This window comes from Paraburkholderia sartisoli (assembly GCF_900107685.1).
Classification (GTDB): Bacteria; Pseudomonadota; Gammaproteobacteria; order Burkholderiales; family Burkholderiaceae; genus Paraburkholderia; species Paraburkholderia sartisoli.
The window spans coordinates 400698-514446 of the sequence record NZ_FNRQ01000003.1 but is presented as its reverse complement, the minus strand read 5'-3'; the positions used below and the strand labels follow the sequence as shown (position 1 = coordinate 514446).

Here is a 113749-nt window from a genome sequence, read left to right as displayed (position 1 = left end):
TCTTTCTGTCGAGCGTCAAGCAGTACCGGCAGATCCTGCTGGTGTTTCTCGTCGGCTATACGTGTACGGTCGCGTTCGCGCTGCTGCTCAACAGGCATGGCCTCGTGGGCCTGCTTGGCGGGTTCGTCGCGGGGCATCTGGTTTTGCTGACCGGTTTGTCGGGCCTCATTTACCGCGACTACCGCAGCACGCGTTTCATCTCGTTCGAAGTGTTCCAGCGGCGCTTTGCCTATCCCAGCCTCGCGGTCGTGGGTCTGCTCTTCAACCTGGGTGTGTGGCTCGACAAGTTCATGTTCTGGTATGCGCCGGGTACGGGCACACAGGTGATCGGGCCGCTGCACGCGTCGGTGATCTACGACATTCCGGTTTTCATCGCGTACCTGTGCGTGATGCCGGGCATGGCGACGTTTCTGGTGCGTATCGAAGCGGATTTCGTCGAATACTACGATGCGTTCTACGACGCGGTGCGCAGCGGCGCGACGCTGCACCATATCAACGAGATGCGCGACATGATGGTGGGCAGCGTGCGCACCGGCCTGTATGAGATCATCAAGGTGCAGGCGGTCGTGCTGTTGCTGATCGTGGCGTTCGGCGCGGGGATTCTCGAATCGCTGCATATTTCGACGCTCTATCTGCCGCTGCTGATCATCGACGTGATTTCAGCGAGCCTGCAGGTGTTGCTGCTCGGCCTGCTGAACGTGTTCTTCTATCTCGACGGCCGTCGCATCGTGCTGAAGCTGACAGCGGCGTTCGTCGTGCTCAACGGCGTCTTTACCGGCTTTACACTGTGGCTCGGCCCCGATTCGTACGGCTATGGTTTCGCGCTGGCGCTGCTGGCCGTGGTGATCGCGGCCGTCACGGTGCTCGACAGGAAATTCGCTTCGCTCGAGTACGAAACGTACATGCTGCGAAATTGAAGCATCGCAAACGCCGCGCGCACGGCGTTCAGGTGCGCAGGCGTGGTTCTCCATTGCATCGACAGGAACAGGTCTCGTGAAGCAGGAACACCTCGACCGTTATTCATTGCGTCCGATGCTGCGGTTCGCGGCGCGCGTCGCGCGCGTTGTGATCGTCGGTGTGCTGTCTTCCGCGGCGCATGCGCAGGCATCGGCGCCGTCGGTCGCGCTGTTCTATGGAGAGCACCCGCCGGTCGCGCAACTGGGCGCGTTCGACGTCGCCGTCATCGAGCCGGACAGCGGCTTCGATCCGCGCGCGCACAGGAACGCACACACCGCGTGGTTTGCGTACGTGAGCGTGGGGGAAGTGTCGCGGGAGCGGCCGTATTACGCGGCGATACCGAAGGCGTGGCTCGTGGGGCGCAACGACATCTGGGCGTCGACGGTGGTCGATCAGGATGCGGCGGGCTGGCCCGCGTTCTATGTCGAGCACGTGATCGCGCCGCTGTGGAAGCTCGGTTATCGCGGCTTCTTTCTCGACACGCTCGATTCGTATCAGCTGGTCGCGAAAACCGCCGAAGCGCGCGCGCGTCAGGAAGCGGGGCTGGTGAGCGTGATCCGCGCGATCAAGACGCGTTATCCGCGCGCGAAGCTGATCTTCAATCGCGGCTTCGAAATCCTGCCGCAGGTGCATGTGCTTGCGTACGCCGTCGCATTCGAGTCGCTATATCGCGGCTGGGATCAGGCGCAACAGCGCTACGTCGAGGTGCCGCAGGACGACCGCGACTGGCTGCTCGCGCAGGCGAAGACGATTCGCGAGCGGTACCGTTTGCCGGTGCTGTCGATCGATTACTGCGCGCCGGGCGATAACGAATGCGCGCGCGATACCGCCGCGCTGATCAGCGCGGCGGGCATCGTGCCGTATGTGACCGATGGCGGGTTGCAGACTGTCGGCACGGGGCCGGCGCGCGCGCCTGGCCGGTGAGGGCGCACCGCGCGCAGGCCGGCACCGCGTGATCCAGATGCTCGATGCGCGCCATGCGGGCTTGTGTCGCGAAAGTTGCCGCCGCTGACGTTGCCATCGGCGCGAACAATTTACCGCAACTGCAGGAACGCGATAAACAGCACCATCCCGCCAATCGCACCGTCGAGCACGCGCCACGCGGCGGCACGCCGGAAGAGCGGTGCGAGCACGCGGGCGCCATAGCCGAGCAGCACGAACCACACCGCGCTCACCGCCATCGCACCGAGCGCGAACGGCATGCGCCCGCTCTGCGCTTCACGCGCCCCGGCCGTGCCGATCAGCAGGAACGTGTCCAGATAGACGTGCGGATTGAGCCACGTCAGCGCGAGCGTCATCAGCAGAACCGGCAGCGCGCGCTGCCGCGCGGGCGCCGCGCCGCCGGCGGCGGCATCGAGCACGGCGTGCCCGGGTTTGGCCGCGCGCCGCAGCGCGCCGATGCCAAACCACACGAGATACGCGAGCCCCACGTACAGCACCGAGTGGATAAACACCGGATAGCGCTCGACGAGCGCGGATGCGCCGCCCACGCCAAGCGCGATCAGGATGAAATCCGACAGCATGCACAGCACGACGATCTTCCCGACGTGCGAGCGCATGATGCCCTGACGCAGAACGAACGCGTTCTGCGCCCCGATGGTGACGATCAGCGAGGCGCACAACGCCGCGCCATGCGAAAAAGCGAGCCAGTCCATAGCCTGATCCAGTAGACGGTTGAAACGAATGGCGCTAGTCTGCGGTTTCGAAACCCGTAAGAGAAGCTAATTCACTTAATGCGGATTAAGGAACGCTAATGCTCGACTATGCCTTGCTGGATGCGCTCGCGGCCGTCGTGCGCCACGGCTCGTTCGACCGCGCCGCGAACGAACTCAACGTGACGCCGTCCGCGGTGTCGCAGCGCGTGAAGCTGCTGGAAGAGCGCGTCGGCAGCGTGCTGGTGAAACGCGGGCAGCCGTGTGTCGCGACAACCTCGGGCGCGCTGCTGTGCCGCCACACCGAGCGCGTGCAACTGCTCGAAGCCGAACTGGGCGGGCGCCTGCCGACGCTGCCAGGCGCGCTCGTCGAATCGTGGCCCACGTTGCGCGTCGCGGTGAACGACGACAGCGTCGGCACCTGGTTCATCGACGCCGTCGCGGATTTTTGCGTCGGGCGCGAAATGCTGCTCGATCTCGTGATCGACGACCAGGATCACACCGCGCAACGCATTCGCGACGGCAGCGTGCAGGGTGCCGTGACGACGCAGGCGGAGCCCGTGCAGGGTTGCCGCTCGACGCGCCTCGGCCGCATGCGCTATCTGGCGGTCTGCGCGCCGCGCTATTTCGAGCGGCATTTCGCCAGAGGCGTCACGCGCGAGACGTTGCGCAACGCGCCGTGCGTCGACTTCAATCCGAAGGACCAGTTGCAGAAGCGCTTCATGCGCCGCGTGACGCGCGCGGAGCTCGATCCGCCGCTGCACTGGATTCCGCACGTCGCGGGATTTCTGCGCGCGTGCGTGACGGGGATGGGGTGGGGCATGTGCCCGGAGCGGATGGTCGCGCCGCATCTGGCGAGCGGCGAACTCGTCGAGATGACGCCGGGCAGGCATCTCGACATCGATCTTTACTGGCAGAGCTGGCGCCTTTCGATCGGCTGGCTCGACGATTTCAGCGCCGAGCTGAAAAAGCGCGCCAGCGAGTTTCTCGACCAGACCGGGCGCGGCGAAACGACGGTCTCGCCGCGCCGGCCCTAATGCACTTCCGGCACCCCGGCCGTTTCGTCGCGCGGCTCGCTGTCGCGCGTCTCGGGCATCGCGACCCACACGAGCAGCACGGCGAGCGCGCCCGCCGCGGCCAGCCCGAAGAAGCTGAACGCATTGCCGAAGTGGTCGGCGACGAACCCCGCCACCGTCGTGCTCAACGTCGCGCCGATCCCGGCCGAGAGCCCGAAGAGCCCGATACACAGGTTGTAGCGTCCCTTGCCGCCGGCGACGTCGGCGGCGATCAGCGGCAGCATCACGCCGAACACGGCGGCGCTCAGGCCGTCGAGCATCTGCACGGGCACGAGCAGATACGGGCTGCTCACGCCGGCAAACAGCAGCGCGCGTAACGGCAGCGCCGAGAAGCCGAGCAGCAGGATCGGCCGGCGTCCCCAGCGTTCGGCCGAGCGGCCGACCCACGGCGAGAGCATCGCGACGATCGCCTGCGGCACGATGATGCAGGCCGCGATCACGAGCTGCACGTAGTCGCCCATGCCGGCCGTCACTTCGCCCGCGGCGAGGTTGAGCATCGCCGCATTCGACAGATGGAACAGCACCACGCAAGCCGCGAAAATCAGCATTCGCTTGTCGCGCAGCAGCTCGCGCAACGTCTCGCGCTCTTCCTTTTCCCGCTTCGGCTTGGGCTTGTGCTTCACGGCGACCGGCACCGGGTTTGGATTCGTGCGGATCATGGCGAGCGCGAAGAGCGCGGGCACCGCGAGTGCGCCGGTGAGCCAGAAGACCGCCCGTGGTGAATAGTATTCGCCGAAGAGTCCCATCAGGCCCGCCGCGACCGCGCTGCCGATCGACGCCCAGCGCGCGTTCTGGCCGAGCCGGTCGCCGAGATCGTGCCTGCCCACCAGCGTGATCGAGATCGCCGCCATCGCCGGCACGAGCATGCAGCTCGCGAAGCCGTGGAAGACTTCCGCGATCATCACCGGCAGCACGGTCGGGCTGCTGGCGAGCAGCAGCGCGCTCACGATGATCGCGATGATCGCCCACGCGGCCGCGCCTTTCTTGTTGCGCAGCGCGTCGACGACGGCGCCGCCTGGCACCTGGCTCACCATCGCGCTGATCGTGCCGACCGAGAGCGCGAGACCGATTTCACCCTGCGTCCACTTGTGCGACGCGAGGTAGGAAGCGATGAACGGACCGAATCCCGTCTGCACATTGGCGACGAAAAAATTCAGCCAGTTGAGGGCACGCAGACTGCGCGCGTCAGCCTTGTGTCGGTCGGTCATCGGGCAGGCTTCACAGAAGAGGCCGTAGCCGTGGATGACGATGCGCCCGCACCCGCTCTCGCAGGCGGGGGAGCGGGAGCCGGAGAGGGTGCGGGCGATGCAGCAGGTGCCGGCGGGGGCGCCGGTGAAACCGCGCGGATCGGCCCGTCTGTCGTGTACGACGGCGACGCCTTGATCTGCGCCTCGCTCAGATCGATGAGCGGCGTCAGCTCCTTGTTCTTCGTGACGAAGTGCAGCGCCGACCAGTTGGCCGCGATCGTGCGCCGGTCGGGGCTGATGATGCCGCTCACGTCGAGCACGACCGCCTGGGGCTGCGCGGCGCCGTCGACCAGCACGTCGATGATGCGTCCCACCTTGCCGCCGTTCGCGCGTTCGACGTTCGTATCGAGGAGCGGCAGCTGTCCGGGGCTCACGGGCGGCGGCGAGGTGCCGGCGAGCGGCCCGGCGAGCTTCGGCCGGATCGAGAACGGCAGCTTGCCCTGCGGCATGTTGATCGTGATCGGTGCGCCTTTCGCGGCGGGCGCGAAGCGGAACGCGCTCCACGGGAAATTCGCCTTGCGGTCGCCGACGCCGAGAAAGCCCAGCAGATTCACGACCATTTCGCGCGGCGTGCCGCTGGCATCCGTGATGAGATCGACCGCGCGGCCGACGACCTTGCCGTCGGGCCGCTGCACTTCGCTGTCGACGAGGCCGTGCGCGCTGTTGCGCTCGATGGTGCGAGTCGTGATGATCGGCGGGGGTGGCGCGGGCGGCGCGGACGCGGGCGCGGGCGGCGGCACTTCCTCGACCTTGTGCGGCTTCACGACCAGATGCTTTGGCTTTCTCGGTATCGGGTGACCGGTGGTGTCGGTCTGCTCGGGCTCGGTGTCCTCGAAGACGAGCGGCGGCGGTTCGGGCACGACCGGAATCGCCTCGGCGTCGCGGATCGGCGCGGGCGATTGCAGTTGCAACGTGCTGCAGCCCGACAGGAACCACGCCGCAAGGACGATCAGGATCGCGAGACGCAAGGCTGGACGTGGGAAACCGCCACTCATCTAGAAGGACTCCATGGGCACAGGCGGGCACGGTCGTGTCCGCCATCGATACAGTTGGTCGCGTGTCAGGGCGAGAGTTTAACCTGCGCGGCGTGCCGGCCTCCGCCGGGGCCGGATTGCAGTCTCGCGGCGCGCCTGCCGGATACGCCGCATCCGCGCACCCGACCTCCGCTGGAAGCGGCCGGTCACGCGTTTCGACGCGCTGGAAACCGTAGGTGTAAACACGCGGCCCGCCGCGCCGCCCGACCGTCCCACAACGACATAAGGACCGCGACATGTTCTTCATGCCGCGCATGCGATGGGAGATATGTTTGTGTTCCCCTACATTTCGGGACAGCACAGGAAGAACAGCGCGTCGCGGGTAGTGGCCGGTTGCAGGCAGATCGTCAGCAAGCGTCTGGCCCGCAAAACGGCTACCCGTTCGACCCTGCAAAAAGAGGCCTCTGGCACGCCAGTGGGCACACATAACACGTAACGAGACAAACCTGATGACGGGCGGTTCGCCGACCGTTTCAGCATGCTGATAAAGGAGTCGCTTGCCATGATGGAACCCCAGGCCCAGCCGATTAGCGAAGTCGGCGTCCAGTCCTTCGACTCGAAGGGCATCCTCGACCGGTACTTTGAAATCACCTCGCGTGGCAGCACGCAGCGCCAGGAACTCGTCGCGGGCATCACGACGTTTCTCGCGATGGTCTATTCCGTGTTCGTCGTGCCGGGCATGTTCGGCAAGGCGGGCTTCGACACGAGCGCGGTATTCGTCGCCGTGTGCCTGACCACGGCGTTCGGCTCGCTCCTGATGGGCGTCTGGGCGAAGCTGCCGATCGCGATCGGCTGCGCGATCTCGCTCACCGCGTTCACCGCATTCGGCCTCGTGCTCGGCAAGGGGCTGCATCCGACGGTCGCGCTCGGCGCGGTCTTCCTGATGGGGCTCGTGTTCACCGGCATCTCGGTGACAGGCGTGCGTTCGTGGATCCTGCGCAATCTGCCGTCGGGCATCGCGCACGGCACGGGCATCGGCATCGGGCTCTTCCTGCTGCTGATCGCGGCCAACGACGTCGGTCTCGTCGTGAAGAATCCGGGGCCGGGACTGCCAGTGCAACTCGGTCACATCACGTCGTTGCCAGTGATCATGTCGGTGGCCGGGCTCGCGGCGATCTTCGGGCTGGTGCGCCGTCGCGTGCCGGGTTCGATCCTGCTCGTGATCGTCGCGATTTCCGCGATCGCGCTGATGATCGATCCGGCGGTCGCGTTTCATGGTTTCTTCGCGGTGCCTTCGCTGTCGGCGCCGGGACACGCGTCGCTTATCGGATCGATGGACATCAAGGGCGCGCTGTCGCTTGCCGTGCTCCCCAGCGTACTCGCGCTCGTGATGACGGCGGTGTTCGACGCCACCGGCACGATTCGCGCCGTCGCGGGGCAGGCCGGCCAGCTGGATGCGAACGGCCGCATTATCAACGGTGGCCGCGCGCTGACGGCCGATTCGATCAGCTCGATCTTCTCCGGCTTCATGGGCGGCGCGCCGGCCGCGGCGTATATCGAATCGACCGTGGGTGTCGCCGCGGGCGCGAAGACGGGTCTTGCCGCCGCCGTGGTCGGACTCGCGTTTCTCGTCGTGATGTTCTTCTCGCCGCTCGCGGGCCTCGTGCCTTCCTATGCGACCGCACCGGCGCTGATGTATGTCGGCCTGCTGATGCTGAGCAGCGTGAGCAAGCTCGACATGAGCGACATGATCGACTCGATGTCCGGCCTCGTCTGCGCCGTGTTCATCGTGCTCACGGCGAACATCGTCACCGGCATCATGCTCGGCTTCTGCACGCTCGTGATCGGCCGCGTGGTGAGCGGCGAGTTCCGCAAGCTCAACGTCGGCACGGTGGCGATCGCGATCGTGCTTGCCGCGTTCTACCTCGGCGGCTGGGCGATCTGATGCGCGCGTGACGCGTACAGTCTGGATCCGCATCGCGTTTTGACGCGATATGTAATACGCGATACGTAATACGCAGGGCGCTTCATGATCATTCGCCATGAAGCGCCTTTTGTTTTTGGTGCGTCGCATGTTCTCTTGACATGCCGGCTTCATCGTCTAAACTTAACTTCATGGTTAAGTATATGGACGCGGCACTGGACCGCACGTTTTCCGCGCTCGCGGACCCCACGCGGCGTGCGATGCTCGCGCGCCTTTCCGGGCAGCACGACCTGTCGGTGAGCGAGCTTGCCGCGCCGTTCGAGATGTCGCTGCCGGCGGTGATGAAGCATCTCGATGTGCTGTCCGAGGCGGGGCTCGTCACGCGCACGAAAACCGGCCGCACCGTGGCGTGCCGGCTCGCGCCCGCGCCCATGGAGGAAGCGATGGAATGGCTCACCCGTTACCAGCGCTTCTGGACTGAACAACTCGATCGACTTGCCGCTTTTGTGGAGAAAGACGCATGCTCACCCGACCCAGTCTTACGATCCAGCGCCACATCAACGCCTCGCCCGAAAAAGTCTGGCGCGCCTGGACGGACCCGGCGCAAATAGCGAAGTGGTGGACCCCGATGGGCAACAAGGTCGTGCAGGCCGACATGGACGTGCGCGTGGGCGGCCGGTTTCACGTGATCATGCATGCGCCGGATGGCGGAACGAACGACGTCAGCGGCGAATATCGCGAGGTCGTACCCGGCACGAAACTGGTGTTCACCTGGGCGTGGATCACGACACCCGAGCACGAATCGCTCGTCACGATCACGCTGAGGCGCGATGGCGACGCAACCCTTCTTACGCTCACGCACGAGCAGTTCGTCGACGAGGCCGCGCGCGACAGTCACCACGCCGGCTGGACGGATGTGCTCGACACGCTCGAGCGTCTCTTTGCCTGATCCGATACGGAGGAAGCAAGCATGGAACCGCACACAATCGTCTCAAGGGAAGAATGGATCGCCGCGCAGCGCGCGCATCTCGCGCACGAAAAGGCGTGGACGCATGCACGCGATGAACTGAACCGCAAGCGCCTCGCGCTGCCGTGGGTGAAGGTCGAGAAAGACTACACGTTCGACACGCCGCGGGGTCGCCAGACGCTCGCTGATCTGTTCGATGGACGCAGCCAGCTGCTCGTCTATCACTTCATGTTCGGGCCCGACTGGGAAGAGGGCTGCCCGGGCTGCTCGTTCGGCATGGATCATACCGATGGCGCGCTTCTTCATCTCGAACATCACGACGTGTCGTTCGTGGCCGTTTCGCGTGCGCCGCTCGCGAAACTCGAAGCGTTCAAAAAGAGAATGGGCTGGAAATTCCGCTGGGTGTCGTCGGCGCAAAGCGATTTCAACTACGACTACAACGTGTCGTTCACCGACGACCAGAAGAAGGCGGGCAAGGTCTTCTACAACTTCGGCGTACACGATTTCGAGTGTGACGAAATGCACGGGCTGAGCGCGTTCTACAAGGATGAGGACGGCGTCGTGTATCACACGTTCTCGCGCTATGCGCGCGGCGACGAGCCGATGGTCGGCACGTACGCATTTCTCGACGTCGCGCCCAAAGGGCGCAACGAAACGAACGGCATGATGGACTGGATGCGTCATCACGACCGCTACGAAGACGACGGCCGGCAGCAGCAGAACGCGGCGGCACGCGAAGAAGGATCGTGCTGTGGGGAGACGTCGCGCGGAAAGTGAGTGCGCGAACGGCGGGAGAAGACAGCGTTAAACGCGGCGCGTGAGTGATGCGTTAGTCGTGCGTTCGTTGCACGTCATGACGCGCCGCGACTTACAGCGCCATTTCGAATGCGGGTTTGAGGAAGAACTCGATCGCCATCACGGCGAGCCCCATCGCGGCGGCGGAGAGCGTCAGCGTGCCGTATTCATCGTGGCGCGCGTCATAGAGACACGCCACGATGAAGAGGATCGCGAGCAGGTTGGTCAGCCAGTCGAAATTGAGTGCAATAAACATCGGGAATCCGCGCCCGGCGACACAACGCGCCAAATAATGAGCGCGATTCTATCGAGTCGAGCTTACGGATCCGCTACACGAATGCGCGGTGTGGTGCGCATGTCACGACTTCCTGCATTTACCCCGCGAACAGCTTACGGCGCGCTCACGATCTGTCGATCGGAGTTCGCGTTTTAGCTGTCGACCAGAGTTAGCGCTTCAGCGCTTACTCTGGTCCCATGCAAGGTACTTGCGGTCGACCAGAGTTCGCGCTTGAGCGCGTTACTCGGGTCCCGTGCAGGGTACTTACTCTGTTCCCATGCAAGGTCCCTGCTGACGGATCCACTCGATCACCGACGTATGCCGCGGCTTCCAGCCAAGCAATGTGCGTGCGCGCTGTCCGCGTACACGGCTGTTCGAGCCCAGTCCGTACGACGCCATTTCATAGCCCCATTCCTGCTTCGCTTCTTCGAGCGGCCAGTCCTGCGGCTTGCCGAGCTTGAGCGCGTCGGCCATTGCCGAGGTCATGTCACGGAACATCGCTTCGCCGCTTTCGACGAAATAGAACGTGCCGGCCGGCGATTTTTCGAGCGCGAGGCGATAAAGCTCGACGACGTCGTCGATATGCACGTTCGACCAGATGTTGCCGCCGCTGCCGACGTGCCGCACCACGCCGCTCTTTTGTGCCTGACGCAGCAGACGCGGCAGCTGCACGCTTTGCGCGCCCGGCACCGCGCCGTGACCGTAGATCAGCGTGTTGCACAGCACGCTCGCGCGGATGCCGCGGCTGGCGGCGTCGAGCACGAGGTTGTCGATCGCGACGCGCGGCGCCTTGTCGGCGGTCGGCTCGGGCAGACGGTCTTCGTAGTAGATCGCGTCGGTGCCTTCGCCGCCGGACGCATCGCCCACGATGCTCGAACCGCTCGTGTGCAGAAACGGCTTGCCTGAGCCGGCGAGTCCTTCGATCAGCGCCTCGACGGCGCCGCGGTGGTCGCTGCTGGCGGCGTTGATGACGCCGTCGGCGGCCTGCGCCTGCGCGATCAGCAACGCGCGGTCGTCGAGGTCGCCCATGACGGGTTCGATGCCCAGACGCCTGAGCGCCTCGGCCTGTTCGGGACGGCGCACGAGCCCCGTGACCTGATGCCCGGCGCGCACGAGGCCCGCCGCAATGGAACCGCCGATAAAGCCCGCTGCACCCGTGACGAAAACTTTCATGACCTGACTCCTGCTGGTTGATTCGCGATGAGAGGCGTCCAGTATCCATCTGGTGGACTTTGTCAGAAAGTGGATGTGTATCAAATGAATCTTGATTTTTAGTCAATAAAACGGTGCTTCGATGCCGCCGCAATGCCGTTATTTTGTCTGGTTGCGAGTCGCAACGGAGAGGGTGTATATACAAGTTATAACGCTGGCCGATGAGACAACCAGCCGGCATGAGGCGCGTCTGCCGAGAGCCGGAAGGGCTGGTGGAGCTGGATTCTCCCGCTTCTACAGGAAACCCCTAATCCCAATCTCACAAAAACAAGTTGTATAGACAACAGCGCGACGCTACACTTCAAACTCAATTGTATAGACAGGATTCTCATCATGATTCTTACGCCCGGCAGCCTGACCCTCAAACAACTCCGCGTCATTGCCCGCGAGCAGGTCACGCTTGAACTCGACCCGGCCAGCTTCGCGGCCATCGACGCCGGCGCGCAGGCCGTCGCGGACATCGCCGCGAAGGGCGAGCCGGCGTATGGCATCAACACCGGCTTTGGCCGCCTTGCCAGCACGCACATCCCGCACGACCAGCTCGAGCTGCTGCAACGCAACCTCGTGCTGTCGCACGCGGTCGGTGTGGGCGAGCCGATGTCGCGCCCGGTGGTGCGTCTCCTGATGGCGCTGAAACTGTCGAGCCTCGGCCGCGGCCATTCGGGCATTCGCCGCGAAGTGATGAACGCGCTGATCACACTGTTCAACGCCGACGTGCTGCCGGTGATTCCGGTGAAGGGCTCGGTCGGCGCGTCGGGCGACCTCGCGCCGCTCGCGCACATGTCGGGCGTGCTGCTCGGCATCGGCGAAGTGTTCATTCGCGGCGAGCGCGCGGCCGCCACCGAAGGCCTGCGCGTCGCCGGTCTCAAGCCGCTCACGCTGCAGGCGAAGGAAGGCCTCGCGCTCCTCAACGGCACGCAGGCGTCTACCGCGCTCGCGCTCTACAACATGTTCGCGATCGAAGACCTGTTCCGCACGGCGCTCGTCTCCGGCGCGCTGTCGGTCGACGCGGCCATGGGCTCGGTCAAGCCGTTCGACCACCGCATCCACGCGCTGCGCGGCCATCAAGGCCAGATCGACGCCGCAGCGGCGTACCGCTCGCTCCTCAATGGCTCGGCGATCAACGTTTCACACGCCGGTTGCGACAAGGTGCAGGACCCGTACAGCCTGCGCTGCCAGCCGCAGGTGATGGGCGCGTGTCTCGACCAGATGCGCCGCGCCGCCGACGTGCTGCTGATCGAAGCGAACGCGGTGTCCGATAACCCGCTGATTTTCCCGGACACGGGCGAAGTGCTGTCGGGTGGCAACTTCCACGCCGAGCCGGTCGCGTTCGCGGCGGACAATCTCGCGCTTGCCGTCGCCGAAATCGGCGCGCTCGCCGAGCGCCGCATCGCGCTCCTGATCGACGCGACGCTGTCGGGCCTGCCGCCGTTCCTTGTCCGCGATGGCGGCGTGAACTCCGGCTTCATGATCGCGCACGTCACGGCCGCCGCGCTCGCCTCGGAAAACAAGACGCTCGCGCATCCCGCCTCGGTGGATTCGCTGCCCACGTCCGCGAACCAGGAGGATCACGTTTCGATGGCGACGTTCGCCGCGCGCAAGCTCGCCGACATGGCGGAGAACACCGCGAACATCCTGTCGATCGAACTGCTGGCCGCGGCGCAAGGCATCGACCTGCGCGCGCCGTACCAGACGAGCCCGAGCCTGCAACGCGTGATGCAGACCGTGCGCGGCGAAGTCACGCATTACGAGCTCGATCATTACTTCTCGCCGGACATCGTCGCGATTACGCGCCTGGTTCAGAACGGCACGATCGCGGCGCACGCGCCGTTCTCGTTCGCGTCCGAACAGTAAGCACATCGAGCACGATCAGACATGAACGCACCGGCTTATCAGGGGATCAAGGACTTCATCCTCGGCCGCATTCACGCGGGCGAGTGGGCGGAAGGCGACCAGGTCCCGTCGGAAAACGAACTGGCGCGCGAGTTTAACGTCGCGCGCATGACGGTGAACCGCGCGCTGCGCGAACTCACGTCGGAGCAGGTGCTCACGCGCGTGCAGGGTTCCGGCACGTTCGTCGCGCGGCCGAAGTACGAGTCGACGCTGGTCGCGATCCGCAGCATCTCCGACGAAATCGTCGCGCGCGGCCATCGTTATCACGCGAGCGTGCTGCACGTCGGCGCGACGATCGCCGACGAGGTGCTCGCCGGGGAAATGCAGGTCAACGCAGGCAGCCCGCTCTTTCACTCGCGCCTGCTGCATTTCGAAAACGACGAGCCGGTGCAGCTCGAGGAACGCTGGGTCAATCCGTCGGTTGCACCTGAATACGCGTTGCAGGATTTCACGAGCACGACGCCGAACCAGTATCTCGTGCGCGTCGCGCCGCTGCAGCGCGTCGAGTACCGCATCGAGGCGCTCGCCGCGGACGACGAGACCCGCGTGCTCCTCACCATGGATCAAACGGAGGCCTGCCTCGTGCTGCATCGACGCACGTGGTCGCAGGGTCTGGTCGCTTCGGTGGCCAACCTGTGGCATCCCGGCAGCCGCTATCGCTTCACCGGACACTTCTGAACTTTCTCTCTGGGCATTTGAGGGCCATCACCATGAACAACCCGAAACATATCGACCCGCGTCTCGACCCGACCCGCACGATCCGCGCGCCGCGCGGCAGCGAAAAGACCTGCAAGACGTGGATCGCGGAAGCCGCGTACCGCATGATCCAGAATAATCTGGACCCGGAAGTCGCCGAGCATCCGCATGCGCTCGTGGTGTACGGTGGCATCGGCCGCGCCGCGCGCAACTGGGACTGCTTCGACCAGATCCTCAAGTCGCTCAAGGACCTGAACGAGGACGAAACGCTGCTGATCCAGTCGGGCAAGCCGGTCGGCGTGTTCAGGACGCATGCGGACGCGCCGCGCGTGCTGCTCGCGAACTCGAACCTCGTGCCGCACTGGGCGACGTGGGAACACTTCCACGAGCTCGACCGCAAGGGCCTGATGATGTACGGCCAGATGACGGCGGGCAGCTGGATCTACATCGGCAGCCAGGGCATCGTGCAGGGCACGTACGAAACGTTCTTCTCGGTGGCGAACCAGCACTTCAACGGCGACCCGTCGGGCCGCTGGATCCTGACGGGCGGCCTCGGCGGCATGGGCGGCGCGCAGCCGCTCGCCGCGACGATGGCGGGCTTCTCGATGATCGCGGTGGAATGCGACGAGACGCGTATCGACTTCCGTCTGAAGACGCGCTACGTCGACAAAAAAGCGGCGACGCTCGACGAGGCGCTCGCGATGCTCGACGAAGCGAAGAAGGCCGGCAAGCCGGTTTCGATTGGTCTGCTCGGCAACGCCGCCGACGTGTTCGCCGAATGCGTGACGCGCGGCATCACGCCGGATTGCGTGACGGACCAGACGAGCGCGCACGATCCGATTCACGGTTACCTGCCGCAGGGCTGGAACGTCGAGGACTGGCGCGAGCGCCAGAAGACGGTGCCGGACAGCATCGTGCTGCCCGCGAAGCAGTCGATGGCAAAGCAGGTGCAGGCGATGCTCACGCTGCAGGAACGCGGCGCGGCCACGCTCGACTACGGCAACAACATCCGCCAGATGGCGCTGGAAATGGGCGTCGAAAACGCGTTCGATTTTCCGGGCTTCGTGCCGGCGTATATCCGTCCGTTGTTCTGCGAGGGCAAGGGGCCGTTCCGCTGGGTCGCGCTGTCGGGCGATCCGGAGGACATCTACAAGACCGATGCGAAGGTCAAGGAACTGATCCCGGACGATCCGCATCTGCACAACTGGCTCGACATGGCGCGCGAACGCATCGCGTTCCAGGGGCTGCCCGCGCGGATCTGCTGGGTCGGCGTGAAGGATCGCTATCGCCTCGGCCAGGCGTTCAACGAAATGGTGAAGAACGGCGAACTGAAGGCACCGGTCGTGATCGGCCGCGACCACCTCGACACGGGTTCGGTGGCGAGCCCGAACCGCGAAACGGAATCGATGAAGGACGGCTCGGATGCCGTCAGCGACTGGCCGCTGCTCAACGCATTGCTGAACACGGCAGGCGGCGCTTCGTGGGTGTCGCTGCATCACGGCGGAGGCGTCGGCATGGGCTTCAGCCAGCACTCGGGCGTCGTGATCGTCGCCGACGGCACGGATGCGGCGAAGGAGCGTCTTGGTCGCGTGCTGTTCAACGATCCGGCGACAGGCGTGATGCGTCACGCGGATGCCGGCTACGAACTCGCGCGTGAAACGGCGCGCGAGGCCGGCCTCAATCTGCCGATGCTCGGCCGCTGACCGATGGCGCGCGCGTTGAATCCGGCGCAGGTGTCGTTGCTGCGCGGCGTCGACCTCGTGGCGTCGCCGTGGAAGAACGGCGGCGGCGTCACGCGGGAAATCGCGGTCGCGCCGGAAGGCGCGGCGCTCGATACGTTCGTGTGGCGCGTGAGCGTCGCCGACGTGGCGCAGCCGGGGCCGTTCTCGCGTTTCGCGGGCATCGACCGCGCGCTGGTGCTGCTCGCGGGCGCGGGCATGCTGCTCGACGACGCCGAAGGTCACACGCATGCGCTGACGCAGCCGCTCGATATCGCACGCTTCACGGGCGAGGCGTCGATCGATGCGCGGCTCGTCGATGGCGCGACGCGCGACTTCAACCTGATGGTGCGGCGTGGCGCGGCGACGGGCGACATCGAAGTCTGGCGCGGCGCAACGGAACATACGCTGACGGCTGACGTCGCGTTGCTGTTCTGCGCGGCGGGTCAGGCGGAAATCACGCTCGAAGGGCACGCGCCGTTTCATCTCGCGGACAATGACACGCTGCGCATCGACGCCCCGCACGCGCTGGCGTGCATCGTGAAGTGCGCGGGCGCGGTGCTCGCGACCGGCGTTCGCTACGCATGACGACGAACGCGCCTTCGATGCATCGAAGCCGCGTTTTTTTCGCATCCACATGGCAATGAGCACGCGATGAAGCACACCGTCTGGCATCACCTGAATCTCTGCGCGCAAGGCGATCCGGAGCAGACCATTCGCGACGCGGCGATCGCCGTGCGCGACGGCCAGATCGCCTGGCTTGGCGCGTCACACGCACTTCCTGAAGAATACGGAACGTGGCCCCGCGAAGACCTCGCCGGCGCGTGGGTGACGCCGGGTCTCGTCGATTGCCACACGCATCTCGTGTATGGCGGGCAGCGCGCCGATGAATTCGCGCAGCGCCTCGCCGGCGTGAGCTACGAAGAGATCGCGAAGCAGGGCGGCGGCATCGTCTCGACGGTGCGCGCGACGCGTGCCGCCGAGGAAGACACGCTGTTCCGTCAATCGGCGGCGCGCCTCGAACCGCTCCTCGCCGAAGGCGTCACGGCGGTAGAAATCAAGTCGGGTTACGGTCTCGATCTGGCGAGCGAGCGCAAGATGCTGCGCGTCGCGCGACGCCTCGGCGAACGCTATCCGGTTTCCGTCTACACGACGTTTCTGGGCGCGCACGCGTTGCCGCCTGAATTCGCCGGCCGCGCCGACGACTACATCGCCGAAGTCTGCGAGCGCATGCTGCCCGCGCTCGCCGATGAAGGTCTGGTGGACGCGGTCGACGTGTTCTGCGAACGCATCGGTTTTTCGCTTGCGCAAAGCGAGCGCGTGTTCGAAGCGGCGGAGCGCCACGGGCTGCCCGTGAAGATGCACGCCGAGCAGTTGTCGAACAGCGGCGGCACCGCGCTCGCCGCGCGGCATCGCGCGCTCTCCGCTGATCACCTCGAATTTCTCGACGAAGCCGGCGTCGCCGCGATGAAGGCGTCGGGCACGGTCGCCGTGCTGCTGCCGGGCGCGTATTACTTCATCCGCGAGACGCAGTTGCCGCCCATCGATCTGCTGCGCCGTCACGGCGTGCCGGTCGCGATTTCCACCGACAGCAATCCCGGCACGTCGCCCGCGACCTCGCTGCTGCTGATGATGAACATGGCGACGACGCTCTTTCGCATGACCGTCCCCGAAGTGCTGCAAGGCGTGACGACGCACGCGGCGCGCGCGCTCGGTCAGGCGGCACGGCACGGCACGCTGGCGGTGGGACGCCAGGCGGATTTCGCGGTGTGGTCCGTCGATACGCTCGCGGAACTCGCGTACTGGATCGGCCGTCCGCTGTGCGCGCGCGTCGTGCGCGCGGGCGAGACGGTCCATACACGGCGCGGCGCCTGAAGCCGCGCAGGCACTCTTCACAAGGTCCGACGATGACTCAATCCGTTCAATCGCTGTTCGCCGACCACGCATATCTGCCGGGCGGCTGGCGTCGCAACGTGCGGCTCGAATGGAACGCCGCCGGCATGCTGACCGCCGTGACGCCGGACAGCACGGCCGCCTCTACGGGTGTGGCCCGCGCCGCGGGCCCCGTGCTGCCCGGCATGCCGAACCTGCATTCGCACGCGTTCCAGCGCGCGATGGCCGGCCTTACCGAATACCGCGCCAACGCCACCGATACGTTCTGGAGCTGGCGCGAACTGATGTATCGCTTCGCCGCGCGCATCTCGCCCGAAGGGCTTGCCGCCATCGCGCAGTGGCTCTACATCGAAATGCTGAAGGCGGGCTACACGTCCGTGTGCGAATTCCACTACGTGCATCACACGCCCGACGGCAGCCGTTACGCGAACACGGCGGAACTGGCTGAACGCGTCGTCGATGCGGCCCGGGCGAGCGGCATCGGCATGACGATGCTGCCCGTGCTTTACCAGTACAGCGGCTTTGGCGCGCTCGCGCCGCGCGAAGATCAGCGGCGCTTCATCAACACGCCCGGGAGCCTGCTCGATCTGCTGGATCGGTTGCGCACCGCGCGCCCCGAAGACGCCGCGCTGCGCTACGGCGTCGCGCCGCATTCGCTGCGCGCGGTCTCCGGCGATTCGCTGCGTGCGTTGCTGGGCGGACTCGATGCGATGCTGCCGCGCGCACCGGTACACATCCACATTGCCGAGCAGACCGCCGAAGTCGACGCGTGCCTCGAAACCGAAGGCGCGCGGCCGGTGCAGTGGCTGCTCGATCGCTTCGATGTCGATTCGCGCTGGTGCCTCGTCCACGCGACGCACGTCGATGCGACGGAAACCGTGGCGATGGCTCGGCGCGGAGCCGTGGCGGGCCTTTGTCTCACGACGGAAGCGAATCTCGGCGACGGCATTTTTCCCGCACAGGAATACCTCGATGCAGGCGGGCGCTTCGGCATCGGATCGGACAGCCATATTGGCGTCGACTGGCGTTCGGAGCTGCGGTTGCTCGAATATGGGCAACGTCTGTCGCGGCGTCAGCGCAACGTGCTGGCTTCGGCGGATGCGACGCACGTGGCCGACCGGCTTTTTGGCGCGGCGCTCGAAGGCGGCGCGCGTGCCACCGGGCGCGCGGTGGGTGCGTTGCAGACGGGCCATCGCGCGGACTGGCTCGTGCTCGATGCGAACCACGCGAGCATCGCGGAGCATGCGCCCGACGCGTGGCTCTCAGGTGTCGTATTCTGTGAACACGGCGAGACGCCGGTGCGCGACGTCTACGCGGGCGGCGACAAGGTGGTCGACAACCGCCGGCATCGCGACGAGGAACGCGCGTGGTCGCAGTACCGCGTCGCGCTCGCCGAACTGCTGAAATGATCCGCTGAATGAATCCACGAAGGGCAGAACCGGATTCCGGAGCTGCCCGCGAACCGCATGAACTGCCTCTGAACTGACCCGGACCGGACTGCTATGACCGCATCGACTTCCACGCCGGTTTTCTCGCTGCATCAGGGAAGCCTGCCGCTTTTGATCTCGATTCCGCACGTGGGCACGCGCATTCCCGACGACATTGCCGCGACCATGACGCCAGCGGCCGCGCGCACCGACGATTGCGACTGGCATCTCGACCGCCTGTATGCCTTCGCGAGGCGCCTCGGCGCATCGATCCTGATGCCGGTGTACGCGCGCTATGTGATCGACCTGAACCGTCCGCCCGACGGCGCGAACCTCTATCCGGGCCAGGACACGACCGGGCTGCTGCCCGTCGATACGTTCGACAAGGAGCCGCTTTATCGCGAAGGCCATCTGCCGGACGACGCCGAAATCGCGCGTCGCCGCGACGCGTACTGGAAGCCGTATCACGAGACCATCGAGCGCGAACTCGCGGCGCTCAAGGCGAAACACGGCAAGGTGCTGCTGTGGGAAGCGCACTCGATCCGCTCGCACGTGCCGCGTTTTTTCGAGGGACGTCTGCCGGATTTCAACTTCGGCACGTCGAACGGTGCAAGCGCCGCACCGGGGCTCGCCGACGAACTGGCCGGCATCGTCGCGGCGCACGGCGGTTACACCGGCGTGGCGAACGGCCGTTTCAAGGGCGGCTACATCACGCGCCACTATGGCCAGCCGGAGAAGGGCGTGCATGCGGTTCAGCTCGAACTGACGCAAATCACGTACATGCAGGAAGAAATGCCCTATTCATACGACGAAGCGCGGGCAGCCCAGGTCGAGCCGCTGCTTGAAACGCTGGTCAAAGCCGCGATGGCGCGCGTTCTGGCCGCCGTCTGACGCTCGAAACCCTGGCGCGCAAAAATACAAGCACAGAGCGCGCCAGCCATTCGACGTCCGGCCCCGTGGGCCCCGGCACGGACGTGCGCCTCGTCGGGCCTCATTTCCACGCGTAAGGAACGCAAGCCGTTCGCCCGTGTCAATCCAGCACGCCATGCGCGCTGCGAGCCAGCGCAATGCAGAAGCGCAACGCCGGCCCGCGCGCGGGTTGCGCGCGGCATGGCGATGCGACTAACCTTCATGCAGATGACACGCGCGGCGCGGGCCGCGCGGTGGCGTGACGACGACATCGGGGGAGAAAAGATGGATGACCCGGCGATGGAAGATTCTGACGACGCCCAGCTCGCGGTCTGGCGGGCCAACCTGGTTTTGCTGACCCGCGAAGTGGGCGCGGCGGCACGTCTCGCGCGGATGATGACGTTTTCCGCGAGCTATCTGAAACTGATGCTGGCGGGCCAGCGCGAATTCAGCGAGGAATTCGTGCGCGGCGTCGAAGCAGTGACGGGCCTGCCGTCCGGCTGGATGGATACTCCGCGTGCGGCGGGCGACATTCCCGCCAGCGCACGTTCGGCGATCGACAACGAATCGCCGCTTGCGCGGTTTCGCGGCACCGCGCATCCAGTGCGCAAGAAGTCGGTGCTGCGTCCCCCCGAACCGATCTTCGGACAACCGGCGCCGTCAAAACGCGTCGAAGAAGAGGCGTTCGGCGCGGAGGCGCATCGTCGTCAGGCGCATTTTCGCAAGCTGCGTGACCTCGCGCTGCAGGACGTGCGACGTTTCGAGCGTTACCTGAGCCATCCGCCCGTCGATCTGACGGCGGCCATGCGCGCGAAAGTAGAAGAGGTGCTCGCCGCAACCGATATCGACAGCCACGTACACGCCGATCTCCAGGGGCGGCTCGAACAGATCGAGAAGCACCGGCATCTGCTGTTGCGGCATGTCGAAAAGCTGCAGGAACTGCTCGCGCAACTCGGTGAGGGCGAATGAGCGGGCCGGGTTGCTAGACGTGCAGGTCGGTCAGGATCTGTTCGGCGAGAAAGTCGCACGGCGGACGGTCTGAACGCGCGCTGCGCGCCAGCACGATTTCCAGTTCGGGCAGCTTCGGCAGGCCGTGCGGGCGCCCGAGTTGCACGAGATGCGGCGGCACCGCGCAGCGGGCGAGAGGCGCCACCGCGAGACCCGCCTCGACCATGCTGAAGAGCCCCATCAGGCTCGGGCTTTCATACGACGTGCGATAGGCGATCTTTGCCCGCTGCAACGCGTGGATCGCGTTCGCACGCGCCACGCTGCCCGCGCCGAACACCGCGATCGGCAGCGGCCGTTCCTTCCAGATTTCGCGCCCTGTCGCGGCCCCCGCCCAGACCATCGGTTCGAAGCGGATAAAGTCGCCGGCGAGGCCCTTCACGCGCGTGATGCACGCAAGGTCGATCTTGTTGTCGCGCACGAGCGGCGCGAGCGCGCTGCTCGGCAAACCCATGACCTGAATCTCGACCTTCGGATACGTCGCCGAAAATTTTCTCAACACCGCGGGCAGCAGCGACGACGCGTAGTCGTCCGGTACGCCGATCGACACGCGGCCCTTCACTTCGGGATGAACCATCGACGCCCATGCCTCGTCGCGCAACGCCAGCATCTGGCGGGCGTACGCAAGCAGCACGAGACCGTCCTGCGTCGGCGTGACGTTGCGCGGTCCGCGTACGAAGAGCGGCTTGCCGAGCGCTTCTTCGAGCGCGCGGATCTGCATGCTCAACGCCGACTGCGAGCGATGTACGAGTGCCGCGCCGCGCACGAAGCTGCCGGCGTCCGCGATTGCGACCACCATCGAAAGAACATCGAGATCAAGTGCTTTCATTGGTATCAGAAAAACTGATCGAAACGTTCAATATAACGCGTTTGTCTGAATGCAGGGTGACCGGCATACTGGCGGGACTTCAACTCGACGCGGCCCACGCGGCCGCACACCGACGCCATGCCGACGACCTATGATGACTTCAGAAAACTGGGTATGCGCCTCGACATGTCGCGCGGCAAGCCATCGCCCGAACAACTGGACCTGTCGCATGCGTTGCTCGATGAAGCAGGCACGGTGGGGTACCTGTCGCGCGACGGAATCGATTGCCGTAACTACGGGCACGGGCTGGGCCTGCCCGAGGCGCGCGAGTTCGGCGCGGCACTGCTGGACGCGCCGGTCGGGCAGGTCGTCGCGGGTGGCAATTCCAGTCTTGAGCTGATGCACGATGCACTCGCGTTTGCGATGCTGCACGGCCTGCCTGACGGTCGCGCGTGGTGCAAGGAAGGCACCGTTTCGTTTCTGTGTCCCGCGCCCGGCTACGACCGGCACTTCGCGATCTGCGAGGCGCTGGGTATCCGCATGATTGCCGTGCCGTTCAACGACGACGGCCCCGATATGGATTTCGTCGAAACGAAGGTGCGCGACGACGCAACGATCAAGGGCATCTGGTGCGTGCCGCTTTACAGCAACCCGACGGGCGCGCGCTGGTCGCGTGAAGTCACGCGGCGCCTTGCGTCGATGCCGACGGCCGCGGCGGATTTTCGCGTGATGTGGGACGACGCATACCGCTTTCATCATCTGACTGAAACACGTCACGCGACGCCCGACATGCTCGAAGCCTGTGCGAACGCCGGGCACGCGGATCGCGCACTCGTTTTCGCATCGCTTTCGAAGGTGACGTTAGCGGGTGCCTCAGTGGCGTTTCTCGCTTCGTCGCCGCGCAACATCGCGTGGTGGCAGAAACATGTCGCGGCGCGCACGATCGGGCCGGACAAGTTGAACCAGTTGCGCCACGTGCATTTTCTGCGCGATCGCGCGGGGCTCGAGCGGTTGATGGACCGTCACCGCGCACTGCTGAAGCCGAAGTTCGATGCCGTCGCGGCTGTGTTCGGCGAACTGCTCGGCGGCGTGCCGGACGTGTCGTGGAACGAGCCGGAAGGCGGCTACTTCATCAGCCTGTACGCGCCGCGCGGGCGGGCGAAGCGCACCGTCGAGCTGGCGGCCGGGGCCGGTCTCGTGCTCACGCCCGCGGGCGCGGCGTACCCGTACGGCGTCGATCCGGACGACCGGCATCTGCGGATCGCGCCGTCGTTTCCGTCGCTCGATGAGGTACGACTGGCCGCGCGGGGCATCGCGCTCTCGCTGCTGCGTGCGATCGAGGAAAAGTAACGTCACGCGAGAAGCGTTGTAAGGCGCGCCGCGATTACCCGGACATGCGGCGTGCGAGAAACTCGGCTTCGAGCCGCCACGTCGCGCCGTCCGGCTCGAGCGCGACGCCTGTCCAGTGAAACGAATCGCGGGTGATATCCGTGAAATTCCAGCGGATCGGCGTGCCGTCCGCGTGCGTGCCGATCTGCACGATATCGCGGCCGATGCGGCGACCAATCAGTTCATCGCGCTGGCCTGTACCGGGATTCAGATACGTGACGCGCCATGCGCGCAACGCCGCGTCCCAGATACGTACCGTGATGCCATACATGTTCGTGTCCGGGCCGCATGGCGGTGTGCGTTCATGGCGCGGCGGCATGATCCAGACATCCTGCACCGCGCGGCCTTCCAGCACCCATGTGAAATGCACCTCGGCCTTCAGCCGCCGTGCGCGCATGTCGGTGCGGTAGTGGAGTACGTCGAGTTCCCAGCTTCCAGTGAGCCAGCCATACGCGTCGTCTGCTTCGCTGATTCCGGCTGCGCGGCCGCCGGCCACGAGCGCGGGGCCGAAGCCCTGATCGGGATGGGCTGTGACGTGTGCTTCAGTGATTGCGTCAGTCACGTTCATCGTTCGTTCTCCGGTGTGCAAGGGAGGGTGTCGTCAGGGTTACACGCAGCAAAACCGCGTCGGCCGCCGATGTGATAAAACAAGCGTACCGGCCCGGGCGAGGTGAAATCTTGGGGAAAATTGCCGCAGAACTGGAAGAGGCGCTGGCACGGCGCACGCGGGAAGGCGTGCGCGGCCAGACGAGTGCGCGCACGCTGGCATCGGGCGAAGGCTGGATGATCCGCGACATGCTGTGTACGCTCGGCCCGCGCGACCGTCCGTTCGAGGAGCGCCATGCGGATGTGTGCATCGCGATGATCGTCGCCGGTTCGTTCGGTTATCGCGCGGCGGCCGGCCGCGAGTTGCTGACGCCCGGTTCGCTGCTGCTCGGCAACGCTGGCGAGTGCTTCGAATGCGGCCATCGTCATGGCGCGGGCGATCGCTGCGTGTCGGTCAGCTACACCGATGCGTATTTCGGGCAGCTCGCGGCGGACCTCGGCGTGCGCCGCGGCGAACGCGGGTTCAGGCAGGTACGCGTGCCGCCGCTGCGCGCGCTTTCGCCGCTCGTGGTCCTGGCGTGCGCCGGCGCTAGCGGTTCGGCTCAACCACCGTGGGACGAACTCGTCGTCGAACTGGCGGCGAGGACGTTGTGCGTCGCGTCGGAACATCGCGGGAGTGTGCCGCCGCCTGCCGCGGCGGCTTTGTCGCGCGTCGCGCAGGTTGCGCGGATGATCGATGACGCGCCGCACGAAACGCACACGCTGGACACGCTCGCGCGCGCGGCCAGCATGAGCGCATTCCATTTTCTGCGCACGTTTCAACGCGTGACGGGCGTGACGCCGCATCAGTACGTGCTGCGCGCGCGGATTCGCGCCGCCGCGCTGCGGCTTGTCGACGACACCGCGAAGATCGTCGACGTCGCGCTCGATTGCGGCTTTAACGACGTGTCGAATTTCAACCACGCATTTCGCACCGAATTCGGCGTCAGTCCGCGCGCGTACCGGGCCGGCGCGCACAGCGTATGAGCCGGCGTGCCGTGCTGCACCGGCTGGCCGTGACATCGTGCCTCGCCGTGTGCTGCGCGTTGTCTTTCGCACCAGAGCCCGCGCACGCCACGGACGCGACGAACACGACGAACGTCGAGGACATTCCTCCATCGACGCTCGAACGCGACGTCCATCTCTTCATCGTGCAGCGCGACGGCTCGGTCGAGGAACACGACGACTCGACGCTGCGCGCGAACACCACAAGCGGCGTCGATGACATCGCGCAGCGCTACGTGTGGTTCAACAAGGACATCGAGCAGATCCAGCTGCTCACCGCCGAGACGATCGGCCGCGACGGCGTGGCGCACCCTGTAGGTCCGGAAGGCATTCGCGACGTGCAGGAACCGCGCTCGGCGGGCGCGCCGACGTTCCAGGACGGCGTGCTGCGCACGGTCATCTTTCCGGGTGTCGAGCCGGGCGCGCGCGTGCATCTCGTCTTTAGCAAGAAACGCACAAAACCCCTTCAGGCAGGCACGTTTTCGTATTTCGTCGAACCCACGCGCGAGCCCGTCGAGTTCCAGCAACTGATCTTCGACCTGCCGGCGGGACTGCCGCTGCACGCCGATGCGCGCGGCTACGTCGCGCTCGATCCGGTGACGGAAAACGGCCGTACGCGTTACACCTTCGAATATCGCCACGGCCCGTATGCGCCGACAGAGCGGGGGGCCGTGGGCTACGTGACGTGGGGCGACCGTCTGATGGTCTCCACCACGCCGGATTACGCCGCGTTTGCGGAGCGCTACCGTTCGCCCGCAGTGGACCCGAGCGCCAGCGATCCCGCGATTCAGCAACTCGCCCGCGCGCTGACCGCGCAAACGGACGACCCGCGCACCAGGGCGCAACTGCTCTACGACTGGATGCGCTTTAACGTGCGTTACGTCGCGCTCTTTCTCGGCGAGACGGCAGCGGTGCCGCATCGCGCGATCGACATCCTGCGCAACCGCTACGGCGACTGCAAGGATTACGTCGCGCTATATGGCGCGCTGCTCACGGCGGCCGGCATCCGTAACGAAGCGGTGCTGCTGAACCTGGGGTCCGTCTATACGCTGCCGTCGGTGCCGGGATACGGCCCGGGCGCGATCAATCACGCGATCGTCTGGATGCCGGATCTCGGGCTTTACGCGGACGCATCCGCGGGCGGCACGGCCTTTGGCTATCTGCCGCCGGGCGCGATGGACCGGCCCGCGCTGCTGGTGGACGAGGGTGTGCTGTCGCGTACGCCGGCGGTCCAGCCGCGCGGGCGCAGCGCGCGGCTGCAGTTCGACGTCGGCGCCGACGGCGACGCGGCCTATACGTATCGCGTCGAGGATTCCGGCTCGACGGCGGAACCCGAGCGCAACACGTTTCGCCGTTCGACGCGCATGCGGGCGCAACAGATCGTCGCTGACCGTTTGCGCCAAACCGGCCTGCAGGGCACGGCGGAGGTACACACCAGCGACCTCGCGGCGACGCAGGGGCCGTTCACGACCACGATCGACGGCACCGTCGAGCATTTCGCGTGGCCCGACGGCACGACCGCGCTACCGGCGTTGTCGAGCCTCGCGGGCGGCATCGCGACCCAGGTGCTCGCATGGCTCGCCGAGCCGGTGCGCACGCAACCTTTTGCGTGCATCGGCGGCGACTTCGACGAGACCGCGCAGATCACGCTGCCGGGCAACCTGCGCGTGACCGACGTTCCGCGCGACGCCGAGGTACACGACGCCTCGTTCGATTACGCGTCGCACTATGTGTTCGATCCGGTGTCGCGGACGCTGCAGGTCACGCGGCAACTGCACGCCGCGTTCGGACATCAGATGTGTTCGCCGGAAGAGTTCGCGGTGGCACGCAACGCGCTGATCAGGATCGAGCGCGACGCGTTTTCGCAGGTCGTGGTGAAGGGGACGGGGAGTTAGGCACGTTCGCGCTGCCGCCCTGGACATCGACGGCGAGCCGCGCGAACGCTACATCAGCAACATCAAAAGCGCTTACACGCCCTTCTTGGTGACGATCGGCACCCATACGCCGTCCTTGACCTGATACAGCGTCGAGGATGCGTTCTTGAGTGCACCGGTGCTGTCGAACGCGATCGTGCCGGTGATGCCCTCGAAGTTGATGCTCTTGAGCGCCGGCCGGTACACGTTGGGCGTCGACGATTTCGCGGCCTCCATCGCCTTGATCGCCGCCCACGCCGCGTCATAACCGAACGGCGCATACGACAGGATATCGACGCCAAAGCGCTGCTTGAACTTCTGCGAGAAGTCCTTGCCGCCGGGCAGTTGCGACAGCGGCCGGCCGTATTCCCAGGCCATCACGCCTTCGGCCGCATCGCCCGCGAGCTTGATGAACTCGGGGTCTTCGACGCCGCCGCCGCCCACGAGCTGCGCCGTGATTCCCAGCTGCTTCATCCTTTTGGCGATACCGGCTGCCTGCGTGTCGAGGCCGCCAAAGAAAATCAGGTCGGCGTTGGTCGACTTGATCTTCGTGAGCTGCGTGCTGAAATCGACGGACTTGTTGTCGGTGTACTCGCGCGTGACGATCGTGCCGCCGTGCGCCTTCACGGCTTTTTCGAACTCGTCGGCCTCGCCCTGGCCGAACGCGGTGCGGTCGTCGATGATCGCGATGCGTTTGGCCTTCGTTACCTCGACGGCGTAGACGCCCGCATTGCCGGCGTTTTGCGCGTCGGTGGAAATCACCATGAACGTGTTGGCGAAACCGCGGCCCGTGATCGTCGGATTCGTCGCGGCCGGATCGATGACCGGAATGCCGGCCTGCTCATAGATCTGCGAAGCCGGAATCGTCGTGCCCGAGTTGAAGTGGCCGACGACCACCGAGACTCCGCCGTCGACCAGCTTCTGCGCGGCCTGCACGCCGATACGCGGGTCGGCCTGATCGTCTTCGGAGACCAGATCGAAATGCGCGACCTTGTCGCCGATCTTGATCTTCTGTGCATTCGCCTCGTCGATCGCGAGCCGCACGCCGTTTTGCAGGTCTTTCCCGTAGCCGGCATTCACGCCCGTCAGGGGCGCGGCAAAGCCGACCTTGACCGTCAGGTCTTCCGCGAAGCCGGACAGCGGCGCGAGCGTCAGGGCAGCGCCGACCAGCACGGCGAAGGGTTGCATCGTCTTGCGAAGACTCATGGTCTCTCCTTCCATCGACAAGGTTCACAAACGGAAACTGACGGTACGGGCAGGACGCGCGCGGCGATCGAAGCAAACGGAGCAATTCGCGGCCAGCCCGATCATATTGATCAATCTGGCGCGAATATAGAAAGCCAATTTGAGGCCGTCTTGGCAGTTCGCGGCGCTTTGAATGAGCATTTCAGCACAGGCCGCGCGGGCGCGAGACCAGGGAATGACCTCAGAGGCGAAAGGCGCGGCTACAGCGGGAGACGGGAAGGGCGGTGCCAGCCGGAAGCCGGCGCGGGTGCGCCGGCCGGCATATCAGTGCTCGCCTTGCAGGCGCAGCAGTTCTTCGCGCAGGCGAATGAGCGGTTCCTTGACGTCTTCTTCCGCCCAGGTGTCGAGGTCGTCGATGGCGCGCATGCAGCCGTCGAGCACCACGTCGAGGTCGACCGGCACGCCATTCGCCATCGCGAACTGGATCGTTTCCGCGAACTGCTGGCATTCGTCCTCGCCGTACGAGATGTCGAGATTGTCCGCGATGATGTCGGCGATGTTGCTGCGCGCCTTGTCGTCGGCCGTGACGAGATCGATGATGCCGCCCGCCACCGCCGGCGAATAGTAGAGCGCGATGTCGAGCCATTGCGCCGGATCGAAATCCGCCTCGCCGAACTGGCTCTCGAAGTACTCGATGGCTTCCTGTTCGTGCGCTTCGTCGGCGTCGACGCTGATGCACAATTCCTCGAAAATTTCTTCCCGCTCGCTGCGGATGTGTCCGTCCATCTGTGCCTCTTTCACTTGTTGCGGTGACGCGTGTGGTTCGCCTGATACGGCCGATATGACCTGTACGCCTGCGAGAGGCGTATCAGCCCGGGCACGAATTATAGGACGTTGCGAAACCACGCACCGGTGCGGGCCGTTTGCGCATTGCCCGTTTTCCGGTCGCCTTGCTCAACCGGTTTCGTTCACGATCCACGCATCGAACCAGTCGCGCGGATACGCGATTTCGTTTTGCGCCGCGACCAGTTCGAGTTCATAGCGATGCGCTTCCCACGTCGCCTTGACGACCGCGTTGACGGCCGCGATCGTGTGCTCGAACGCCGCGCGCACCGGGTCGCCAAGCAGCGTTCGCGCGACGAACACCGCGCTCGTCAGGTCGCCGACGCCGACCGGCTGGCGTGCGAACGGATACAGCGGACGCTGCCCCATCCACGCCTCGTGTTCGGTGACGACGAGCATGTTGAAGCGGTCGGCGGGCGTGTTGCGATCGAACAGATGCTTCACGAGCATGATTTTCGGCCCACGCTGGATCACTTCGCGGCACGCGGTCACGGCTTCCTCGACGGTTTCGATTTCGCACCCGACCAGCCGTTGCAGTTCGATATGGTTGGGCGCCATGCCGTCGGCGATTTCGGGCATCGTGCGCACCAGGAACTCCTCGATGCCGGGCTTGACCTTGCAGCTGCCCGACGCGCCGCCCGGCGCCGAACCCATCACCGGATCGCAGAAGAACCAGGCGTTCGGGTTTGCGGCCTTCACGGCACGCACGATTTCGACCACGGCCTGGCCCTGGTCGGGCGTGCCCAGGTAACCCGAGAGCACCGCGTCGCAGCGTGGCAGCATGCCGATCGCGCCGATGCCGTCGACGAGATCCTCCAGCTGCGCGGCATCGATCGCGCTGCCTGTCCAGTGGCCGTACTGCGTGTGATTGGAGAACTGCACCGTATTGAGCGGCCACACGTTGACGCCGAGGCGGCGCATCGGAAACTCCGCGGCGCTGTTGCCCGCATGACCGAAGACGACGTGCGACTGAATGCTCAGAACGTTTTTCATGGTGTGCTTCGTCGGCGCGAACACGGCGCGCCGCTTGCAATGAAATGGACAAGGGATGTGCGAACCCGTTGCCGGAAGCGTCGCTTCCGGCAACTGCTTTGAACACAGCACGGCGATCCCAGCCATTCGCGCGTGCTGCAGCGCATTCAGGAACAATACCCGAGTTTTGGCGCGCGTGGACCCGATCCGGCCCTGCGATGTTGCGCCGAACCATCACGTCAGCGCGTTTTCGCGCATCCCGCGGCGCGCGCCGGGCGCACCGGCGTCAAACCAGCCCGCGATACAGCGCCAGATATTGTTCCGCCGAGGCGCCCCAGCCGAAGTCCTGACGCATCGCGCGTTGCTGCGTGGCCTTCCATTCGGTGCGCCGCGCATGGAGCGCGAACGCGCGCCGGATCGCGCCCTGCAGCGCGTCGGGCGTGAAGTGGACGAACACGAACCCGGTCGCGAGATCGTCGGCCAGGTTTTCGAGCGACGCGTCGACCACCGTGTCGGCAAGGCCACCCACGCAATGCACGAGCGGCAGCGAACCGTAGGCGAGCGCGTAAAGCTGCGTGAGCCCGCACGGCTCGAAGCGCGACGGCACCGCGATCACGTCGCTGCCCGCGACGATTTCATGCGCGAGCGCCTCGTCGAAGCCGCGCTCGACGGCGACCGCATCCGGATGCGCCTGCGCCACACGCAGCAGCCCGTTTTCAAGCGCCGGGTCGCCGGTGCCGAGCACGACGAGCTGGCCTCCGCGCTTGATGATTTCAGGCAGGGCGGCAAGCAGCAGGTCGAGACCCTTCTGCTCCGTCAGGCGGCTCACCACGCCGAACAGCAGCGCGTCGCTTTTCTGCGCGATGCCGAAGCGCTTTTGCAACGCTTCCTTGCAGGCCCGTTTGCCGGCGAGCCGCGCACTCGTGTAGCGCGCGGGCAGGGCGGCGTCGTTCGCCGGACACCAGATCGAATAATCGACGCCGTTCAGAATGCCGCTCAGGTCGTGCGCGCGTTCGCGCAGCAGCGCGTCGAGCCCGCCGCCTTGCGCGAGCGTCTGGATTTCGCGTGCGTAAGTCGGGCTGACGGTGGTGATGCGGTCGGCGTAATAGAGGCCGGCTTTCAGGAAAGACAGCTGGCCGTAAAACTCGACGCCGTGCATGTTGAAGAAATCCGCGGGCAGGCCGAGCTGTCCGAACTGCTGCGCCGGAAAAATGCCCTGATACGCGAGGTTGTGCACGGTGAAGATGCTGCGCGCGACGGGCTTGCCCCGTTCGCGTTCGGCCGCTTTCAGATAAGCGGGCGCGAGACCCGCGTGCCAGTCGTGCGCGTGAACGATCTGCGGCGCCCACGACGGATCGGCGTGCTGCGCCAGCTGCGCGGCGGTCCAGCCGAGCAGCGCGAAACGCTGCGCGTTGTCGCCGTACGGCACGTGGTCGTCGTCGAGATACGGGTTGCCGTGGCGCGTGTACAGCTCGTCGGCGCGGATGACGTACACCTGCAGGCCCGTCGCCGCCAGCGTGCCGAGTTCGAGCGTCACGGGGGCCGCGCCGAAGCGGCTCCCGAGGTTCGCCACCGGCCGCAGGTCGGCGAGGCCGCTCACGACTGGCGGAAAACCCGGCAGCAGCGCGCGCACGTCGGCGCCACGTTCGATCAGCGCGGGCGGCAGCGCGCCGACCACGTCGGCGAGTCCGCCGGTTTTCAGGAGCGGGTACAACTCGCTCGCGACGTGCAGGGCGCGCGTCGTCATAAGTGAGACTCCAGGTCGATGCGACGGTTGATGTCATGCCCCGATCGCCGGGTGGCCTGCCTGTCGCCGCAGGGCATCCGGGGTGACGAGCACGACGCCGCTCTCGGTGCGATAGAACCGTTCGCTGTCCTGCACCGGGTCTTCGCCGATCACGGTGCCTTCCGGAATCGTGCAGCCCCGGTCGATCACGACCTTGCGCAGCCGGCAGCTCGGTCCGATCGTCACCTGTGGCAGCAAGACTGCCTCATTGATGTTACAGAACGAATTCACGACGCAATTCGACGACAGCACCGAGCGCGAAATTTGCGAGCCGGACACCACGCAGCCGCCGCAGACGATCAGGTTCGTGGCCGAACCCTGCAGGCCGTTCATGTCGCGCACGAACTTGGCGGGCGGCAACTGCTGCATGTGCGTCCAGATCGGCCAGTTCGGGTCGTACAGGTCGAGCGTCGGGATCGTCGAGGCGAGGTCGAGATTTGCCGCCCAGTACGCGTCGATCGTGCCGACATCGCGCCAGTACGGTTCCGTCTCGTTGCCCGACGACACGCACGACATGCTGAAAGGATGCGCGATCGCGTGCCCCTGCGTGACGACGCGCGGCAGGATGTCCTTGCCGAAATCGTGATCCGTCGCGGCGCTCGTGATGTTTTCCTCGAGCAGCGTGTAGAGGTACTGTGCGTCGAACACGTAAATGCCCATGCTGGCGAGCGCGACGTCGGGGCGGCCCGGCATCGCCGGCGGATCGGCGGGTTTTTCGACAAAGCCCGTGACGCGCCGGTTCTCATCCACGTGCATCACGCCGAACGCCACCGCTTCCATGCGCGGCACCTCGATACAGCCGACCGTGCAGTCCGCGCCGCTTTCCGCGTGGTCCATGATCATGCGCGTGTAATCCATCTTGTAGATGTGATCGCCCGCCAGTACGACGACGTACTTCGGCTTGATCGAGCGGATGATGTCGAGATTCTGGAACACGGCGTCGGCCGTGCCGCGATACCAGTGCGCGCCTTCGACGCGTTGCTGCGCGGGCCACAGGTCGATGAACTCGTTGAATTCGCCGCGCAGGAAACCCCAGCCGCGCTGCACGTGGCGTATCAGCGAATGCGCCTTGTACTGCGTGACGACCGCGATGCGGCGAATGCCCGAATTCAGGCAGTTCGACAGGGCGAAGTCGATGATCCGGTATTTGCCGCCGAAATGAACGGCCGGTTTGACGCGCTTGTTCGTGAGCGGCCCGAGACGGGTGCCGCGGCCGCCGGCCAGCACAATGGCGAGCGTGGAGCGTTGCAGATCGTTGAGGCTTGCCGGAGTTTCCATGTTTTCGTCTCCATGATGGTTTCCCCCGGTCGCAACGCCATTGTTTTATTCGTCACTTCGCCTGACAGTTTTAGCATTGAATCGTCGCCCACGCATAGTCTGGATTATGTGGGGGCGCGCCATGTCTGGATGCCGCCGGCGCTGCCAGTATCGCCCCGATTCGTCCTGCCTGGGCGTGCGGTGTACCGCAAAGCGTGTTTTTTAAGGGCGCAATGGGCGTGCCACGGAGCGGGGCGCTGGTCACGCCGGCAACGGCGTGGCCAGCGCGTCGGGCACGCACGACGTAGAATCAGCGGCTTGCCGGCCGTGCGGGTTTTGCGCAAGGTTTCGCGGGGGGCAGCTTGCGGGTGGCTTACTGGTTCATGCCCGGTTCTGCTGCGTTTTGTTGGGACTGCCGGTTCCGTTCATCTGCGTTCGCCTCTCTTTCATGCCCATGAAATTTCGTCGCCGATTCCTGCCTGTTGCGGCCATTGCGATTGCCGTTGTGCTTGCGGTCGCGTTTTCCGTATCGTCTGGCTCGATTACCGCGCTCGCGGCCGGCGACAGCGCCGACGGCCCCGCTTACGGTCCCGAACTGCAGGGTTTCAACTATCCGGCGCCGGTCCAGCAGTTCGAGTTCACGTCGCAGGGCGAAACGCTGCACATGGCGTACATGGACATCCGGCCCGCTCATCCGAACGGTCGCACAGTGGTCCTGCTGCACGGCAAGAACTTCTGCTCCGCGACGTGGGAAACCACGATCCAGCGGTTGAGCGACGCCGGCTATCGCGTCGTCGCGCCCGACCAGATCGGGTTCTGCAAGTCGAGCAAGCCGGCTCACTACCAGTTCAGCTTCCAGCAGCTCGCGCGCAACACGCATGCGCTGCTCGCGTCGATTGGCGCGGACAACGTCACCGTGATCGGGCATTCGACGGGCGGCATGCTCGCGATCCGCTATGCGCTGATGTATCCGGAAGAGACGCGGCAACTGGTGCTCGTGAACCCGATCGGTCTCGAGGACTGGAAAGCGAAGGGCGTCCCTTCGTTATCGGTCGACCAGTGGTACGAACGGGAACTGAAGACGAGCGCGGACGGTATCCGCCGTTACGAGCAGGCGACGTATTACTCGGGGACGTGGCGCCCGGAATACGAGCCGTGGGTGCAGATGCTGGCCGGCATGTATCGAGGGCCGGGCAGGAAGGAAGTGGCGTGGGATTCGGCGCTGCTTTACGACATGATCTATACGCAGCCTGTTGTGTATGAACTCGGGCAGTTGAGCATGCCGACACTGCTGCTGATCGGGCAGAAGGACACCACCGCGATCGGCAAGGATGCTGCGCCTCCCGCGGTGCGCGCGAAGCTAGGTCACTACCCCGAACTGGGCAGGGCTGCTGCGAAGGCGATCCCGCACGCGACGCTGGTGGAATTCGCGGACCTTGGTCACGCGCCGCAGATGCAGGATCCGCAGGCGTTTCATAAGGCGCTGCTCGATGGGCTGGCGGCGGTGCCGACGAATCGGTGAGGGTTCAAACGGCTTTCTGTCGTGCCACCGTACTCCTGCGTTGTTCACCGCCAGGCGAAATTGCCTCGAGCTATTTTTACTGTTCTCGACGGATTTCCGGTGAGACCGCTTGCGGACAGGCTCTGGTCGGCCGGTAAAGCGCGACTGGGGTAGACGCCGCCAACTGCATGCGTTCTGCACCGGCTCGACCGATGAGTCGGGCGTCTGGTCGTCGCGAGGCAGCGGAAGCGTGATCGAATAACGGCCGGGATGTCCACAAGGCGAGCATTCCAGGAAGAGAGCCGGAACCTGCTAGGGCGCGTGGACGGCGTCAGATTGCTCCCATAGGGTCTTCAAGTGGTCGACGAACCATTTGCCTGCGGGTCCTGGCGGCTGCGAAGGCTGGTGATAGACCGACATTGTCAGCATCCAGCCGCTGGGCGGCATGTCGTCCACGTCCAGAACGACCAATGTACCTGCCGCAATGTCCTTCTCGACCATGTGCAAGGGCATTCCCCCCCATCCCACGCAGTCTTTGAGAAACGCATATTTCGTCGACAGGTCGGCGAGGCGCCAGGTCGAGGCCGACGCAACGCCAAAGTCACGACCCGCGGTGAGATCGGACCTGTCTGTCAGCACCAGTTGGACATGTCTGGCCAGTTCATGCCGCGGTATCCGATGACCCACGCTTGCGAGGGGGTGGCATGCCGAAGCGACTGCGACCACCGGCAGTTCGCCAAGTCGCTCGCTAACCAGTGACGGAAACGCCTGCGGCAGCGGCGGCAGTATGCCCAGACTGCATCGCCCATCCAGAACGGGTTGATAAGCCGCTCCCAGGCCCTCGACGAAAAGCCGCAGCGGAGTCAACGGAAACCGCTCTGCGAATGCCTTCCCGACGGCACTGATCATTGCCGTCGGGAAGAAAACATCGACCACCACCGAGAGTTCCGCCTCCACGCCCGAAGTCATGAGTCTGGCTCGTGCCTTCAGCGTATCCACGCCGGAGACGATGTTGCGGGCGTCAGCGAGCAGCAGCACGCCCTGCGCAGTGAGCTTCGGGAACCGGCCCGAGCGGTCAAACAGCGCGACGCCTAATTGATCTTCCAGTCCGCCGACCCAGCCGCTCACCGCGGACTGAACCCGGTTGAGCTTTCTGGCCGCGGCCGAGAAGCTGCCCTCGTCCACGGCGGCGATGAAGGTTCTGAGTTGATCCAGCGAGATCCCATCCAGCATTGATGCGTCATCCATCTCTGAGAGAGATGGATTGTATCTCGATATACCGTCTTCCCAGATGTGTGGCGCACTGCCATGATTCTCGCAACGCAGCGACGTTCTCGTGAAACCCATCTGCGGGGCTTCACGTCACGCAGATTGAAGTCCATCCAGTCCAGGAGTTTTCATGACCTATTCCATCATCGGCAGCGGCAGCGTCGGTGCCGCCATCGCCCGTCAATTCGCCCGGAGCGGCATCACGGTCGGCATCGCGAACACGCGCGGGCCGCAGTCCATCGCGCCCATGGCCAGCGAACTGGGTGACAAGGTGGTTCCGCTCACGCTACAGGCGGCGCTCGACGCCGACGTGATCATCCTGGCGGTCCCGTTCCGGGCGCACCGTGACGTCGCCCAGGCTGCGGCGAGCTGGAAAGGCAAAGTCGTCATCGACGCCACCAACGCCTATGGCGTGCCGCTGTCCGAGCTGGACAACCTGCCTTCCTCAGCGATCGTGGCGAAAGCGTTTCCGGGCGCATCCCTTGTCAAGGCGTTCAATCATTTGCCCGCCAATGTGCTTGCCGAGAATCCCCTCGGTGCCGGTGGCCGTCGCGTGATCTTTCTGTCCAGCGACGACGAGGCTGCAAGCGCGACAGTCGCCGCTCTTGTCGAACGGCTCGGCTATGCGCCCGTCAGTCTCGGCAAGATCGCCGGGGGCGGTCAACTCGTGCAGGCCCGCGACAGGAGCTGGGCGCCGCTGATTTTCCAGGACCTGTTCAAGAAGGAGCAATAAGCCGTGTACGACCATGTCATCTGGCCAGAGCGCTACGACCCGAAAACGTCGGCCATCTACGCGCTCAACGACATCGACGTGAAAGCACCGCCCGAAGTGGTGTGGAAGCTGCTCGTCGACGCGACGAACTGGTCGAGCTATTTCCCGCCCGAGGATAAGGTCGAGATCCTGTCCGGCGAGTCGGAACTGGCCTTGGGAACCCGCTACAGCCGCGTGACGGTCGGCTTCCCGATGAGCCTGGTGGTGACCGAATACGTGCCGAACCGAAGGCTCGCGTGGGCGACCACCGTCGACGGCGACGAGACCGGTTCCAGCGCTTACCACGGTTGGGTGATCACGCCGACCGACGAAGGTTGCCACGTGCTGACGGAAGAGACGCAACAAGGTCCCTGGTTCCTCGACGTGCTCGGACGCCAGCATCCTGGTGGGCTTTATCGCTATCACCAGGATTGGGTCGAGCGCCTCGCGCGTGCGGCGGAGGCGGAAGTCGCGAATCACGCCAGGTGATGCGTCAGTTTCAAGGCGCGCGTTTGACTGTTTGCGCGCGGACCAGCGAACCGGCTTGCACTTGAACGAAGTCTGGCTTTGCGTGTGCCCGTGTCGATGAACCGGATCGGCGGATCAATCGCTCCAATCGCTCCGCCATCCCTACCCAGAGGAAAAATCCATGAAGATCGAACTCAAAGGCCGCAAGGCCATCGTTACCGGCTCGACGGCGGGCATCGGCCGCGCGATCGCCGAGGGCCTCGCCCGCGCAGGCGCATCGGTCGTGGTCAACGGGCGCACAGAGCAGCGCGTAGCCGCCGCGCTGGAGGAGATCCGGGCTCTCGTGCCCGACGCGGAATTGACCGGCGTTGCCGCCGACCTTTCCACCGCGGAGGGATCGGCCGCCCTCGTGGCGCAGGTGGCGGATGCCGACATCCTCGTCAATAACCTCGGTACCGCCCATCTGAATGGTTTCTTCGAGCAGAGCGACAGCGAATGGCTCGACCTCTTCCAGCTCAACGTGATGAGCGGCGTGCGCGCCGCACGGCACTATCTGCCGGCCATGGTCAAGCGCGGCTGGGGACGGGTCGTGTTCATCAGCAGCGAGTCCGCGGTCATGATCCCCAGGGAGATGATCGACTACGGCATGACCAAGACGGCGCAACTCGCCGTATCGAGAGGACTCGCAGAGTTGGTGGGCGGCACCGGGGTGACCGTCAACGCGGTGCTGCCGGGGCCGACCCGCTCCGAAATTCTGGGCAACTGGATGAAAGCGACCGCCGGGGAGCAGGGCATCACGCAGGAGGAAGCGGAGCAGAACTTCCTGAAAACGATGCGCCCGACCACGCTGCTCAACCGGTTCACGTCGACCGAAGAAGTTGCCAGCATGGTGGTGTATGTCTGCTCCGCGCAGGCCTCCGGTACGAGCGGCGCGGCATTGCGCGTCGATGGCGGTGTCATTCGCTCGATCCCCTGAGCCGATGCCTGACAGGGTTGCGCCGCGACGGGCGCCCTGAGGGCAAGCGGGATTCTGCCGTCCCGGCAAGCTTCAAATCAAACCCAAATCCCAACCATGAATCACGATATGTTCGAAGCGATCCATTGGCCTTCAGACATGGCACCCAGCCGCTCGCCCATCCATTTCACGAATGAGCTCGAGGTTGCCGTTTCGCCCGCAACGATCTGGTCTCTTCTCATTGATCCCAAGGCGTGGCCCCGTTTCTATCCTGGCGTCAAGCACGTCGAACTGCTGGACGGACATGAGCTGTTGCAAGCCGGCACGCGCTTTGAAACGAATCTGGCTGGCCAGGACGTCTTCGCGTCGGTACAGGAGTTCGATCCCATCGCCCGCATCGCCTGGGGTGGCGGGCCGAAGGCTTCGAGAGAATCCAGGGCCTATCACGCCTGGATCATCACGCCGACATCCCGCGGTTGCCACCTCTGGACTGAAGAGACAATGCAAGGGCCGCTCTGGATCGGCATGGCGAAGGAAGCGCCCGATATCTTCTGGCGCACCCATGAGAAGCTTCTGGAAGACCTCGCGACGGTCGCGCTCGAGCGCGAAGCACAGGGCGACGCGAGAAGCCGCCATTAGATGACGGCTGTGAAATATCTGAAAAGGAGCATGCAGGTCTGTCGGGGTATCGACGGTCTGGCGCCGTCAGCCGCGCGACCCCGCGACTTACCGCTAGCCCGCGATGAGTTCATCGCGCACCTGAGCCGCGATTTCAAACGACCGCAGGCGCGCCGCGTGATCGAAGATCTGCGCGGTCAGCATCAACTCGTCGGCGCCGGTCTCCTCGATCACCGAAAGCAGGCCCGCGCGCACGGTGTCGCGATCGCCCACCACCGAATACGCGAGCGAATGCGCGACGCCGCTCAATTCCTGCTCCGTCGCCTGAATGCGCGCGACGGGCGGTTGCAGCTGGCCGGGCGTGCCGCGTCGCAGGTTGACGAACTGCTGTTGCAGCGACGTCATCAGAAGCTGCGCTTCGTCGTTTGTATCCGCGGCGAACAGGTTGACGCCGACCATCGCATAGGGCCGCTCGAGCGCGGCGGAAGGGCGGAACTGCGAGCGGTACAGGCGTAACGCCGTCAGCATGTGGTCCGGCGCGAAGTGCGACGCGAACGCGAAGGGCAGGCCGAGCGCGGCGGCCAGCTGCGCGCTGAAGAGGCTCGACCCGAGCAGCCAGATCGGCACCTGCAGGCCGGCGCCGGGCACGGCGCGCACGCGCTGGCCGGATACGGGTTCGGCGAAATAGCGCTGCAGTTCGACGACGTCGTCCGGGAACGTATCGGCGCTGCCCTGCAGGTCGCGCCGCAACGCACGGGCGGTCGTCTGGTCGGTGCCCGGCGCGCGCCCGAGGCCGAGATCGATCCGCCCAGGGTACAGCGATTCGAGCGTGCCGAACTGTTCGGCGATCACGAGCGGCGCGTGGTTCGGCAGCATCACGCCTCCAGAGCCGACACGGATGCGCCGCGTGCCGCCCGCCACGTGACCGATCACCACCGAGGTGGCGGCGCTCGCGATGCCGGTCATGTTGTGATGCTCGGCGAGCCAGTAACGGTGATAGCCCCACGTTTCGACGTGCTGCGCGAGATCCAGCGTGTTTTTGAACGCCTGCGACGCGCTCGCGCCGACGTTGATGGGAGAAAGATCGAGAACGGAAAAAGGAATCATGGCAACGGTGTCCGACGCCTCACGCATGGCGGACCGCGCCGGACGAAGTATCCGGATGCGCGTCGGGCCGCCCGCGGGACAGGCAAAGCGCGATTGTGCCAAAGCGCCCGTATTCTCGCTGGCGACCGAAACATGCCCCTGTCTGCGAAAGGGTGTTGCAGCGCACCGCGCTTGTGTCCACGTTAATGCCCACGTTCATGCCGATGCATGCGCTGCACGAAAAAGGCGCATGCGTGTGACGTCGCACAGAAAGCGTATCCGGTACGCGATAGCGTGAAGATGCCGCTTCCTGCGTGGACACGCAGACGGTCTCGCAGGAAGCGACAACCGTGCTGGGCATTTGACGCTGACCGGCCCGGCATTGTCACGCGTAGGTCGGCTACGCAGAACAAACCCGGGCGATCCGGACCGGTCAGGTCAATTGACGCAACCGTCGACGCCACGATCCGCGTGCTGTCGTTCTTGTGGATGCGCTTCCACATGACGCCACGTTCATTCACACGAATTTGAATCGCTGGATAAAGCGTCGAGCGGTGCGCGATTTTTTCACGTCACGCATCCTGTAGCGCGTTCGCGTGATGACCGGATTCATTTCGAACCGGTCTAGTCGGTGTAAACGCGCTCTCGCCTAAGCGCCGGATTGCGTCTAGATTGTCGTCACCCGAATCGATTCAAGTCGAGGGACCAGACGACCGCGAGCAGCGGTCGGCATCGCGGACACACGCAGGCGCTCGCCTGACCTGTGGCACCGCATGCCGCGCCGCTGCCAGGCGTCTTTTTTTATGTCCGCGCGAAGGGCAGGGCGTTACGTCATGCCATGTTGCGGATTGCCTGCACGACCATGTCGTGAGGCTTTCGATTCGCGCGCATGCACGCTCCCGCCGCCGAAAACTCGCCCTTTTGATGGCGGGCGGTTATCCTGTAGCGCATCATTCATACATCATGAGCGCCGCTATCAGGATGATGCTTCATTCCAGATTGCCCCTCGTTGCCATGCTCGCGATTGCCGCGGCGCTTTCGCTTGCCGCGTGCAACGACCAACAGACCGACCAGGCCGTGCAAAAACTCAAGGATTTCTTTAACGCCATCAAACCGGATGCGCTGCTGCTCAAGGGCCTCACACCCGGCATCACGACCGAAGACCAGATTCGAAGCCAGATGGGCAAACCGGAAACGGAGCGCACCTTCACCGACGGCTCGAAACGTCTCGAGTATCCGCGCGGCCCGCAAGGGCTCAACACGTACATGGTCGACATCGACCGCGACGGACGTCTGGCCGCCATCACCCAGGTGCTGAACGCCGCGAACTTCGCGAAGATCCACGCCGGCATGACCGAAGACGAAGTGCGGCGCCTGCTCGGCAAGCCCGGTGAAGTCGCGCGCTATCCGCTCAAACCCGAAACGGTATGGAGCTGGAAGTGGCTCGAAGGCGGCGTGACCCCCGAAGCGTTCTTCAACGTGCATTTCGACGCGCAGGGCAAGGTTTATACGACGTCGCGTTCGGACATCATCCGCGGACGCTGACAGCCATATCTCGCATGGGACCCAAAAGCAAAAAATGATCCGTCGACGCCCGCCTCATCGCATCGGCCTCGTCCTCGGCGGCGGCGCTGCCCGCGGCTGGGCCCACATCGGCGCAATTCGCGCGCTACAGGACGCGGGTATCCGGCCGGACGTCGTGTGCGGCACGTCGATCGGCGCGCTCATCGGGGCGGTCTACGCGAACGGCGATCTCGACTGGCTCGAGGAGTGGGTCTCGCGGCTGACGTGGCAAACCGTGGTGCGGCTGCTCGACCTGCGTTTTTCCGGCGGATTGCTGGGCGGACGCAAGGTGATCCAGCTCTTCGCGGAACGGTTCAACGGCTGCGAAATCCGCGACCTCCAGATGCCGTTCGCCGCTGTCGCGACCGAACTCGATTCGGGCCGCGAGATCTGGATGCAGGAGGGCAGCGTGGTGGACGCCGTGCGCGCGTCGATCGCGATTCCGGGCATCTTCACGCCGGTGCTGCACGACGGCGCGTGGCTTGTCGACGGTGGCCTGACGAATCCGGTACCCGTTTCAGCCGCGCGCGGGATGCGGGCCGATTGTGTGATCGCGATCGATCTGAATAGCGACATCCTCAACGGACGCGATCTGGGCGGCATGGCGGCCGATACACCGATGCCCCTGTCGCTGCCTGCGTCTGGCGACACCGAAGCGGATGCGCCGCCGCCCGTCGCGTTGCGCAAGAACGGCAAGCCGTGGCCGCGCTGGCTCGCGCCCGAAAACGACCGGGGCGGTACGGGCGACGTGCGCGTGCCGCCGCCGCCCAGTGCAAAGGTGCCTTCGATGTTGAATTCGATCGCACAGAGCATCGACATCATGCAGGTGCGCATCACGCGCAGCCGGCTTGCCGGGGAACCCGCGGATATCCTGATCCAGCCGCGTCTTGGCGGCATGGGCATTTTCGATTTTCATCGCGCGGCACCCGCGATCGAAGAGGGCCGCGCGGCCGTCGAAACCATGATGCCGGCAATCAGGGCGCGGCTCGGCATGAACTGAGCGGGCGCAGCGCGCCCGCTACGCGCGTGTCAGATTTCGCCTTCGCGCTTCGATGCGATCACCCGGCAGATCCGCTTGCCCGAGCTTTCGCTCGTCACGTCCTCGAACAGCAGGATCGCGCAGTCGTTCAGTGCGTCTGTCACCAGTGCGGGTTCGAACGCGCTATAGAGCCTGCCGTCCTGGTGCCGCTGGTCTTCGCCTTCGGTCACGCGCCACGAGAGATACAGCACGCCGTTCGGCTTCAGGATACGCAGCAGGTTATCGATGGCGAGCGTGACCGAGGTGGCCGGCAAATGCATGATCACCGTTTCGCACACGACGCTATCGAACGTTTCGTCTATCTCCGGGAGCGAAGGCAACGAGGCCGCGCGAAACGTCAGATCCGGGTTGAGCCGGCGCGCTTCGGCAAGCAAACCCGGCGACGCATCGAAGCCGGTGACCTGGTAACCGTTCGCCGCCATCCACGCGACGTCGCGCCCGTTGCCGCAACCGATATCGGCGGTGAGCCCGCCTGGCAGCAGATGCGTGGCAAGCAGCGCATACATGTCCGCGGGCGACGGCTGGTCGAGCCAGTCCTGGCTGTAGCGGGCGGCGCCTTGCGAATAGGCGTCGAGTGTCGCGGGATCGAACCGGTCTGTCATGGGTGGACTCGCGTGACGTGAGGGCAAGGGCCGCCGTACCGACTGGCTGGATGGCGTGGCCACGAACCATCAAGTCTAGCGAAAAGGCCTGTCGCACACACATTCCGTCTATCGAAAAAGCGACTCGAAACTTGCCAAAAACACGTCCGGCAAGCCCTGCATGCAATCCCCTTACAGCACGATCCGGCCCGTCAGAACGGGCCTCGAACGCTTTAGCCGCATGCGATTGGTGTTTGCTGCGACGCAGCAATAACTGCGCGGGCCTTTGAGCAAATTTTTTTTGCCTGCGAGTATCCGCGCCATGCACGAAGACCGCCCCGACGCCGCACGCGTTCGGGCCGCGGCCTCAAGATAATATTTCGATGGAGACACCCGTGGTCCTATACGGCTTTGGTCCGCTGCTTCTTGCCGGCACCATGCAGACGATCGAGCTTTCGGTGCTGTCGCTCGCGGCATCCGTGCTGCTCGGCCTCGCGGGCGCGGCGGCGAAACTCTCGTTCAACCGGCCGCTGCGCATGGCCGCGACCGGCTACACAACGCTGATCCGTTCGGTGCCGGACCTCGTGCTGATGCTGCTGCTCTTCTACAGCATCCAGATCGCGGTCAACAATTTCACCGACGCGCTCAACCTGCCGCAGTTCGACATCGATCCGTTCGTCGCGGGCGTGCTCACGCTTGGCTTCATCTACGGCGCGTATTTCACCGAGACGTTTCGCGGCGCGTTTCTCGCGGTGCCACGCGGCCAGCTCGAAGCGGGTAGCGCGTACGGCATGAGCGGCGTGCGCGTGTTCACCCGCATCCTGTTTCCGCAGATGATGCGCTTCGCGCTGCCGGGCATCGGCAACAACTGGCAGGTGCTCGTGAAGGCGACCGCGCTGGTCTCGATCATCGGCCTGGCCGATGTCGTGAAGGCCGCCCAGGATGCGGGCAAAAGCACGTTCAACATGTTCTTCTTCATCGCCGTCGCGGCGCTGATCTATCTCGCGATCACGACGGTGTCGAACTTCGCGCTCGTGTGGCTCACACGACGCTACTCGATCGGCGTACGCCACGCGGACCTTTGAGGCCATCATGACCGAAATTCTCACCGAATACTGGCGCGCGTTTTTGTTCTGGGACGGCCACCGCATGTCGGGGCTCGCCGTCACGCTGTGGCTGCTGGTCGTCTCGATTGGCTTCGGCTTCGTGATGGCGATTCCGCTTGCTGTCGCACGCGTGTCGAAAAAGCGCTGGCTGTCGATGCCGGTGCGCTTCTATACGTACCTCTTTCGCGGCACGCCGCTTTACGTGCAGTTGCTGCTGATCTACACCGGTGTCTACAGCCTCGAATTCGTGCGCGCGCACTCGTTGCTCGACGCGTTCTTTCGCAGCGGCTTTTACTGCGCGATCCTCGCGTTCGCGCTGAACACCTGCGCCTATACGACCGAGATTTTCGCGGGCGCGATCCGCTCGACCCCGCACGGCGAGGTGGAAGCGGCCCGCGCGTATGGCATGAGCGGCTTCACGATGTATCGCCGCATTGTGATACCGTCCGCGCTGCGCCGCGCGCTGCCGTTGTACAGTAACGAAGTGATCCTGATGCTGCACGCCACGACCGTCGCCTTCACCGCGACGGTGCCGGATATCCTCAAGGTCGCGCGGGACGTGAATTCGGCCACCTACCGCTCATTCGAGGCGTTCGGCATCGCGGCGCTGATCTACTGCGCGGTGTCGTTCGCGCTGGTCGCCGGGTTCCGGCGGGCCGAGCGCCGCTGGCTTGCGTATCTGGCCGTGCGCACGCACTAGGCGCCCATTGCCGGATCCGGTCCGGCGGCGCGCGTGACGCCGCTGATCACTGTGTTGCACCTTTCGCAGAACAGCCTGCGTATTTACCGGGAGAGCATCTTGCTCCATACGACTCAAACCGAAGCCTGCAAGCTTGCCGTGCAGGACATCCACAAGCGCTACGGCGACAACGAAGTGCTCAAAGGCGTGTCGCTGAACGCGAACAAGGGCGACGTGATCAGCATCATCGGCGCGAGCGGTTCGGGCAAGAGCACGTTTCTGCGTTGCATCAATTTTCTGGAGCGGCCGAACGCCGGGCAGATCGTCGTCGATGGCGAAGCGGTGCGCACGAAAGCCGACAGCCACGGCAATCTCGAAGTCGCCGACCACAAGCAGCTGCAACGCATCCGCACGAAACTCGCGATGGTGTTCCAGCACTTCAATTTGTGGGCGCACATGAACGTGCTGGAGAACGTCGTCGAAGCGCCGATTCACGTGCTCGGCCTGTCGCGGCGCGAAGCGGAAGAACGCGCACGCGTGTATCTGGAGAAGGTCGGTCTCGCGCCGCGCCTCGAAAAACAGTATCCGTCGCATCTTTCCGGCGGCCAGCAGCAGCGCGTCGCGATCGCGCGCGCGCTCGCGATGGACCCGGACGTGATGCTGTTCGACGAGCCGACTTCCGCGCTCGATCCCGAGCTCGTCGGCGAAGTGCTGAAGGTGATGCAGAAGCTCGCCGACGAAGGCCGCACGATGATCGTCGTCACGCACGAAATGGGTTTCGCGCGCAACGTGTCGAACCATGTGATGTTCCTGCATCAGGGGCGCACGGAAGAAGAGGGCCTGCCCGCCGAAGTGCTGACCACGCCGCGCAGCGAACGCCTGAAGCAGTTCCTGTCCGGCAGCCTCAAATAATGCCTGCCGCTCACGCGGTTTAAACCCAGATGCCTCGCCCGTCCAGTCCGGCACGTACGACCCAGGTCGCGATTGTTGCGTTGCCGCCCGTGTCGATGTCGGGCGTCGGACCGATTGTCGACGCGCTCACGCTCGCCAACGAAATCGACGGACGCGCGCTGTATCGCTGGCAGGTGTGCTCGTGGGACGGCCGGCCCGTGCCGCTGTCGGGCGGCGCGCAGTGGCCCGCCGATGCCGCCTTCGGCGACGCGGTTTCGTGCGACTGGCTGATCGTCGTCAGCGAGCGCTTTCAGCAGTTCGCCGATTACCGGCTCTTTCTCGCGAGCCTTTCACGCGTCGGACAGCGCACGCCGCTCGTCACCGGCATTCATCACGGCGTGTGGTGGCTCGCGATGGCGGGCCAGCTCTCCGGCTATCGCGTGAGCGTGAACTGGGAAACCTACCAGCAGTTCACCGAACAGTTCGAACGCTCGATCGTCACCCAGCAGATTTTCGCAATCGACCGCGACCGCGCCACCTGCGCGGGCGGCCAGGCGACGGTCGACTTCATGCTCGCGATGATCGGCCGCGAACACGGCCCGGAACTGGCCGACCGCATCGCCGATACGCTCGGCGTCGGCGTGCTGCGCGCGGGCGAGGAGCGTCAGCGCATTCCGTTCGTGACCGCGCCCGGCGAGCGTCATCCGCGCCTGAACGACGCGCTCCTGCTGATGGAAGCGAACATCGAAGACCCGCTCACCACCGACGAAATCGCGACTCTCGTCGGCGTGTCGCGGCGCCAGCTCGAACGTCTGTTTCGCCAGTACCTGGCGGCGATGCCGTCGCGCTATTACCACGGGCTGCGGCTTTCGAAGGCGCGCACGCAGCTTCAGCGCACCAGCAAATCGGTGGTGCAGATCAGCCTCGCGTGCGGGTTTTCGTCGGCGGCGCATTTCTCCAACGCGTATCGCGAACATTTCGGCGTCACACCGCGCGAGGATCGTCGCAATTACATCGAGAAGCAGCACGGCGGCGCGGCACCCCCTGGTGAGCCGCGCCCGGCCGCGCTGATCGAGCCGCCCGATACGGATTGACGATGTCCGGACGACGTGCCGGCGATGCGCCGGACACGGGTTTCAATAGAAACGCGTCGCGTATGAGCAAGACGGCTCGCGAGCGTTTTCCTACACTAGTGACATTACTGAACGAGGAATTGCCATGAACGACCTGACTGTGACGCGCCAGACCTTCGACGAAGTGATGGTGCCGCTGTTCTCGCCCGCCGCGTTCGTGCCGGTGCGCGGCGAGGGTTCGCGCGTCTGGGACACGCAGGGCCGCGACTATGTCGACTTCGCGGGCGGCATCGCCGTCACGGCGCTCGGCCATTCGCATCCGGCGCTGCTGAAGGTTCTGGAGGAGCAGGGCAGCCAGTTGTGGCACGTCGGTAACGGTTACACGAACGAGCCGGTGCTGCGCCTCGCGAAACGCCTCGAAGCGCTGACGTTCGCCGACCGCGCGTTCTTCGCGAACTCGGGCGCCGAAGCAAACGAAGCGGCGCTGAAGCTCGCGCGCCGCGTCGCGTTCGACCGTTTCGGCGCGGACAAATACGAAATCGTGTCGTTCGCGCAGTCGTTTCATGGCCGCACGTTCTTCACGGTGAGCGTCGGCGGCCAGGCGAAGTATTCGGAAGGCTTCGGCCCGGTTCCCGAAGGCATCATCCACCTGCCGTACAACGACACCGAGGCCGCGCTGAAGGCCATCGGTGCGAAGACGTGCGCGGTGATCGTCGAGCCGATCCAGGGCGAGGGCGGCGTGATCCCGGCCGATCCGGCGTTCCTGAAGGCGCTGCGCGAAGCCTGCGACAAGCACGGCGCACTGCTGATTTTTGACGAGGTACAAACGGGTGTGGGCCGCAGCGGCTATTTTTACGCGTATCAGGACACGGGCGTGACGCCGGACATCCTGACCACCGCGAAGGCGCTCGGCAACGGCTTCCCGATCGGCGCGATGCTGACGACGACCGCGATCGCCGCGCATTTCAAGGTGGGCGTGCATGGCACGACGTACGGCGGCAATCCGCTCGCCGCCGCGGTCGCCGACAAGGTGGTCGAGCTGATCAGCGCGCCTGCCGTGCTCGAAGGCGTGCGCACCCGCAGCGAACTGCTGAAGGCGAAGCTCGCGAAGATCAACGAACGTTTTGGCATCTTCAGGGACGTGCGCGGCAAGGGCCTCCTGATCGGCGCCGAACTCAACGACCCGTTCAGGGGCCGCGCGAAAGACTTCGTCACCGCCGCCGCGAATCATGGCGCGATGATGCTGATGGCCGGCCCGGACGTGCTGCGTTTCGCGCCGTCGCTCGTGATGCCGCTCGACGACCTGAACGAAGGCCTCGCGCGCGTCGAAAAGGCGATCGAGGCGGTTATTACCGCGAGCGCCACGACCGCGGCGACTGCTGAAACGGCACGCTGATCCACTGCATCGCATTCAACCACTGGAACGATGATGCTCTTCGTACGCCCCAGCCGTCTTGCCGATCTCGATGCGCTCGAACACATGGCGCGCACGGCCCAACCGGTGCTGCATTCGCTGCCGCACGACCGGCGGCTGCTGGAAGCGCGCATCGCGTTGTCCGAGGATTCGTTTCGCGCGGAAATCGATTTTCCGAGCGAGGAGTTCTATCTGTTCGTGCTCGAGGATGCCGCCACCGGCAAGCTGCTCGGCACGGCGAGCATCGTCGCGGCAGCGGGTTATTCGGAACCGTTCTACGTGTTCCGTAACGACGCGCTGATCCACGCGTCGCGCGAGCTGCACGTCAGCCGCAAGATTCACGCGCTCACGATGTCGCACGAACTGACGGGCAAGAGCCGTCTCGCGGGTTTCTATATCGATCCGTCGCTGCGTGGCGACGCGGCGGCGCATCTGATGTCGCGCGCCCGCATGATGTATATCGCCGCGAACCGCAGGCGCTTCACGCCAGAAGTGTTTTCGCTGCTGCTCGGCGTAACCGACGATGCGGGCGTGTCGCCGTTCTGGGAAGCGGTGGGTCGCAAGTTCTTCGGCCGCGATTTCGCCGACATCGAAATCGAATCGGGCGGCAGAAGCCGCACGTTCATCGCCGAAGTCATGCCGAGCTATCCGGTGTACGTGCCGTTGCTGCCGGAAGCCGCCCAGCGCGTGCTGGGCGAGCCCGACGAAAAGGCATTGCTCGCCTACGACATCCATCAGGAAGAAGGCTTCGAAACCGATCGCTTCATCGATATTTTCGACGCGGGCCCGGTGCTCACCGCGCAGGTCGATCGCGCGGCGTGCGTGGCGCGCAACGAAAACCGCGTGGTGCGCGAAGCGGCTTCGAGCGCAGCGGGCCCGACGTATCTGGTGGCGAGCAACCGCGAAGGCGATTTCCGCTGCGTGCTGGCGGATCTGTCCGTCGACAGGGCAACGGGCGCCGCGTTGCCCGCCGCGGTACGTGACGCACTCGGCGTGCGGGACGGCGACACGGTACGCTGCGTGCCGCTTCATCAGACCGCGCAGACCGCACAGAATGCATTCTCGGGAGAAGCACAATGATCGTCGTTCGCGTCGTGCAGACGGGCGATGTGGACGCGCTCGTCGCGCTCGCTCACGAGACAGGCCCAGGTCTCACCACGTTCAAGCCGGACCGTGACGCACTGGCCGCGCGCGTCGAACGCGCGCGCCGCACGATGGAAGGCCAGGCCGCGCCGCACGAGGAAGGCTACTTCTTCGTGATGGAAGATACGGCGACGGGTGACGTGGCGGGCGTCTGCGGCATCGAAACCGCGGTCGGGCTCGAGCAGCCGTTCTACAACTATCGCGTGAGCACGGTGGTGCATGCGAGCCAGGATCTCGGCATCTGGACGAAGATGCGCGCGCTCAACATCTCGCACGATCTGACGGGCTACGCGGAAGTGTGTTCGCTCTTTCTCAGCCCGCGCTATCGCACGAGCGGTGTCGGCGGTTTGCTGTCGCGCTCGCGCTTCATGTTTATCGCGCAGTTTCCCGAGCGCTTTCCGCAACGTATCTGCGCCGAGCTGCGCGGGCATTTCGATGCGAACGGATCGTCGCCGTTCTGGCGCGCGGTCGGCTCGCATTTCTACCAGATCGATTTCAACGCGGCCGATTACCTCAGCTCGCACGGGCGCAAGGCGTTCCTCGCCGAACTGATGCCGCGTTATCCGGTGTATGTCGATCTGCTGCCGCAGGAAGCGCAGGATTGCGTCGGGCTCACGCACAGCGACACGATTCCCGCGCGCCGCATGCTCGAATCGGAGGGGCTGCGCTACGAGAATCACGTCGATATTTTCGATGCGGGTCCGGTGCTCGAATGCCATATCGCCGACCTGCGCACGGTGCGCGAGAGCGTGGTCGTGCCGGTTGAAACCGGTGCGCCGCTCGTGCATCACGAAGGGCAGCGCGCGCTGGTTTCGAATACCTCGCTGACCGATTTTCGCGTGGGCGTGGCGCCTGGCGTGCCGGAGGCGGGCGTGTTCCGTCTCACGGCCGAGGACGCCGCCGCGCTCGGCGTGCGTGCCGGCGACGCCGTGCGCGTGCTGCCGCTGAAATCAAAACAAGGACGATCATGAACGAGCTTTTCATCGACGGCGAATGGGTCGCCGGCACCGGTCCCGTTTTCGCTTCGCGCAATCCGGGCACGGATCAGGTCGTGTGGGAAGGCCGCAGCGCCTCCGCCGACGACGTCGAGCGCGCCGTGCGCAGCGCCCGCAACGCGTTTCAAGCGTGGGCCGCGCTCGACTTCGACGCCCGCATCGCGATCGTGCGCCGCTTCGCCGGGCTGCTGACGGAGCGCAAGGATGCGATGGCTGAAGCGATCGGCCGCGAGACCGGCAAGCCGCTGTGGGAAGCGCGCACGGAAGCCGCGTCGATGGCGGCGAAGGTCGCGATATCGATTCAGGCATACAACGAGCGCACCGGCGAGAAACGCACGCCAATGGCCGATGGCGTCGCGGTGCTGCGGCATCGTCCGCATGGCGTCGTGGCGGTGTTCGGGCCATACAATTTCCCGGGCCACCTGCCCAACGGCCACATCGTGCCGGCGCTGATCGCGGGCAATGCGGTGGTGTTCAAACCGTCGGAACTCGCACCCGGCGTCGCGCAGGCGACCGTCGAGGTATGGCGTGATGCGGGACTGCCGGCAGGCGTGCTGAACCTCGTGCAGGGCGAGAAGGAAACCGGTATCGCGCTTGCGAATCACCGGCAGATCGACGGTCTCTTCTTCACCGGCAGCTCGGATACCGGCACGCTGCTGCACAAACAGTTTGGCGGCCGTCCGGAGATCGTGCTCGCGCTCGAAATGGGCGGCAACAACCCGCTCGTGATCGCGCCCGTCAGCGACATCGACGCCGCCGTGCATCACACGATTCAATCCGCGTTCCTGTCGGCCGGCCAGCGCTGCACGTGTGCGCGCCGCATCTTCGTGCCCAGCGATGCGTTCGGCGACCGCTATGTCGAGCGCCTTGTCGACGTGACCTCACGCATCGCGGTGGGCGAATACAACGCGAATCCGCAGCCGTTCATGGGCGCGGTGATCTCGGCGCGCGCGGCATCGCGTCTCGTCGCGGCACAGGAGCGGCTCATCGCCGACGGTGCGAAACCGCTGCTGAAGATGGAACAGCGCGATCCGAAGCTCGGCTTCGTCACGCCCGCGATTCTCGATGTGACCCACGTGCGGAACCTGCCCGACGAAGAGCATTTCGGCCCGCTTGCGCAGATCATCCGCTATGGCAATTTCGATGAAGCGATCGAGCGCGCGAACGACACCGGATTCGGTCTTTCCGCGGGCCTGCTCGCGGACGACGAGGCGCTGTGGACGCAGTTCCAGCGCGGCATTCGCGCCGGCATCGTGAACTGGAACCGGCCGACCAACGGTGCGTCGTCGGGCGCGCCGTTCGGCGGCACGGGGCGCTCGGGCAACAACCGGCCGAGCGCGTACTACGCGGCCGATTACTGCGCGTATCCGATGGCTTCCGTCGAAAGCGCCCAACTGCAGATGCCCGCGAGCGTGTCGCCGGGTCTTCAATTTTAAGGAACGACGATGTTCGCCTCTGAAGCCAATTTCGACGGACTCGTCGGCCCGACGCACAACTATGCGGGGCTGTCGTTCGGCAACGTCGCGTCGCAGAACAACGAGAAGTCGGTTGCGAATCCGAAGGCCGCCGCGAAGCAGGGCCTGCGCAAGATGAAGCAGCTCGCCGACCTCGGTTTCAATCAGGGCGTGCTGCCGCCGCAGGAGCGGCCTTCGATGCGCCTGTTGCGCGAACTCGGCTTCTCGGGCGACGACGCCACCGTGATCGCACGCGTCGCGAAGGACGCGCCCGAGTTGCTGGCGGCCGCCAGTTCCGCGTCGGCGATGTGGACGGCGAACGCGGCCACCGTGAGCCCCTCGGCCGACACGCACGACGGCCGCGTGCATTTCACGCCGGCCAACCTGTGCAGCAAGCTGCATCGCGCGATCGAACACGAATCGACCCGCCGCACGTTGCGCGCGATCTTCGCCGACGATACGCGCTTCGCGGTACACGAGGCGTTGCCCGGCACGCCCGCGCTCGGCGACGAAGGCGCGGCGAATCACACGCGCTTCTGCGCGGAATATGGCGCACGTGGTGTCGAATTCTTCGTGTATGGCCGCGGCGAATATCGTCGCGGGCCGGAGCCGAAGCGCTTTCCGGCGCGCCAGACGTTCGAGGCGAGCCGCGCGGTGGCGCATCGTCACGGGCTGGTCGAAGGCGGCACGGTGTACGCGCAGCAGAATCCGGACGTGATTGACGCGGGCGTGTTTCATAACGACGTGATCGCGGTCGGCAACCGCAACACGCTGTTCTGCCATGAACTGGCGTTTGTCGACCAGTCTTCCGTGTATGACGAGCTGTCGAAGAAGCTCGAAAAACTCAGCGCGACGTTTGACGTGATCGAGGTGCCGGATGCGCAGGTGAGCGTGGCGGATGCCGTTTCGTCGTATCTGTTCAACAGCCAGTTGCTGACGCGTCCCGATGGCCGTCAGGTGCTGGTCGTGCCGCAGGAATGCCGCGAAAACGAACGCGTTGCCGCGTATCTCGACAGCCTGACGGAACGGCACGGCCCGATCGACGAAGTGCTGGTGTTCGATCTGCGCGAAAGCATGAAGAACGGCGGCGGGCCGGCGTGCCTGCGTCTGCGGGTCGTTCTGAACGACGCCGAGCGCGCGGCGGTGACGCCGGGCGTGTGGATCAACGACACGTTGTTCGGCCGCCTGGATGCATGGATCGAAAAGCACTATCGCGACCGCCTTGCACCGCTCGACCTGACCGATCCGTTGCTGCTCGTCGAATCGCGCACGGCGCTCGACGAACTGACGCAGATTCTCGGCCTCGGCTCGCTTTATGACTTCCAGCGCTAAACCCGGCGTGGAAGCGCTGCTCGACGATTTTCTCGCGTATACGCTGGCGTGTACGCGTCCTTCTTCCGCGCAGGCGCAGGGTACGTTGGCGAGCGGCGTGCGTTATACCTGGCTCGACGACGGCGTGCTGCTGCTCGAACCGGCCGCGCTTACGCAAACCACGCGCAGCGTGCTTGCGTCCGCGGGCATTCACGGCGACGAAACCGCGCCGATCGAACTGCTCTGCGCGCTCGTGCGGGATATCGCTTCGGGCAAGGCCTCGCTGGAATGTCGTCTGCTTGTGATTCTGGGCAACGTCGATGCGATGCGCGACGGGTGCCGTTATCGCGACGACGACCTGAACCGTCTCTTTAGCGGGCGTCACGCACAGGTGCCGCAAAGCCATGAAGCACCGCGCGCGCTGGCCCTGGAACAGGCCGCGCGGCGGTTTTTCGCCGCCGCGCCGGATGCGTCCGAAGCACGCTGGCACGTCGACATGCATACCGCGATTCGCCCGTCCGTGTTCGAGCAGTTCGCGCTGCTGCCGCATACCGGTGCGCCGCTCTCGCGCGTGATGTTCGAGTGGCTGCGCGATGCACGCATCGCCGCCGTTCTGCTGCACACGACGAAGGGCAACACGTATTCGCATTTCACGGCCGACGCGTGCGGCGCGCTGGCCTGTACGCTCGAACTCGGCAAGGTGCGCCCGTTCGGGCAGAACGATCTTGCGCGCTTCGCGGGTGCGGATCGCGCGTTGCGTCAGCTGGTAGCCGGTCACTCCGGTGACGCTGCCGCACCGCTTCCTCGTGTGTTCACGGTGATCGACCAGATCACGAAGCAGAGCGACGCGTTCGAACTGCTCGTCGCCGCCGACGTGCCGAATTTCACACCCTTCGTGAAGGACACGCTGCTCGCGCGCGACGGCGACTATCGCTATACCGTGCGTCACGAAGAAGAGCGCATCGTGTTTCCGAACCCGACCGTCAAACCCGGCCTGCGCGCGGGCCTGCTCGTCATCGACACGACGGACAGCACGCTCGCCGCGCTTGCCTGATCGCGACACGTTATTGCATCTTCGGGTACACGCATGCTGGCTGGCCATCGCGTCGCGTGCGGTTCGCGCCCAGCCGGGCGCGTGGCGCGGACGCTGTACAATCCCGCCCTCGCGACTGTTGCGATGCACCACGGCAGTCGCCCCGATTTGAACCGCGCTGCGGGCGCTGCGACCCTACGCGCCTCGATCCGGTTTTCTGTTTTACCTCGTTACCAGCAAGGACTCCCCTGATGAACACAACCTGGCGTTACATGGCCGCGTTCGCGCTTTTCGCGTCGGCCGCGATGGCAGCGGGCACCGCATCCGCAACCGACATCAAGGAAATCCGCTTCGGCGTCGAAGCGTCGTATGCACCGTTCGAATCGAAGTCGCCCGCGGGCGCGCTGCAAGGCTTCGACATCGATATCGGCAATGCCGTTTGCGCAAAGCTGAAAGCGAAATGCGTGTGGGTCGAAAATTCCTTCGACGGCCTGATTCCCGCGTTGCAGGCACGCAAGTTCAGCGCGATCAATTCGGACATGACGATCACCGACCAGCGCCGTCAGGCGGTCGATTTCACCGATCCGATCTACACGATCCCGAACCAGATGATCGCGAAGAAGGGCAGTGGCCTGCTGCCGACGCCGGCATCGCTGAAGGGAAAACACGTTGGCGTGCTGCAGGGCACGATTCAGGAAACGTACGCGAAGGCGCGCTGGGCGCCGGCAGGTGTCGACGTTGTGCCGTACCAGACGCAGGACCAGATCTACGAAGACCTGGCTTCGGGTCGCCTCGACGCTGCGTTCCAGGACGCGGAAGCGGCCTCGAAGGGCTTTCTGAAGCGCCCTCAAGGCGCGGGCTTTGAATTCGCGGGCCCGGCGGTCAGCGACGAAAAACTGCTTGGCGCGGGCGTCGGTTTCGGCGTGCGCAAGGGCGACGCGGCTTTGAAGGACGCGCTTAATCAGGCGTTAAGAGAATTGAAAGCTGACGGCACCATCGACCGCTACGCGGCAAAGTATTTCGACGTGAAGGTCGTGCTGAAGTAAGCGTGCCCCCACGCGCGAAGCGCGGGTTCGTTCAAGCACGGCTCACGCAGCATGCGGTGATGAAAACCGGTCATTTCGATGGCCGGTTTTTTTTCGGAAAACCGCGCCGCGCGGGTATCTGACGAGGCCCGCGTGCGCTAGAATCTGCGGGTGTTGCAGGGCCGTGGCGCGAATTGATGAACGCTGCGTCCTGCCACGATAAATACACCAGAATCGGCCAGGCAGAACGGGGCATCGAGACGCTCCGCAGGGGAAGGGAATGACCATCAGCGCAGTCGAAGATCCACATCAGCAAGGGGACGCCACCGGGCAGGCTGTCGCAGTGCAGGATGAAGTCTATGTTGCCCGTCAGCCCTTGCTGGACCGCGAAGGCATGCTGTGCGGCTTCGAGATGAAAGTGCGCAGCCCGGCCGTGCCAGACCCCGATCCCACGAACTTTACCGATAGCGAAATCGACGTCGCGGCGCTGACGCAGGCCGTCAAGGACGCGCAGGCGGCACGTGTCCAGGTGGCGAAGCGCATCGTCCTCGCGGCGGCGCACCGTGATGCCGGCGGCGCGCTCGCGGGCCATACGGCGTACATCGATGCGAGCCGCGAGATGCTGTTCGAAGAGACGTTGCGTCTGTTGCCGCCGTCCCGCTTCATGCTCGAACTGCCGTCTGATCTGGTTGCGGACGACATGCTTGTCAACCGCGTGATCGCGCTGCATGGCAAACGTTATCGTTTCGTGCTCGACGACGTCACGCAGCCCGACGACACCTTTGCGAAACTGCTGCCATACGCCGACGCCATCAAGATCGATTTTCGCCACACGCAACCCGCGTTGCTGCCGAAGCTCGCGAAGGTGCTGAAGGCGGCGGGCAAGATCCTGATCGCGAAGGGCCTCGATACGCCGGCCGCGTTTCAGGCCGCGTACGATCTCGGCTTCGACCGTTTTCAGGGCTATTTCTTCGCGCGCCCGCACGCGCAGGGCATGCGCCGCGCCAGCGCGCCGCGTCACGCGCTGCTGAACCTGCTGCAGATGCTCGCGTCCGATCCGACCGTCGCGCAGCTCGAGGCGGAACTCAAGCTCAACCCGGTGCTCGTGATGCATCTGATGCGGCTCGCGAATTCGAGCGGCCTGGGTCTCGGTCACAAGGTCACGTCGCTGCGCGAAGCGATCAACGCAACGGGCACGAACCGCATTGCACGCTGGACGCAACTGCTGCTTTACGCGGACGGCCGCAAGGTGTCACACGAAGACGATCCCCTGCTGCAACTCGCCGCCACGCGCGCGCGCTTCATGGAACTCGCGATCGAGCGTCTGCCTGAAGCCGGTCGCGACGAAGCCGATGCGGCGTTTCTCACGGGCGTGTTTTCGTTTGTGGATGCGGTGTTCGGCGAGCCGCTGGACAGCACGCTCGACATGCTGATGCTGACCCGCCCGATCCGCGCGGCGATTCTGCGTCGCGAAGGGGCGCTGGGCGCGCTGCTGTCGGCCATCGAGGCGCTGGAAAACGGCGCGTGGAGCGATCTGGACGCGGTAAGCGCACAGCTCGCGCCGTTGACGCCGGGTGATGTTGCGGGCCTCGCGCTGGTGGCGGCCGCATGGGCGGGTGTTGCGGATAGCAGCGCCGAAGCCGCGGGGCTGGAGCGGATCGAGGATTAAAGCGCCCTGAAACAGGAAGGCAGGAAGGCGGATCGCAGCCTTCAATCGTGAACCGGTGGCGTGCCGACAGCCGCCGGCAACAACCCACGCTAGAACACCTCCATCTCACTCTTCGGCGACTGCGCGAAAAACCGTCCCATCTCACGCGCCAGCTCGTTCAACGCCGCCATCTCTTTCTGCGAGATCTTGCGCGGTTCCTGCGAATGCGACCAGTCGCCGTACATGAGCGCGACCGTCGACTGATTCTCTTCCAGCACGACCGGCAGGATCACGAACGAACGCGCGTCGTCGAACGCGCGACGGAACCATGCCGGCAGACGCGCCATGATCTTCGGGTCGCGCGCGTTCTCGATGAAAATCCCGACCGAATTCGCGATCGCCAGATGGAACACGTCCGGTTCGAACGTCGCGGTGAAGCCGAGCGTCGGCAACAGCGCGGTCATCTTCGGGCCGAGACCGAGCCGCGCCTTGAACGAGCCGGCGCCATGCCTCACGAACACGACCGTGCGCGTGAAATTGAGCCCTGCCAGAACGGTCTCGGATGCCATCGCGAGCACCGGGCCGACCGGATTGTCGGAAGGCAGCGCACGCAGGTCCTCGACACAGGCGGCGATACGCGCTTCGGGGTCGAGCGCTTCGCGCGCGATCGCATCGGCGTTCGCGCGCAGCTCGACGATCTCGCGCATCACGCCGTCGTCGGACTCTTCGCCCGCGAGCGCGATGCTCATGGCGACGAGCGTTTCCGGTTCGGTGCCGAGCATGTGACCGTAGCGGTGCGCAAGCTCGGCGATACTCGTTTCGCGCACCGCGTCGGACATGTTCGGCGTCGTCAGGACGTGCGAGACTTCAGTCGAATAGTTGGTGATGGCGCGCAGCCACTGCACCTGGCGTGACGCGTTGTCCGGCGTTTCATATTGCGTCATGCCGGCGCGGATCATGTCGGGCAGGCGCCAGCGCGTCGCCGCTTCAAGACCGATTTCATCGAACGTGACGCCGAGTTCGTCGTTGCACGCCTCGTTTTCGTCGACGCCCGCGTCGATTTTGCGGCGGATCTTGTCCCACTCGGCGTCGAGGTAGAAGACGACCAGCAGCTTGCCCACCTGACGCATCAGCGTGCAGACGACGGCCTCTTCGCCGGCGCGCAGGTCGCCGCGCTCGGTGAGCTTGCGCGCGACGCAGCCCGAGAGCATCGTGCGGTTCAGTTCGAGCTTCGCGTCGATGCGGCGCGGCACGCTGTGGTGAAAGTGATCGACGAGTTTCAGGCCGACGATCAGATGGCCGACGGCGTCCATGCCGAGCACCATCAGCGCGCGCGTGACAGTCGTGATGTTGCCGCCGAACGCCATGTACATCGCCGAGTTGGCGAGCCGCAGCACCTTTTGCGTGAGCGCGAAATCCGACAGCACGACTTGCACGAGCGCGGAAAAATCGAGATCGTCATTGTTCATCGCCGACACGGTGGTGCGCATCGCCTGCGAGAGCATGGGGAAGTCCCCGCGCTCGTTCATTCGCGACCACAGCCTGTCCAGCAGCGCAGCCTTCATTTAAGTCCCGCCAAAGCCATACGTATTCCAGTGTTCAGCATGCCGGTGCGTCCCGGGTATCCTGACTTCGGGTCGATCCTGTACATCAGGCCACCGCGGTGTGCAGACGGAGCGCGCGCGACTGGAAGCGCTGCGCCAGTTCGTCCGACGGCAGCGCCTTGCAGACGAGCCAGCCCTGAATGTGGTCGCAGCCCATCTCGGTCAGGAGCGCGCGTTGTGCCTCGGTTTCGACGCCTTCGGCGACGAGTTCGAGATCGAGTGTCTGGGCCAGTCCGACCACCGCGCTCACGATCGCCTGGTCGTTGCGCGAGGTTAGCAGATTCTCCACGAAGCTACGGTCGATCTTGAGCTTCGCAAGCGGGAAGCGCTGCAGATACGCGAGGCTCGAATAGCCGGTGCCGAAATCGTCGACGGCAAAGCGGATGCCGATCGCGGTCATCTCTTCGAGCAGCGCCTTCGCGTGTACCGGGTCGTGCATCAGCAGGCTTTCCGTGATCTCGAACACGAGCCGGCGCGGGTCGATGCCGGTGAGCGTGATCGCCTCGCGCACGCTCTCGGTAAAACGCGGGTCGCGGAACTGCTGGGGCGACACGTTCACCGCGACGTATTGCAGCGAAATGCCTTGCGCGTCCCACTGGATCAGCTGCATGCACGCGATCTTCAACACCCAGTTGCCCAGGTAGTTGATGAGGCCGACCGATTCGGCGAGCGGGATGAACATCGATGGCGGCAGGAGACCATGTACCGGATGCAGCCAGCGGATCAGCGCCTCGACACCGACGACGCCATGTGTCTGGCTGCTCGTGATCGGCTGGAAGTGCAGCGAGAACTCGCCGTTGCGCACGCCGTCGTAGAGATCGGACTCGAGTTTGAGGCGCTCGGCGTCGGCGGGGTTGTCATCGGGGACATAGAACGCGAGCGTGTTGCCGCCAGACTTCTTGGCCTGGATCAGCGCGTGATCGGCGCAGCGTTGCAGCTGGCTGTCGCTGGCGGGCGTGTCCTTCAGATGGCGCGCGTCCGGGTAGAGCGCGATGCCGATGTTCGCCGACAGATGCACCTGCTGGCCGTTGAACGAATACGGACGCTGGACGGCGGTCAGGAGGCGCCGCGCGAGCGCTTCGGCGGCGAGCGCGGCGTTCTGGTGCGTCGAGATCAGCGGCATCAGGATCGCGAACTCGTCGCTCGTGGCGCGCGCGAGAATCTCGCCGCCGTTCATCATGTTCTGCAGGCGGCGCGCGGTTTCGCGCAGCATCTCGTCGCCGGCGTCGTAGCCGAGCGCGCGGTTCACGCGCTGATAGTCGTCGATGTCGAGCAGCAGCAGCGCCGCGCTGGAGTCGTGCGCGTCGGCCTGCTGCTGGGCGTTCAGCAGCGCGGGCGTGAGGGCGGACTGGTTCGCGAGGCCGGTCAGCCGGTCGTGATGCAGTGCATGATTGAGGCGGTCCTCCGTCGCGCGCCAGGCCGAGACGTCGAAGCCGGCGATCGCGTAGCCCTCGACGCCGTCGTGCGTGTTGCGCACCACGCGCAGTTCGACCGCGACCGGGTAGGTCAGCGACTTCACGAGGTCGAGCGTGGTTTTTTCGATGGTGTTGCTGTCCCGGGCGCGGGCGAGCAGGGCGTCGAGCTTCGCGACGTCGCCCGGGGCGACCAGATCGTGGAGCGTGATCGTCTGCAGGTATTCGCGGTGGTAGCCGATGAAGCGCAGGCTCGCGTCCGACACGTACAGGAACTTGAGACTGGCGTCGACATGGGCGAGGAAATCCACGGCGCCGACGGCCGCGAGGGTCTCGCCGCCAGCCGGCCGGCTGCCTGGCCCGGCGGCTTGCCTGTCCGCGCGCCGGCCAAGCATGCGCAACCGCTCGATGACCGTGCGCAGGGGGCCCCGGCGGGGCGCGGTGACGCTGTTCGCTTCCATGTTTGTCGCTGGCAACCCGTATTCTCACTGGCTGGCGGACGACCGGTTCCGCCGTTTTCGGGGGCGCGGCCCAAAGGCACGAGCCCGCCTATCAGAACGGGATAACGACCCCGGCGCGAAAATCTTTAGCCTGGCGGGCAAAAAAGCAACGATCACCGGAAGCGCTTCCACCAGCGCTGTAATAATTTCCGGTTTCAGTTACAGTGACGCGAATATCGTCGATGCGCCAAAGTGCCGGCAGCCGTCTCGCATGGGGCCGGAGCAACGCGGGCAAGCAGAACCTGCGCGCCGGGCTCAAACAGAATTCCACCAGCAGAATTCCACCACCCGCCAACAGACATGTCTGAACCGAGCGAGACCAGATCAACGCCCACGCATGCCGATCCCGGCACGGCCTTGCAGGCGCCGGACGGCGCCGTTCCGGCGTGCCAGTTCGCGTTCCTCGCCCGTCAGCCGATCCTCGACCGCTCGGGTGCGCTTTTCGCGTATGAGCTGCTGTTTCGTTCCGGCGAACAGAACTTCGCGCAGGTCAGCAGCGACGACGAAGCCACCGCCCACGTGGTCGCCCGCACGATTGGCGGGCTCGGCGTGCCGGCCGTGCTGGGCGAGCATCGCGGTTATGTGAACATCGGCCGGGACCTGCTCTTCGACGACATGATTCACGTGATGTCCCCCGAGCGTTTCGTGCTCGAGATTCTCGAGACCGTCCGGTTCGATGCAAGCGTGCTGAGGCGTCTCATCCAGTTGCGTCGCGCCGGGTTCCAGATCGCGCTCGACGACGTGGTCGAACTTTCCGGGGAGCTCGTCAGGGTCCTGCCGCATGCGGACATCGTGAAGATCGACTTTCTGCAGACCGACCGCGCGAAGCTGCCCGAACTCGTGTCGACGATCCGCAGGTTCGGCAAGACGCTGGTCGCGGAAAAAGTCGAGACGCGCGAAGACTTCGCGCTCGCCAGCGAACTGGGCTTCGATCTCTTCCAGGGTTATTTCTTCGCGCGGCCCCAGGTGCTGGCCGCACCGCGTCCGAAGTCGTCGCGTGAAGCGCTGCTGCGGCTCCTCGCGCTGCTTTCCCGCGAGCCCGACATCAACGAAATCGAAGAGGAGCTGAAGCGCAATCCGAACGTCGTCGTGCAGTTGCTGCGGCTCGCGAATTCGAGCGCGTTCGGGCTCGGCCGCGAAATCTCGTCGCTGCGCCAGGCGATCACCGCAACCGGCACGCGCCAGATCGCGCGGTGGACCCAGCTGTTGCTGTACGCCGACGGCCGCGATCTGCCGTGGCGCTCCGATCCGCTCGTGCAGCTCGGCCGGACGCGTTCGCGCTTCATGGAACTGGCGGGCAACCGGCTGCATCCTTCCGATGACCGCTTCGCCGACGCCGCGTTCATGACCGGCGTCTTTTCGCTCGTCCACGTGGTGGTCGATTCGACGCCGGAGTGTACGCTCGACCGGCTGGGCCTCGCGCCGCAGATTCGCGACGCCATCGTCAATCATGCGGGCCCGCTCGGCACGCTGCTGCGCATCACCGAGGCGATCGAGCAGGGCCTCGACGTGGATGCGATCGTACGCGAAGCGCCGCTGCCGGAATTCGCCGGGCTCACGCCCGAGGTGATCGCCGGATTGAGCCTTTCTGCAGCATCGTGGACAGGCGGGCATACTGACAGCTAACGCAGCTTCGCTGGTATGCGCGAAACGGGTTCGGGTCGCGCTCGCGGGCTGCTTGTCAGTCGTCAGAAAGGGAAACCGTGATGAAACGAAATACATGGCCGTGGATCGCGGCCGCCTGTGTGTCCGCGGCGCTTTCGCTCTTCGCGCTCAACGCCAGCGCGACGCTGAAGCCGGGTGACGCCGCACCTGACTTCACGACGCAGGCATCGCTCGGCGGCAAGACGTACACCTACGAACTCGCCGACGCACTGAAGAAAGGCCCCGTCGTGCTGTACTTTTACCCGGCGGCGTTCACGAAAGGCTGCACGATCGAAGCGCACGACTTCGCGGAAGCCGTCGACGAGTATAAAAAGTATGGTGCGACCGTGATCGGCGTCTCGCACGACAACATCGCGACGCTGACGAAATTCTCGGTCAGCGAATGCCGCAGCAAATTCCCCGTGGCCGCCGACGAGAACAGCAAGATCATCGATGCGTACGATGCCGGCATGCCGATGCACGCGTCGATGGCGAACCGCGTGTCGTACGTGATCGCGCCCGACGGCAAGGTGATCTACGAATACACGAGCCTTTCGCCCGACCAGCACGTCGAGAACACGCTGAAGGCGGTGAAGGAGTGGGCCGCCACGCACAGGCAGCCCTGATCGCATCGTTCAGGTCGCGCGCGGCGGGTGATTCCGCCGCTTTCCTTTTGTGTACGCCACGCGCGGGTCGTGCCGTGCCTGTGGCTCGCCGTGCCCACGCCTGCCGGCTGCGTGAGTCCCTGTCGAGGTGATGTCGAATGCCGATTCTGGTTGTCCTCTTTGCGTTGATCGCGCTGGTGTACGGCGCGGTGCGGGCGTTCTACTTTCTGTCGACGCAGTTCGGTCTCGCCGTGGCGACCGGTGTGGCCGTGACCGTCGTCGTTGCGTTGCTGCTGACGATCGCGTGGTGGTGGCGACGCCATCGCGAGGTATCCGCGAACGTGCGCGACGGCGACTGGACGCACGAACTGAAAGGCGAATGGGGCGAGCTGAAACTGGCCGCCGCGAAGCGCTTCATGACGGTGCGCACGGGCGACGCCGTCGGTGAGTTCATTTTCGCGGATCTCGTTCAGGCCGAGGCGGCGCACGCAGCGGGCGGCTGGCAGGTCGCGCTGACGGTCCGCAACGCAAGCCAGCCCGTCTGGCATCTGCCGATGGCAAGCGAGCGGCAGGCCAGACAATGGGCGCGCATTCTCGCGCTGGCGGCGGCGCAAAAACTCAAGGGGTGAGCTGTCGCGCGACGCCCTGAAAAGGCGTCGCGCCCTGGCGCCTGTTTCGCCGTTGCTCCGCCGCTTATTCCACCGCTTATTCCACGGTTACTCCGCGGCAGGCGTCGCGGAGCCGCGACGCCGCTCACGCCGCGCTTCCCAGCGCACGCGCAGCCGGTCCATATACAGATAGACGACCGGCGTCGTATAGAGCGTGAGCATCTGGCTCACGATCAACCCGCCCACGATCGAGATGCCGAGCGGCGCGCGCAACTCCGCGCCTTCGCCGCGGCCGAAGGCGAGCGGCAGCGCGCCGAGCAGCGCGGCGCAGGTCGTCATCATGATCGGGCGAAAGCGCAGCAGGCACGCCTGGAAGATCGCGTCGCGCGAGGAAAGCCCCTGCCGTGACGCTTCGATGGCGAAGTCCACCATCATGATCGCGTTCTTCTTCACGATGCCGATCAGCAGAATCACGCCGATCAGCGCGATGATGCTGAACTCCGTCTTGAAGAGCAGCAGCGCGAGCAGTGCGCCGACGCCCGCCGAAGGCAGCGTGGAGAGAATCGTCAGCGGATGGATGTAGCTCTCGTAGAGTATCCCGAGCACGATGTAGACGGCGGCGAGCGCGGCCAGAATCAGGATTGGCTGGTCCGACATCGACTGCTGGAACGCCTGCGCGGTGCCCTGGAAGCTGCCGCGTATCGTGCCCGGCACGCCGATTTCCGCCATCGTCCGGTAGATGGCGTCGGTGGCATCAGAGAGCGACTTGCCCGGCGGCAGGTTGAACGAGATCGTCGACGCGACGAACTGGCTCTGGTGATTCACCGAGAGCGCCGTATTGCCCGGTCCGAAGCTCGCGATCGCCGACAGCGGAATCATCGTTTCCTTCGAAGTCGACACCGCCGCGCCGGCCGATGCGCTCGACTTGCCGCTCGCGGCAATCGAGTTGGTCGCTTGGTTGCGCGCGGAATCGGCGGCGATCGAGGCCGCGCTCGACGCGGTCGTGCCGGCCGTTCCGCCGGCTTTGGCGCTCGTGCTCGCGTTCGTTGCAGCCGACGTCACGGTGCCGGCGGTCGCGTTGGTGGTCTGCGCGCCGCTCGCGCTGCCGCCCGACGTGCTGACCCAGATCTGGTTCAGCATGTCGGGGCTCTGCCAGTACTTCGGTGCGACTTCCATCACCACGTGATACTGGTTCAGCGGGTTGTAGATCGTCGACACCTGGCGCTGGCCGAACGCGTCGTACAGCGTGTTGTCGATCTGCGCCGGCTTGATGTTCAGCCGGGCAGCGGTGGCCCGGTCGATCGTGATCATCGCTTCGAGACCGCCTTGCTGCTGGTCGGAGTTGACGTCGGCGAGTTCCGGGAGACGCTGGAGCGCCTCGGTCAGCTTCGGCACCCACTTGTAGAGATCGGAGGTCGAATCGGACAGCAGCGTGAACTGGTACTGCGCGTTCGACTGCCGGCCGCCCACGCGGATGTCCTGCACCGCCTGCAGGAACGTGCGCGCGCCCGCGACGCTGCTGAGCGGCCCGCGCAACTGCTGGATGACCTGGTCGGCGGAAAGGCCGCGCTCGCTCTTCGGCTTGAGCGTGACGAACATGAAACCCGAATTGGTCTGCCGGCCGCCCGTGAAACCGACCACGCTGTCGACCGCCGGATTCTTCTGCACGATCGCCGTCATCTCCGAAAATTTGAGCTTCATCGCCTGGAACGACGTGCTCTGGTCGGCCTGAATGCCGCCCACCAGCCGCCCGGTGTCTTGCTGCGGGAAAAAGCCCTTCGGGATGATGACGTAGAGCCACACGTTCAGGCCAATCGTCGCGACGAGGATCGTCACGATCAGGCGCGGATGCAGCAGCGCCCAGCCCAGCGTGCGCTCGTAGCCGCGGTGCAGCGCCGTGAAGCCCCGTTCGAGCCAGCGCCCGAAGCGGCCTTCTTCCTTTTTCTCGTGATGCTCGTCGAGCAGGCGCGAGCACATCATCGGCGTGAGCGTCAGCGAAACGATCAGCGACACGCCGATCGCGAGCGAAAGCGTCAGCGCGAATTCGCGGAACAGCCGCCCGACGATGCCGCCCATCAGCAGGATCGGCAGGAACACCGCGACGAGCGAGATGCTGATCGACATCACCGTGAAGCCGACCTCGCGGGCGCCGAGCAGCGCGGCCTTCATGCGTGGCACGCCGTTTTCGATGTGCCGCGAAATGTTCTCCAGCACGACGATCGCGTCGTCGACCACGAAGCCCGTCGCGATCGTCAGCGCCATCAGCGAGAGGTTGTCGATCGAAAAGCCGAGCAGGTACATCGCGGCGAACGTGCCGATGATCGAGATCGGCACCGCGACGCTCGGGATCAACGTCGCGCGCCAGTTGCGCAGGAACAGGAACACGACCATCACGACGAGCGCGACCGCGATGATCAGCGTGCGCTCGGTGTCCTTCAGCGACATGCGGATCGTGGTCGAACGGTCGGAGGTCGGGATCACGTCGACGTCCGCGGGCAGCGACGCTTTCAGCTGCGGAAGCATCGCCTTCACGCGGTCGACCGTCTCGATGATGTTCGCGCCGGGCTGACGGTACAGGATCACGAGCACCGCGCGCCGGCCGTTGATGAGACCGAGATTGCGCAGGTCCTCGACCGAATCGACGACTTCCGCGACGTCGGACAGATGCACCGCCGCGCCGTTGCGGTAGGCGATCACCAGATCCCTGTACTGCGCGGCCTTGGTGGCCTGGTCGTTGGTGTACAGCTGCACGTGGTTCGGGCCGAACTCGATCGAGCCCTTCGGACTGTTCGCGTTCGCGGCGGCGAGCGCCGCGCGCACGTCCTCGAGCCCGATGCCGTAGTGGAACAGCATCTGCGGTTCGAGCTCGACGCGCACCGCCGGATTGGTCGAGCCGCTCACGTCGACTTCGCCCACGCCGTCGACCTGCGACAGCGACTGCTGCAGGACCGTCGCCGCCGAATCGTAGAGCTGGCCCGCCGGCAGCGTGTTCGACGTGAGCGCGAGGATGAGGATCGGCGCGTCGGCCGGGTTGACCTTGTGGTAGGTCGGGTTGCTGCGCAGGCTCGTGGGCAGGTCGGCGCGCGCGGCGTTGATGGCGGCCTGCACGTCGCGCGCGGCGCCGTCGATGTCGCGGTTCAGGCCGAACTGCAGCACGATGCGCGCCGAGCCGACCGAACTCGTCGACGTCATTTCGGAGACGTCGGCGATCGAGCCGAGATGCCGTTCGAGCGGACTCGCGACGCTGGTCGCGACGGTTTCCGGGCTCGCGCCCGGCAGGCTCGCCTGCACGGAGATCGTCGGAAAATCGACCTGCGGCAGCGGCGCGACCGGCAGCTTGACGAACGCGAAGCTGCCGGCGAGCGCGATTCCGATCGCGAGCAGCGTCGTCGCGACGGGGCGGGAAATGAACGGACGCGACAGGTTCATCGCTCAGCTCCCCGCATCGGTGGCCGGGGGTGCGTCGCCCGGCGGCGCATCGCCCCGGTGAAAGCGCGCACGCACGCGCCGCGCGAGCGAATCGAAGCCGAGATAGATGACGGGCGTCGTGAAGAGCGTGAGCAGCTGGCTCACGATCAGACCGCCCGCGATCGCGATACCGAGCGGACGGCGCAGCTCGGAGCCGGCGCCCGTGCCGAGCATCAGCGGCAGCGCGCCGAGGAGGGCGGCGAGCGTCGTCATCAGGATCGGACGGAAGCGCAGCAGACACGCCTGATAGATCGCCTCGCGCGGCGACTTGCCCTGTTCGCGTTCGGCTTCGAGCGCGAAGTCGATCATCATGATCGCGTTCTTCTTCACGATACCGATCAGCAGCACGATGCCGATGATGCCGATGATGTCCAGGTCGTGACCGGTGATGAGAAGCGCGAGCAGCGCGCCGAGACCGGCCGACGGCAGCGTCGAGAGAATCGTGATCGGGTGGATGAAGCTCTCGTACAGTACGCCGAGCACGATATACATCGTCACGATCGCGGCGAGAATCAGGAACAGCTCGTTCGACAGCGACGCCTGGAACGCGAGCGCCGCGCCCTGGAAGCGCGTCTGGAACGAAGCGGGCAGCGCGATCTCTTTTTCCGCCTGGTCGATCGCCTTCACCGCCGCGCCCAGCGACGAGCCCGGCGCGAGGTTGAACGACACGGTGGTGGCCGGGAATTGCCCCAGGTGCGTGACGAGGAGCGGCGCGGGCCGTTCGTGGAAACTCGCGATCGAGTTGAGCGGCACCTGGCCGCCCGTCGAGGTCGAAGAGGGCAGGTAGATCGAATTGAGCGACTCGATGTAATGCTGCATCGTCGGCTGCGCTTCGAGAATCACGCGGTACTGGTTCGACTGCGTGAAGATCGTCGAGATGATGCGCTGGCCGAACGCGTCGTAAAGCGCGTTGTCGACGGTGGCCGGCGTGATGCCGTAACGCGCGGCCGTCGCGCGATCGATTTCGACGTACACCGACTGCCCGTTTTCCTGCAGGTCGGTGGCGACGTCCGCGAGTTCGGGCGACTGCTTGAGCCGTTCGACGAGCTTCGGCACCCACGTCGCGAACTCGGTGATATTCGGATCGGTCAGCAGGAACTGGTACTGCGTCGGGCTGACGGTCGAATCGATGGTCAGATCCTGCACCGGCTGCATGTAGAGCGACGCGCCCGGAATATGCGCGACGTCCTGCTGCAACTGGCGGATCACCTGGCTCGCGGTATTGCTGCGGTCGTCGCGCGGCTTCAGGTTGATCAGCATCCGGCCGCTGTTGAGCGTGATGTTGCTGCCGTCCACGCCGATGAACGACGTGAGGCTCTCCACATCCGGATTCTTCAGGATCTGCGCGGCGAGTTCCTGCTGGCGCTCGGCCATCGACTGATACGACACCGACTGCGGCGCCTGCGTGATCGCCTGGATCACCCCCGTGTCCTGCACCGGGAAGAAGCCCTTCGGAATCACCACGTAGAGCAGCCCCGTGAAGACGAGCGTGAGCACCGCGACGAAGAGCGTGGAGCGGTGGCGATCCAGCACCCACGTGAGCGCGACCGCGTAACGGCCGATCACGTAATCGATGAACTGGTGCGCCTTCGCCTCGAAGCGATGGCTCTCCTTGGGCGGCGTGTGGCGCAGGAGCTTCGCGCACATCATCGGCACGAGCGTGAGCGACACCACCGCGGAAATCACGATCGTCACCGCCAGCGTGATCGCGAACTCATGGAACAGGCGGCCGACCACGTCGCCCATGAAGAGCAGCGGAATCAGCACCGCGATGAGCGACACCGTCAGCGAGATGATCGTGAAGCCGATTTGTTTCGAGCCCTTCAGCGCCGCTTCGAGCGGTGGGTCGCCTTCCTCCACGTAGCGCGCGATGTTCTCGATCATCACGATCGCGTCGTCCACGACGAAGCCGGTCGCGATGGTGAGCGCCATCAGCGAGAGGTTGTCGAGCGAGAAGCCGCACAGGTACATCACGGCGAGCGTGCCGATCAGCGAGAGCGGCACCGACAGGCTCGGGATGATCGTCGCGTAGATGTTCGCGAGGAACAGGTACATCACGAGCACGACCAGCACGACCGACATCAGCAGCTCGAACTCCACGTCGCGCACGGACGCGCGGATCGTGGTGGTGCGGTCGGTGACGACCTCGACGTCGAGCGCCGCGGGCAGCGACTGCTGCAACTGCGGCAGCAGCTTCTTGATGTTGTCGACCACCTGGATCACGTTCGCGCCCGGCTGGCGCTGCACGTTCAGGATGATCGCCGGCGTGTTGTCGACCCACGCACCGAGCTTCGTGTTCTCCGCGCCCTGCACGATGGTCGCGACGTCCGTCAGCATGACCGGTCGGCCGTTCTTGTACGCGATGACCGCGCTCTTGTACGCGTCGGCGTCCGTCAGCTGGTCGTTGGCGTTGATCGTGTACGCGCGCGTCGGGCCGTCGAAATTGCCCTTCGGCGTGTTCACGTTCAGGTTCGAAATCGTGGTGCGCAGGTCGTCCAGATTCAGGCCGTACGCGGCGAGCGCGCGCGGGTTCGCCTGAATCCGCACCGCCGGCCGCTGGCCGCCCGAGAGGCTCACGAGACCCACACCCGCCACCTGCGAGATTTTCTGCGCGAGACGCGTGTCGGCGAGATCCTGGACCTGCGTCAAGGGCAAGGTTTTCGACGTGATGGCGAGCGTGATGATCGGTGCGTCGGCCGGATTCACCTTCGCGTAGATCGGCGGCGCGGGCAGGTCGGACGGCAGCAGGTTGCCCGCCGCGTTGATCGCGGCCTGGACTTCCTGCTCGGCGATGTCGAGCGGCAGGTCGAGGCTGAACTGCAGCGTGATGATCGACGAGCCGGCCGAGCTTTGCGACGACATCTGGTTCAACGACGGCATCTGCCCGAACTGCCGTTCGAGCGGCGCGGTGACCGACGACGTCATCACGTCCGGGCTCGCGCCCGGGTAGAAGGTTTGCACCTGGATCGTCGGGTAGTCGACTTCCGGCAGCGCCGACAGCGGCAGGAAGCGCAGCGCGACGAGCCCGACCAGCATGATCGCCGCCATCAGCAGGGCGGTGCCGACCGGGCGCAGGATAAAAGCGCGGGATGGATTCATTCGGTATCAGCCGTGCCTTATTCCGCCGACGCCTGCGACGCATGCCTGTGACGGCGCGCGCCCGATGCCGCGGCGGCACCCGAGGCGTGGGCCGTACCCGATGCGCCCGAGGCACCGGATGCACCGGCGGCACCCGACGCGCCACGTGGCTGCTCAGCCGGAATGGTGATCTTCGCGCCTTCGCGCAGGCGGTCCGAACCGTCGATCACGACGCGCTCGCCGACCTGCAGGCCGGACTTGATGCTGGTGCGTTCGCCGTCGACCGGCCCGACCTTCACCTGCCGCACGGTGACCGTGCTGTCCGGCTTGACCACATACACGAACTGTCCCATCGAACCATTGAGCACCGCCGACGTCGGCACGATGACGGCGTCCTTGATGGCGTTGACGAGCAGGCGCGTATTGACGAACTGGTTCGGGAACAGCAGGTTGTCCGGGTTCTGGAACATCGCGCGCAGCTTGACCGTGCCGGTGGTGGTGTCGATCTGGTTGTCGACGGTTTCGAGGTAGCCGGCTTCGAGCGACGTCGTGTTGCTGCGGTCATAGGCCGTGACCGACATCTTCGTGCCCGTGCGCATCTGCTTCGTGATGGCCGGCAGATTGTCTTCGGACGTCGTGAACAGAACGCTGATCGGCTGAAGCTGCGTGATGACGACGATGCCGTTCGTGTCGCCCGAGGTCACGTAGTTGCCCGGATCGACCTGGCGCAGGCCGACCCGGCCCGAGACCGGCGCCGTGATGCGCGCATACACGAGATCGAGCTTGAAGGTGTCGATGTTCGCCTGGTCCGACTTGACCGTGCCCTCGTACTGTTTGACGAGCGACGCCTGCGTGTCCACCTGCTGGCTCGCGATCGAATCCTGCGAGAGCAGCGTCTGGTAGCGCTTCAGGTCGAGGCGGGCGGTCTGCAGCAGCGCCTGGTCTTTCGCGAGCGTGCCCTCGGCGTTCGCCAGCGAGATCTGATACGGACGCGGATCGATCTGCGCGAGCACGTCGCCTTTTTTGACCATCTGGCCTTCCTGGAACGCGACGGTCTGCAGGACGCCGGCCAGCTGGGTACGAACCGTGACGTTCGCGAGCGGCGTGACCGTGCCGAGCGCGGTGAGCACCACGGGCATTTCGCCCTGCGTCACCGTGGCGACGTGTACCGGCTGCGGCACATTGGCCGCATTGCCACCGCGACCGCCACGACCGGCGCGCGCACCGCTCGCGCCACTGGAGCCGGTGGCGGCCGTGGCGCCGCTCGCGCCGCCCCACGGATGCCAGCGCACCAGCACGACGCCCGCGACCACCACGACCGCGACAATCGCGGCGATCACGCGACCGCGGTGCCGCTTCGGCGTGGGCGGCGTGCCGTTGCCGGGTCCGCCCGGCCCCCCGGGTGTGCCAGCGGCACCGGCCGGTCGTTGAGCGGAATCAGGAGGGCGCGGTGTTTCCGGATGCTTTTGTTGTTCGTCCATCGGTTCGGTCAAGTGGCTGGCGTGGAATCTGGAATAGGGATTGGCGCGCGATGCGTTGCCCGGCACATGCACGACATCATCGATAGCGGGCTGCCGGCCGGCGATTCGCGTGCGGCGCCAGCCCGTACACCGGCTGATACGTTGATGTCCGTGCCTGCGCGATGCTACGCGAGGCGCGGGAAAAAGAGATTACACGTGTAATGCCCGGTGACCATGAGAGCGCGACACCGGGCAGCGCGCGACGCGTCCGCGATGGGCCGGCCATGGCCGGGCCGGGCGGCGGCGCGGGCTACCGCGTCCGAAAGCATGATGCTACGTCCCGTCCCTTGTTACAGTCCAGCGGCGTATCTTTCGTTTGATTACCCTGGTTACAGAAGTGCAAGGTGGGAGCGCGGAGTCCGCACCCAGGGTTCGACGCGCTCCACGTGGCTCAGGTGTCGAGCCGGCGGCCAGGCGTGCCGCCCACTTCGTGGACGATTTTCTCGATGCATTCGAGCAGGGCGGGTGCCGCGCGCTCCATCAGCCATTCGCGCGGGCACTGGTACGCCGCACCCCCGCAGTTGACCGCGTAGCGCTCGCCCGACGGCCCGACGAAGCCGGCCGCGATCGCGTTCAGTCCTTCGTGCCATTCGCCCACGGCGATCGCGTAGCCCCGGAACGCGGTTTCCTGCAGCGCGGTGTGCAGCCGGTTGCCCAGATGACCCCAGTCGTCGCCGGTCGCGGTCTGCACGCCGGTGAGCAGTCTCTCGCGTTCCGGTTCGCTGAGCGCGGCGAGATACGCGCGGCCGACGGCCGTGCGGCACATGTCCATCCGCGAACCCACCTCGAGGCGCGACACGAGCACCGCCGAGCGCGGCCGGATCGCGTCGATCACGACCATGTCGAGCCGGTCGCGCACGGCGAGATGCACCGAAAGCGCGGTGCGCTCGGCCAGCTCGATCAGGAAGGGCCGTGAGCGGGAGCGGATATCGAAGTTGCGCAGAAAACCGTTGCTCAGTTCGAGCACCGAGGAGGTCAGCACGAAGCGCTCGCTGTCCGGCAGGCGAAACAGGTAACCCGCGCCGACGAGCGTGGCCGTGATGCGCGAGACGGTCGGCTTCGGAATGCCGGTGAGTTCGGTGAGCTCGCGGTTGCTGAGCGGCGCATCGGCGGCGGCGATCCGCCGGAGGACTGTCAGGCCACGCGCCAGTGCTGTCACTTCGTCGCCGGAACCTTCTTTTTCCTGAAGGGGATCAGCGTTGCCGATAGACGTTTGTCGCTTGTTCATCGTTTTTATGGAACTTTATTTCAGATTAATCGCTTTTGCAGGCCGGCCATCCGGATAGAAAAAATCGCTGGAAAGGCCTTTCAGATGGCGTATCCAGCGATTTTCATGTGAAGATTCATTGTATCGGAAGGTGCGGAATGGACGCGCACGTGTGGGATAGTTTTTGCTTGACTTGGTCAGCATAAACATAAAAAATGGAATTTCATTTCGAAAGACGAAGTACTCATCTTTGTTTTGAATCTTTTCGTCGCGTGGCTGAACGGCACAGGGTGCGGGTTCAGGCTGGAGCTTAAGGGTTTGGGCAGAGCCGGATGGGAACGCTCGCATTTCGGATCCCGTCTCTCAGGTTCTAGCACGGCCCTCGGAATGGCTAGAACTTTTCAAGGCGTCACGGTTACGTGGCGCCTTTTTTTTGTGCTGTTCGGAAGCAACTGGATATGATCGAAGGAGAACGTTATGCCGGCTGGGCACCCCGCTTGCTGCAACTGCGCCCTTCTCGCCGCGACTGCCGCGGAACCGCCAGGGCGCGCAAGGGCCTGACTGGCGACGCTGGCGCCTCAACTGAGTTCGTTCACGAATTCCACGGCACGTGGCCACTCACCGAACCCCGAGGCAGGGTTGAGATGGCCGACAGCGCCGACGTCAACCAGACGGCTGCCCCAGGCGTTCGCCAGTTGCGTGACCTGTTCGATCCGCGCGAGGGGATCATTCGTGCTGGCCGCCACGATGCTCGGGAACGGTAGCCGCGTTCGTGGCGTAGACAGCCAGCCGTGCTGGCGCAAGACATCCATCGTCGGATAGCCGTCCGGCAGCGGCGATTCGAAATCCGGCGGCGCCGCGAGCAGCGCACCCTTGATTTCACGCTGGTGATGTTGTGCCCAATGCACGGTTGTCATCACCCCGGCACTGTGCGACACAAGTACCACAGGGCCGGTGATGCTGGCGAGTGCCCGATCGAGCGCCGCGATCCTGGCCGCGCAGTCAAGCTTGTCGTGTTCCAGCGGCGGCACCACACGCGTATTGGGCAGTTTGCGTGCAAGAATCGTTTGCCAGTGATCCTCGACGTGATCCCGCAGGCCGGGAACGATCAATATGGTCGGTGGCGAAGAAGATGTCATTGGCCAGGGTCCGTGAAAATATCAATTGGGGTTGGGCGGGTCGCGCACTCCATCAAGGCGGCGCGGCCCGGCAACGCCCAGGGCCGTTACTCCCACGGCTACCGGCAGCGGGTCCTCGACGACCCGAACCGACGTGCCGGATCGCCGGGTTGCTTTTTGCCGTCCAAACCAGCCAGATGGCTCGCGTTTTCGAGGACGTGGAACATTCAAATCACGAAAACGGAGGAACCGGTGGTTTTTCGAGCCTCCAGGTCCCGATGTGCCTGCACTGCGTCCTGCAAGGCATACCGCTGATTGATCTCGATGCTGATGCGACCCGCGGCCACATGGCCAAATAGCTCATCGACCAGTTCCGCCTTTTCGACCGGATCGGCGATGTAGTCGGCCAGGCCCGGACGGGTCAGGTACAGCGAACCCTTGCGGGCCAGAATTTGCGGATCGAACGGCGGGATCGTGCCGGAGGCCGTGCCGACGCAGACCATCAGGCCGCGGCGCTTGAGGGAGTCCAGCGAGGACATGAAGGTGGCCTTGCCCACGCTATCGAAGACCACCGACACGCCCACTCCGCCGGTCAGCTCGCGCACACGCTTCGCCACGTCCTCATGACTGTAGTTGATCGTGTGATCGCAGCCGTGGGCGCGCGCTACTTCAGCTTTGGCGTCGGTCGAAACCGTGCCAATCACCGTCAGCCCGAGCAATTTGGCCCACTGCGAAACGATCAAGCCAACACCGCCTGCCGCGGCATGAAGCAGCACTGCGTCGCCCGCCTTGAAAGGGTAGATCCGGCGCACCAGGTAGGCGGCGGACAAGCCCCGCATCGTCATGGCCGCCGCGGTCTCGCAGCTGATGGCCTCCGGCAGCCTGATCAGCAGTGCGGCGGAAATCAGCCGCTCCGTGCTGTAGGCGCCCAGTGTGTTGACGAAGCCCGTGTAGGTCACACGGTCGCCGACTGCCAGATGGGTCACGCCGGCACCGATGGCCTCGACCACGCCGGCGGCCTCGTTGCCGAGGCCGCTAGGAAGCGGAACCGTGTAGGTACCTCCGCGGAAGTAGGTGTCGGCAAAGTTAAGGCCCACTGCCACGTGGCGCACGAGCACCTCTCCCGGTCCCGGTTCTCCAACGTCGACGTCCTCAAAACGAAGAACCTCGGGGCCGCCGGTTTCGTGGAATTTAACGACTTTTGCCATGTTGCCTCCTGTCGATCGGAGTGAGCGCTTTAGTGCCTGCTCCGATCCCATGCAAGTTGATTGCTGTTATGTGTCGACTGCCGCGGTTTGCCCGCGGCTCGCCAGCGTTTGCTTCACCCCTGGTCTCACCCAAAAACGCGGGTCGACGTGGGGGAACTTCAAATTCAGCTTGAGTCCATCTCCAGAAAATGCCGGGCGACTCCATACGACATATGATGTCGATTCCCCCGGAGACCTCAGGTCGGCTTGCGCAGGAATCCCTGGTTGCCACCGTTACGATTGGGCGCGAAGCCATTGGCCTGAAGCGTCTCTTCCGCCGTGTCGTAGAAGACTCCAATCTTCATGATCTCTCGTGCCTGTTTCGCTGTCGCTATGGGGCGACCGAATTCGCCGGAGATACGCACCAGCTGCTTGATCTGCTCGACGGAGCTCATCTTGCCCGTGCGGGTCTGATTCCAGAGCACATCCTCGATGCCGCAGCGCACGTGCAGGCCCAGGGCAATGCCTATCATGTTCACGGGGAGCACATTTAGCACCGAGCTCTCCACCGTGACCACCGCGCCGTCGGGAGCGGCACGCAGGAAGTTGGCCAGGTTGTAGATGTTCGCCTGATCCATGCCGCCGCTGATAGCCACCCAGTTCATCACCAGTGGCCCCTTGTAGACGCCGCGGCGAATCATCCGCTCAATCGTTTCAAAGCTGTTGATGTTGTAGCACTGAAACTCGCTTTGGATTCCGGCGGCTGTCAGGCGCCGGATGTGCTCTTCGGCCCAGCTGGGATTCGAGGGCACGATCATGTCCTTGTAGGTCGCATAGAGGTTCGGGAACCCCCGCGAAACGCCCTTGAAGTCATCTATGCCGGCATGCTCCGTCACGTTCATCTGCGTGGTGTTGACGGTGACAGTCACCTGGTCGGGCTTCGGATCGAGTTCGGCCAGCATATGCCGCGTGTCATCGCTAAGCCATTGGGCGGCCTGGCCCTCGGATTCAGGCGCGAAGCTGATGGAGCCGCCCACTTGGATGACCATTTCCGGCACGCGGGCGCGCACTCCGGCGATCAGCTCATTGAACATGGACAGGCGCTTGCTGCCCTTGCCATCGGGTTCGCGAACATGCAGATGCAGCACGGTGGCACCGGCTTCGTAGCAATCCACCGCCTTCTGGATCTGCTCTTCCATTGTGATGGGGATATCTTCCGGAAAATCCGAGGGAATCCAGCCCGGCGCATAGGGAGCGGCCGTGATGATCAGGGGCTGCTGGTTCTCGGGATACAGGTGGCCGTCAAGGAAGTTCATGATGGTGGATCTCCGGGTTGAAACGTGGATATTGAGAATGTCGGACTGGATGAGAAAGCTTTAGAACCCTGTTTGCAGCACCCTCCTGGGCATGGCGGTGCGCAGGCGATCCAGCATTTCGTTGAACATGCGCCTCGCGCCCTTGCCATCGGCTTCACGCATCTGCACGTGCAAAACGGTGGCGCCCGCGTTGTGGCAGCCCACTGCCTTTTGCACCTGATGAGAGACCATCGTCACCGGCACATCGTCCGTATCGCCGGGCAGCCATTGCGGTCCGCAGGGCACGGCCTGAATGATCGGATGCTGCTGGTTTTCAGGCCGCAAAGAGTCGTCGATGAAGTACATGCAAGTCTCCTTAAAGCGGTTGACATCCAGGTGTCCGGGACAAGGAGATGAATCATCTCGCCTGGCGCCACTTCCTGTTTTACATTGCAGGCCTTGAACCTGGCTTTTCATGACAGTGGTCCGCTGACCGGCAACTATCGCGGGCTGCGCATGAACCAGCAGGTGGACGGCTCCCGCGCAAACTCGCCGTACCTGCGCATGGCAACTGACCCGGGATCGAACATCGTCTTTCTCGCAGAAACGCCGTCGCCACTCGTCGTCATGGCATTCGTATGCGTTCGTGCCTCGCGCGCCATCATTAGTCCAGTCATCGCTTTCCACCGGAATTGTGTAGTTCGGGCGTAGCGGCGGATTCGTCGTTCACTTCGGGCTCCCGGCTGTCATGGCCACGATCCCATGGCGCGATGCCATGGTGGATCGGCGCCGCGATGCCGGCCATGCACCCATAGCAAAGCGCTTCGTGAGCCAAAGGAGCGAGATGGCCCGCGGGAACAAACACTGAAGCAAGCCGCGCCGCAATCCGTCGGGCGACATGGGTCTTGTTCACCCATGTCTTCGCAATCGGCAGTGTCGGCAGCATTGGACTCCCTCCGTTCATTGACTTCGCATCGGCCGCGACAGTGCGAGACCGCCGCCGTAACCAGCAGTGTACCTCCATGAAATATTAATGTCGACATAAACGTAAACGCGGACTTGCCGCCAATGTAGTGGGCGCTTATTGACGGCGTCGGCGCGATTCTGAGCTTCCGGATATCGTCGTTTGCCGCGAAGTTGCATACCGTTCTGCCAGCTCGACTCAGTATAAGTATTAATGTCGACATCAAAATTTTAGGAGGATGATGGAAATTGAAGTGTCCGACGGGCAAACGAGGTCGTCGCAGGGAAGGCCGTTGAACCGTCTGGTGGCCGTCAAGTCACGCATCGCATCCAGCCGGATTGACAGGTGCGACAAGGAGACACCATGAAGCGAAAAACCATCGGTATTGAGGCGTTGTCGTTATTGGCACATGTGCTGATTGAGGCGATAGCGGGGATCGACGACCCGCGCCATCCCGTAACAGGCAGGCATCCGGCCGGGCTCGCCCGGTCATCATAAAAAGGCAGAGGAGACGTCAATGAAACTGAGGTGGAGCGGTGTGGTGGTACTTGCGGCATTTGCCGGGGCGGCGCATGCGCAGTCGTCGGTCACGTTGTACGGCGCGATCGATTCGGGCCTTATCTATCAGCGCACGTCGGCGTCGTCGTTCGGACCGACCGCCCGCAACAACGGGCACGTGTTCGGCGTCAAGGACGGCAGCCTCTACGGGAGCTTCTGGGGAATCAAGGGGACCGAGGACATCGGCGGCGGATACAAGGTCAACTTCAGGCTGCAGGGGGTGTTCAACAGCAGCAACGGCAAGGTCGGGCTGCCCGACACGACGGGCACTACCGCGGTGTTCAACCAGCAGACGACGGTCGGCATCGCGGGACCGTTCGGCACGTTCGACGCCGGGCGGCAGTACACGCCGATGATCTATGCGATGGCCGATACCGACGTCCGCGCGGCGCAGTACTTCGGCAGTATCCTGGGCGCATGGCTCGGAGTGAACCAGGTCGCCGGCTGGCCCGGCACGAACACGAACGTGCCGATCGGCGCGTTGTACGACAGCAACGCGCTTGTCTACCAGACGCCGAAGTTTTATGGCGCGTCGGTCGCGCTCGAATACGCGCCGGGCGGCGTGCCGGGTCAGATCCAGGGCGGCACGCGCGAATCGGCGGTGCTCAAATATTCGAACTATGGCCTCAACCTGTCCGCGGTTTACTACAACGCGCACGACACGAACCTTGCGGCGGCCGCGCCGACCGGGCTCGACAACAACCGCTTCTATTATTTCGGCGCGAAGTACACCTTTCGCGGCATATCGGTGTCGGCGTCGTACGGGATCGGCAAGAATCCGTCGAACACGAGCCTCGCGGACTACGAGATGATTTCGGGAGGGCTCGGCTATCAGTTCAATCCGTTCTTCAGGATCACGTCCGGCTTTTACTACCTGAAGGACCGCAACAACTCGGCGAACCATTCGAGTGAATACGCGGTGGGTGCGGAATACAGTCTGTCGAAGAGCACGATAGTCTCCGCGCAGCTCGGGTACGTCGCGAACCGGGGAACCATGAACCAGACGATCATGTACGGCCAGCCTGTCGCGCCGGGCGTGTCGACCACGGCCGCGATGATCGGTCTGCGTCACCACTTCTGATGAATCGAAATCGAAACGGAGCACAACGATGAAAACGATGAATGGACTCAGGGTGGTTCTCGGCGTTGCGGTTGCAGCGGTATCGATCGGCGCGTGGGCGCAGGGCGGCGCGTCTGCGGGGGCATCGGCCGGTACGGCGGCCAGCGTGTCCGGCGGCCTGACGGCCAAAGCGGCGCGGCAGGCGAATCGCGCGCTGCGGCGCAAGGTGTACGCGGCGCTCGCGAAGCACAAGGAGATCGACGCGGGCGACATCGGTATCACCGCGAAAGGCGGCGCGGTGACGATCAGCGGGACGGTCCCGGACGCGTCGCAGATCGACACCGTCGCCGGGGTCGCGAAGGGCGTCGCGGGTGTGACGTCGGTGACCAGCAGGCTCACGGTGCGGAAGCCGTTTGGCCAGTAGTGCGGCGCGCGCCCCGGTTCAGTCCGAATTGACAGGCTTGCTCGCTGGAGCTGAACCTGATTCACATCGGCAAACCGGGCGCGATCCTTTCAGCGAACGTCTCGTATCCCGACGTCGACGCGATCGCCGGCAGAGTCTCGCGTCCGGCGGACGTGATCGATCGTCGACTGGGCGACGACCGATCACGCAGGGAGGAACCTGTCATGAAGATCATCTCTCATATCGACAAGGTGCGCCGCATGGCTGTGCTTCGAAAGCGCTTCGACCCGCTAGCTGACTTCGAATTGTGGTTCTGGACCACGTTGACCGCGAGTACCAACGTGTTCAACGCAACGCTTCATCTCATTGGTCTGACGCGCGACGATCCTGTTTTTTCAACCATTCCTGGTGTGCATGTTGTGAAGCAGCCGGATGGTAGTTACGCGCGCGAGTTGCGCGGACTGGGCGATGTGAGCCATGTCGGCTGGCCGGAAATCGAGGGAGAGGTACCCCAGGCTATCCGGCAACTCGAACACGCGTTGCATACCATCGAGCATCATCGGGATCCATGCATTCGCGGAGATCGCGTTCCAACACAGGCTATCGTCGACGAATGTGAGCAGGCCTTTACACAAGTCATACAGATATTCGAACAGGCGTTGAGAGGTACCGAATATGAAAACCGGGAGTCACCGGCTCAAAGCCGGGAACATCGAGACGTCGCTGAAGTGTCTCGGCGAAGATGACTGGGAAATGAAAATTGAGGCGGCGATGCTGGCGGGGACACACTGGGCGAACTACGCGCTGCATCGCCGTGGTGTCACTTCGGACAACGAGGACATCATCCACAACTCGATGCTGATCGTTAGCATGCTGCGCAAGTATTCCCTCGCGGAAGGCGAACTGCTTGGTGCACTGACGGAAATCGAGGAGCTTCGCCCCCTTTATGTCCGGGGAGATTTGCCAGACGGTTCTCGCGCTGCGGCGCGGGCGCTGGAACTGCTTCGGTTGATCAGTGCGCTCGCCAGGCGCGCACCATGACTGCTCCAGCGGAAAGCGTCACGATGATCCATCAGCCTGCCGGGTTAGAGATGTGCGTTGGCGTCTCGCAACCTGGGTGATGCGCAACCCTGTTGATCGTGAAGCTCAAGCCGGGCGTGCAACTGCGCCCGCAGCACCCGATTTCGTACTGTGCGGGCAGGCGGGGAAGCGGCGCACGGCCAGTCAGACCAGCCATCGTATGTCGAGGGCAGCGAGGGTTGTCGCCAATAAGATTAATGTCGACATAAATTGAGCGATCTGCTATCTTGCTTGTACAGATGCAGGGCAACAATATTCCACGGTTTCGTAAAGCTGCGGCGTCACGCGGCGGCCGTGGTGAATTGGCGAAATTCCTGCCAGAGACAAGGAGATATCGCTCATGATTAAAGTAGAAAGACTGACCGCTTGCATTGGTGCCGAGGTGTCTGGTGTGAGCTTGGGGGAAGCGTCTCGAGATGCATCGCTGTTCGCAGAAATCAAGGCGCTGTTGCTTAAGCACAGGGTCCTCTTTTTTCGAGATCAGGATATCTCTCGGGAAGAACATGTCACCTTTGCGCGCCGTTTCGGGAAACTGGAAGATCATCCAGTTGCGGGAAGCGATCCGGAACACCCGGGCCTCGTGCAGATCTATCGATCGGAAGCTAAAAACCCTTACGAGAACAACTACCATAGTGACGGGCTTTGGCGGTCGAACCCCTCTATGGGCGCCGTGCTGCGCTGCGTCGAGTGTCCAGAGGTGGGGGGAGACACCATCTGGGTCAACATGGTCGAGGCTTATAAGCAACTGCCAGAAGACATCAAGAAGCGTATCGAAGGATTGAGAGCAAAAAGCAGTATTGAGCACTCGTTCGGTGCGGCAATGGATCCGGAAGAGCGAAGAAAACTGGCGGCGCAGAATCCGGAGGTGGAGCACCCTGTCGTGCGGACGCACCCGGAGACTGGCGAAAAGATTCTATACGTCAGCAGTTTCACGACACATTTCGCCAACTACCATACAGTTGAAAATGTGCGTCATGGTTTGGACAAGACGCCAGGCGCGAGTCTTCTGCTGAATTATCTGCAAAGCCAGGCATCGATTCCTGAGTATCAGGTTCGTTTCCGGTGGAAGCCGAACAGTATTGCAGTCTGGGATAACCGGCCAACGCAGCACTACGCGGTAATGGATTATTGGCCGGCTCCGCGCAAGATGGAGCGGGCAGGAATCGAAGGCGACAAGCCATACTGACAGCTTGCGTGTACTCGCGCGGTTCGTGCGGTTCGATGTGTTCGGGCGCGGGCCGGCGGTCGCGGTCTGGTTTTGTCTGCGGCATTGTCCGCTCCGGTCAGGTACCCGTTGTGGCGAATGAACACGTGTTGCTTGCGTTCAATGAGTCGTCACGACACGCCGAAATCCGTGCAGATCGCCAGTTGAGGCGCAGAAGTTCTTGCGGCGCGACGAATATCCGGGGCGGCGTCGAGTCCTCACAAAGCGAGGTTGAATTTTTGTCGACATTACAATGCTGGAGACTATAATAATCACAGGATTAAATTCGACGAAAATTAATTGCGCTATACGCCATGGCCCGAAATAAAACGCAAAACCTTCCCGATCTTTCCTCGCTCCTTACGCCCAAGAATTCACTGATGCTGGCCGTCGAGCGGGCGGTGCTGCGCGGGCAGGACTGGGCGTATGCGTCGGTGCCGATTGCCGAGCAGATTGCTGCCCGGCTGGCCGGGGTCATTACGCTTGACCTGGTGAAGTCGGGGCAACGCTTGCTGGAGAAAGATATCAGCGAGGTGCTGCACGTCAGCCGCGCGCCCGTGCGCGAAGCGATGCGTATACTGGAGCGGGACCGCCTGGTCGAGTTTCAGGCCAGGCGCGGGGCGATCGTTACGGCGCCCGACGAGAATGAGCTTCGGGACATTTTCCGCGTGCGCAGCGTGCTTTATGTCACGATGCTGGAGCAGGTGGCGCGCGAAAATCCGTCCGAACTCGAGGCGTTACTGACCGCTCATATGCCCAGGCTGGTGAAGGCAGCCGAGGAGTCCGTAGACGCCTATGCCGTGGAAAGCTTTCTCCTGAATTTCACCACAGTCGATCTGTGCCGCAACCGGCTTCTGGTTGATGTCCTGCATTCCATCTCGTTGCGAACCCTGCGGTATGTCCGGCTAGGATTTGTGGCTACGCCTCAATCGGTTCGCACATCTTTAAAGGTCTGGCGTGCGCTGCAGAAGGCCGCGATCAAGCGGGACAACAAACTACTGCTTTCCCTTGCCGCCTCGCGCCTGGACGACGCCAGGGATGCCGCCATACGCGCAATCGTTGCAAAACCGGCAGGCAGCCGGCGCGCACGTGTCCCGAAAGCGGCGCAGCCCGAAGTCGCGGCCGCCTCTGAGTGAGTCGCCCCCTGCGCGCCTGGGACGGCTGAATCCTGATTGTGCGGGGTTCCATCTTCTGCAATGACGCGGCGAGTCTTCCATGGCCGGCGGGCCGTCTGTCGTGGCCGCGATGTCGTGCGAATTGATTGGGACGTTCCCTGCATAGGGACGAGTCCCTATGTCATGTCGACGGAACCGGCTCTGCTTTCCGCTCGTGCATCCATTCTTCGACGCTGGGTACGTTCATCCAGGATCAGACACTGCATACCCGCACCGCGGTTGTTTGCTACGCGCCGGTGCGAAGAGCTTGCGCCCGGGTTGCCCACTTGCTGATTGGCGCATGGCGGGCAATAGTCGTTCTTCTTCAGCGATTCGATGAGCCGCATCAGATCGCGCGTGGCCCCGTTTTGTCTTGCCGTCGCGGTCTGGATCCTGGATGCGGTAGTCGATGATCCAGTGCTCCCGCATCAGCGGATTCGCGTACGCGAGTTCACCACGCCGATCCCCTTGATCAGTTCACGCGCGCCAGTTGCACTTGCGCCGCACCGGCTCGATCCGGTGTGAGAAATCCTTGTCGAGGATCGTTTCGTCGTGCCCTTGACATGACGAATCCTGGGTTCACTTCGGGTTTACGCCACTTCGGAACAATTCGTCTCTGCGCTGAGGCGCAGTGTTTGCATACGGCTTATGATTAATGTCGCCAAAAATAATTCTCGGTGATATGCTGAAGTAAATGTCCGTCGGCTGAGGCTTTGGAGTCGCAAGGAAGGCTTTGATGCAACACTTATACGGAGGTTGTTCATGCTGACAGGCGCCTTCGTTCCGTGCGCGATCCATCGCCGGAATCTCCCACGCGGTGCATGTGACTATCGGAGCCGATGTACGGCTCCTTCTCCAGGCATCGGCTTGCCGGTGAACACCTGATTCTGATCGAGGAGCAAAACGCGCGAAGTTCAACGTCATCACACAAGTCATCAAGACGCTTGAAACAGGCATCGAAACCCAGTGCGCGCACGGCGACACAAAGAATGCGTCCGGCGATGCTCACGGCCAGCAGAAACCACTGCCGGTCCTGTCGTAAAGGTCTTGTTTCACCGGACCCGGCGACATCAGGCGGCACGATTCAATATGAATTTAGTGAATCATCGGAGGAGACAAAATTGAATCTTTATACAAGTAACGTGGTGCCGCCCGAGTCGGCCGCGGCTACCAGTGGCGCCCGGGCCTACGCGTGGGTGGTATTTGCATTGATGTTTTGCCTCTTGCTGTCCGACTACATGTCGCGGCAGGCGCTCAATGCCTTGTTTCCAATCTTGAAAGTGCAGTGGCAGATGTCCGACACACAGCTCGGTTCGATTAGCGGCGTGGTGCCGTTGGCGGTCGGGGTGCTGACTCTCCCGTTTTCCATAATCGCGGACCGTTGGGGACGCGTCAAAAGCATTGCACTGATGGCTGCGCTGTGGAGTCTGGCCACGCTCGGATGCGCGATTGCCAGCAGCTACCACGAGATGTTCCTCGCGCGCATCTTCGTTGGTGTTGGCGAAGCTGCCTACGGAAGCGTCGGACTCGCGATGCTCATGAGCATCTTTCCAAAGCATCTGCGCTCTACCATTGCCGGCGGCTTTACGTCTGCCGCCGCCTTTGGGTCCGTGCTCGGTGTTTCGCTTTCCGGCATCATCGCGACCCACTTTGGCTGGCGCTGGTCTATGGGTCTGATGGCGATCTTCGGTTTTGTGCTGGTGATCATTTATTTCTTCGTCGTCACGGAAAAAAGGCTCGCGCGTGCGCATCCGGACAATACGAACCGAACTGCAGTTTATGGGCGCGTGAAACTGACGCCACGAGCGCTTTTCTCCGGCCTGTTCCCGTCCCGTTCCGTCTTTTGTGCGTACCTCGGCAGCGCCCTGCAGATTTTCATTCAGGGCACGCTTTTCGTGTGGCTGCCCAGCTACCTGAACCGCTACTGGGACATGCCTGTCAGCAAGGCTGCCGTGGTGGCGGCGGGCCTTGTCCTTGTCAGCGGCATGGGCCAACTCCTGTGCGGTGTGATGACCGACCGGATCAGCGGGGACTCGTCACTTAAGAGATGGAATATGGCGATTGGTTATTGTCTCGTGCTGGGCATCCTGCTGGCAGTCGCGTTCCGCCTGCCACCGGGCAACCTGCAACTCCTGATCCTCGCGCCCGCGGTGTTTTTCCTTGCCAGTTCGTTCGGCACGTGCAGCGCGATTATTGCCGGGGCCACACCGCCTGCGATCCATGGCTCGGCATTTGCCACACTGACGCTGTTCAACAATATATTGGGCCTCGCAGCGGGTCCCTTTTTCACCGGCGTGATAGCGGACTCGGTTGGTCTTCAAGGCGCGCTGCGGTGGCTTCCGCTCGCGGCAGTTCTGCCCTTCACGGTGTACCTCATTGGCCGGTGGTGTCACCTCTCGGAAGCGCGACGCGGCTGAACGTGCTGCCGGCGTGGCGAACCCCGGGATTCTGGTGGCATTGGCCGGTGCTTTATCGGCTGTCGTGATGCGGCTCAACCGCGGCATCCTCCGCTCACCTGGCAGAGAACCGTCTTGTGTTGCCGGGATTGCCAGCCAGATTGCTAGCAACGATCTGACTGTCGTAGTGAAGACCGCTCCAGCCTGCTGTTTTCAATGAGGCGCATGCAGGAGCAATTGACCGCTACCGTCACCCGGAACGCCGACAATGCGAGTCGGGCCAACCGCGCTCGCGGCGCAGGCCGCCCAGCTGGCAGAGCAGGGCGGCACCGCGGTGTTGCGCGTGGTGGAAACCATGGAAGGCATCGACGCCAGTTCGGACAGGATCGCCAATATTGTTGGCATCATCGAGGGCATCGTTTTCAGGCCAATATCCTCGCGTTGAATGCTTCCGTTGAAGCGGCATGGGCGGACGAGCAAGGACGAGGCTTTGCGATGATGGCCTCGCCTGTGGGTCATCGCGGGGCGCGCCGTCGGCCGGGAAATTGCGATTGTTCTTCGACGTCGGATTGATCACATCCGCGATATGTCGGCTCACGTCGGGCACGGATTGCGCCTCGCCGCAGCTCGTTCTCGAACACCACCGAGCCTTTTGACAGGGCCACGTTGCGGCCAGCTTCGAAGGCAGTTTTATCGGTGACCGTGACCTGGCCGCGCATCTGGTCTTCGAGCAGATTGACGAAACCGGCACGCACACGCTCTCGCCCCGCGTCTGAAGCGCGGTTTTCATCGCCTCGGGCTCGGTGGCGGCGACGTTGACCGGGCCCATCGAGTCGATGAACTGACGTGCGAAAAAACGCAGCTCGTGTTTTTCCTTCGCGCCGACGCCCGCGGTTTCGACCCTGTCGTTGAGCAGGCGCGAGTTGATCAGGCAGATCTGCTTCAGAAGGCTGTATCAGACATTCTCGTTCCAGGCATCCGCGTTGAACCGCCGGTCGTCGGACCGTGTGCCTCGCCTGTCGGGTACGGGCGGGTCAGGGGAGCAAGGTTGAAACGCTTGTCGAACTCGTCGACGAGACAGGCGCCGATCGGCAACGCGGAGGTCGCAGCCGGAGAAGGGGCGTTGCACACGTGCAGGCTGCGCTGCGACGAACGGATCAGGAAGTCATGCACCATGCTGCCGTCCGCCATCACGGCCTGCGCGCGTACGCCGGACGGGTAGGGCTCGAGGTCGGACAGCACGAGCTCTGGACAATATCGGCGACACAGTTCGAGATAGCCCCGTTTCCACAGCGAGTTGCGCATCTCGATGAGTCCCGATGCGCCATGCTTTCCGAGCATCTTCCAGAAGCCCGGGAACGCCGCCATGCCGGCGAGATCCTTAAGACTTGCGTCGCGCCAGCGATAACCCTCGCGCGCCAGCGCCAGCACGGCGTTTGGACCTACCGTCACATATCCTCCGATCATACGGGTCAGGTGTACGCCGAGAAAAGGCAGCGCGGGATCCGGCACTGGATAGATCAGGTGCTTCACGATGTCGTTCTTTGCTGCCGGCAACCGGTAGTATTCACCGCGAAACGGCACGATCCGAAAGTCGAGATCGACATTGCACATCTTTGCGAGACGATCCGCCATCAGCCCTGCGCAGACGATGGCGTGCCTTGCCCGGAAGCGGTCGCCCGACGTCTCGGCGGTCACGCCGTTTTCGTCTTCATGGAGCGCGTCTACGCGCTGGTTCAACAGAATCTGCGCGCCTCGCTCCTGTGCGAGCCGGGCCATCGTCGTGGTCATGGCCGCATAGTCCGCGATGCCGCTCGCGGCCACGCGGATCGCCGCACGGCCCGTGATGCGCGGCTCGAGCTCCCTCAACGCCGCCTCGCCGAGCATCTGCGGTTCGAGCTGGTTCTGCTGGCAACGTGCGTAGAGCGCATTCAGTCTTTCGACTTCGATGTCCTGGGTCGCGACGATCAGCTTGCCGCATTGCTCGACCGGCACGTCATGGCGCCGGGCGAATTCATAGGTTGCGGCGGCGCCTTGCCTGCAAAACCCGGCCTTGAGGCTTCCCGGCGCGTAATACACGCCGGCGTGGATCACGCCGCTGTTGTGGCTGGACTGGTGAGCCGCGAGCGAGGCCTCCTTCTCGAGCAGCAGCACGCTCAGGCCCGGATGACGTTCGATCAGTTGCATGGCCGTCGAGACGCCGACGATGCCACCGCCCACGACAAGAACATCCGCGTCATAGCCGCGGTGATGCTGGACGGTCGTCATTTTGCGAACACTCCGCGCTGGCGCATCAGTTCACGATGAAGCGCCGGATGCTTCTGGAACGGCGCCCGGCCGTGCAGCCAGAAATAGTTGTTGAGGACCACGAGGTCGCCCACGGGAAGCGGTACTTCGCGCGTTGCGGACGACGCTTCCATCGACGCCGACAAGTCGTGCAGATAAACCGCTTCGGCTGATGAACGGGGCTGCACGAACTGGTCGATGAACGACATCGCCAGACCATACTCGCTCTGGAAGAACACAGGGCGTTCGACCTGCGCGTCGACGTTCTTCGAACCGGGCGCCTTGTAGAGAAATGGCCGGGTGCCGAGTGGATCGTCGAGGAAGGTGTCGCGCTCGCTCCAGTCGTCGACATGCATGAAGCGCGACTCGCCTCCGGCCGCGTTCTCTTCCGCGAACTTCATCATGAGCAGCCATTCGGTCGGCTCGTCGACAAAGGTTCCGTCTGTGTGCAGCGTGAACAGGCGGTATGCCTGGCGCAGATAGGAGTCGCTGTCGTCCGTGTCCTTCACGAGGAAGCGCGCGTAATACGTGCCGGACATCGCGTCGTGATTCGCCGGTCCAAGCAGGTACCCGACTGCGGTTCCGAACCGGACGAAGTCGCGAGGGTCGGCGCTCGCGTCCTGGACGCCCAGCGTGAATCCGCCGGTGGACCGGTCCTGCACGAGTTGTCGAAGTGCGGAGGCGAAACCGTCGCCGACCGCGCGCTCGAGTGCGTGCGCGACCATGAAGCGCATGAACGGTACGTATTCGAGGTTCTGGAGGTCGATGTCCTTGACTGAAGAGAAGAATTTCTGCAACGCGTCACGTTGCACCGTGACATGACGCAGGCGTTCGTGATGCGGATGACGCCCGACCGAAAACTTCAGTTGCGAATCGACTGGCGCGGCCATCGGTAATGCGGTGACGGAGCTCATGAAGGTGCCCTTGGGAAGAGAGTGGGGCTATTTGACTCCTTATCTGTGATTCATTAAATACGTTTAAACTGTGTTTTTATTCGTAAATCGAGATTAAAAATGATCGATAGCCGGCAACTCAAGCTATTCGTCGCATTGGCCGAAGATTTGCACTTCGCCCGATCAGCTGACCGGCTCGACATCGCACAATCGGTGCTCAGCCAGCAGATCAAGAAGCTCGAAACCGATCTCGGCGTGCGGTTGCTCAACCGCAACAAACGCGCGGCGATCACGCTAACCGATGCAGGCGATGTTTTTCTGGTTGAGGCCAGGGCCGCACTGAGACAACTGGAGCGCGCCGACCGCATCGGGCGTCTGGCGGCAAGAGGAGAAGCAGGTCACGTCGCGCTCGGCTATATCGGCTCGGCCGTTACGACCGGGTTGCTGCCCGATACGCTCAGGACATTCAGGGTGGCGAGTCCGGACGTCCGCATGCACGTCGTGGCGATGGAAACGCCGACGCAACTGGAACGCTTGTCGGACGGGACCATCGATGTCGGTTTTATCCGGCCCCGCGCGCATTATCCCGACGGGGTCACGGCCAAAGTCGTGCAGCGCGAACGCTTGCTGATTGCCTTGCCGGCGGATAGTCCACTCACGCGCGTGAGAGCCGTGAAGGCTTCCCAGTTGCGGGGCTTGCCGTTCATTGCGCCGCAGTTCAACGAGACGGCCGGCTTCGCGGAAGATCTCGCCAGACTCGGCCGCATCGGTGGTTTCGACGCGCAACCGGAGTATCGGGTCAACGATTTCATGACGGCAGTAAGCATGGCGTCGGCGGGCTACGGCGTAGCCCTCGTGCCGCAATCCATCCGCGGATTCGCCCAGCCCGGCGTGGTGTTCAAACCTTTAAGCGATTTCGAAGACCAGGTCGAACTCGCGGTGGCATATCGTGCTCGCGAGCATTCGCCCTGCGTGCGGGGGTTCACCGCCATAGCGTTGTCATACGGCGGACTCGCGAAGCGCCAGGCGACGCACCGTACGATGCGTTAGAGACCCGGTTCGGCACCGGCCCCGCGGTCTGGCGCGCGCGGCGCGTAAAGCGTGATGCACTTCTCGTCTAGGGATGTGCCGTCCAGGGACGCTCTGTTCCACGTGTGGCCCGGCTCTCCCTCGCGCTGCAACCGAATTCCGCGTGATACCAGCGCGAGAATGCGCTTGGCGCGGAAAAACCGAGTAGCGTCGCCACCTCGGTTAACGGACGATCGCTTTCCATGACATGACGCGTGGCGAGTTCCTTGCGGATGTCGTTCATGATCGACGAGAAGCTCTGGCCCTCCTCAGCCAGCCGGCGCTGGACCGTGCGGCACACCACGCCCAGGTGCCCGGACACCTGTTCGATGCCGCAGCGCCCGCTGGGTAACAGCAGCAGGATCGTGCGCCGCACGTCCTCAAGCATGGTCGCCTGCTGCGACGTTACGGACGCGTCCAGCAACCGCTGCGCGTAGCGCGCCATCGCCGGATCGGCTGACGGGTTGCGTGCATCGAGATCGGCCTTCGCGCAGATGATGCAGTTGAAGTCATAGCCGAACTCGACGCAACGGCCAAAAAACCGCTGGTGCGTACTGGTATCGCGCGGCGCCGGGTGTTCGAAGCATACGCGCCGCGGCTGCCAGTCGGCCTTGAAGAGCTGGCGTATCAACCGCACCATGACACCTAGCGCCAGTTCAACCCTTTGGCGTGTGGGCTGATGCGCATTGCCGGAAATGATCGCCTCGCGAATGATGACCAGTTCGCCGCATTCCTCGACCGCCAGCGACAGCGCGCCGTTGAGCAAGGCCTGGTAGCGCATCAGCATGTCGAGCGAGTCGCGCAGCGTCGCCTGGTCGCGAATCAGCAATCCTACTGCCCCAAGGTTGGACAAGAGGCGCGACTCGGCCATGCACAGTCCGAAACTCTCGTTGCCTGACATGGCGGCGGACGCCTGGAGTAATTGTCCGACACGCTCGGCCGGAATCATGAGGTCCGGCTCGCGCAGTACGCCCGGACTCAACCCCGCGTCAAAGAGCATCCGCACCGGATCCAGTCCGGCTGCCCGGGCGACCTTGCTGTAGTTGGTGAGGCTCGCAGCGCGGACAAGTGACGACATCGGAGAATGGAATAGAAGACTGGCACAAAATGATAAGTCCCAGTCATGTATTGTCAAGCGGGAGGAACCCGTCGTACCCACACTGCGAAGCATCGACTGGCCTGGGACAACCGGAGACAGCCTTCGTGATTGAACGTCTCAAAGCGGCACCGCGTTGGTCTGCGCAACGTCTTTGGGCAACTCGATCCGCGTCGAGCCAGTCAGTTGCACGACCGGCGCCGCGCCCGGCAACGTCAACCTGGGCGCGGCGGCCGGGGACGAATTGCGCGTGGCGGAAATCTGGACGCGGCTCCTGAAGCATCGCGTCGTTCTTCCCATGACATCACGCTCGCGCCCTCGGCCATGCGCCGGAGCGACGGCAGGTCGGGAATCGCCAGGTATCCGGAAGCACGCCGCGCTGCGTGATCGGGCGTGATTCCTTGTTCATGGTCTGGCACGACGCCGCAAGCATTGAGGCCCGGTCGCCCGGCGCGTTGGGTGTCAGAGGCTGTCCGGGGTGACCCCGGAGGTGCAACATTTTGATCAGTCCACGGGCCAGCTTGTAGCATTCAACCGCAAGGAGAGCAATCATGAGCAGGCGTGATGTCGTGGTATTGGGGGCGGCCCGGTCGGCGATCGGAACTTTCGGAGGATCCCTCGCCGACATTGAACCGGCAGAACTGGCCGGCACCGTAATGAAGGAAGCGGTCACGCGCTCCGGTGTTGACCCGGCGACGATCAATTACGTGACCGTTGGCAACACGATTCCCACCGAGGCCCGCTTCGCTTACGTGGCGCGCGTGGCGGCCATCCAGGCGGGGCTCCCTATGGATTCGGTGGCGATGTCGGTGAATCGTCTTTGTTCGTCAGGCCTGCAGGCCATCGTGACGACAGCGCAGAACATCCTGCTCGGTGATTGCGACTATGGCGTGGGCGGTGGGGTCGAGGTGATGAGCCGCGGCGGCTATCTATCCACCGCAATGCGTAGCGGCGCACGCATGGGCGACACCAGAATGATCGACACCATGGTCGCCACGTTGACCGATCCGTTCGGTGTGGGCCACATGGGTGTCACGGCTGAGAACCTGGTTGCCAGATGGGGCATTACGCGCGAGGAGCAGGATGCGCTGGCGGTGGAGTCGCATCGCAGGGCGGCGCGGGCGATCGCCGAAGGGCGCTTCAGGTCGCAGATTGTCCCCATCGTCAAACAGACGAAAAAGGGTGACGTGATATTCGACACTGACGAACACGTGAAGCCGGGCACGACGATGGAGACACTGGCCAGGATGAAGCCGGCGTTCAGGAAGGATGGCTCGGTGACCGCGGGCAACGCGTCAGGTATCAATGATGGCGCAGCCTTTTTCGTGCTGGCCGACGCGGCGGTGGCGGCTGCCGCCGGCCACAGGCCGCTCGCGCGGCTGGTCTCCAGCGCGGTGACAGGGGTGTCCAATGAAATCATGGGCGAAGGCCCGATCTCCGCCACGAAGCTGGCGCTTAAGAAAGGCGGCGTTACGCTTGACCAGATCGACGTGATCGAGAGCAACGAAGCGTTCGCGGCGCAGGCCATCGCGGTGGCGCGTGCGCTTGAATTCGACATGGACAGGACCAACCCGAACGGCGGCGCGATCGCGCTGGGTCATCCGATCGGTTGCTCAGGCGCTTTCCTCGCCACGAAAGCGGTCTACGAGTTGCAACGCATCGGCGGCCGCTATGCGCTCGTGACGATGTGCGTCGGCGGTGGCCAGGGTATCGCCGCGGTGTTCGAGCGCCTGTGAGGCCCGAGACCCAGTTCATGTCAGTCAGGTGTGGCGGCGACGCAAAGTGACAAATGCAGGGATGAAAACACGCCGCCGCCTGCCCAGTGTTGCCTTGGGCCGGGTGCGCGGCGCCATCATTTCAGATGGCTGTTGCGCCAGTCACGCGGCGTCACGCCGAAGCGTGAACTAAACCAGTTCGTGAAGGAACCCTGCTGTGAATAGCCCAGCAATGCGGAAACCCGCCCGATCGGATAGCCCGGGTTGCTCATATAGCGCACGGCAAGTTCTCCCCTGACTTCCTCGACCAGGCGCGAGAAGCTGGTATGTGTCAGCCCAAGCTGGCGCTGCATGGTGCGAACGCTCAGACGTAAATGGGCGGCAACCCGTTCGACGGTAGCCTGCTCGATGGGCAGCAACAGGTAGATTGCCTTGCGCACTTCCAGCGCGGTCGAATCGACACCCGTCGCATTGAGTGAATCCGCGAGGCTCTCGGCATATCGCACCAGTTCCGGGTCAGCGGCAGGATTCGGATAGTCGAGATCGGCGGCCGCACACACGAAGCCGTTGAAATCGCTGCCGAACTCCAGCGGGCAGCCGAAGAACCGTCGATGAAACGTCAGGTCTTTCGGTCCTTGATGAACGAAATGGACCGAGCGTGGTTTCCAGTGATCGCCAAGCAGGGCACTGGAGTGGCGCCAGAGGACACCGACCGCGAGTTCAATCGCCTGATTCGTCGGGGTACCCGGCTCGACGACCAGTTCTTCGCGGATGGTAACCGTTTCACCCATGTCCTCGACGTACACAGCCAGGGCTTCGTTCAACAGATGCCGGTATTGGGCCGTGGCCAGCAACACCTCGCGCAGCGTGCGCTTGTGCGCGAGCAGGACATTGACCACACCCGTACCGAACTTCTGCCGGGTCTCGGCCATCTGCAGCGCGAAAGTCGGGCATGACGCCTTTTCGGCCGTAAGTTCCAGCAGCCGGCACGCGGCGGGTGCCGGAATGCGATCGTCCGGATTTGCAAGCGCAGCGGTATCGATCCCCACCTGCTGTGCAAGCTCGACCGGGTTCAGTCCGACCCGCCGCGTCACATCGAAATAGCCGCTCATGGCTACCGAGCGCAACATTGTTTCCATCGCTGTGTCTCCGCACCTGTCTCGCAGGCGGCGTCGCCTTGTCTGGTAATGAAATGCCTGCCGCGCGTACATATCGGTGTTAACGCGCGGTGGCATGAAATACTAAAAAGATGGCGCTTAATCACAAAAGTGTAACGCAGGATTGCCGTATCGTGCGATCTCAACGGTTCACGATGTTCCGACCAGTCTTGATGCGGCCAGCCGTGTCACGGGAGTCGGAATACCGTCCCCCTATTGGAGAACACAATGCAATTCCTCGACGATTCGCTGCACCCCGAGAACCAGGACAAGGTTGTCATCACGACCGCTCCGTACGGCCCGGAATGGATGCCCGAAGACTTTCCAGAAGACATTCCGGTGACGATGGAGGCGCAGATCCAGAAGGCCGTCGATTGCTACAACGCCGGCGCGACCGTCCTGCATCTGCACGTGCGTGAACTGGATGGCAAGGGCTCCAAGCGCCTGTCGAAATTCAACGAACTCATTGCGGGTGTGCGCGCGGCCGTGCCGGACATGATCATCCAGGTCGGCGGCTCGATCTCGTTCGCGCCGGAAGACGACGGCCAGGCCGCGAAGTGGCTGTCCGACGACACGCGTCACATGCTGGCCGATCTCGATCCGAAACCCGATCAGGTGACGGTGGCGATCAACACCACGCAGATGAACATCATGGAGCTGCTCTATCCGGCGTACCTGGAAGGCACCTCGCTATCCAATCCCGCGCTCATGGCGGCTTATAGCGAAATGACGGTTCCCGCCGGCCCGGCATGGGTCGAGGAGCACCTGCGCCGCCTGCAGGCCTCGCGCATCCAGCCGCACTTCCAGCTCACGGGCATCCACGCGCTCGAGACCCTCGATCGTCTCGTACGCAAGGGCGCCTACAAAGGTCCGCTCAATCTGACGTGGATCGGTATAGGCGGGGGCTTCGACGGCCCGAACCCGTTCAACTTCTTCAACTTCGTTCACCGTGCGCCGGACGGCTGCACGCTCACGGCCGAGTCGCTGCTCAAGAACGTGTTGCCGTTCAACATGATGGCGATGACCATGGGCCTGCATCCTCGCTGCGGCATCGAGGACACGATCATCGACCAGCACGGCAACAGGATGACGTCGGTGCAGCAGATCGAACAATGCGTGCGCGTCGCGCGCGAACTGGGCCGCGAGATTGCTTCCGGCAAGGAAGCGCGCGATATCTACCGCATCGGCGAGCAGTACGAAACGGTCGACGAAACGCTCGTGGCAAACGGCATGGCGCCGAATCGCAAGGCCGGTGTGAAGAACCTGCCGCTGCGCGCGGCGTAAGGGATTGGCGCGCAGCGGCTGACGCTTCGCGGATACCGCGTTTCAAAGGCAGGGCTCCCCGGTATGCCGGGGAGGGTTGCACAGTATCCGTAAAGATCCCTTTGCCCTGCAGGGCAAAGGCGGTCGCCAACGAGATGGACACGAAGGAGACGACTCATGTTCACGCATGCCGGGCCCACGACGGCCGATGTTTCGACGACGCAAAAAGACGTGCGCGCGTATGCGTGGGTGATATTTGCCCTGACAGTCGGATTGCTGCTCTCCGACTACATGTCGCGGCAGGTGTTGAATGCGGTGTTTCCGATGCTCAAGGCCGCGTGGAATCTTTCCGATACCCGGCTGGGTTCGCTGAGCAGTGTGGTCGCGCTAATGGTCGGCGTGCTCACCTTTCCGCTGTCGGTGCTCGCCGACCGCTGGGGGCGCGTGAAGAGCATTGTCCTGATGGCGGCGATGTGGAGTCTCGCGACGCTCGGCTGTGCGCTCTCGACGAACTACAACGAGATGTTGCTCGCGCGCGCTTTCGTTGGTATCGGTGAAGCCGCTTATGGCAGTGTCGGCATCGCGGTCGTCCTCAGCATTTTTCCGGCCCGGCTGCGCGCCACGCTCACCGCCGCGTTCATGGCCGGAGGGGCGTTCGGTTCAGTGCTGGGGATGGCGCTCGGGGGGACGGTCGCGGCTCACCTGGGCTGGCGCGCGGCATTCGGCGCAATGGCGGCCCTGGGGATCGTGCTGGTGGTTCTCTACCGGTTTGCCGTCACGGAAAAACAGCTGGCGCGACTGCAGCCCGCAAGTGTGAGCGGGCAAGCACAGGGCTACGGCGTGTGCATGAGCTTCCGCGCGCTGATGAAAGGGCTCTTTTCGACGAAGTCAGTCGTGTGCGCCTACGTCGGCAGCGGTATCCATCTGCTGGTCCCGGCAGCAGTATGGGCGTGGATGCCCAGCTTCCTGAACCGATACTACGGAATGTCCACCGGCAACGCGGCAATGAGTGCGGCGGTGTTCGTGCTGGCAACCGCTTTCGGCATGGTGGCGTGTGGAATGCTGACTGACTGGCTCAGCAAGCAGGAGCGGGAAAGAAAGTGGAACACAGCCGTCGCCTTCTGCCTGCTCTGCTTCGTGCTGCTCACGATCGGTTTCCGGATGCCGGCGGGTCCGGCACAGCTCGTCCTGATCGGCGCCGGCATGTTCTTCAGTGCGGGCGCGACCGGCCCCTCGGGTGCGATGGTGGCGAACCTCACCCCGCCGTCGATCCATGCTTCGGCGTTTGCGACCCTGACGCTGGCGAACAACCTGCTGGGACTGGCACCCGCTGCCGTCCTGACGGGCATGGTGGCCGACCGGATCGGTCTGCTCGGCGCGTTGCAACTCGTGCCGTTTGCCCCTCTTGTCGCGGCGGTCGCCTTCTTCATCGGCAAGCGGAACTATGGGGTCGACCTCGATCGCGTGAGCGCCCTGCGCGAACAGGCCAGGTGCTGACCCCGTTACCCGTGTGCTTTAGACCTGGTAAGGGCGCCTGAAAGCAGGAGGGGCAGCCCCTCACAGGCCAGATAAATTTGCGGTTCGAGTAAAGGACAGGAGATTCGAAATGGCGAAAGCAGTGCGTTTCCATCAAACCGGCGGCCCCGAAGTCTTGCGCTATGAAAACGTCGAAGTGGGCGACCCCGGCGCCGGACAGGTTCGCTTGCGCCACGAGGCGGTCGGTCTGAATTTCGCCGACACGTACTTCCGCAGCGGACTGTACCCCGTGCCGCTGCCTGCGGGCATGGGCGTCGAGGCGGCAGGCGTGGTCGAGGCCGTTGGCCCCGACGTGACCAACGTCGCGGTCGGCGATCGCGTGACTTACACCGGCTTTCTCAACACACTCGGCGCTTACAGCACTGAACGCCTGGTCCCGGCGGCGCCGCTCATCAAGCTGCCCGATGCGATCTCATGCGAGACGGCTGCCGGAATGACAATGCGAGGCCTGACCTCGGCGTACCTGATGCGCCGCATTCATGACTTCAAGGCGGGCGACACCATCCTGCTGCATGCTGCCGCCGGCGGTGTCGGCCTGATTGTGTCGCAATGGGCAAAGCTGCTGGGTCTCACCGTGATCGGCACGGTTTCGAACGAGGTCAAGGGCGAGGTGGCCCGTGCGCATGGCTGCGACCATATCGTCTGCTACAGCCGGGAGGACGTCGCGAAGCGCGTGCGCGAACTGACGGATGGCGTTGGAGTCGACGTCGTGTTCGACAGCGTCGGCAAGGATACCTTCGAGTCATCGCTCGATTCGCTCAGGCGACGCGGCTTGATGGTTTGCGTCGGCACGGCGTCCGGGCCGATTCCGCCGTTCAATCCGCAGATTCTGGCGATGAAGGGCTCGCTCTATCTGACGCGCCCCGCGCTGGCGGACTATATCGCCGACCCCGCCGAGAAGGATGAACTCGCCGGGGAACTCTTCGGACATGTCGCCGCGGGCCGCATCAAGATCGAACTCAACCAGCGTTACGCGCTGGAGGACGCGGCGCAGGCGCACCGCGACCTCGAATCGCGCAAGACGACTGGCTCGTCGGTCTTCGTCATCCGAGGAGAAGACGATGCAAGTTGAACAACTGACATGCGCGATCGGCGCCGAACTGGTCGGGGTGAATCTCGCTGATGCCATCCACGATGACGGCCTGTTTGCCCGGATCCGTGCGGCGCTGCTTGAACATCGGGTGCTGTTCCTGCGCGACCAGAATATCTCGCGCGGCGAACATGTCGCTTTTGCGCGCCGTTTCGGCGAACTGGAGGGCCATCCCGTCGCCGGCAGCGACCCGGAACATCCGGGTCTCGTGCGCATCTACAAGAACCCGGAACAGCCCAACGACCGGTATGAAAACGCGTGGCACGCGGATGCCACCTGGCGCGAAGCGCCGCAGTTCGGCGCTGTTCTACGCTGCGTGGAGTGCCCGCCGGTCGGCGGCGACACGATGTGGGCGAACATGGTCCTCGCCTACGAGAACCTGCCGGACCACGTCAAGACCCAGATCGCGGAGCTGCGCGCCCGCCACAGCATCGAGGCGAGCTTCGGCGCGGTCATGCCGACGGAGAAACGTCTCGCGCTGAAGGCGCAGTTCCCGGACGCGGAGCATCCAGTCGTGCGCACGCACCCGGAGACCGGCGAGAAGGTGTTGTTCGTGAACGCCTTCACCACGCATTTCACCAACTATCACACGCCGGCACGGGTGCGCTTCGGGCAGGACGCAAGTCCGGGCGCGGGCGATCTGTTGCGCTATCTGATCAGCCAGGCCTGCATTCCCGAGTATCAGGTCCGCTGGCGCTGGAAACCCAACAGCATCGCGATCTGGGACAACCGCAGCACGCAGCACTATGCCGTGATGGACTACCCGCCGTGTCACCGCAAGATGGAGCGCGCCGGAATTGTCGGCGACAAGCCGTATTGACCGACAGCAATCATCTTGCGTGGGACCAGCGTAACGCGCTAAAGCGCGAACGCGGGTCGACAGGAGACCGCTTCATGACTCTGGATACGACACCGACCATTCTGATGGTGCCCGGCTTGCGCGATCACGTCGCGGAGCACTGGCAAACCCTGCTGGAGCGGAAGTTACCCAAGGCAGCCTCGGTGCCGCCGCTCGAGCATGACAAACTCAGCTGCGCGGCACGCGTCGCGGCGCTCGATGCTGCCCTTGCGAAAATCGATGGCCCGGTGATCCTGGTCGCGCATAGCGCGGGCGTGATGATCACAGTGCATTGGGCCCAGCACCACAGCCGCAAGATTCACGGTGCACTGCTCGCCGCTCCGGCCGACCTCGAGACGCCGCTGCCGGCAGGCTATCCGGCCTTCGATGCGCTCGCCCAGAACGGTTGGCTGCCGATCCCGCGAAAGCCGTTGCCGTTTCCAGCCATCGTCGGTGCGAGCCGCAACGATCCGCTCGCGCAGTTCGAGCGTGTCGCGGCGATGGCAAAAAACTGGGGCAGTCGCCTCGTCGACCTCGGCAAAGTGGGCCACCTGAATCCAGCGGCAGGATTCGGTGAGTGGCCGATGGCGGAGACGCTGATCCACGAACTTGAATGATCAGATCCATTCTCTTCGACTCGATTATTTGCGACATGGTGTTAGCAGTCCGAATCTAAAGGAGCAGGAAATGTCACGTCGGATACCGGTTGGCCCGGTCGATGAACTCGCGCCAGGCCAGCGGAAGCTGGTCTTCATCGATGGCCGCAGCATCGTCCTGTTCAACATCGCCGGCACGATCCACGCAATCGACAACGCGTGTCCGCACAACGGGGCCTCGGTCGCAAGCGGTCAGCTCGAGGGGTGCGTGCTGCGCTGTCCGGCGCACGGCCTGCGCTTCGACCTGCGCACCGGCTGCGTGTCGGGCGCAGGCGGGTTGAGCCTGACCACTTTCCCGGTTCAGGCCGTCGACGGCAAGCTGGTCGTGCGTCTTGAAGACCCTGCCGCAAGTCCCGGGCATGCGCCGGTGTCCGATGCGTCACCCTGATCCAGGCCGCGCGGGAACATGCAGTCATTGAGGAGAAAAAGGATGCAAGGTTTGATGATGCAGCAACCGCTACGGGTCGCTTCGCTGCTGATGCACGCTGAACGCCATCACGGCGAACAGGAAATCGTGTCGCGACGGATCGAGGGCGACATTCACCGGTATCGGTACCGGGACCTCGCGCAACGCGCGCGCCGCATGGCAAACGCCCTGGCAGGCCTCGGCATCAAGCCGGGCGAGCGGGTAGGGACGCTGGCGTGGAACGGCTACCGGCACATGGAGCTGTACTTCGCCGTGTCGGGGGCCGGGTCCGTGTTGCATACGCTCAACCCCCGGTTCCACGTCGACCAGCTCGCGTACATCATCGAGCATGCGGAAGATCGCGTCGTGTTCTTTGACCTGACGTTTCTGCCGTTGATCGAGAACGTCGCGCCGCGGGTCAGGAGCCCGAAGGTTTTCGTCGCGATGACCGGTCGCGCGAACATGCCACGAGACCATGCCCTGCCGGCGACGCTGCTTTGCTACGAGGATCTCGTCGACGGTCACGGCGACATTTTCGACTGGCCGTTGCTGGACGAAAACAGCGCTTCGTCGCTGTGCTACACGTCTGGTACGACAGGCAATCCGAAAGGGGTGCTATACAGCCACCGCTCGACCGTCCTGCACACCTACGCGGCGGCGCTACCGGACGCGCTGAACTGTTCGGCGCGCGACGTGATCCTCCCGGTCGTGCCGATGTTCCATGTGAACGCATGGGGACTGCCGTATATCGCCTGCATGGTCGGTGCGAAGCTGGTGTTTCCGGGGCCGGCGCTGGACGGCAAGTCGCTCCATGAACTGATCGAGGATGAACGGGTCACGCTGTCTGCCGGCGTGCCGACTGTCTGGCAGGGACTGCTTGCGCACGTCGACGCGATCAAGGGTTCTTTCTCGTGGATGAGGCGCACGATTGTCGGCGGCGCTCCCTGTCCGACGGCGATGACGGCGGCGTTCCAGGAGCGCCATCGAGTCGATGTGCTGCACGCATGGGGCATGACGGAATTGAGCCCGGTCGGAACGGTCTGCAGTTTCAAGGCGCATCAGGTGTCTCTGCCTGTCGGGAAGCGCCACGCGCTTCAGGCGAAGCAGGGACGCCCGGTGTTTGGCATCGACATGAAAATCGTCGACCCTGACGGCAGGGAGTTGCCGTGGGATGGCACCGCGACTGGCGATCTGCTGGTGCGCGGTCATTGGGTCACGCGGGAGTATTTCGGCAGTGACGCCACATCGCCGCTGCGCGACGGCTGGTTCCCCACCGGCGACGTGGCAAGGATCGATCCCGACGGGTTCATGCAGATTACGGATCGCAGCAAGGACGTCATCAAGTCTGGTGGCGAGTGGATCAGTTCGACCGACATCGAAAACGTCGCGTACCTGCACCCGGAAGTCACGACGGCGGTTTGCATCGCCGCGCGGCATCCGAAGTGGGACGAACGGCCGCTGCTACTGATCGTGAAGAAGCCCGGCAGCTTGCTCTCTACGGACGAACTGCTCACGTTCCTTGACGGGCGGGTTGCGAAGTGGTGGAAGCCCGATGCCGTGGTGTTCGTCGACTCGGTTCCGGTCGGTGCGACGGGCAAGGTGCTCAAGAACCGGTTGCGGGATCAGTTCGCCGGTTACTACCTGTCGGCCTGAGACACCGACCTTGTAGCGACACGGTTTCATTCGAACAACAAGCGATAAAACGGCCGGGTCCACCCGGCGCCCCAAAAACCAGGAGGAGACGCAATGGGATTCAAATCAGGTAGCCTGGCACTACTGATAGCTTTCGCCCCGGCAGCCTACGGGCAATCATCGGTCACGCTCTATGGCGTGCTCGACAGTGGCCTGCTGTATCAAAGCACCGCGGCGGCGTCGTTCGCGCCGAATGCGCGCAATCTGGGCCACACCTGGCAAGTCAAGGACGGTGGCATCTTCTCCAGCTTGTGGGGCCTGAAGGGTAGCGAGGACATCGGTGGCGGCTACAAGATCAACTTCAGGCTGCAAGGCTCGTTCACGTCCACGAACGGCAAGCCGGGTTTGTCCGACACGCCGGGCGCGACCGCGCTCTTCAACCAGTATACGAGTATCGGCATATCCGGGCCGTTCGGCACGATCGACGCCGGCCGGCAGATCGTCCCGATGATCTACGCGATGGCGGAAACCGACGCACGCGGGGCGCAGTATTTCGGCAGTATCCTGACCGCGTGGCTCGGTCTCAACCAGGCGGCCGGCTGGCCCGGCACCAGCACGAATGCACCGATCGGCGCCCTCTATGACAGCAACGCGCTGGTTTATACGTCGCCGAAATTCCACGGTGCGTCCGTTTCGCTCGAGTTCGCGCCGGGCGGCGTTCCGGGGCAGCTCCAGGGCGGCACGCGCGAGTCGGCCGTGTTCAGGTATTCGAACTATGGCCTGAATCTGGCTGCCTTGTACTACAACGGGCACGACACCAATCCATACCCGGCCAGCTATCCCACGGGTTCTGCCGTACCGGCGACAGGTCTCGCCAATAACCGCTTCTATTATTTCGGCGCGATGTACACGATCAGCGGATTCTCGTTATCCGCCTCGTACAGCGTCGGCAAGAACCCGGCGAAGAGCAACAGCGTCGACTTCGAAATGGTGTCGGGCGGCCTCGGCTATCAGTTCAATCCGTTCTTCAAGGTCACGTCCGGCTACTACTACCTGAGGGACCGCAACCATTCGGCGAATCACTCGAGCGAAATCGCCGTGGGCGGGGAATACAACCTGTCGAAGGCGACCAGGGCATATGTGCAGGTCGGGTATGTCGACAACAAGGGAACCATGAACCAGACGATCGTCTACGGCACACCGGTTGCGCCCGGTGTCTCCACCACTGCGGCCATGGTCGGTATTCGCCATAACTTTTGATTCCGCCACCTTCATGAACCGGAGCAATCCATGAGAACAAGCAAGGCACTCGAGCTGGCGGTCATCGCATGGTTCGTTACGGCGTCCACAACTGCGTGGTCCCAGACCGCTGGAGCAGCCAGTGCATCCGCCAGTGCGCAAGGTGCGTCCGGGACCGCGGCATCGGGCGCCACGGCTCCCGTGGGCAGGAAAGCGGATCGTGCCCTGCGCCGCAGGGTTTATGCCGCCATCGGGAAAGACAAGGAAATCAGCGCCGGAGACATCAGTGTCATCACGAAAGACGGCGCGGTGATACTGAATGGCACGGTCACGGACGTCGCCCAGATCGGCAAGGCCGAGACGATCACGAGAGGCGTTTCCGGAGTGACGTCCGTGACCAGCAAGCTGACGGTGAAGAAGCCGTTAGGCGGCATGTAAGCGGTCGTAGCCAGCACGGAGTACGGCGAGACCGGGGACAACGGGTCACGCCGACTTCAACCCGTCAGTGGCGAGACCTGGTCAGACGGATTCCGGCTGTTTCCCGGAGTGCTTCTCGCCGCCCCGCGCTTAGACGATGCTCGCGAGTTCTGCCGTCTGCAGGGCGATCGCGTCTACGTCAGGATGCAGCAGCGCATCTGCTCTGGCCGGGTTCGGGTCATTTGTCCGCGTTCCTCGGACGCAGTGGGGCGCAAGTGTCTGTTTGCGCCGCTTATGGGTGAGACTGAAGGGAGTCGAAGCGTCGTCCGGCTGGCCTCATATGCGTCGCGATGTTTCGTGAACAAACCGCATGGTCGGCCGACGCACGAGACGTGTCCGGCAATGTCAAACGTCGCCGCACAGGCGACTGATAGACTGGCAGATCATTCAGCCGCCGCGCCGGCATTGTGGGCGCCGCGCGGACTTCGCTTCAGGAACAGCTCATCCTCATGCCAATCAACTATCTCCGGACGTTCACTTCGCCCGCGCGCACCGACCACTCAAACCGGCGGCTGGGCTGCGCGCTCGCGTTCGTCGCCGGCGCCGCGAATGCCGGCGGCTTTCTGGCCGTCGGTCAGTACACGTCTCATATGTCGGGGATCGTTTCTTCGCTGGCGGACAACCTGATTCTCGGGCAGGTGGCATTCGTCCTTTCCGCGGCAGGGTCCGTTGCCGCTTTTCTGGCGGGCGCCGCGACGTCCGCCGTGGTGATCAACTGGGGACGCCAGCGTCGCGCGAGGAGCATCTACGCGACGCCGCTGCTGCTCGAGGCCATCCTGTTGCTCTGCTTTGGCTTGCTGGGCGCGAACCTTGAAGCTCACCGTGTCTTTTACATACCGACGACCGTCGCGCTGCTGTGTTTTGTGATGGGTCTTCAGAACGCGATGATCACGAAGATCTCGAAGGCCGAAATCCGGACCACGCACATGACGGGCCTCGTGACCGATATCGGAATCGAGCTGGGCAAGGGTCTCTACTGGAATCGCGGCATGCCGCCCGGCGCCCCGCACTATGTGCGCGCCGACCGCCGCAAGCTCACGCTGCTGGCTTCCCTGCTCGGCATGTTTCTGGCCGGAGGGATTGCCGGCGCGTTCGGGTTCAAGCAGTTCGGCTTTGTCGCGACGGTACCGCTGGCCGCCGTGCTCCTGACGTTCGCCGGGGTGCCCGTTGGAGACGATCTTGCATTGTTGCGTCGTCGCGGGCGTTCCTGAGACGCCGGTTTTCGCAGCTTATGTCCGGGTCGTTGTCGCACACATGCATGCAGGTGAAACGTTCAACACCAGAACGGTGCGAACGCATCCGCGAAAAAAAGAAGGCACGGCATCAAGCCGTGCCTGCGACAGCAAAAGGACAGACAGGGGTATGGAGGCGTTGCCCTTCGTTCGCAAAAATGGCCGGCCCAGGAGGAGGCCAGCCGTTCGATAACCCGTGTATTGAAGGTTACAGTGCATCGCGGCGAGGATACAGGCCGTAAGGTCGAAAACACTGCTCGTGAAAAGCGAACAATGGCTGCCGTGCCTGCGTCGCAGCGGCGTATCCGGTGATGCAGATCACCGGGGCCGTCGACCACACGACGTGACGCGCATCAAACAGGAGGCGGCTCGATCCGCGGCTGCACCACCCGCACACGAAGGGCAAGGAGCGAAGCCTTACACTACGGGCTTCCCACTTCCGATCCGGATGGTCGTTCAATGCCTCATCGCTCATCAACACTGAATCGTCGCCTGGTCCGTTATGCGTTCGCGACGCTTTTCGCTGCGCTGTCGACGCAGGCGGCGTGGGCAGCGAGTTTCGACTGCGGGCAGGCGAAGCAGCCCGACGAACGCGCGATCTGCGCGTCGCGGCAGTTAAGCGAGATGGATGTGGAAATGGCGGTGCGTTACGACACGTTGACGGGCCTCGTCGCCATGGGCACACGCGGCGACATGCAGGACGAGCAGCGCGCATGGCTGCACGAGCGCGCCGCGTGCCGTGGTGACCGGCGCTGTCTGCGAGCTTCATACACGAAGCGCATCGACACGCTGAAACGCGAGTACGATCAGCTGAAAAGCCGCGGGCCGTTCTAGCGCGAACGCTCCAGCCCGAAGCCAGCGCGTCCGGATAGTCCGGCTAGAAGGGCGTTGGATCGATACCCGAACTCACCGCGTGAGCAGCGCGACGGTGCCGATGCCGAACAGCGTCATGACAAGCGAACTGCCGACGTGAATCGCTATTTCAGCGATGGCCCAGCCGGGCCGGCCCTGCTGCAGATGGCCGACGACTTCGGCGGAAAACGTCGAGAACGTCGACAGTCCGCCCATCAGGCCGGTGATCACGAAGAGCCGCCATTCGGGCGCGATACCCGGGTATCGCGCGAATACCGCAACGGCCACGCCAATCACGTACCCCGCGATGATGTTCGACGCGAGTGTGCCGAGCGGCAGCACAGGCAGCACGGCATTGAGCCGCAGACCGAGAACCCAGCGAAGCAGTGAACCGAGTGCGCCGCCGATGCCGACGGCAAGAATGGACAGATACATTGTTGTTAGAGATCCAGGCAGGTCGATAAACCGGGTCGTGTGCGGGCAGACATGGCACTGCCCGCCGGTTTCCCGGACGAAGGCAGGCATCATCAGCCACAAGGGCGGTTTAGGGACAACGGAGAATGCCATCTCCGGCCCGCAGTCTATCACCGGGGCGCCCAGCCTTCACACGGATCGTCGCGACCACGCGGACGACCTGAACTAGAATGAAACAACGGTTTCCGCCGACGCGATTTTCGTCTCGCCAGCGGGCACGCCGCCGGAACATCGCCCGTCGCTGGAGACCGTTCATGAAGGGCTACCAACTCACGTTTTACACCGAGCAGAACCGGCGGCACGGCCGGCAATCCGTGATCGACTGGCTGCTGGCGAAGGCGAAGCAGACCGGCATTCAGGGCGCGACCGTCATCGCGGCGGCCGAGGGCGTCAGCCACGCGGGCATACACCACGCCGCGCGTTTTTTCGAGCTGACCGACCAGCCGATGCAGGTCATGTTCGCGGTCACGGAAATCGAGGCGGAACTCATGCTCGACGCAATCCGCCGCGAAAACGTACATGTGTTCTACACAAGCTGCCCGATCGAGTTCGGCCTGCTGGGTGGCGACCAGCCGGCGCCGCGCCGGATCAAACTGTCTTCGCTGTTTCATCGCGTGCATCGTCCGGCGCATTGAACCTGATTCACCCGATCCGGCAGACGGGCCGCGCTCAGCCGGCGGTCTCGCGTTCTGGCGTCGACGTGATCCGGTGGATGGACAGGTCGGCGCCGTTGAACTCTTCTTCCTGATCGAGGCGCAGCCCGACGGTCAGGCGAATCGCGCCGTAGACGAGCGTGCCGCCAAGCGAAGCCACCACGATGCCGCCCAGTGTGCCGACAATCTGCGCGCCGAACGACACGCCGCCAAGTCCGCCGAGCGCGTGCAGCCCGAAAATTCCCGCCGCGATGCCGCCCCACGCACCGCACAGGCCGTGCAGCGGCCACACGCCGAGCACGTCGTCGATCTTCCAGCGGTTCTGCACGCACGTGAACATATAGACGAAGAGCGCGCCGGCGATGCCACCCGTCACCAGCGCACCGAGCGGGTGCATCACGTCGGACCCGGCACATACCGCGACGAGCCCGGCGAGCGGGCCGTTATACGTGAAGCCCGGATCGTTGCGGCCGGCAAGCCAGGCTGTCAGCGTGCCGCCGGCCATCGCCATCAATGAATTGACGGCGACAAGGCCGCTGATCTTGTCGATGGTCTGCGCGCTCATCACGTTAAAGCCAAACCAGCCGACCGCCAGCACCCACGCGCCGAGCGCGAGAAACGGGATATTCGACGGCGGATGCGCGGCGATGCGGCCGTCACGGTGATAGCGTCCGTGGCGCGCGCCGAGCAGCAGCACGGCGGGCAGGGCGACCCAGCCGCCGAACGCATGCACCACCACCGAGCCCGCGAAATCGTGGAACGGCGCGCCGAACGTCGCGGCGATCCAGTGCTGGATTCCAAAGCGCCCGTTCCACACGATGCCCTCGAAAAACGGGTAGACGAACCCGACCAGCACGAACGTCGCGAAGAGCTGCGGGTTGAATTTCGAGCGTTCGGCGATGCCACCGGAAACGATCGCCGGAATGGCGGCCGCGAACGTCAGCAGGAAGAAGAAGCGCACGAGCGCATAGCCGTTGTGGGCCGCGAGAATATCGGCCGGATCGAAGAACTGCACCCCGTACGCAATCGTGTAGCCGATGAAGAAATACGCGATCGTCGACACCGAAAAGTCGACGAGGATTTTCACGAGCGCGTTGACCTGATTCTTTTTTCGTACCGTGCCAAGTTCGAGAAACGCAAAGCCCGCATGCATCGCGAGCACCATGGCGGCACCGATCAGCAGGAACAGCGTGTCGGTGCCGGTTTTCAAGCTTTCCATCCGTAAGTCCCGATTTGCGCAAAAAACGGGCACGGAACGCAAGAAATGGGCCAAAGAAGGGCCTGACATTGACGATCACGGTGCATGCGAGCACCAGCATGGTTTTCCAGGTCTTGCGGATGATTCTCCGGTCAGTTCGAGCGATGAAACACGCGCACCATTTGTGTGCTTCATTCTCGAAACCGGGCGTTGAACGTCCCATGTCGGGGCGATATTTTCGATTTCGTTTACGTGTTTATTCGATTAGATAACGATCCCGCGTGGCGATGCCCCGACTGCGGGAATGGACTTCTGTTACCCGACGCCTCGCGACGCGCACTGCGTCTTTGTCATCCCGTGCAAACACGACATAATGGCCGTCGCAACGCAGCGTCCGCTATGTCTGGCCCTTCCTTTTGCGCGCATGAGACTGACCACCAAAGGCTTGTTGCTGATCGCGATTCCCGCGCTGTTCGAACTCGCGCTGCTGGCGGGCGTCGTCGAGGCGGAGGCCGATGCGACCGATGCCGAACGCTGGGCGCTGCACAGCCAGGACGTGCTGCGCCAAACCACCGCGGTCTTCGAACCCGTGCAGTTCGAATCGCTGCGTCTGCGCGGTTCGGCCGTCGGCGGCGACGCTGGCGCGGCGACGCCGATCGCGATGTGGATGGACCTCGACCGCCGGATCGACAGGCTCGTCGAACTGGTCGCCGACAATCCTTCCCAGGTGGAGCGCGCCGTGCGGATCCGTCAGGCGATCCAGTCGTACCGGCAATGGTCCGACCGGATTCAGGATCTGCTGCGCTCCGGGCGTCGCGCCGACGTGCTCGAACGTTTTCGCGACCCGGGCGCCGAAGCCGTGCTCGATCAGGTGCGCGCGCAGGTGGCCGCGTTCCAGCAGGAGGAGCGGCGGCTCGACGTCGCGCGCACGCACGACGCGGCGACTGCGCGCGCGCGTCAGCAGAAGCTGATTGTCGCGGCGGTGACCGGTTCGATCCTGTTCGTGGCGATCGCGTTCGCGTTGCTCGCGCGCGGCCTGCGCGGCCGGCTCGCCGCGTTGACCGGCAATGCGCGGCGTCTTGCGCAGAACCAGCCGCTCGCGCCGCTCACCCCGGGCACCGACGAGATCGCGCGGCTCGACGCCACGTTGCATGACACCAGCCGGCGGCTCCTCGAAGCGGACCGCATGCAGGCGCGCTTCCAGTCGGATCTCGCGCGTCGCGCCGGCGAGCTGGCCCGCATCAACGAAACGCTGCGTCAGCAGACGCAGGAAAACGAGATGTTCATTCACAGCGTGTCGCACGACCTGCGCTCGCCGCTCGTCAACCTGCAGGGGTTTTCGAAGGAACTGATCCACGCGTGCGACGACCTGCGCGCGGCGGTGCGTGCGTCGTCGCTGACCGAGGCGCAGCGCGCGCGCATCGAGCGTCTCGTCGACGAGGACATCAGCGAGGCGCTGCGTTATCTGCAGACGGCCGTGCTGCGGGCGTCGCACATCATCGACGCGCTGCTGCGGCTCTCACGCGTGGGGCGCCTCGAATACCGGCACCAGGACGTCGATACAGGCGATGTCGTGCAGCGCGTGATCGACGCGATGCAGGTATCGATCCGCGCCCGCGGCGCACAGGTCGTGGTGCATGAGCTGCCGACGGTCTGGGGCGACGCGACCGCGCTTGAACAGGTGTTCGGCAACCTGATCGGCAACGCGGTGAATTATCTCGACCCGGCGCGGCCGGGCCGCATCGAGATCGGCACGACGGCCGGGCCGCCGGGGGTGCATTCGCTACGGATTTTCTACGTGAAGGACAACGGGCTTGGCATTGCGGAAGTCGCGCTGCCGCGCCTTTTCGGCGCGTTCCAGCGCCTCCACGGCAACGTCGCGCCCGGCGAGGGAATCGGCCTCGCACTGGTGCGACGGATGGTGGAGCGGCACGGCGGCCGCGTCTGGGCGGAATCGGCGGAAGGCGTCGGCACGACGTTTTATCTGTCGTTGCCGCAGGCGGAGCGGGCGACGCGCGATGCGCCGGAAAGCGTCGTCAGCGAGGCGAAAACCTGACGGGCGGAAGTACGGCGCGGTTTCGGTGCTTATTTCGGTGCTTATTTCGGTGTTTAACGCGAGGATGTCGCGAAGAGCTGGCGAGGCTTCAGCAGACGGGTGCCGCGCACGGACCAGTAACAGGCGGCGACGCCCAGCATCAGCGCGCAGGCGATGACGACGTGCGGCGTGGGACGCAGCCCGGCGATGTCGTCGAGCGAAAACACGCCGCGCTGAAGGAGCAGCAGCGCCGACCACAGCGCGATGGCGGCCTGCACGAGCAGACGCGCACCCGTGAAACGTCGCACGCGGTTTTCGAGCGACCAGGCGGTGGGCGCGCGCAGGCAAAAAAATGCGATCGCGATCAACGCGGCCGCGAGGATAACGATCCAGTCCGTCAGTTCCATCGAAAGGCTCCCAGAAGTCGACCGGCGACTATAGGGAAGCGCGTTCCACGGACAAATCAGACTGCTCTCAAATGAGCGATCGGGAAAGGCCGGAAATCCTGGAAGAGGCGCGGGCTGCATGATCCACAGCCCGGCTCAAGGCGTTGTTACAGCTCGATGCGCGTGCCGAGCAGCACGAGGAACTGGCGGATCCATTCCGGGTGAGCGGGCCACGCTGGCGCGGTCACGAACGGCGCATCGGTGACGGCGGCGTCGATCGGGATGTCGGCGTAGTCGGCGCCGGCCATCCTGACTTCGGCGGCGCAGGCCGGGTACGCGGAGATCCGCTTGCCACGGATCACGTCGGCGGCGGCCAGCAGCTGGGCCGCATGGCAGACCGCCGCAACCGGTTTCTTCGCTTCGGCGAACTGGCGCACGATGTCGATGACTTTCTGGTTCATCCGCAGATACTCCGGCGCGCGGCCGCCGGCGATGGCGAGCGCGTCGTACAGGGTTGCGTCGACGTCGTCGAAGGTGGCGTTGAGCGTGAACTGATGGCCCGGCTTTTCGGTGTACGTCTGGTCGCCTTCGAAATCGTGAATCGCGGTCTTGATCCGGTCGCCGGCTTTCTTGCCGGGACACACCGCATCGACCGTATGGCCGACTGCCTGCAGTGCCTGGAACGGCACCATCGTTTCGTAATCCTCGGCGAAATCTCCGGTCAGAAACAGGATCTTCTTCGCTGCCATCGCATGCCTCCAGGGTGGGTGGAATACATCGAACGTTCCAGCAGTCTACCCCAGCGCGCATGACGGATTCACGACCTGACGGTATCGCAGTCGCGCGGGACGCGTGCGGGATGGGCGCACGAAGCCAGACAAAGCATGCGCGTTACGGATGGAACGGGCGGCGGCGTATGATGGCGACGTTTCCGCATATCGAAGTCGCTTAACCCGGCTTACTCCATGATGATCCCTTCCCGTTCGTACCCCCTGATTCGCCGTACGGCGCTGGCGCTTGCCCTGCTCGGCGTGCTGGCCGCATGCCAGAAGAACGACGCGTCCGCGGGGCAGGTCGCCGGCAAGCTCGATGACGTCGCGCAGGTCGCGGGCCAGAAACTCGATCAGGCCGCGAACTACGTCGGCCAGCAGGTCGACGCGACGCGCGCCACCGCCGAGCAGAATCTCAATTCCGCCGCCTCGACGCCTTCGGTCAGGATCGATCCCGCCGATCTTGCGTCGTCGGCGCAGGCGAACCTGCAGAACGCCGCCAGCGCCACCGGGGCGGCGATCGACCGCGCGGCCACGATGACCGACCAGGGTCTGCAGACCGCAGGGCACAAGCTTCAGCAATGGTCGACCCAGGGCACGGCCGCCTCGTCGTCCGCTTCGACGTCGACGTCCACCTCGACGGATTCGACCGACGCCCAGAAGCAGATGGACAAGTGACCAGCGATTTGACTTCAGCGACAAATGTAATTACGATGGTTACATATCGTCGCCGGGAACAGTCGCTGTGAATACGAGTAGCCGGTTCGCCTTTGCTGTACACGTGCTGGCGCTGCTGTCGCTACAGGATGGCGCGCCGCTGTCGTCGGACATGATCGCGGGCAGCGTGAACACCAATCCGGCGCTGGTGCGCCGGCTGCTTTCGATGCTGTCCGAAGCCGGGCTTACCACGTCGCAACTGGGCGCGGGCGGCGGCGCGCTGCTCGCGCGCGCGCCGCGCGACATCACGCTGCTGGAGATCTATCGTGCGGTCGACGATGCGCAGCTCTTCGCGCTGCATCGCGAAGAGCCGAACCCGGCCTGCATGGTCGGGCGCAACATTCAGGTAGTGCTGCGCGGCATCATCGACGACGCGCAGCGGGCCATGGAAAGCTCGCTTGCGGCACGCACGCTCGCGGATGCGACGGCGGACGTCGAGCGCGCGGAGCGGCAGCGCGAGCGCAAGAAACGCGCGCGCGGCTGAAGGATTCGAAAGCAGGGGTTTTCAGCGCAGAAGGCGCGGCCAGGCAGGGTACAGGGTGCAGGATTCACACGGGGGCGAAGCCCCTCTTTTTTCCTCGATATGTGTAATCGATGTGGTTACATATAAACACTTAATGGGAGCATCGAGATGAGCAAGGCACTGAAAATCGCGCTGTTCGGCGCGACGGGCATGATCGGCTCACGCGTCGCCACGGAAGCGGCACGTCGCGGGCACACGGTGAGCGCGCTGTCGCGCAATCCGGAGCGCGTTCCGGCGGGTGTCGCCAACCTGACGGCGGCGTCCGCGAATGTACTCGATGCCGCGAGCGTGGCGGAGGCGGTGCGCGGCAGCGACGTTATCGCGAGTGCCTATGCGCCGCCGCAGGGCGACCTGAGCGCGATCGTGGCGGCATCGAAGGCGCTGGTCGAAGGCGCGCGTGCCGCCGGCGTGAAGCGTCTGGTGGTCGTGGGCGGCGCCGGTTCGCTCGAAGTCGCGCCGGGCACGCAACTGGTGGACACAGCGGGTTTCCCGGATGCTTACAAGGCGATTGCACTCGCGCACCGCGACGCGCTGGCGTACTACCGCACGGTCAGCGACCTCGACTGGACGTTTTTCGCGCCCGCCGCGCTGATCGCGCCGGGCGAGCGCACGGGTACGTTCCGCACCGCGGCTAACGTGCTCGTCGCCGATAAGGACGGTAACAGCACGATCTCCGCCGAAGACTACGCCATAGCGTTCGTCGACGAAATCGAGCAGGGCCGCTTCATCCGTCAGATCGCGACGGTCGGATACTGACGCGGCGCGCCGGCAGACCGGCGGACCGGCGTGATCTCCCGCAGGTTCCAGATCGCGCCGGCATCTGCAAGTGCCCTAACATCCGGTTACGCATGTAAATGTCGATACGCCGCAACTGCGACTACACTGGCGTGTCCCGTTTTGTCACCGGATCTCATGAAGTCATGCCCGTCGCGGCGTGAGCCCGGGGCCGCGCCGTCACACGGCGCGCAACCGGCCGTTCACGCCGTTTTGTCGCCATTTCCGCACTTTCGCCGCCCGTCTGCTTCCGCGCGCGCGCCACGCGCACCATCGTGGTTCGCCGCGTGGCCTTCGGCTATATGGCTGGCCTTCGTGCTGTGCGCTGTCCTGCTGACGGGCGCGCCGCAATGCGCGCGCGCGGCCAGCACGCCGGTGATTCCGGCGTTGCAGAGCCTGATCAACAGCGCGACCGCTTCGTCCGCCGCGGCGGGTTCGGCGCCCGACGCGGCGTCGGCGCCCACGCCTGCGAGCCAGGCCGAACTGTCGCGCTCGCTCGACAACGTCATCTCGACGCTCGATAACGACCGTCAGCGCACAGCGCTCGTCACGCAGCTGAAAAAGTTGCGCGACGTGTCGAAGACCGCGGGTCCCGTCGCGCCCGCGCAACCGGGGTCGGGTCTGCTCGGCGCGATCGCTTCCGGCATCGCATCGGTCGAAACCGACGTGAGCAACGGCCGCACGCCGCTGCGCTACTGGGCGGGGCGTTTCAACGCGGCGGGCAACGAGCTCTATACGATCGTCGCGAGTCAGGGCCGCGAGTCGTTCGGCCGCGTGCTGCTCGATCTGGTCGCGATGCTGGCTGGCTGGGGCGCATGCGCGGGCGGCCTGATCTATCTGCAAAGGCGGATGTACGCGCGTTTTGGCGTCGTCAACGAGCTGAAGCCGAATCCCACCACGCGCGAGCTGCTGATTTTCGCGCTCAGGCGGGTGGGGCCGTGGATCGTCGCGTTCGTCGCCGCGTTGCTCTTCGCGCGCGCGATGCCGGTCGCGCTCGGCCGCACGCTCGGCATGGTGATCACGTATGCGATCGTGGCCGGCGCGGTGTTCTCGGCGATCTGCCTGATCATGTTTTCGCTGTTCGGCTCCGGGCACCGGCGTGTCGCGGTGAGGCTGCTGCTCGCGCACGCCCGCCGTCTGCTGTTCGCGATCGGCATCTGCAGCGCGCTTGGCGACGCGGCCGTGAATTACGACGTCGCGCATCAGATCGGCTCGAACCTCGCGGCGCTGGTGTCGACGGTGGCGAACATGACGGCCGCGCTCCTCACCGGCTATTTCGCGCTGGCGTTCCGTCGTCCTGTCGCGCATCTGATCCGCAACCGCTCGTATGAGCAGCGGCACGGCCACAAGGCCGCCACCGATGCGTTCGACGTGCTCGCCGCGCTCTGGCATCTGCCGATGCTGATGCTCGCGGCCGTCTCGGTGATCGCGACCGTCGCGGGCATCGGCACGAGCGAGAACGTGCTGCAGATTTCCGTGTTGACGGCGCTGCTGCTGGTGCTGGCGTTCTTCATGAGCGCGATCGTGCTGCGCATCACGCGCCCCGGTGGCGTGCGGCGCCGGCGTCGCTCGCCATACGTGTCGCGTCTGTTGCGCTTCGTCGGCACGCTGACGGTGCTGTTCATCTGGCTCGCGTTCCTCGAATTCGCCGCGCGCCTGTGGGACGTTTCCATCGCGGGGTTCGTCGAGGAGAGCGTGACCGCGCGCGGCATCGCGCACGCGGTGATGGCGATCATCACCACCGTGTTCGTCGCGTGGCTGGTCTGGATCCTGATCGACACGGCGATTCTCGAGGCGCTCAACCCGAGCGGCCCGCGCACGAAAGGGCGCAATCCGAGCACGCGCGCGCGCACGATGCTGCCGCTCGTGCGCAACGCGCTGCTCGTGACGATCCTGACGATCGCCGGCATCGTGACGGCCGCGAATCTCGGCATCAACGTGACGCCGCTGCTGGCCGGCGCGGGCGTGATCGGGCTCGCGATCGGTTTTGGCGCGCAATCGCTCGTGACCGACCTGATCACCGGGCTTTTCATCATCATCGAAGACACGATTTCAGTGGGTGACTGGATCGACGTGGACGGCGGCCACGCCGGCACCGTCGAGCACCTGACGATCCGCACGGTGCGCCTGCGTGACGGGCAGGGCGCGATTCACGCCATTCCGTTCTCGCAGATCAAGATCGTGAAGAACCTGTCGCGCGATTTCGCGTACGCGGTGTTCGAGGTGCGCGTGCCGTTCTCGGCGGATGTCGACCAGGTGACGCACCTGATTCGCGAAGTCGGCGCAGACCTGATGGCCGATTTCCGCTATCGACGCGAAATGCTGGGTTCCGTCGAAGTATGGGGACTCGACCGTTTCGATCCGAACTGGATGGTCGTCAAAGGGCAGATCAAGACGCGGCCGCTGCAGCAATGGAGCGTCGCGCGGGCGTTCAACCTGCGCCTGAAGCGCAAGATGGACGACGCCGGCATCGAGATTCCAGTGCCGCAGATGCGCGTCTATACGTCGACGAAGGATGAAGCCGGGGTCGATGTCGGGGTTAATGTCGGACAGGAAGAGTCGCATGCGTCCGTGTACGCCACGGGCGCGGGTCATGCACAGGCTTCGGAGGGTTCGGGTGCGGCACCGGTTGCTTCGGTGGGTCCGGTCGCGGCGCCACGCGACGTGTCGCACGCACCGCGTCCGGCGCCGCCATCTACTGGTGAAACGGCGCCCGTCGCGCCCCAGATCCCGACTGCCGGCGAGTCCGG

The 113749-nt window shown here is 64.3% G+C and carries 105 protein-coding genes, 2 pseudogenes and 1 riboswitch (2 of these 108 only partly in view); of the genes and pseudogenes, 69 read left to right on the top strand and 38 right to left on the bottom strand.

Annotated elements, in window-relative coordinates:
* On the top strand, positions 1-917 hold the 3' portion of the coding sequence (gene pelG, locus BLV45_RS13620; RefSeq protein ID WP_090533737.1) for an exopolysaccharide Pel transporter PelG. It extends 457 nt beyond the left edge of the window; 917 of the gene's 1374 nt are visible here — the last part of the coding sequence; its start codon lies beyond the left edge, outside the window; it ends in the stop codon at positions 915-917.
* Between the two features lie 76 nt (positions 918-993).
* Positions 994-1881, top strand: a complete 888-nt coding sequence (locus BLV45_RS13615) for an endo alpha-1,4 polygalactosaminidase (RefSeq protein WP_245753229.1) — start codon at positions 994-996, stop codon at positions 1879-1881.
* Between the two features lie 110 nt (positions 1882-1991).
* Here BLV45_RS13615 and BLV45_RS13610 read toward each other — a convergent pair whose 3' ends face one another.
* Positions 1992-2612, bottom strand: coding sequence for a LysE/ArgO family amino acid transporter (locus BLV45_RS13610; protein ID WP_090533735.1), 621 nt, complete (start codon positions 2610-2612; stop codon positions 1992-1994).
* A 98-nt stretch (positions 2613-2710) separates the two neighbouring features.
* On the opposite strand from BLV45_RS13610, the gene BLV45_RS13605 reads away from it, so the two are divergent.
* Complete coding sequence (locus tag BLV45_RS13605; RefSeq protein WP_090533733.1) at positions 2711-3646, top strand: LysR family transcriptional regulator ArgP; 936 nt, start codon at positions 2711-2713, stop codon at positions 3644-3646.
* Here the strand turns inward: BLV45_RS13605 and BLV45_RS13600 are convergent.
* A complete protein-coding gene (locus BLV45_RS13600; RefSeq protein ID WP_090533732.1) occupies positions 3643-4893 on the bottom strand; it encodes an MFS transporter in 1251 nt (416 codons plus the stop codon). The genes BLV45_RS13605 and BLV45_RS13600 overlap by 4 nt on opposite strands.
* On the bottom strand, positions 4890-5927 hold the full coding sequence (locus tag BLV45_RS13595) for a photosystem reaction center subunit H (protein ID WP_090533730.1): 1038 nt from the start codon (positions 5925-5927) through the stop codon (positions 4890-4892). The genes BLV45_RS13600 and BLV45_RS13595 overlap by 4 nt, the downstream gene beginning before the upstream one ends.
* A gap of 541 nt (positions 5928-6468) precedes the next feature.
* Between BLV45_RS13595 and BLV45_RS13590 the strand changes: the two genes are divergently transcribed.
* The 4 genes from BLV45_RS13590 (at position 6469) to BLV45_RS13575 (ending at position 9574) form a co-directional block, all read left to right on the top strand.
* On the top strand, positions 6469-7851 hold the full coding sequence (locus BLV45_RS13590) for an NCS2 family permease (protein ID WP_090533728.1): 1383 nt from the start codon (positions 6469-6471) through the stop codon (positions 7849-7851).
* A 182-nt stretch (positions 7852-8033) separates the two neighbouring features.
* The gene (locus BLV45_RS13585; RefSeq protein WP_322788611.1) at positions 8034-8441 is read left to right on the top strand and encodes an ArsR/SmtB family transcription factor; all 408 of its coding nucleotides are present in this window, start codon (positions 8034-8036) and stop codon (positions 8439-8441) included.
* Positions 8351-8779 carry an SRPBCC family protein gene (locus BLV45_RS13580; protein WP_090533724.1) on the top strand — a complete coding sequence of 143 codons (429 nt, stop codon included), beginning with the start codon at positions 8351-8353 and terminating at the stop codon, positions 8777-8779. The genes BLV45_RS13585 and BLV45_RS13580 overlap by 91 nt, the downstream gene beginning before the upstream one ends.
* A 21-nt stretch (positions 8780-8800) precedes the next feature.
* Entirely contained in the window at positions 8801-9574 is a 774-nt protein-coding gene (locus BLV45_RS13575; protein ID WP_090533722.1) for a DUF899 domain-containing protein, read from the top strand.
* 91 nt (positions 9575-9665) lie between these two features.
* Here BLV45_RS13575 and BLV45_RS13570 read toward each other — a convergent pair whose 3' ends face one another.
* Both BLV45_RS13570 and BLV45_RS13565 read right to left on the bottom strand, forming a co-directional pair.
* Positions 9666-9848 carry a hypothetical protein gene (locus BLV45_RS13570; protein ID WP_090533721.1) on the bottom strand — a complete coding sequence of 61 codons (183 nt, stop codon included), beginning with the start codon at positions 9846-9848 and terminating at the stop codon, positions 9666-9668.
* Positions 9849-10133: 285 nt separating this feature from the next.
* Entirely contained in the window at positions 10134-11042 is a 909-nt protein-coding gene (locus BLV45_RS13565; protein WP_090533719.1) for an NAD-dependent epimerase/dehydratase family protein, read from the bottom strand.
* A 369-nt stretch (positions 11043-11411) separates the two neighbouring features.
* Here BLV45_RS13565 and hutH point away from each other — a divergent pair, with 369 nt between their 5' ends.
* The 8 genes from hutH (at position 11412) to BLV45_RS13525 (ending at position 20586) form a co-directional block, all read left to right on the top strand.
* Entirely contained in the window at positions 11412-12935 is a 1524-nt protein-coding gene (hutH, locus tag BLV45_RS13560) for a histidine ammonia-lyase (RefSeq protein ID WP_176954162.1), read from the top strand.
* Between the two features lie 21 nt (positions 12936-12956).
* Positions 12957-13652, top strand: coding sequence for a histidine utilization repressor (hutC, locus tag BLV45_RS13555; protein WP_090533715.1), 696 nt, complete (start codon positions 12957-12959; stop codon positions 13650-13652).
* Positions 13653-13684: 32 nt separating this feature from the next.
* Positions 13685-15373 (top strand): urocanate hydratase, encoded by a 1689-nt coding sequence (gene hutU / locus BLV45_RS13550; RefSeq protein WP_090533714.1) that lies wholly within the window; start codon positions 13685-13687, stop codon positions 15371-15373.
* A gap of 3 nt (positions 15374-15376) precedes the next feature.
* Positions 15377-15976, top strand: a complete 600-nt coding sequence (locus BLV45_RS13545; RefSeq protein WP_090533712.1) for a HutD/Ves family protein — start codon at positions 15377-15379, stop codon at positions 15974-15976.
* Positions 15977-16042: 66 nt separating this feature from the next.
* A complete protein-coding gene (hutI, locus tag BLV45_RS13540) occupies positions 16043-17263 on the top strand; it encodes an imidazolonepropionase (RefSeq protein ID WP_090533710.1) in 1221 nt (406 codons plus the stop codon).
* 32 nt (positions 17264-17295) lie between these two features.
* The gene (locus tag BLV45_RS13535) at positions 17296-18690 is read left to right on the top strand and encodes a formimidoylglutamate deiminase (RefSeq protein WP_090533708.1); all 1395 of its coding nucleotides are present in this window, start codon (positions 17296-17298) and stop codon (positions 18688-18690) included.
* Positions 18691-18783: 93 nt separating this feature from the next.
* Positions 18784-19599, top strand: a complete 816-nt coding sequence (gene hutG / locus BLV45_RS13530) for an N-formylglutamate deformylase (RefSeq protein WP_090533706.1) — start codon at positions 18784-18786, stop codon at positions 19597-19599.
* A 318-nt stretch (positions 19600-19917) separates the two neighbouring features.
* Positions 19918-20586 carry a hypothetical protein gene (locus tag BLV45_RS13525; protein WP_090533913.1) on the top strand — a complete coding sequence of 223 codons (669 nt, stop codon included), beginning with the start codon at positions 19918-19920 and terminating at the stop codon, positions 20584-20586.
* 13 nt (positions 20587-20599) lie between these two features.
* Here BLV45_RS13525 and BLV45_RS13520 read toward each other — a convergent pair whose 3' ends face one another.
* Entirely contained in the window at positions 20600-21451 is an 852-nt protein-coding gene (locus tag BLV45_RS13520; RefSeq protein WP_090533704.1) for a LysR substrate-binding domain-containing protein, read from the bottom strand.
* Positions 21452-21562: 111 nt separating this feature from the next.
* On the opposite strand from BLV45_RS13520, the pseudogene BLV45_RS13515 reads away from it, so the two are divergent.
* Positions 21563-22780, top strand: a pseudogene (locus tag BLV45_RS13515) (aminotransferase class I/II-fold pyridoxal phosphate-dependent enzyme); the annotation flags it as partial.
* Between the two features lie 34 nt (positions 22781-22814).
* On the opposite strand, the gene BLV45_RS13510 reads toward BLV45_RS13515, so the two are convergent.
* Positions 22815-23387: a hypothetical protein gene (locus BLV45_RS13510; protein ID WP_090533700.1), complete on the bottom strand. Its 573-nt coding sequence runs from the start codon at positions 23385-23387 to the stop codon at positions 22815-22817.
* Positions 23388-23497: 110 nt separating this feature from the next.
* Here BLV45_RS13510 and BLV45_RS13505 point away from each other — a divergent pair, with 110 nt between their 5' ends.
* Together BLV45_RS13505 and BLV45_RS13500 are read left to right on the top strand one after the other, a co-directional pair.
* Complete coding sequence (locus BLV45_RS13505; RefSeq protein ID WP_090533698.1) at positions 23498-24391, top strand: helix-turn-helix transcriptional regulator; 894 nt, start codon at positions 23498-23500, stop codon at positions 24389-24391.
* Entirely contained in the window at positions 24388-26304 is a 1917-nt protein-coding gene (locus BLV45_RS13500) for a DUF3857 domain-containing transglutaminase family protein (protein WP_090533696.1), read from the top strand. Before BLV45_RS13505 ends, BLV45_RS13500 begins: the two co-directional genes overlap by 4 nt.
* A 72-nt stretch (positions 26305-26376) precedes the next feature.
* On the opposite strand, the gene BLV45_RS13495 is transcribed toward BLV45_RS13500, so the two are convergent.
* The 5 genes from BLV45_RS13495 to glgC all read right to left on the bottom strand — a co-directional run bounded on the left by BLV45_RS13495 (position 26377) and on the right by glgC (position 32386).
* Positions 26377-27528, bottom strand: coding sequence for a branched-chain amino acid ABC transporter substrate-binding protein (locus BLV45_RS13495; RefSeq protein ID WP_090533694.1), 1152 nt, complete (start codon positions 27526-27528; stop codon positions 26377-26379).
* 303 nt (positions 27529-27831) lie between these two features.
* The gene (locus BLV45_RS13490) at positions 27832-28293 is read right to left on the bottom strand and encodes a hypothetical protein (protein ID WP_090533692.1); all 462 of its coding nucleotides are present in this window, start codon (positions 28291-28293) and stop codon (positions 27832-27834) included.
* 168 nt (positions 28294-28461) lie between these two features.
* Positions 28462-29343 (bottom strand): pyridoxal kinase PdxY, encoded by an 882-nt coding sequence (pdxY, locus tag BLV45_RS13485; protein ID WP_090533911.1) that lies wholly within the window; start codon positions 29341-29343, stop codon positions 28462-28464.
* 265 nt (positions 29344-29608) lie between these two features.
* A complete protein-coding gene (gene glgA, locus BLV45_RS13480; RefSeq protein WP_090533690.1) occupies positions 29609-31069 on the bottom strand; it encodes a glycogen synthase GlgA in 1461 nt (486 codons plus the stop codon).
* A 33-nt stretch (positions 31070-31102) separates the two neighbouring features.
* The gene (gene glgC / locus BLV45_RS13475; protein ID WP_090533688.1) at positions 31103-32386 is read right to left on the bottom strand and encodes a glucose-1-phosphate adenylyltransferase; all 1284 of its coding nucleotides are present in this window, start codon (positions 32384-32386) and stop codon (positions 31103-31105) included.
* Between the two features lie 433 nt (positions 32387-32819).
* On the opposite strand from glgC, the gene BLV45_RS13470 reads away from it, so the two are divergent.
* Positions 32820-33887, top strand: coding sequence for an alpha/beta fold hydrolase (locus tag BLV45_RS13470; RefSeq protein ID WP_407671008.1), 1068 nt, complete (start codon positions 32820-32822; stop codon positions 33885-33887).
* A 291-nt stretch (positions 33888-34178) separates the two neighbouring features.
* Here BLV45_RS13470 and BLV45_RS13465 read toward each other — a convergent pair whose 3' ends face one another.
* Positions 34179-35099, bottom strand: a complete 921-nt coding sequence (locus BLV45_RS13465; protein WP_090533909.1) for a LysR family transcriptional regulator — start codon at positions 35097-35099, stop codon at positions 34179-34181.
* Positions 35100-35265: 166 nt separating this feature from the next.
* Between BLV45_RS13465 and BLV45_RS13460 the strand changes: the two genes are divergently transcribed.
* The 4 genes from BLV45_RS13460 to BLV45_RS13445 all read left to right on the top strand — a co-directional run bounded on the left by BLV45_RS13460 (position 35266) and on the right by BLV45_RS13445 (position 37948).
* A complete protein-coding gene (locus BLV45_RS13460) occupies positions 35266-35868 on the top strand; it encodes an NADPH-dependent F420 reductase (RefSeq protein ID WP_090533684.1) in 603 nt (200 codons plus the stop codon).
* A 3-nt stretch (positions 35869-35871) separates the two neighbouring features.
* A complete protein-coding gene (locus BLV45_RS13455) occupies positions 35872-36375 on the top strand; it encodes an SRPBCC domain-containing protein (RefSeq protein WP_090533682.1) in 504 nt (167 codons plus the stop codon).
* A 160-nt stretch (positions 36376-36535) separates the two neighbouring features.
* Positions 36536-37330, top strand: coding sequence for an SDR family NAD(P)-dependent oxidoreductase (locus tag BLV45_RS13450; protein WP_090533680.1), 795 nt, complete (start codon positions 36536-36538; stop codon positions 37328-37330).
* A gap of 108 nt (positions 37331-37438) precedes the next feature.
* Entirely contained in the window at positions 37439-37948 is a 510-nt protein-coding gene (locus tag BLV45_RS13445; RefSeq protein ID WP_090533678.1) for an SRPBCC domain-containing protein, read from the top strand.
* A 93-nt stretch (positions 37949-38041) separates the two neighbouring features.
* Here the strand turns inward: BLV45_RS13445 and BLV45_RS13440 are convergent, their stop codons facing one another.
* On the bottom strand, positions 38042-39034 hold the full coding sequence (locus BLV45_RS13440; protein WP_090533906.1) for an LLM class flavin-dependent oxidoreductase: 993 nt from the start codon (positions 39032-39034) through the stop codon (positions 38042-38044).
* A gap of 993 nt (positions 39035-40027) precedes the next feature.
* Here BLV45_RS13440 and BLV45_RS13435 point away from each other — a divergent pair.
* Positions 40028-40558 carry a hypothetical protein gene (locus tag BLV45_RS13435; protein WP_407671011.1) on the top strand — a complete coding sequence of 177 codons (531 nt, stop codon included), beginning with the start codon at positions 40028-40030 and terminating at the stop codon, positions 40556-40558.
* A 34-nt stretch (positions 40559-40592) separates the two neighbouring features.
* Positions 40593-41576, top strand: a complete 984-nt coding sequence (locus tag BLV45_RS13430; RefSeq protein WP_090533676.1) for a patatin-like phospholipase family protein — start codon at positions 40593-40595, stop codon at positions 41574-41576.
* A gap of 29 nt (positions 41577-41605) precedes the next feature.
* On the opposite strand, the gene BLV45_RS13425 is transcribed toward BLV45_RS13430, so the two are convergent.
* Positions 41606-42217, bottom strand: a complete 612-nt coding sequence (locus BLV45_RS13425) for a class I SAM-dependent methyltransferase (protein ID WP_090533674.1) — start codon at positions 42215-42217, stop codon at positions 41606-41608.
* 374 nt (positions 42218-42591) lie between these two features.
* On the opposite strand from BLV45_RS13425, the gene BLV45_RS13420 reads away from it, so the two are divergent.
* From BLV45_RS13420 to BLV45_RS13365, 12 genes are all read left to right on the top strand, one after another.
* Positions 42592-43281, top strand: coding sequence for an ABC transporter permease (locus BLV45_RS13420; RefSeq protein WP_090533672.1), 690 nt, complete (start codon positions 42592-42594; stop codon positions 43279-43281).
* Positions 43282-43288: 7 nt separating this feature from the next.
* Complete coding sequence (locus tag BLV45_RS13415; RefSeq protein WP_090533670.1) at positions 43289-44002, top strand: ABC transporter permease; 714 nt, start codon at positions 43289-43291, stop codon at positions 44000-44002.
* A 99-nt stretch (positions 44003-44101) separates the two neighbouring features.
* The gene (locus BLV45_RS13410) at positions 44102-44893 is read left to right on the top strand and encodes an ABC transporter ATP-binding protein (protein ID WP_090533901.1); all 792 of its coding nucleotides are present in this window, start codon (positions 44102-44104) and stop codon (positions 44891-44893) included.
* Positions 44894-44922: 29 nt separating this feature from the next.
* The gene (locus BLV45_RS13405) at positions 44923-45966 is read left to right on the top strand and encodes a GlxA family transcriptional regulator (RefSeq protein ID WP_090533668.1); all 1044 of its coding nucleotides are present in this window, start codon (positions 44923-44925) and stop codon (positions 45964-45966) included.
* 124 nt (positions 45967-46090) lie between these two features.
* Positions 46091-47341: an aspartate aminotransferase family protein gene (locus tag BLV45_RS13400; protein ID WP_090533666.1), complete on the top strand. Its 1251-nt coding sequence runs from the start codon at positions 46091-46093 to the stop codon at positions 47339-47341.
* 33 nt (positions 47342-47374) lie between these two features.
* Complete coding sequence (aruF, locus tag BLV45_RS13395; protein ID WP_090533664.1) at positions 47375-48439, top strand: arginine/ornithine succinyltransferase subunit alpha; 1065 nt, start codon at positions 47375-47377, stop codon at positions 48437-48439.
* Positions 48436-49473: an arginine N-succinyltransferase gene (gene astA, locus BLV45_RS13390; protein WP_090533662.1), complete on the top strand. Its 1038-nt coding sequence runs from the start codon at positions 48436-48438 to the stop codon at positions 49471-49473. The genes aruF and astA overlap by 4 nt, the downstream gene beginning before the upstream one ends.
* Positions 49470-50933 carry a succinylglutamate-semialdehyde dehydrogenase gene (gene astD, locus BLV45_RS13385; protein WP_090533660.1) on the top strand — a complete coding sequence of 488 codons (1464 nt, stop codon included), beginning with the start codon at positions 49470-49472 and terminating at the stop codon, positions 50931-50933. Before astA ends, astD begins: the two co-directional genes overlap by 4 nt.
* Before the next feature lie 9 nt (positions 50934-50942).
* Entirely contained in the window at positions 50943-52283 is a 1341-nt protein-coding gene (gene astB / locus BLV45_RS13380; RefSeq protein ID WP_090533658.1) for an N-succinylarginine dihydrolase, read from the top strand.
* On the top strand, positions 52267-53316 hold the full coding sequence (astE, locus tag BLV45_RS13375) for a succinylglutamate desuccinylase (RefSeq protein WP_090533656.1): 1050 nt from the start codon (positions 52267-52269) through the stop codon (positions 53314-53316). The genes astB and astE overlap by 17 nt, the downstream gene beginning before the upstream one ends.
* Positions 53317-53546: 230 nt before the next feature.
* Positions 53547-54341 carry an ABC transporter substrate-binding protein gene (locus BLV45_RS13370; protein WP_090533655.1) on the top strand — a complete coding sequence of 265 codons (795 nt, stop codon included), beginning with the start codon at positions 53547-53549 and terminating at the stop codon, positions 54339-54341.
* A 259-nt stretch (positions 54342-54600) separates the two neighbouring features.
* Positions 54601-55989, top strand: a complete 1389-nt coding sequence (locus tag BLV45_RS13365) for an EAL and HDOD domain-containing protein (RefSeq protein WP_090533653.1) — start codon at positions 54601-54603, stop codon at positions 55987-55989.
* A gap of 89 nt (positions 55990-56078) precedes the next feature.
* Here BLV45_RS13365 and BLV45_RS13360 read toward each other — a convergent pair whose 3' ends face one another.
* Complete coding sequence (locus tag BLV45_RS13360; RefSeq protein WP_090533651.1) at positions 56079-57533, bottom strand: HDOD domain-containing protein; 1455 nt, start codon at positions 57531-57533, stop codon at positions 56079-56081.
* 85 nt (positions 57534-57618) lie between these two features.
* Positions 57619-59445 carry a putative bifunctional diguanylate cyclase/phosphodiesterase gene (locus BLV45_RS13355; protein ID WP_090533649.1) on the bottom strand — a complete coding sequence of 609 codons (1827 nt, stop codon included), beginning with the start codon at positions 59443-59445 and terminating at the stop codon, positions 57619-57621.
* A gap of 339 nt (positions 59446-59784) precedes the next feature.
* Between BLV45_RS13355 and BLV45_RS13350 the strand changes: the two genes are divergently transcribed.
* From BLV45_RS13350 to BLV45_RS13340, 3 genes are all read left to right on the top strand, one after another.
* Entirely contained in the window at positions 59785-61110 is a 1326-nt protein-coding gene (locus BLV45_RS13350; RefSeq protein ID WP_090533647.1) for an EAL and HDOD domain-containing protein, read from the top strand.
* A gap of 80 nt (positions 61111-61190) precedes the next feature.
* Positions 61191-61754, top strand: coding sequence for a peroxiredoxin (locus BLV45_RS13345; RefSeq protein ID WP_090533645.1), 564 nt, complete (start codon positions 61191-61193; stop codon positions 61752-61754).
* Between the two features lie 137 nt (positions 61755-61891).
* Positions 61892-62362 carry a hypothetical protein gene (locus BLV45_RS13340; protein WP_090533643.1) on the top strand — a complete coding sequence of 157 codons (471 nt, stop codon included), beginning with the start codon at positions 61892-61894 and terminating at the stop codon, positions 62360-62362.
* Between the two features lie 87 nt (positions 62363-62449).
* Here BLV45_RS13340 and BLV45_RS13335 read toward each other — a convergent pair whose 3' ends face one another.
* The 10 genes from BLV45_RS13335 to BLV45_RS27045 form a co-directional block, all read right to left on the bottom strand.
* Positions 62450-65770: an efflux RND transporter permease subunit gene (locus tag BLV45_RS13335; protein WP_090533641.1), complete on the bottom strand. Its 3321-nt coding sequence runs from the start codon at positions 65768-65770 to the stop codon at positions 62450-62452.
* Positions 65771-65773: 3 nt separating this feature from the next.
* Positions 65774-68908, bottom strand: coding sequence for an MdtB/MuxB family multidrug efflux RND transporter permease subunit (locus tag BLV45_RS13330; protein ID WP_090533639.1), 3135 nt, complete (start codon positions 68906-68908; stop codon positions 65774-65776).
* A 17-nt stretch (positions 68909-68925) separates the two neighbouring features.
* Positions 68926-70368: an MdtA/MuxA family multidrug efflux RND transporter periplasmic adaptor subunit gene (locus BLV45_RS13325; RefSeq protein ID WP_090533637.1), complete on the bottom strand. Its 1443-nt coding sequence runs from the start codon at positions 70366-70368 to the stop codon at positions 68926-68928.
* 430 nt (positions 70369-70798) lie between these two features.
* Complete coding sequence (locus BLV45_RS13320) at positions 70799-71635, bottom strand: IclR family transcriptional regulator (protein WP_090533635.1); 837 nt, start codon at positions 71633-71635, stop codon at positions 70799-70801.
* Positions 71636-71650: 15 nt separating this feature from the next.
* Entirely contained in the window at positions 71651-71962 is a 312-nt protein-coding gene (locus BLV45_RS27050) for a hypothetical protein (protein ID WP_143130422.1), read from the bottom strand.
* Between the two features lie 230 nt (positions 71963-72192).
* Positions 72193-72753, bottom strand: a complete 561-nt coding sequence (locus BLV45_RS13315; protein WP_090533633.1) for an RBBP9/YdeN family alpha/beta hydrolase — start codon at positions 72751-72753, stop codon at positions 72193-72195.
* 206 nt (positions 72754-72959) lie between these two features.
* Positions 72960-73940 (bottom strand): quinone oxidoreductase family protein, encoded by a 981-nt coding sequence (locus BLV45_RS13310; RefSeq protein ID WP_090533631.1) that lies wholly within the window; start codon positions 73938-73940, stop codon positions 72960-72962.
* 236 nt (positions 73941-74176) lie between these two features.
* Positions 74177-75235 carry a BKACE family enzyme gene (locus BLV45_RS13305; protein WP_090533629.1) on the bottom strand — a complete coding sequence of 353 codons (1059 nt, stop codon included), beginning with the start codon at positions 75233-75235 and terminating at the stop codon, positions 74177-74179.
* Between the two features lie 60 nt (positions 75236-75295).
* A complete protein-coding gene (locus BLV45_RS13300) occupies positions 75296-75580 on the bottom strand; it encodes a 3-keto-5-aminohexanoate cleavage protein (protein WP_143130421.1) in 285 nt (94 codons plus the stop codon).
* Positions 75581-75887: 307 nt separating this feature from the next.
* Complete coding sequence (locus BLV45_RS27045; RefSeq protein ID WP_143130420.1) at positions 75888-76160, bottom strand: hypothetical protein; 273 nt, start codon at positions 76158-76160, stop codon at positions 75888-75890.
* A 381-nt stretch (positions 76161-76541) separates the two neighbouring features.
* On the opposite strand from BLV45_RS27045, the gene BLV45_RS28075 reads away from it, so the two are divergent.
* From BLV45_RS28075 to BLV45_RS28235, 10 genes are all read left to right on the top strand, one after another.
* Positions 76542-76676, top strand: coding sequence for a hypothetical protein (locus BLV45_RS28075; RefSeq protein ID WP_281246312.1), 135 nt, complete (start codon positions 76542-76544; stop codon positions 76674-76676).
* A gap of 19 nt (positions 76677-76695) precedes the next feature.
* Positions 76696-77817, top strand: a complete 1122-nt coding sequence (locus tag BLV45_RS13295; RefSeq protein ID WP_090533627.1) for a porin — start codon at positions 76696-76698, stop codon at positions 77815-77817.
* A gap of 28 nt (positions 77818-77845) precedes the next feature.
* A complete protein-coding gene (locus BLV45_RS13290) occupies positions 77846-78220 on the top strand; it encodes a BON domain-containing protein (protein ID WP_090533625.1) in 375 nt (124 codons plus the stop codon).
* A 203-nt stretch (positions 78221-78423) separates the two neighbouring features.
* A complete protein-coding gene (locus BLV45_RS13285) occupies positions 78424-78945 on the top strand; it encodes a hypothetical protein (RefSeq protein ID WP_176954157.1) in 522 nt (173 codons plus the stop codon).
* A gap of 7 nt (positions 78946-78952) precedes the next feature.
* Positions 78953-79240: a hypothetical protein gene (locus tag BLV45_RS13280; protein ID WP_245753227.1), complete on the top strand. Its 288-nt coding sequence runs from the start codon at positions 78953-78955 to the stop codon at positions 79238-79240.
* Between the two features lie 379 nt (positions 79241-79619).
* Positions 79620-80465, top strand: coding sequence for a TauD/TfdA dioxygenase family protein (locus BLV45_RS13275; RefSeq protein ID WP_407671006.1), 846 nt, complete (start codon positions 79620-79622; stop codon positions 80463-80465).
* A 332-nt stretch (positions 80466-80797) separates the two neighbouring features.
* Positions 80798-81619 (top strand): GntR family transcriptional regulator, encoded by an 822-nt coding sequence (locus BLV45_RS13270; protein ID WP_090533622.1) that lies wholly within the window; start codon positions 80798-80800, stop codon positions 81617-81619.
* A gap of 1139 nt (positions 81620-82758) precedes the next feature.
* Positions 82759-84054, top strand: a complete 1296-nt coding sequence (locus tag BLV45_RS13265) for an MFS transporter (RefSeq protein WP_218133541.1) — start codon at positions 82759-82761, stop codon at positions 84052-84054.
* 247 nt (positions 84055-84301) lie between these two features.
* Positions 84302-84478 carry a hypothetical protein gene (locus BLV45_RS27860; RefSeq protein WP_245753225.1) on the top strand — a complete coding sequence of 59 codons (177 nt, stop codon included), beginning with the start codon at positions 84302-84304 and terminating at the stop codon, positions 84476-84478.
* Positions 84475-84606: a hypothetical protein gene (locus BLV45_RS28235; RefSeq protein ID WP_407671005.1), complete on the top strand. Its 132-nt coding sequence runs from the start codon at positions 84475-84477 to the stop codon at positions 84604-84606. The genes BLV45_RS27860 and BLV45_RS28235 overlap by 4 nt, the downstream gene beginning before the upstream one ends.
* Here BLV45_RS28235 and BLV45_RS28070 read toward each other — a convergent pair.
* The 4 genes and pseudogenes from BLV45_RS28070 to glaH form a co-directional block, all read right to left on the bottom strand.
* Complete coding sequence (locus BLV45_RS28070) at positions 84549-84788, bottom strand: hypothetical protein (RefSeq protein WP_281246311.1); 240 nt, start codon at positions 84786-84788, stop codon at positions 84549-84551. The two genes, BLV45_RS28235 and BLV45_RS28070, sit on opposite strands and share 58 nt — an antisense overlap.
* 74 nt (positions 84789-84862) lie before the next feature.
* Positions 84863-84949: pseudogene (locus BLV45_RS28065) on the bottom strand (hypothetical protein); the annotation flags it as partial.
* A gap of 26 nt (positions 84950-84975) precedes the next feature.
* Positions 84976-86301: an L-2-hydroxyglutarate oxidase gene (gene lhgO, locus BLV45_RS13250; RefSeq protein WP_245753223.1), complete on the bottom strand. Its 1326-nt coding sequence runs from the start codon at positions 86299-86301 to the stop codon at positions 84976-84978.
* Positions 86298-87233, bottom strand: coding sequence for a glutarate dioxygenase GlaH (glaH, locus tag BLV45_RS13245; RefSeq protein WP_245753221.1), 936 nt, complete (start codon positions 87231-87233; stop codon positions 86298-86300). The genes lhgO and glaH overlap by 4 nt, the downstream gene beginning before the upstream one ends.
* A gap of 99 nt (positions 87234-87332) precedes the next feature.
* On the opposite strand from glaH, the gene BLV45_RS13240 reads away from it, so the two are divergent.
* The gene (locus BLV45_RS13240) at positions 87333-88262 is read left to right on the top strand and encodes a LysR substrate-binding domain-containing protein (protein ID WP_090533616.1); all 930 of its coding nucleotides are present in this window, start codon (positions 87333-87335) and stop codon (positions 88260-88262) included.
* Between the two features lie 67 nt (positions 88263-88329).
* On the opposite strand, the gene BLV45_RS13235 is transcribed toward BLV45_RS13240, so the two are convergent.
* Both BLV45_RS13235 and BLV45_RS27040 read right to left on the bottom strand, forming a co-directional pair.
* Positions 88330-89358, bottom strand: a complete 1029-nt coding sequence (locus BLV45_RS13235; protein ID WP_090533613.1) for an AraC family transcriptional regulator — start codon at positions 89356-89358, stop codon at positions 88330-88332.
* 138 nt (positions 89359-89496) lie between these two features.
* Positions 89497-89676, bottom strand: coding sequence for a hypothetical protein (locus BLV45_RS27040; protein ID WP_143130419.1), 180 nt, complete (start codon positions 89674-89676; stop codon positions 89497-89499).
* 251 nt (positions 89677-89927) lie between these two features.
* On the opposite strand from BLV45_RS27040, the gene BLV45_RS13230 reads away from it, so the two are divergent.
* Positions 89928-91112 carry an acetyl-CoA C-acyltransferase family protein gene (locus BLV45_RS13230; RefSeq protein ID WP_090533612.1) on the top strand — a complete coding sequence of 395 codons (1185 nt, stop codon included), beginning with the start codon at positions 89928-89930 and terminating at the stop codon, positions 91110-91112.
* A gap of 116 nt (positions 91113-91228) precedes the next feature.
* On the opposite strand, the gene BLV45_RS13225 is transcribed toward BLV45_RS13230, so the two are convergent.
* Complete coding sequence (locus BLV45_RS13225) at positions 91229-92230, bottom strand: AraC family transcriptional regulator (protein ID WP_090533610.1); 1002 nt, start codon at positions 92228-92230, stop codon at positions 91229-91231.
* Between the two features lie 246 nt (positions 92231-92476).
* Between BLV45_RS13225 and BLV45_RS13220 the strand changes: the two genes are divergently transcribed.
* The 11 genes from BLV45_RS13220 (at position 92477) to BLV45_RS13170 (ending at position 103451) form a co-directional block, all read left to right on the top strand.
* Positions 92477-93532 (top strand): BKACE family enzyme, encoded by a 1056-nt coding sequence (locus BLV45_RS13220; protein ID WP_090533608.1) that lies wholly within the window; start codon positions 92477-92479, stop codon positions 93530-93532.
* Between the two features lie 156 nt (positions 93533-93688).
* Positions 93689-95008, top strand: a complete 1320-nt coding sequence (locus BLV45_RS13215; protein ID WP_090533606.1) for an MFS transporter — start codon at positions 93689-93691, stop codon at positions 95006-95008.
* 109 nt (positions 95009-95117) lie between these two features.
* The gene (locus tag BLV45_RS13210) at positions 95118-96119 is read left to right on the top strand and encodes a quinone oxidoreductase family protein (RefSeq protein ID WP_090533604.1); all 1002 of its coding nucleotides are present in this window, start codon (positions 95118-95120) and stop codon (positions 96117-96119) included.
* The gene (locus BLV45_RS13205) at positions 96109-96957 is read left to right on the top strand and encodes a TauD/TfdA dioxygenase family protein (protein WP_090533602.1); all 849 of its coding nucleotides are present in this window, start codon (positions 96109-96111) and stop codon (positions 96955-96957) included. The genes BLV45_RS13210 and BLV45_RS13205 overlap by 11 nt, the downstream gene beginning before the upstream one ends.
* Before the next feature lie 74 nt (positions 96958-97031).
* Positions 97032-97592: an RBBP9/YdeN family alpha/beta hydrolase gene (locus BLV45_RS13200; protein WP_090533600.1), complete on the top strand. Its 561-nt coding sequence runs from the start codon at positions 97032-97034 to the stop codon at positions 97590-97592.
* A 70-nt stretch (positions 97593-97662) separates the two neighbouring features.
* A complete protein-coding gene (locus BLV45_RS13195) occupies positions 97663-98019 on the top strand; it encodes a Rieske (2Fe-2S) protein (protein ID WP_090533598.1) in 357 nt (118 codons plus the stop codon).
* 42 nt (positions 98020-98061) lie between these two features.
* Positions 98062-99690 carry a 3-(methylthio)propionyl-CoA ligase gene (locus BLV45_RS13190; RefSeq protein WP_090533595.1) on the top strand — a complete coding sequence of 543 codons (1629 nt, stop codon included), beginning with the start codon at positions 98062-98064 and terminating at the stop codon, positions 99688-99690.
* 93 nt (positions 99691-99783) lie between these two features.
* Entirely contained in the window at positions 99784-100929 is a 1146-nt protein-coding gene (locus tag BLV45_RS13185) for a porin (protein WP_090533593.1), read from the top strand.
* A 30-nt stretch (positions 100930-100959) separates the two neighbouring features.
* Complete coding sequence (locus tag BLV45_RS13180; RefSeq protein ID WP_090533591.1) at positions 100960-101346, top strand: BON domain-containing protein; 387 nt, start codon at positions 100960-100962, stop codon at positions 101344-101346.
* A 488-nt stretch (positions 101347-101834) separates the two neighbouring features.
* Positions 101835-102596 carry a YoaK family protein gene (locus BLV45_RS13175; protein WP_090533897.1) on the top strand — a complete coding sequence of 254 codons (762 nt, stop codon included), beginning with the start codon at positions 101835-101837 and terminating at the stop codon, positions 102594-102596.
* A 480-nt stretch (positions 102597-103076) separates the two neighbouring features.
* A complete protein-coding gene (locus BLV45_RS13170) occupies positions 103077-103451 on the top strand; it encodes a lysozyme inhibitor LprI family protein (protein ID WP_090533589.1) in 375 nt (124 codons plus the stop codon).
* Positions 103452-103523: 72 nt separating this feature from the next.
* Here the strand turns inward: BLV45_RS13170 and crcB are convergent, their stop codons facing one another.
* A complete protein-coding gene (gene crcB, locus BLV45_RS13165) occupies positions 103524-103904 on the bottom strand; it encodes a fluoride efflux transporter CrcB (protein ID WP_090533587.1) in 381 nt (126 codons plus the stop codon).
* A gap of 76 nt (positions 103905-103980) precedes the next feature.
* A riboswitch (Fluoride riboswitch) is annotated at positions 103981-104049 on the bottom strand.
* 148 nt (positions 104050-104197) lie between these two features.
* Here crcB and BLV45_RS13160 point away from each other — a divergent pair.
* Positions 104198-104578 carry a DUF190 domain-containing protein gene (locus BLV45_RS13160; RefSeq protein ID WP_090533586.1) on the top strand — a complete coding sequence of 127 codons (381 nt, stop codon included), beginning with the start codon at positions 104198-104200 and terminating at the stop codon, positions 104576-104578.
* Between the two features lie 34 nt (positions 104579-104612).
* On the opposite strand, the gene BLV45_RS13155 is transcribed toward BLV45_RS13160, so the two are convergent.
* Complete coding sequence (locus BLV45_RS13155; RefSeq protein WP_090533584.1) at positions 104613-105815, bottom strand: ammonium transporter; 1203 nt, start codon at positions 105813-105815, stop codon at positions 104613-104615.
* Between the two features lie 403 nt (positions 105816-106218).
* On the opposite strand from BLV45_RS13155, the gene BLV45_RS13150 reads away from it, so the two are divergent.
* Positions 106219-107850 (top strand): sensor histidine kinase, encoded by a 1632-nt coding sequence (locus tag BLV45_RS13150; RefSeq protein ID WP_090533895.1) that lies wholly within the window; start codon positions 106219-106221, stop codon positions 107848-107850.
* A gap of 53 nt (positions 107851-107903) precedes the next feature.
* Here the strand turns inward: BLV45_RS13150 and BLV45_RS13145 are convergent, their stop codons facing one another.
* Together BLV45_RS13145 and BLV45_RS13140 are read right to left on the bottom strand one after the other, a co-directional pair.
* Positions 107904-108236 carry a hypothetical protein gene (locus tag BLV45_RS13145; protein ID WP_090533582.1) on the bottom strand — a complete coding sequence of 111 codons (333 nt, stop codon included), beginning with the start codon at positions 108234-108236 and terminating at the stop codon, positions 107904-107906.
* 146 nt (positions 108237-108382) lie between these two features.
* A complete protein-coding gene (locus BLV45_RS13140) occupies positions 108383-108964 on the bottom strand; it encodes a DJ-1/PfpI family protein (protein ID WP_090533580.1) in 582 nt (193 codons plus the stop codon).
* A 216-nt stretch (positions 108965-109180) separates the two neighbouring features.
* Between BLV45_RS13140 and BLV45_RS13135 the strand changes: the two genes are divergently transcribed.
* The 4 genes from BLV45_RS13135 to BLV45_RS13120 all read left to right on the top strand — a co-directional run.
* Entirely contained in the window at positions 109181-109663 is a 483-nt protein-coding gene (locus BLV45_RS13135; protein WP_176954156.1) for a hypothetical protein, read from the top strand.
* 67 nt (positions 109664-109730) lie between these two features.
* The gene (locus BLV45_RS13130) at positions 109731-110186 is read left to right on the top strand and encodes an Rrf2 family transcriptional regulator (protein WP_090533578.1); all 456 of its coding nucleotides are present in this window, start codon (positions 109731-109733) and stop codon (positions 110184-110186) included.
* A 147-nt stretch (positions 110187-110333) separates the two neighbouring features.
* On the top strand, positions 110334-110981 hold the full coding sequence (locus BLV45_RS13125; RefSeq protein ID WP_090533576.1) for an NAD(P)-dependent oxidoreductase: 648 nt from the start codon (positions 110334-110336) through the stop codon (positions 110979-110981).
* 156 nt (positions 110982-111137) lie between these two features.
* A protein-coding gene (locus BLV45_RS13120) for a mechanosensitive ion channel family protein (RefSeq protein WP_090533574.1) crosses the window boundary here: on the top strand, positions 111138-113749 show its 5' portion. The gene runs 10 nt beyond the window's last position; only the first 2612 of its 2622 coding nucleotides appear in the window; it begins with the start codon at positions 111138-111140; its stop codon lies off the right edge, out of view.

Bases quoted from the DNA above. Each gene is read 5' to 3' on its own strand.
- BLV45_RS13610 (WP_090533735.1), bottom strand. From the start codon at position 2,612: ATGGACTGGCTCGCTTTTTCGCATGGCGCGGCGTTGTGCGCCTCGCTG.
- BLV45_RS13605 (WP_090533733.1), top strand. From the start codon at position 2,711: ATGCTCGACTATGCCTTGCTGGATGCGCTCGCGGCCGTCGTGCGCCAC.
- BLV45_RS13600 (WP_090533732.1), bottom strand. From the start codon at position 4,893: ATGACCGACCGACACAAGGCTGACGCGCGCAGTCTGCGTGCCCTCAAC.
- BLV45_RS13595 (WP_090533730.1), bottom strand. From the start codon at position 5,927: ATGAGTGGCGGTTTCCCACGTCCAGCCTTGCGTCTCGCGATCCTGATC.
- BLV45_RS13590 (WP_090533728.1), top strand. From the start codon at position 6,469: ATGATGGAACCCCAGGCCCAGCCGATTAGCGAAGTCGGCGTCCAGTCC.
- BLV45_RS13585 (WP_322788611.1), top strand. From the start codon at position 8,034: ATGGACGCGGCACTGGACCGCACGTTTTCCGCGCTCGCGGACCCCACG.
- BLV45_RS13580 (WP_090533724.1), top strand. From the start codon at position 8,351: ATGCTCACCCGACCCAGTCTTACGATCCAGCGCCACATCAACGCCTCG.
- BLV45_RS13575 (WP_090533722.1), top strand. From the start codon at position 8,801: ATGGAACCGCACACAATCGTCTCAAGGGAAGAATGGATCGCCGCGCAG.
- BLV45_RS13570 (WP_090533721.1), bottom strand. From the start codon at position 9,848: ATGTTTATTGCACTCAATTTCGACTGGCTGACCAACCTGCTCGCGATC.
- BLV45_RS13565 (WP_090533719.1), bottom strand. From the start codon at position 11,042: ATGAAAGTTTTCGTCACGGGTGCAGCGGGCTTTATCGGCGGTTCCATT.
- hutC (WP_090533715.1), top strand. From the start codon at position 12,957: ATGAACGCACCGGCTTATCAGGGGATCAAGGACTTCATCCTCGGCCGC.
- hutU (WP_090533714.1), top strand. From the start codon at position 13,685: ATGAACAACCCGAAACATATCGACCCGCGTCTCGACCCGACCCGCACG.
- BLV45_RS13545 (WP_090533712.1), top strand. From the start codon at position 15,377: ATGGCGCGCGCGTTGAATCCGGCGCAGGTGTCGTTGCTGCGCGGCGTC.
- hutI (WP_090533710.1), top strand. From the start codon at position 16,043: ATGAAGCACACCGTCTGGCATCACCTGAATCTCTGCGCGCAAGGCGAT.
- BLV45_RS13535 (WP_090533708.1), top strand. From the start codon at position 17,296: ATGACTCAATCCGTTCAATCGCTGTTCGCCGACCACGCATATCTGCCG.
- hutG (WP_090533706.1), top strand. From the start codon at position 18,784: ATGACCGCATCGACTTCCACGCCGGTTTTCTCGCTGCATCAGGGAAGC.
- BLV45_RS13525 (WP_090533913.1), top strand. From the start codon at position 19,918: ATGGAAGATTCTGACGACGCCCAGCTCGCGGTCTGGCGGGCCAACCTG.
- BLV45_RS13520 (WP_090533704.1), bottom strand. From the start codon at position 21,451: ATGAAAGCACTTGATCTCGATGTTCTTTCGATGGTGGTCGCAATCGCG.
- BLV45_RS13510 (WP_090533700.1), bottom strand. From the start codon at position 23,387: ATGAACGTGACTGACGCAATCACTGAAGCACACGTCACAGCCCATCCC.
- BLV45_RS13500 (WP_090533696.1), top strand. From the start codon at position 24,388: ATGAGCCGGCGTGCCGTGCTGCACCGGCTGGCCGTGACATCGTGCCTC.
- BLV45_RS13495 (WP_090533694.1), bottom strand. From the start codon at position 27,528: ATGAGTCTTCGCAAGACGATGCAACCCTTCGCCGTGCTGGTCGGCGCT.
- BLV45_RS13490 (WP_090533692.1), bottom strand. From the start codon at position 28,293: ATGGACGGACACATCCGCAGCGAGCGGGAAGAAATTTTCGAGGAATTG.
- pdxY (WP_090533911.1), bottom strand. From the start codon at position 29,343: ATGAAAAACGTTCTGAGCATTCAGTCGCACGTCGTCTTCGGTCATGCG.
- glgA (WP_090533690.1), bottom strand. From the start codon at position 31,069: ATGACGACGCGCGCCCTGCACGTCGCGAGCGAGTTGTACCCGCTCCTG.
- glgC (WP_090533688.1), bottom strand. From the start codon at position 32,386: ATGGAAACTCCGGCAAGCCTCAACGATCTGCAACGCTCCACGCTCGCC.
- BLV45_RS13470 (WP_407671008.1), top strand. From the start codon at position 32,820: ATGAAATTTCGTCGCCGATTCCTGCCTGTTGCGGCCATTGCGATTGCC.
- BLV45_RS13465 (WP_090533909.1), bottom strand. From the start codon at position 35,099: ATGCTGGATGGGATCTCGCTGGATCAACTCAGAACCTTCATCGCCGCC.
- BLV45_RS13460 (WP_090533684.1), top strand. From the start codon at position 35,266: ATGACCTATTCCATCATCGGCAGCGGCAGCGTCGGTGCCGCCATCGCC.
- BLV45_RS13450 (WP_090533680.1), top strand. From the start codon at position 36,536: ATGAAGATCGAACTCAAAGGCCGCAAGGCCATCGTTACCGGCTCGACG.
- BLV45_RS13445 (WP_090533678.1), top strand. From the start codon at position 37,439: ATGTTCGAAGCGATCCATTGGCCTTCAGACATGGCACCCAGCCGCTCG.
- BLV45_RS13440 (WP_090533906.1), bottom strand. From the start codon at position 39,034: ATGATTCCTTTTTCCGTTCTCGATCTTTCTCCCATCAACGTCGGCGCG.
- BLV45_RS13435 (WP_407671011.1), top strand. From the start codon at position 40,028: ATGCTCGCGATTGCCGCGGCGCTTTCGCTTGCCGCGTGCAACGACCAA.
- BLV45_RS13430 (WP_090533676.1), top strand. From the start codon at position 40,593: ATGATCCGTCGACGCCCGCCTCATCGCATCGGCCTCGTCCTCGGCGGC.
- BLV45_RS13425 (WP_090533674.1), bottom strand. From the start codon at position 42,217: ATGACAGACCGGTTCGATCCCGCGACACTCGACGCCTATTCGCAAGGC.
- BLV45_RS13415 (WP_090533670.1), top strand. From the start codon at position 43,289: ATGACCGAAATTCTCACCGAATACTGGCGCGCGTTTTTGTTCTGGGAC.
- BLV45_RS13405 (WP_090533668.1), top strand. From the start codon at position 44,923: ATGCCTCGCCCGTCCAGTCCGGCACGTACGACCCAGGTCGCGATTGTT.
- BLV45_RS13400 (WP_090533666.1), top strand. From the start codon at position 46,091: ATGAACGACCTGACTGTGACGCGCCAGACCTTCGACGAAGTGATGGTG.
- aruF (WP_090533664.1), top strand. From the start codon at position 47,375: ATGCTCTTCGTACGCCCCAGCCGTCTTGCCGATCTCGATGCGCTCGAA.
- astA (WP_090533662.1), top strand. From the start codon at position 48,436: ATGATCGTCGTTCGCGTCGTGCAGACGGGCGATGTGGACGCGCTCGTC.
- astD (WP_090533660.1), top strand. From the start codon at position 49,470: ATGAACGAGCTTTTCATCGACGGCGAATGGGTCGCCGGCACCGGTCCC.
- astB (WP_090533658.1), top strand. From the start codon at position 50,943: ATGTTCGCCTCTGAAGCCAATTTCGACGGACTCGTCGGCCCGACGCAC.
- astE (WP_090533656.1), top strand. From the start codon at position 52,267: ATGACTTCCAGCGCTAAACCCGGCGTGGAAGCGCTGCTCGACGATTTT.
- BLV45_RS13370 (WP_090533655.1), top strand. From the start codon at position 53,547: ATGAACACAACCTGGCGTTACATGGCCGCGTTCGCGCTTTTCGCGTCG.
- BLV45_RS13365 (WP_090533653.1), top strand. From the start codon at position 54,601: ATGACCATCAGCGCAGTCGAAGATCCACATCAGCAAGGGGACGCCACC.
- BLV45_RS13360 (WP_090533651.1), bottom strand. From the start codon at position 57,533: ATGAAGGCTGCGCTGCTGGACAGGCTGTGGTCGCGAATGAACGAGCGC.
- BLV45_RS13355 (WP_090533649.1), bottom strand. From the start codon at position 59,445: ATGGAAGCGAACAGCGTCACCGCGCCCCGCCGGGGCCCCCTGCGCACG.
- BLV45_RS13350 (WP_090533647.1), top strand. From the start codon at position 59,785: ATGTCTGAACCGAGCGAGACCAGATCAACGCCCACGCATGCCGATCCC.
- BLV45_RS13345 (WP_090533645.1), top strand. From the start codon at position 61,191: ATGAAACGAAATACATGGCCGTGGATCGCGGCCGCCTGTGTGTCCGCG.
- BLV45_RS13340 (WP_090533643.1), top strand. From the start codon at position 61,892: ATGCCGATTCTGGTTGTCCTCTTTGCGTTGATCGCGCTGGTGTACGGC.
- BLV45_RS13335 (WP_090533641.1), bottom strand. From the start codon at position 65,770: ATGAACCTGTCGCGTCCGTTCATTTCCCGCCCCGTCGCGACGACGCTG.
- BLV45_RS13330 (WP_090533639.1), bottom strand. From the start codon at position 68,908: ATGAATCCATCCCGCGCTTTTATCCTGCGCCCGGTCGGCACCGCCCTG.
- BLV45_RS13325 (WP_090533637.1), bottom strand. From the start codon at position 70,368: ATGGACGAACAACAAAAGCATCCGGAAACACCGCGCCCTCCTGATTCC.
- BLV45_RS13320 (WP_090533635.1), bottom strand. From the start codon at position 71,635: ATGAACAAGCGACAAACGTCTATCGGCAACGCTGATCCCCTTCAGGAA.
- BLV45_RS27050 (WP_143130422.1), bottom strand. From the start codon at position 71,962: ATGCGAGCGTTCCCATCCGGCTCTGCCCAAACCCTTAAGCTCCAGCCT.
- BLV45_RS13315 (WP_090533633.1), bottom strand. From the start codon at position 72,753: ATGACATCTTCTTCGCCACCGACCATATTGATCGTTCCCGGCCTGCGG.
- BLV45_RS13310 (WP_090533631.1), bottom strand. From the start codon at position 73,940: ATGGCAAAAGTCGTTAAATTCCACGAAACCGGCGGCCCCGAGGTTCTT.
- BLV45_RS13305 (WP_090533629.1), bottom strand. From the start codon at position 75,235: ATGAACTTCCTTGACGGCCACCTGTATCCCGAGAACCAGCAGCCCCTG.
- BLV45_RS13300 (WP_143130421.1), bottom strand. From the start codon at position 75,580: ATGTACTTCATCGACGACTCTTTGCGGCCTGAAAACCAGCAGCATCCG.
- BLV45_RS27045 (WP_143130420.1), bottom strand. From the start codon at position 76,160: ATGCTGCCGACACTGCCGATTGCGAAGACATGGGTGAACAAGACCCAT.
- BLV45_RS28075 (WP_281246312.1), top strand. From the start codon at position 76,542: ATGAAGCGAAAAACCATCGGTATTGAGGCGTTGTCGTTATTGGCACAT.
- BLV45_RS13295 (WP_090533627.1), top strand. From the start codon at position 76,696: ATGAAACTGAGGTGGAGCGGTGTGGTGGTACTTGCGGCATTTGCCGGG.
- BLV45_RS13290 (WP_090533625.1), top strand. From the start codon at position 77,846: ATGAAAACGATGAATGGACTCAGGGTGGTTCTCGGCGTTGCGGTTGCA.
- BLV45_RS13285 (WP_176954157.1), top strand. From the start codon at position 78,424: ATGAAGATCATCTCTCATATCGACAAGGTGCGCCGCATGGCTGTGCTT.
- BLV45_RS13280 (WP_245753227.1), top strand. From the start codon at position 78,953: ATGAAAATTGAGGCGGCGATGCTGGCGGGGACACACTGGGCGAACTAC.
- BLV45_RS13275 (WP_407671006.1), top strand. From the start codon at position 79,620: ATGATTAAAGTAGAAAGACTGACCGCTTGCATTGGTGCCGAGGTGTCT.
- BLV45_RS13270 (WP_090533622.1), top strand. From the start codon at position 80,798: ATGGCCCGAAATAAAACGCAAAACCTTCCCGATCTTTCCTCGCTCCTT.
- BLV45_RS27860 (WP_245753225.1), top strand. From the start codon at position 84,302: ATGCGAGTCGGGCCAACCGCGCTCGCGGCGCAGGCCGCCCAGCTGGCA.
- lhgO (WP_245753223.1), bottom strand. From the start codon at position 86,301: ATGACGACCGTCCAGCATCACCGCGGCTATGACGCGGATGTTCTTGTC.
- glaH (WP_245753221.1), bottom strand. From the start codon at position 87,233: ATGAGCTCCGTCACCGCATTACCGATGGCCGCGCCAGTCGATTCGCAA.
- BLV45_RS13240 (WP_090533616.1), top strand. From the start codon at position 87,333: ATGATCGATAGCCGGCAACTCAAGCTATTCGTCGCATTGGCCGAAGAT.
- BLV45_RS13235 (WP_090533613.1), bottom strand. From the start codon at position 89,358: ATGTCGTCACTTGTCCGCGCTGCGAGCCTCACCAACTACAGCAAGGTC.
- BLV45_RS27040 (WP_143130419.1), bottom strand. From the start codon at position 89,676: ATGGGAAGAACGACGCGATGCTTCAGGAGCCGCGTCCAGATTTCCGCC.
- BLV45_RS13230 (WP_090533612.1), top strand. From the start codon at position 89,928: ATGAGCAGGCGTGATGTCGTGGTATTGGGGGCGGCCCGGTCGGCGATC.
- BLV45_RS13225 (WP_090533610.1), bottom strand. From the start codon at position 92,230: ATGGAAACAATGTTGCGCTCGGTAGCCATGAGCGGCTATTTCGATGTG.
- BLV45_RS13220 (WP_090533608.1), top strand. From the start codon at position 92,477: ATGCAATTCCTCGACGATTCGCTGCACCCCGAGAACCAGGACAAGGTT.
- BLV45_RS13215 (WP_090533606.1), top strand. From the start codon at position 93,689: ATGTTCACGCATGCCGGGCCCACGACGGCCGATGTTTCGACGACGCAA.
- BLV45_RS13210 (WP_090533604.1), top strand. From the start codon at position 95,118: ATGGCGAAAGCAGTGCGTTTCCATCAAACCGGCGGCCCCGAAGTCTTG.
- BLV45_RS13205 (WP_090533602.1), top strand. From the start codon at position 96,109: ATGCAAGTTGAACAACTGACATGCGCGATCGGCGCCGAACTGGTCGGG.
- BLV45_RS13200 (WP_090533600.1), top strand. From the start codon at position 97,032: ATGACTCTGGATACGACACCGACCATTCTGATGGTGCCCGGCTTGCGC.
- BLV45_RS13195 (WP_090533598.1), top strand. From the start codon at position 97,663: ATGTCACGTCGGATACCGGTTGGCCCGGTCGATGAACTCGCGCCAGGC.
- BLV45_RS13190 (WP_090533595.1), top strand. From the start codon at position 98,062: ATGCAAGGTTTGATGATGCAGCAACCGCTACGGGTCGCTTCGCTGCTG.
- BLV45_RS13185 (WP_090533593.1), top strand. From the start codon at position 99,784: ATGGGATTCAAATCAGGTAGCCTGGCACTACTGATAGCTTTCGCCCCG.
- BLV45_RS13180 (WP_090533591.1), top strand. From the start codon at position 100,960: ATGAGAACAAGCAAGGCACTCGAGCTGGCGGTCATCGCATGGTTCGTT.
- BLV45_RS13175 (WP_090533897.1), top strand. From the start codon at position 101,835: ATGCCAATCAACTATCTCCGGACGTTCACTTCGCCCGCGCGCACCGAC.
- BLV45_RS13170 (WP_090533589.1), top strand. From the start codon at position 103,077: ATGCCTCATCGCTCATCAACACTGAATCGTCGCCTGGTCCGTTATGCG.
- crcB (WP_090533587.1), bottom strand. From the start codon at position 103,904: ATGTATCTGTCCATTCTTGCCGTCGGCATCGGCGGCGCACTCGGTTCA.
- BLV45_RS13160 (WP_090533586.1), top strand. From the start codon at position 104,198: ATGAAGGGCTACCAACTCACGTTTTACACCGAGCAGAACCGGCGGCAC.
- BLV45_RS13155 (WP_090533584.1), bottom strand. From the start codon at position 105,815: ATGGAAAGCTTGAAAACCGGCACCGACACGCTGTTCCTGCTGATCGGT.
- BLV45_RS13150 (WP_090533895.1), top strand. From the start codon at position 106,219: ATGAGACTGACCACCAAAGGCTTGTTGCTGATCGCGATTCCCGCGCTG.
- BLV45_RS13145 (WP_090533582.1), bottom strand. From the start codon at position 108,236: ATGGAACTGACGGACTGGATCGTTATCCTCGCGGCCGCGTTGATCGCG.
- BLV45_RS13140 (WP_090533580.1), bottom strand. From the start codon at position 108,964: ATGGCAGCGAAGAAGATCCTGTTTCTGACCGGAGATTTCGCCGAGGAT.
- BLV45_RS13135 (WP_176954156.1), top strand. From the start codon at position 109,181: ATGATGATCCCTTCCCGTTCGTACCCCCTGATTCGCCGTACGGCGCTG.
- BLV45_RS13125 (WP_090533576.1), top strand. From the start codon at position 110,334: ATGAGCAAGGCACTGAAAATCGCGCTGTTCGGCGCGACGGGCATGATC.